103 protein-coding genes, 1 tRNA gene, 1 pseudogene and 1 riboswitch (2 of these 106 only partly in view) are annotated in these 113,180 nt (G+C 72.4%); of the genes and pseudogenes, 60 read left to right on the top strand and 45 right to left on the bottom strand.

The features are described 5' to 3' along the window. Positions 1–230, top strand: the end of a protein-coding gene (locus ACIP98_RS09100) for an FdhF/YdeP family oxidoreductase (RefSeq protein WP_319661139.1). Its footprint begins 2,095 nt before the window's first position; 230 of the gene's 2,325 nt are visible here — the last part of the coding sequence; the start codon falls outside the window, past its left edge; it ends in the stop codon at positions 228–230. A 56-nt stretch (positions 231–286) separates the two neighbouring features. After that, positions 287–775: a hotdog fold thioesterase gene (locus ACIP98_RS09095; RefSeq protein WP_319661140.1), complete on the top strand. Its 489-nt coding sequence runs from the start codon at positions 287–289 to the stop codon at positions 773–775. Between the two features lie 73 nt (positions 776–848). Here ACIP98_RS09095 and ACIP98_RS09090 read toward each other — a convergent pair whose 3' ends face one another. The 5 genes from ACIP98_RS09090 to ACIP98_RS09070 all read right to left on the bottom strand — a co-directional run bounded on the left by ACIP98_RS09090 (position 849) and on the right by ACIP98_RS09070 (position 6,144). Further along, complete coding sequence (locus ACIP98_RS09090; RefSeq protein ID WP_401974589.1) at positions 849–1,619, bottom strand: ABC transporter ATP-binding protein; 771 nt, start codon at positions 1,617–1,619, stop codon at positions 849–851. Further along, a complete protein-coding gene (locus tag ACIP98_RS09085; protein WP_319661142.1) occupies positions 1,616–2,557 on the bottom strand; it encodes an ABC transporter ATP-binding protein in 942 nt (313 codons plus the stop codon). The genes ACIP98_RS09090 and ACIP98_RS09085 overlap by 4 nt, the downstream gene beginning before the upstream one ends. Further along, positions 2,554–3,921, bottom strand: coding sequence for a branched-chain amino acid ABC transporter permease (locus tag ACIP98_RS09080; RefSeq protein WP_319661143.1), 1,368 nt, complete (start codon positions 3,919–3,921; stop codon positions 2,554–2,556). Before ACIP98_RS09080 ends, ACIP98_RS09085 begins: the two co-directional genes overlap by 4 nt. After that, positions 3,918–4,847, bottom strand: coding sequence for a branched-chain amino acid ABC transporter permease (locus ACIP98_RS09075; protein ID WP_319661145.1), 930 nt, complete (start codon positions 4,845–4,847; stop codon positions 3,918–3,920). The genes ACIP98_RS09080 and ACIP98_RS09075 overlap by 4 nt, the downstream gene beginning before the upstream one ends. 127 nt (positions 4,848–4,974) lie before the next feature. Next, positions 4,975–6,144 (bottom strand): branched-chain amino acid ABC transporter substrate-binding protein, encoded by a 1,170-nt coding sequence (locus ACIP98_RS09070; protein WP_319661146.1) that lies wholly within the window; start codon positions 6,142–6,144, stop codon positions 4,975–4,977. 247 nt (positions 6,145–6,391) lie between these two features. Here ACIP98_RS09070 and ACIP98_RS09065 point away from each other — a divergent pair, with 247 nt between their 5' ends. Further along, positions 6,392–6,949 carry a hypothetical protein gene (locus ACIP98_RS09065; protein WP_319661149.1) on the top strand — a complete coding sequence of 186 codons (558 nt, stop codon included), beginning with the start codon at positions 6,392–6,394 and terminating at the stop codon, positions 6,947–6,949. A gap of 15 nt (positions 6,950–6,964) precedes the next feature. Here the strand turns inward: ACIP98_RS09065 and ACIP98_RS09060 are convergent, their stop codons facing one another. Further along, a complete protein-coding gene (locus tag ACIP98_RS09060) occupies positions 6,965–7,597 on the bottom strand; it encodes a response regulator (RefSeq protein ID WP_319661151.1) in 633 nt (210 codons plus the stop codon). A 90-nt stretch (positions 7,598–7,687) separates the two neighbouring features. Here ACIP98_RS09060 and ACIP98_RS09055 point away from each other — a divergent pair. Together ACIP98_RS09055 and ACIP98_RS09050 are read left to right on the top strand one after the other, a co-directional pair. Continuing rightward, positions 7,688–7,770 (top strand) — tRNA-Leu (locus tag ACIP98_RS09055). 78 nt (positions 7,771–7,848) lie between these two features. After that, on the top strand, positions 7,849–8,631 hold the full coding sequence (locus ACIP98_RS09050) for a helix-turn-helix domain-containing protein (RefSeq protein WP_401974584.1): 783 nt from the start codon (positions 7,849–7,851) through the stop codon (positions 8,629–8,631). Here ACIP98_RS09050 and hrpB read toward each other — a convergent pair. Then, a complete protein-coding gene (gene hrpB, locus ACIP98_RS09045) occupies positions 8,600–11,152 on the bottom strand; it encodes an ATP-dependent helicase HrpB (RefSeq protein WP_319661153.1) in 2,553 nt (850 codons plus the stop codon). The genes ACIP98_RS09050 and hrpB overlap by 32 nt on opposite strands. Continuing rightward, a complete protein-coding gene (locus ACIP98_RS09040; RefSeq protein ID WP_319661155.1) occupies positions 11,149–11,997 on the bottom strand; it encodes a class I SAM-dependent methyltransferase in 849 nt (282 codons plus the stop codon). Before ACIP98_RS09040 ends, hrpB begins: the two co-directional genes overlap by 4 nt. Before the next feature lie 303 nt (positions 11,998–12,300). Here ACIP98_RS09040 and rpsA point away from each other — a divergent pair, with 303 nt between their 5' ends. The 5 genes from rpsA (at position 12,301) to ACIP98_RS09015 (ending at position 17,032) form a co-directional block, all read left to right on the top strand. Then, a complete protein-coding gene (gene rpsA / locus ACIP98_RS09035; protein WP_319661156.1) occupies positions 12,301–13,800 on the top strand; it encodes a 30S ribosomal protein S1 in 1,500 nt (499 codons plus the stop codon). A gap of 149 nt (positions 13,801–13,949) precedes the next feature. Next, the gene (locus ACIP98_RS09030) at positions 13,950–14,885 is read left to right on the top strand and encodes a PAC2 family protein (RefSeq protein ID WP_319661157.1); all 936 of its coding nucleotides are present in this window, start codon (positions 13,950–13,952) and stop codon (positions 14,883–14,885) included. A 101-nt stretch (positions 14,886–14,986) separates the two neighbouring features. Further along, positions 14,987–15,589: a dephospho-CoA kinase gene (gene coaE, locus ACIP98_RS09025; protein ID WP_319661158.1), complete on the top strand. Its 603-nt coding sequence runs from the start codon at positions 14,987–14,989 to the stop codon at positions 15,587–15,589. A 70-nt stretch (positions 15,590–15,659) separates the two neighbouring features. Then, entirely contained in the window at positions 15,660–16,562 is a 903-nt protein-coding gene (locus tag ACIP98_RS09020) for a slipin family protein (RefSeq protein WP_401974580.1), read from the top strand. A 101-nt stretch (positions 16,563–16,663) separates the two neighbouring features. Continuing rightward, positions 16,664–17,032, top strand: a complete 369-nt coding sequence (locus ACIP98_RS09015) for a tetratricopeptide repeat protein (protein WP_319661161.1) — start codon at positions 16,664–16,666, stop codon at positions 17,030–17,032. A gap of 63 nt (positions 17,033–17,095) precedes the next feature. Here the strand turns inward: ACIP98_RS09015 and ACIP98_RS09010 are convergent, their stop codons facing one another. Both ACIP98_RS09010 and ACIP98_RS09005 read right to left on the bottom strand, forming a co-directional pair. Beyond that, positions 17,096–17,914 (bottom strand): N-formylglutamate amidohydrolase, encoded by an 819-nt coding sequence (locus tag ACIP98_RS09010; protein ID WP_319661162.1) that lies wholly within the window; start codon positions 17,912–17,914, stop codon positions 17,096–17,098. Between the two features lie 48 nt (positions 17,915–17,962). After that, positions 17,963–18,535: a methylated-DNA--[protein]-cysteine S-methyltransferase gene (locus ACIP98_RS09005; protein WP_319661163.1), complete on the bottom strand. Its 573-nt coding sequence runs from the start codon at positions 18,533–18,535 to the stop codon at positions 17,963–17,965. 178 nt (positions 18,536–18,713) lie between these two features. On the opposite strand from ACIP98_RS09005, the gene ACIP98_RS09000 reads away from it, so the two are divergent. Next, complete coding sequence (locus tag ACIP98_RS09000; RefSeq protein WP_319661164.1) at positions 18,714–19,652, top strand: hypothetical protein; 939 nt, start codon at positions 18,714–18,716, stop codon at positions 19,650–19,652. 107 nt (positions 19,653–19,759) lie between these two features. On the opposite strand, the gene ACIP98_RS08995 is transcribed toward ACIP98_RS09000, so the two are convergent. Beyond that, on the bottom strand, positions 19,760–20,809 hold the full coding sequence (locus tag ACIP98_RS08995) for a chitinase (protein WP_319661165.1): 1,050 nt from the start codon (positions 20,807–20,809) through the stop codon (positions 19,760–19,762). A gap of 264 nt (positions 20,810–21,073) precedes the next feature. On the opposite strand from ACIP98_RS08995, the gene uvrB reads away from it, so the two are divergent. The 4 genes from uvrB (at position 21,074) to ACIP98_RS08975 (ending at position 26,989) form a co-directional block, all read left to right on the top strand. Next, positions 21,074–23,170, top strand: a complete 2,097-nt coding sequence (gene uvrB, locus ACIP98_RS08990; protein ID WP_319661167.1) for an excinuclease ABC subunit UvrB — start codon at positions 21,074–21,076, stop codon at positions 23,168–23,170. Positions 23,171–23,283: 113 nt separating this feature from the next. Next, complete coding sequence (locus ACIP98_RS08985; RefSeq protein WP_319661168.1) at positions 23,284–23,862, top strand: TerD family protein; 579 nt, start codon at positions 23,284–23,286, stop codon at positions 23,860–23,862. Positions 23,863–23,893: 31 nt separating this feature from the next. After that, complete coding sequence (locus ACIP98_RS08980) at positions 23,894–25,711, top strand: TerD family protein (protein ID WP_401974575.1); 1,818 nt, start codon at positions 23,894–23,896, stop codon at positions 25,709–25,711. A gap of 285 nt (positions 25,712–25,996) precedes the next feature. Continuing rightward, entirely contained in the window at positions 25,997–26,989 is a 993-nt protein-coding gene (locus ACIP98_RS08975) for a TerC/Alx family metal homeostasis membrane protein (protein ID WP_401974573.1), read from the top strand. Positions 26,990–27,020: 31 nt separating this feature from the next. Here ACIP98_RS08975 and ACIP98_RS08970 read toward each other — a convergent pair whose 3' ends face one another. The 3 genes from ACIP98_RS08970 to ACIP98_RS08960 all read right to left on the bottom strand — a co-directional run bounded on the left by ACIP98_RS08970 (position 27,021) and on the right by ACIP98_RS08960 (position 29,831). Further along, entirely contained in the window at positions 27,021–28,349 is a 1,329-nt protein-coding gene (locus tag ACIP98_RS08970) for an MFS transporter (RefSeq protein WP_319661171.1), read from the bottom strand. A gap of 89 nt (positions 28,350–28,438) precedes the next feature. Further along, the gene (locus tag ACIP98_RS08965; RefSeq protein ID WP_319661172.1) at positions 28,439–29,095 is read right to left on the bottom strand and encodes an MBL fold metallo-hydrolase; all 657 of its coding nucleotides are present in this window, start codon (positions 29,093–29,095) and stop codon (positions 28,439–28,441) included. 4 nt (positions 29,096–29,099) lie between these two features. Next, on the bottom strand, positions 29,100–29,831 hold the full coding sequence (locus ACIP98_RS08960) for a maleylpyruvate isomerase family mycothiol-dependent enzyme (RefSeq protein ID WP_319661173.1): 732 nt from the start codon (positions 29,829–29,831) through the stop codon (positions 29,100–29,102). A 238-nt stretch (positions 29,832–30,069) separates the two neighbouring features. Here ACIP98_RS08960 and uvrA point away from each other — a divergent pair, with 238 nt between their 5' ends. The 15 genes from uvrA to pgi all read left to right on the top strand — a co-directional run bounded on the left by uvrA (position 30,070) and on the right by pgi (position 47,775). Next, positions 30,070–32,988 (top strand): excinuclease ABC subunit UvrA, encoded by a 2,919-nt coding sequence (uvrA, locus tag ACIP98_RS08955; protein ID WP_319661174.1) that lies wholly within the window; start codon positions 30,070–30,072, stop codon positions 32,986–32,988. A 78-nt stretch (positions 32,989–33,066) separates the two neighbouring features. Then, the gene (locus tag ACIP98_RS08950; RefSeq protein ID WP_319661175.1) at positions 33,067–33,501 is read left to right on the top strand and encodes a Rieske (2Fe-2S) protein; all 435 of its coding nucleotides are present in this window, start codon (positions 33,067–33,069) and stop codon (positions 33,499–33,501) included. Positions 33,502–33,540: 39 nt separating this feature from the next. Next, positions 33,541–35,610: an excinuclease ABC subunit UvrC gene (gene uvrC, locus ACIP98_RS08945; RefSeq protein ID WP_401974568.1), complete on the top strand. Its 2,070-nt coding sequence runs from the start codon at positions 33,541–33,543 to the stop codon at positions 35,608–35,610. After that, positions 35,607–36,530, top strand: coding sequence for an RNase adapter RapZ (gene rapZ / locus ACIP98_RS08940; protein WP_319661178.1), 924 nt, complete (start codon positions 35,607–35,609; stop codon positions 36,528–36,530). The genes uvrC and rapZ overlap by 4 nt, the downstream gene beginning before the upstream one ends. After that, positions 36,527–37,534, top strand: coding sequence for a uridine diphosphate-N-acetylglucosamine-binding protein YvcK (gene yvcK / locus ACIP98_RS08935; protein ID WP_319661179.1), 1,008 nt, complete (start codon positions 36,527–36,529; stop codon positions 37,532–37,534). Before rapZ ends, yvcK begins: the two co-directional genes overlap by 4 nt. Then, positions 37,525–38,502 carry a DNA-binding protein WhiA gene (gene whiA / locus ACIP98_RS08930; RefSeq protein WP_319661180.1) on the top strand — a complete coding sequence of 326 codons (978 nt, stop codon included), beginning with the start codon at positions 37,525–37,527 and terminating at the stop codon, positions 38,500–38,502. The genes yvcK and whiA overlap by 10 nt, the downstream gene beginning before the upstream one ends. Before the next feature lie 182 nt (positions 38,503–38,684). Further along, the gene (gap, locus tag ACIP98_RS08925) at positions 38,685–39,689 is read left to right on the top strand and encodes a type I glyceraldehyde-3-phosphate dehydrogenase (protein ID WP_401974565.1); all 1,005 of its coding nucleotides are present in this window, start codon (positions 38,685–38,687) and stop codon (positions 39,687–39,689) included. A gap of 149 nt (positions 39,690–39,838) precedes the next feature. Continuing rightward, positions 39,839–41,050, top strand: coding sequence for a phosphoglycerate kinase (locus ACIP98_RS08920; RefSeq protein ID WP_401974562.1), 1,212 nt, complete (start codon positions 39,839–39,841; stop codon positions 41,048–41,050). A gap of 3 nt (positions 41,051–41,053) precedes the next feature. Next, positions 41,054–41,830, top strand: a complete 777-nt coding sequence (gene tpiA, locus ACIP98_RS08915) for a triose-phosphate isomerase (RefSeq protein WP_319661183.1) — start codon at positions 41,054–41,056, stop codon at positions 41,828–41,830. A 131-nt stretch (positions 41,831–41,961) separates the two neighbouring features. Further along, positions 41,962–42,198, top strand: coding sequence for a preprotein translocase subunit SecG (secG, locus tag ACIP98_RS08910; protein ID WP_319661184.1), 237 nt, complete (start codon positions 41,962–41,964; stop codon positions 42,196–42,198). A 161-nt stretch (positions 42,199–42,359) separates the two neighbouring features. Further along, positions 42,360–42,695: an RNA polymerase-binding protein RbpA gene (locus ACIP98_RS08905; RefSeq protein WP_078862516.1), complete on the top strand. Its 336-nt coding sequence runs from the start codon at positions 42,360–42,362 to the stop codon at positions 42,693–42,695. Positions 42,696–42,823: 128 nt separating this feature from the next. Beyond that, the gene (locus ACIP98_RS08900; protein ID WP_319661185.1) at positions 42,824–43,804 is read left to right on the top strand and encodes a BadF/BadG/BcrA/BcrD ATPase family protein; all 981 of its coding nucleotides are present in this window, start codon (positions 42,824–42,826) and stop codon (positions 43,802–43,804) included. A 71-nt stretch (positions 43,805–43,875) separates the two neighbouring features. Further along, on the top strand, positions 43,876–44,643 hold the full coding sequence (locus ACIP98_RS08895) for an SIS domain-containing protein (RefSeq protein WP_319661186.1): 768 nt from the start codon (positions 43,876–43,878) through the stop codon (positions 44,641–44,643). A gap of 148 nt (positions 44,644–44,791) precedes the next feature. After that, complete coding sequence (locus ACIP98_RS08890) at positions 44,792–46,093, top strand: MFS transporter (protein WP_319661188.1); 1,302 nt, start codon at positions 44,792–44,794, stop codon at positions 46,091–46,093. Further along, the gene (gene pgi / locus ACIP98_RS08885; RefSeq protein ID WP_319661189.1) at positions 46,093–47,775 is read left to right on the top strand and encodes a glucose-6-phosphate isomerase; all 1,683 of its coding nucleotides are present in this window, start codon (positions 46,093–46,095) and stop codon (positions 47,773–47,775) included. Before ACIP98_RS08890 ends, pgi begins: the two co-directional genes overlap by 1 nt. A gap of 93 nt (positions 47,776–47,868) precedes the next feature. On the opposite strand, the gene pgl is transcribed toward pgi, so the two are convergent. Genes pgl through tkt form a run of 5 tightly spaced genes read right to left on the bottom strand, consistent with a single transcriptional unit; the run spans position 47,869 to position 54,502 of the window. Next, positions 47,869–48,651 carry a 6-phosphogluconolactonase gene (pgl, locus tag ACIP98_RS08880; RefSeq protein WP_319661190.1) on the bottom strand — a complete coding sequence of 261 codons (783 nt, stop codon included), beginning with the start codon at positions 48,649–48,651 and terminating at the stop codon, positions 47,869–47,871. Next, entirely contained in the window at positions 48,648–49,715 is a 1,068-nt protein-coding gene (opcA, locus tag ACIP98_RS08875) for a glucose-6-phosphate dehydrogenase assembly protein OpcA (protein ID WP_319661191.1), read from the bottom strand. Before opcA ends, pgl begins: the two co-directional genes overlap by 4 nt. Then, entirely contained in the window at positions 49,712–51,235 is a 1,524-nt protein-coding gene (gene zwf, locus ACIP98_RS08870; protein ID WP_401974556.1) for a glucose-6-phosphate dehydrogenase, read from the bottom strand. Before zwf ends, opcA begins: the two co-directional genes overlap by 4 nt. Positions 51,236–51,240: 5 nt before the next feature. Further along, on the bottom strand, positions 51,241–52,359 hold the full coding sequence (gene tal, locus ACIP98_RS08865) for a transaldolase (RefSeq protein ID WP_319661193.1): 1,119 nt from the start codon (positions 52,357–52,359) through the stop codon (positions 51,241–51,243). A 40-nt stretch (positions 52,360–52,399) separates the two neighbouring features. Beyond that, a complete protein-coding gene (tkt, locus tag ACIP98_RS08860; RefSeq protein WP_401974553.1) occupies positions 52,400–54,502 on the bottom strand; it encodes a transketolase in 2,103 nt (700 codons plus the stop codon). A 379-nt stretch (positions 54,503–54,881) separates the two neighbouring features. Here tkt and ACIP98_RS08855 point away from each other — a divergent pair, with 379 nt between their 5' ends. The 4 genes from ACIP98_RS08855 (at position 54,882) to ACIP98_RS08840 (ending at position 58,747) form a co-directional block, all read left to right on the top strand. Then, positions 54,882–55,826 (top strand): heme o synthase, encoded by a 945-nt coding sequence (locus ACIP98_RS08855; protein WP_319661195.1) that lies wholly within the window; start codon positions 54,882–54,884, stop codon positions 55,824–55,826. Between the two features lie 24 nt (positions 55,827–55,850). Continuing rightward, positions 55,851–56,210 carry a hypothetical protein gene (locus tag ACIP98_RS08850; RefSeq protein ID WP_319661196.1) on the top strand — a complete coding sequence of 120 codons (360 nt, stop codon included), beginning with the start codon at positions 55,851–55,853 and terminating at the stop codon, positions 56,208–56,210. Between the two features lie 66 nt (positions 56,211–56,276). Continuing rightward, on the top strand, positions 56,277–57,638 hold the full coding sequence (locus ACIP98_RS08845; RefSeq protein ID WP_401974549.1) for a glutamine synthetase family protein: 1,362 nt from the start codon (positions 56,277–56,279) through the stop codon (positions 57,636–57,638). Next, positions 57,635–58,747, top strand: a complete 1,113-nt coding sequence (locus ACIP98_RS08840) for an amidohydrolase family protein (RefSeq protein ID WP_401974828.1) — start codon at positions 57,635–57,637, stop codon at positions 58,745–58,747. The genes ACIP98_RS08845 and ACIP98_RS08840 overlap by 4 nt, the downstream gene beginning before the upstream one ends. A 234-nt stretch (positions 58,748–58,981) precedes the next feature. Here the strand turns inward: ACIP98_RS08840 and ACIP98_RS08835 are convergent, their stop codons facing one another. Further along, positions 58,982–59,995, bottom strand: coding sequence for a COX15/CtaA family protein (locus ACIP98_RS08835; protein ID WP_319661198.1), 1,014 nt, complete (start codon positions 59,993–59,995; stop codon positions 58,982–58,984). A 61-nt stretch (positions 59,996–60,056) separates the two neighbouring features. On the opposite strand from ACIP98_RS08835, the gene ACIP98_RS08830 reads away from it, so the two are divergent. Next, positions 60,057–61,337, top strand: a complete 1,281-nt coding sequence (locus tag ACIP98_RS08830; RefSeq protein ID WP_319661199.1) for a glycosyl hydrolase family 28-related protein — start codon at positions 60,057–60,059, stop codon at positions 61,335–61,337. A 1-nt stretch (position 61,338) separates the two neighbouring features. Here ACIP98_RS08830 and ACIP98_RS08825 read toward each other — a convergent pair whose 3' ends face one another. The 3 genes from ACIP98_RS08825 to ACIP98_RS08815 are packed head-to-tail and all read right to left on the bottom strand — an operon-like array spanning position 61,339 to position 63,581. After that, positions 61,339–61,848 carry a DinB family protein gene (locus ACIP98_RS08825; RefSeq protein WP_401974545.1) on the bottom strand — a complete coding sequence of 170 codons (510 nt, stop codon included), beginning with the start codon at positions 61,846–61,848 and terminating at the stop codon, positions 61,339–61,341. A gap of 39 nt (positions 61,849–61,887) precedes the next feature. Next, positions 61,888–62,658, bottom strand: a complete 771-nt coding sequence (locus ACIP98_RS08820; protein ID WP_319661201.1) for an ABC transporter permease — start codon at positions 62,656–62,658, stop codon at positions 61,888–61,890. Then, positions 62,655–63,581, bottom strand: coding sequence for an ABC transporter ATP-binding protein (locus ACIP98_RS08815; protein WP_401974542.1), 927 nt, complete (start codon positions 63,579–63,581; stop codon positions 62,655–62,657). The genes ACIP98_RS08820 and ACIP98_RS08815 overlap by 4 nt, the downstream gene beginning before the upstream one ends. 271 nt (positions 63,582–63,852) lie before the next feature. Here ACIP98_RS08815 and ACIP98_RS08810 point away from each other — a divergent pair, with 271 nt between their 5' ends. The 12 genes from ACIP98_RS08810 (at position 63,853) to dapD (ending at position 73,933) form a co-directional block, all read left to right on the top strand. Then, entirely contained in the window at positions 63,853–64,584 is a 732-nt protein-coding gene (locus ACIP98_RS08810) for a metalloregulator ArsR/SmtB family transcription factor (RefSeq protein ID WP_319661203.1), read from the top strand. Beyond that, positions 64,581–66,002 carry a Fe-S cluster assembly protein SufB gene (sufB, locus tag ACIP98_RS08805; protein ID WP_319661204.1) on the top strand — a complete coding sequence of 474 codons (1,422 nt, stop codon included), beginning with the start codon at positions 64,581–64,583 and terminating at the stop codon, positions 66,000–66,002. Before ACIP98_RS08810 ends, sufB begins: the two co-directional genes overlap by 4 nt. 201 nt (positions 66,003–66,203) lie before the next feature. Then, positions 66,204–67,379 carry a Fe-S cluster assembly protein SufD gene (gene sufD / locus ACIP98_RS08800; protein ID WP_401974539.1) on the top strand — a complete coding sequence of 392 codons (1,176 nt, stop codon included), beginning with the start codon at positions 66,204–66,206 and terminating at the stop codon, positions 67,377–67,379. Beyond that, positions 67,376–67,705 (top strand): bifunctional 3-phenylpropionate/cinnamic acid dioxygenase ferredoxin subunit, encoded by a 330-nt coding sequence (locus ACIP98_RS08795; RefSeq protein WP_401974537.1) that lies wholly within the window; start codon positions 67,376–67,378, stop codon positions 67,703–67,705. The genes sufD and ACIP98_RS08795 overlap by 4 nt, the downstream gene beginning before the upstream one ends. A 7-nt stretch (positions 67,706–67,712) precedes the next feature. Next, positions 67,713–68,477: a Fe-S cluster assembly ATPase SufC gene (gene sufC, locus ACIP98_RS08790; RefSeq protein ID WP_319661207.1), complete on the top strand. Its 765-nt coding sequence runs from the start codon at positions 67,713–67,715 to the stop codon at positions 68,475–68,477. Next, positions 68,474–69,733 (top strand): cysteine desulfurase, encoded by a 1,260-nt coding sequence (locus ACIP98_RS08785; RefSeq protein WP_319661208.1) that lies wholly within the window; start codon positions 68,474–68,476, stop codon positions 69,731–69,733. Before sufC ends, ACIP98_RS08785 begins: the two co-directional genes overlap by 4 nt. A 17-nt stretch (positions 69,734–69,750) precedes the next feature. Next, positions 69,751–70,215 (top strand): Fe-S cluster assembly sulfur transfer protein SufU, encoded by a 465-nt coding sequence (sufU, locus tag ACIP98_RS08780; protein ID WP_319661209.1) that lies wholly within the window; start codon positions 69,751–69,753, stop codon positions 70,213–70,215. Beyond that, positions 70,212–70,553 (top strand): metal-sulfur cluster assembly factor, encoded by a 342-nt coding sequence (locus ACIP98_RS08775; RefSeq protein WP_319661210.1) that lies wholly within the window; start codon positions 70,212–70,214, stop codon positions 70,551–70,553. The genes sufU and ACIP98_RS08775 overlap by 4 nt, the downstream gene beginning before the upstream one ends. Positions 70,554–70,648: 95 nt before the next feature. After that, positions 70,649–70,969 (top strand): multidrug efflux SMR transporter, encoded by a 321-nt coding sequence (locus ACIP98_RS08770; protein WP_319661211.1) that lies wholly within the window; start codon positions 70,649–70,651, stop codon positions 70,967–70,969. Further along, complete coding sequence (locus ACIP98_RS08765) at positions 70,969–71,523, top strand: TetR/AcrR family transcriptional regulator (protein WP_401974532.1); 555 nt, start codon at positions 70,969–70,971, stop codon at positions 71,521–71,523. Before ACIP98_RS08770 ends, ACIP98_RS08765 begins: the two co-directional genes overlap by 1 nt. Positions 71,524–71,628: 105 nt before the next feature. Beyond that, complete coding sequence (locus tag ACIP98_RS08760; RefSeq protein WP_319661213.1) at positions 71,629–72,840, top strand: MFS transporter; 1,212 nt, start codon at positions 71,629–71,631, stop codon at positions 72,838–72,840. Between the two features lie 100 nt (positions 72,841–72,940). After that, positions 72,941–73,933 (top strand): 2,3,4,5-tetrahydropyridine-2,6-dicarboxylate N-succinyltransferase, encoded by a 993-nt coding sequence (gene dapD / locus ACIP98_RS08755; protein ID WP_319661214.1) that lies wholly within the window; start codon positions 72,941–72,943, stop codon positions 73,931–73,933. A gap of 225 nt (positions 73,934–74,158) precedes the next feature. On the opposite strand, the gene ACIP98_RS08750 is transcribed toward dapD, so the two are convergent. The 5 genes from ACIP98_RS08750 to ACIP98_RS08730 form a co-directional block, all read right to left on the bottom strand. Further along, a complete protein-coding gene (locus ACIP98_RS08750) occupies positions 74,159–74,356 on the bottom strand; it encodes a hypothetical protein (protein WP_319661216.1) in 198 nt (65 codons plus the stop codon). Between the two features lie 743 nt (positions 74,357–75,099). Continuing rightward, on the bottom strand, positions 75,100–75,537 hold the full coding sequence (locus ACIP98_RS08745; protein ID WP_401974530.1) for a hypothetical protein: 438 nt from the start codon (positions 75,535–75,537) through the stop codon (positions 75,100–75,102). Between the two features lie 59 nt (positions 75,538–75,596). Next, positions 75,597–76,184 (bottom strand): SigE family RNA polymerase sigma factor, encoded by a 588-nt coding sequence (locus ACIP98_RS08740; RefSeq protein WP_401974527.1) that lies wholly within the window; start codon positions 76,182–76,184, stop codon positions 75,597–75,599. A 403-nt stretch (positions 76,185–76,587) separates the two neighbouring features. Continuing rightward, positions 76,588–77,073, bottom strand: coding sequence for a hypothetical protein (locus ACIP98_RS08735; protein WP_401974525.1), 486 nt, complete (start codon positions 77,071–77,073; stop codon positions 76,588–76,590). Between the two features lie 95 nt (positions 77,074–77,168). Then, entirely contained in the window at positions 77,169–77,432 is a 264-nt protein-coding gene (locus ACIP98_RS08730) for a hypothetical protein (RefSeq protein ID WP_401974522.1), read from the bottom strand. Between the two features lie 344 nt (positions 77,433–77,776). On the opposite strand from ACIP98_RS08730, the gene ACIP98_RS08725 reads away from it, so the two are divergent. Together ACIP98_RS08725 and ACIP98_RS08720 are read left to right on the top strand one after the other, a co-directional pair. Continuing rightward, a complete protein-coding gene (locus tag ACIP98_RS08725; protein ID WP_401974519.1) occupies positions 77,777–79,306 on the top strand; it encodes a hypothetical protein in 1,530 nt (509 codons plus the stop codon). A gap of 133 nt (positions 79,307–79,439) precedes the next feature. Continuing rightward, a complete protein-coding gene (locus ACIP98_RS08720) occupies positions 79,440–80,906 on the top strand; it encodes an alkaline phosphatase PhoX (protein ID WP_319661220.1) in 1,467 nt (488 codons plus the stop codon). Between the two features lie 68 nt (positions 80,907–80,974). Here the strand turns inward: ACIP98_RS08720 and ACIP98_RS08715 are convergent, their stop codons facing one another. Next, complete coding sequence (locus ACIP98_RS08715; RefSeq protein ID WP_401974826.1) at positions 80,975–82,207, bottom strand: TerD family protein; 1,233 nt, start codon at positions 82,205–82,207, stop codon at positions 80,975–80,977. 65 nt (positions 82,208–82,272) lie between these two features. On the opposite strand from ACIP98_RS08715, the gene ACIP98_RS08710 reads away from it, so the two are divergent. Then, the gene (locus ACIP98_RS08710; protein ID WP_401974516.1) at positions 82,273–83,004 is read left to right on the top strand and encodes an SDR family NAD(P)-dependent oxidoreductase; all 732 of its coding nucleotides are present in this window, start codon (positions 82,273–82,275) and stop codon (positions 83,002–83,004) included. Positions 83,005–83,412: 408 nt separating this feature from the next. Here ACIP98_RS08710 and ACIP98_RS08705 read toward each other — a convergent pair whose 3' ends face one another. Continuing rightward, positions 83,413–84,222: an NAD-dependent epimerase/dehydratase family protein gene (locus ACIP98_RS08705; protein ID WP_401974514.1), complete on the bottom strand. Its 810-nt coding sequence runs from the start codon at positions 84,220–84,222 to the stop codon at positions 83,413–83,415. Between the two features lie 214 nt (positions 84,223–84,436). Between ACIP98_RS08705 and ACIP98_RS08700 the strand changes: the two genes are divergently transcribed. After that, positions 84,437–85,372, top strand: coding sequence for a 5-dehydro-4-deoxyglucarate dehydratase (locus tag ACIP98_RS08700; protein WP_401974511.1), 936 nt, complete (start codon positions 84,437–84,439; stop codon positions 85,370–85,372). A 55-nt stretch (positions 85,373–85,427) separates the two neighbouring features. Further along, positions 85,428–86,603 carry a hypothetical protein gene (locus ACIP98_RS08695; RefSeq protein ID WP_401974509.1) on the top strand — a complete coding sequence of 392 codons (1,176 nt, stop codon included), beginning with the start codon at positions 85,428–85,430 and terminating at the stop codon, positions 86,601–86,603. Between the two features lie 116 nt (positions 86,604–86,719). Here the strand turns inward: ACIP98_RS08695 and ACIP98_RS08690 are convergent, their stop codons facing one another. Continuing rightward, the gene (locus ACIP98_RS08690; protein ID WP_319661227.1) at positions 86,720–86,845 is read right to left on the bottom strand and encodes a hypothetical protein; all 126 of its coding nucleotides are present in this window, start codon (positions 86,843–86,845) and stop codon (positions 86,720–86,722) included. Positions 86,846–87,131: 286 nt separating this feature from the next. Here ACIP98_RS08690 and ACIP98_RS08685 point away from each other — a divergent pair, with 286 nt between their 5' ends. The 3 genes from ACIP98_RS08685 to araD are packed head-to-tail and all read left to right on the top strand — an operon-like array spanning position 87,132 to position 90,503. Next, a complete protein-coding gene (locus ACIP98_RS08685; RefSeq protein WP_319661228.1) occupies positions 87,132–87,791 on the top strand; it encodes a GntR family transcriptional regulator in 660 nt (219 codons plus the stop codon). A 50-nt stretch (positions 87,792–87,841) separates the two neighbouring features. Continuing rightward, positions 87,842–88,744, top strand: a complete 903-nt coding sequence (locus ACIP98_RS08680) for a dihydrodipicolinate synthase family protein (protein WP_319661229.1) — start codon at positions 87,842–87,844, stop codon at positions 88,742–88,744. Positions 88,745–88,778: 34 nt separating this feature from the next. Continuing rightward, the gene (gene araD, locus ACIP98_RS08675; protein WP_401974506.1) at positions 88,779–90,503 is read left to right on the top strand and encodes an L-arabinonate dehydratase; all 1,725 of its coding nucleotides are present in this window, start codon (positions 88,779–88,781) and stop codon (positions 90,501–90,503) included. A gap of 24 nt (positions 90,504–90,527) precedes the next feature. Here araD and ACIP98_RS08670 read toward each other — a convergent pair whose 3' ends face one another. Then, positions 90,528–90,920 (bottom strand): hypothetical protein, encoded by a 393-nt coding sequence (locus ACIP98_RS08670; protein WP_319661315.1) that lies wholly within the window; start codon positions 90,918–90,920, stop codon positions 90,528–90,530. 221 nt (positions 90,921–91,141) lie between these two features. Beyond that, positions 91,142–91,909, bottom strand: coding sequence for an IclR family transcriptional regulator (locus ACIP98_RS08665; protein WP_401974503.1), 768 nt, complete (start codon positions 91,907–91,909; stop codon positions 91,142–91,144). 106 nt (positions 91,910–92,015) lie between these two features. Between ACIP98_RS08665 and ACIP98_RS08660 the strand changes: the two genes are divergently transcribed. Further along, a complete protein-coding gene (locus ACIP98_RS08660) occupies positions 92,016–93,554 on the top strand; it encodes an aldehyde dehydrogenase (NADP(+)) (protein WP_401974501.1) in 1,539 nt (512 codons plus the stop codon). A 268-nt stretch (positions 93,555–93,822) separates the two neighbouring features. Here ACIP98_RS08660 and ACIP98_RS08655 read toward each other — a convergent pair. Continuing rightward, a pseudogene (locus tag ACIP98_RS08655) lies at positions 93,823–94,053 on the bottom strand (diaminobutyrate acetyltransferase); the annotation flags it as partial. A 304-nt stretch (positions 94,054–94,357) separates the two neighbouring features. Beyond that, positions 94,358–95,449, bottom strand: a complete 1,092-nt coding sequence (locus tag ACIP98_RS08650) for a pyridoxal-phosphate-dependent aminotransferase family protein (protein ID WP_401974824.1) — start codon at positions 95,447–95,449, stop codon at positions 94,358–94,360. Between the two features lie 79 nt (positions 95,450–95,528). On the opposite strand from ACIP98_RS08650, the gene ACIP98_RS08645 reads away from it, so the two are divergent. From ACIP98_RS08645 to ACIP98_RS08630, 4 genes are all read left to right on the top strand, one after another. Further along, a complete protein-coding gene (locus tag ACIP98_RS08645) occupies positions 95,529–96,632 on the top strand; it encodes an amidohydrolase family protein (protein WP_401974499.1) in 1,104 nt (367 codons plus the stop codon). Positions 96,633–96,778: 146 nt separating this feature from the next. Beyond that, positions 96,779–97,855 carry a Hint domain-containing protein gene (locus tag ACIP98_RS08640; RefSeq protein ID WP_319661234.1) on the top strand — a complete coding sequence of 359 codons (1,077 nt, stop codon included), beginning with the start codon at positions 96,779–96,781 and terminating at the stop codon, positions 97,853–97,855. A 212-nt stretch (positions 97,856–98,067) separates the two neighbouring features. Next, complete coding sequence (locus ACIP98_RS08635) at positions 98,068–99,150, top strand: SCO1860 family LAETG-anchored protein (protein ID WP_401974498.1); 1,083 nt, start codon at positions 98,068–98,070, stop codon at positions 99,148–99,150. A gap of 206 nt (positions 99,151–99,356) precedes the next feature. After that, positions 99,357–102,128 (top strand): ABC transporter substrate-binding protein, encoded by a 2,772-nt coding sequence (locus tag ACIP98_RS08630; RefSeq protein WP_319661236.1) that lies wholly within the window; start codon positions 99,357–99,359, stop codon positions 102,126–102,128. On the opposite strand, the gene cobC is transcribed toward ACIP98_RS08630, so the two are convergent. From cobC to ACIP98_RS08580, 10 genes are all read right to left on the bottom strand, one after another. Then, a complete protein-coding gene (cobC, locus tag ACIP98_RS08625) occupies positions 102,118–103,482 on the bottom strand; it encodes an Rv2231c family pyridoxal phosphate-dependent protein CobC (RefSeq protein ID WP_401974821.1) in 1,365 nt (454 codons plus the stop codon). The two genes, ACIP98_RS08630 and cobC, sit on opposite strands and share 11 nt — an antisense overlap. 89 nt (positions 103,483–103,571) lie before the next feature. Further along, positions 103,572–104,000 carry a cobalamin biosynthesis protein gene (locus tag ACIP98_RS08620; RefSeq protein WP_401974495.1) on the bottom strand — a complete coding sequence of 143 codons (429 nt, stop codon included), beginning with the start codon at positions 103,998–104,000 and terminating at the stop codon, positions 103,572–103,574. A gap of 361 nt (positions 104,001–104,361) precedes the next feature. Then, positions 104,362–105,726, bottom strand: a complete 1,365-nt coding sequence (locus ACIP98_RS08615) for a cobyrinate a,c-diamide synthase (protein ID WP_401974493.1) — start codon at positions 105,724–105,726, stop codon at positions 104,362–104,364. Beyond that, the gene (gene cobO / locus ACIP98_RS08610) at positions 105,720–106,325 is read right to left on the bottom strand and encodes a cob(I)yrinic acid a,c-diamide adenosyltransferase (RefSeq protein WP_319661240.1); all 606 of its coding nucleotides are present in this window, start codon (positions 106,323–106,325) and stop codon (positions 105,720–105,722) included. The genes ACIP98_RS08615 and cobO overlap by 7 nt, the downstream gene beginning before the upstream one ends. Continuing rightward, positions 106,325–108,355 carry a putative cobaltochelatase gene (locus tag ACIP98_RS08605; protein ID WP_401974489.1) on the bottom strand — a complete coding sequence of 677 codons (2,031 nt, stop codon included), beginning with the start codon at positions 108,353–108,355 and terminating at the stop codon, positions 106,325–106,327. The genes cobO and ACIP98_RS08605 overlap by 1 nt, the downstream gene beginning before the upstream one ends. A 52-nt stretch (positions 108,356–108,407) precedes the next feature. Beyond that, the gene (locus tag ACIP98_RS08600) at positions 108,408–109,919 is read right to left on the bottom strand and encodes a cobyric acid synthase (RefSeq protein ID WP_319661242.1); all 1,512 of its coding nucleotides are present in this window, start codon (positions 109,917–109,919) and stop codon (positions 108,408–108,410) included. After that, a complete protein-coding gene (locus ACIP98_RS08595) occupies positions 109,916–110,902 on the bottom strand; it encodes a cobalamin biosynthesis protein (protein WP_401974486.1) in 987 nt (328 codons plus the stop codon). Before ACIP98_RS08595 ends, ACIP98_RS08600 begins: the two co-directional genes overlap by 4 nt. A 53-nt stretch (positions 110,903–110,955) precedes the next feature. Beyond that, positions 110,956–111,085: riboswitch (cobalamin riboswitch) on the bottom strand. 145 nt (positions 111,086–111,230) lie between these two features. Continuing rightward, positions 111,231–111,446 carry a hypothetical protein gene (locus ACIP98_RS08590; RefSeq protein ID WP_319661244.1) on the bottom strand — a complete coding sequence of 72 codons (216 nt, stop codon included), beginning with the start codon at positions 111,444–111,446 and terminating at the stop codon, positions 111,231–111,233. A 41-nt stretch (positions 111,447–111,487) separates the two neighbouring features. After that, the gene (locus ACIP98_RS08585; RefSeq protein ID WP_319661245.1) at positions 111,488–112,714 is read right to left on the bottom strand and encodes an inorganic phosphate transporter; all 1,227 of its coding nucleotides are present in this window, start codon (positions 112,712–112,714) and stop codon (positions 111,488–111,490) included. Between the two features lie 357 nt (positions 112,715–113,071). After that, a protein-coding gene (locus ACIP98_RS08580) for an NAD(P)/FAD-dependent oxidoreductase (protein ID WP_401974482.1) crosses the window boundary here: on the bottom strand, positions 113,072–113,180 show its 3' end. 1,283 nt of this gene lie beyond the right edge of the window; only the last 109 of its 1,392 coding nucleotides appear in the window; its start codon lies beyond the right edge, outside the window — the gene reads right to left on this strand; the stop codon is at positions 113,072–113,074.

Genomic DNA, 113,180 nt, shown 5'->3' with positions numbered 1-113,180 from the left:
ACGGCGACCACGCCGACCTCGTCAGCGAGTGGACCGACGGCAGCGAACGCCGCGCCGAGGGCTTCCGTGTCGTGCACTACCCCACACCCCGCGGCTGCGCCGCCGCCTACTACCCCGAGACCAACGTCCTGGTGCCGCTCGACCACACCGCCGACACCAGCAACACCCCCGCCTCCAAGTCGGTCGTGATCCGGCTGGAGCCGGCCACCCCGCCCGCCGCCCCGCAGTGACCGTCGGGTAGAAAACGGCCCAGTACACCGAACGACGACGATCGGAGCCACCGTCCATGTCCGAGCAGACCGCCACGAGCCTTCTCCCGCCCGAGGTCATCGAGCAGTACGCCGACCTCGGCGTCGACCTGGTGGCGCTCTTCTCCGCCGGAAACCTGGGAAGCCGCATGGGCATCGAGATCATCGAGGCCTCCGCTGAGCGCGTCGTCGGCACCATGCCCGTCGAGGGCAACACCCAGCCCTACGGGCTGCTCCACGGCGGGGCCTCCGCCGTCTTGGCCGAGACCATCGGCTCCGTCGGCGCCATGCTGCACGGCGGCCCCGCCAAGGTCGCCGTCGGCGTCGACCTCAACTGCACCCATCACCGCGGCCTGCGCTCCGGCACCGTCACGGGCGTCGCCACCCCCGTCCACCGGGGCCGGTCCTCCGCCACCTACGAGATCGTCATCAGCGACGAGCAGGACCGCCGCGTCTGCTCCGCTCGCCTGACCTGCGCCCTGCGCCCGGCCACCCCCGCCGCCGCGGGCACCACGGACCGCGCCTGACACACGGCAACCGCCCCCGGAACGTTCCGGGGGCGGTTGCCGTGCCTGCCGTGCGCCAGGGGGCCGGCTGCCGCTACGCGGCGCCCTCGCCCAGGTACGCCGCCCGCACCCGCGGGTCGGACAGCAGACGCGACGCCTCGTCCTCCATGACGACCGCGCCGGTCTCCAGGACGTAACCGCGGTGGGCGAGCTGCAGCGCCTGCGCGGCGTTCTGCTCCACCAGCAGCACGGTCGTGCCCTGGTCGTTGATCTCCTTGATGATCTCGAAGATCTGCTGCACGATCAGCGGCGCCAGACCCATCGACGGCTCGTCCAGAAGCAGCAGGTTCGGCCGCCCCATCAGAGCGCGGCCGATGGCCAGCATCTGCTGCTCACCGCCGGACAGCGTGCCCGCCAGCTGGGTACGCCGCTCCGCGAGGCGCGGGAAGAGCGTGAGCACCCGCTCCAGGTCGTCCTTGGGCACGCCCTTGAAGCGGTACGCGCCCATCTCCAGGTTCTCCAGCACCGTCATCACCGGGAACACCCGGCGGCCCTCGGGAGAGTGCCCGATGCCGAGTTCGACCACCTTGTGCGACGGAACACCGTCGATCCGGGCGCCGCCGAGCCGCACCTCACCGTGGCGCGGCTGCAGCAGACCCGAAATCGTGCGCAAGGTAGTGGTCTTGCCGGCGCCGTTGGCACCGAGCAGCGCGACGATCTCGCCCTGGCGGACCGTCACGTTGATGCCCTTGAGCGCCTGGATCGCGCCGTAGAACACCTGCAGATCGACCAGCTCCAGCATCGCCGGGGCGGCCTCGGCGACGGAAAAGCCCGACGCCTTCTCGAAGTTGGCGGCCTCGGTCATCGGCCCTCCTCCTCGGACTCGCGCGGTGCGGGGACCTCCGGGGTCGCGGGCGCGGCACCGGCGTCGGCCTCGGCGGCCTCGACCAGCTCCGCGACGGCCTCCACGGCCTCCTCGTCGGCCGACCCCAGGTACGCCTCGATCACCGCGGGATCGCGCTGCACCTCCTCGGGCAGCCCCTCGGCGATCACCTTGCCGAAGTTGAGCACCATGACACGGTCCGCCACCGACATCACGAGCTTCATGTCGTGCTCGATCAGCAGCACGCTGATGCCCAGATCCTGGTTGATCCGGCGGATCAGCTGCTCCAGCTCCAGCTTCTCCGTCGGGTTGGTCCCGGCGGCCGGCTCGTCCAGCAGCAGCACCTTCGGGTCCGTCGCCAGCGCCCGCGCGATCTCCAGGCGCCGCTGGTCGCCGTAGGACAGACTGGCGGCCAGCTCATTGTGCTTGCCGGTCAGACCCACGTACGCCAGCAACTCCTGGGCCCGCTGGTCGCTGGCCCTCTCGTCCCGGCGCGCCCACGGCATGCCCAGCATGATCGAGATCGCTCCCGACCGCTGCCGCGACTCCGCCGCGATCTTGACGTTCTCCAGCGCCGTCAGCGCGCCGAACAGCCGGATGTTCTGGTACGTCCGCGCCACACCGTAGCGGTTCACCAGGTACGGCTTGGCACCCAGCAACTTGCGCTGCGCACCGCCGTCCTCGTGGAAGGCGATCGTGCCCTCCTGCGGGACGTACACACCCGTCAGGGAGTTGAACAGCGAGGTCTTGCCCGCCCCGTTCGGGCCGATCACCGCGAGGATCTCCCCGCGGCGCATCGTCAGGTTCACCTCCGAGAGGCTGGTGAGACCGCCGAACCGCAGCGTCACACCGCGGGCCTCCAGCACCGTGTCACCGCTCTGCGCGGGCTGCGCGCCCGCTTCCTCCGTCACCGCGCTCACTTCTGCACGCCTCCCACCGGCTCGCTCATGGCGTCGGCGTCGCCGACACCCGCCTCCGCCATGTGCAGCTCGCGCTGCCTGCGGCGGGAGGGGATCACGCCCTGCGGACGGAAGATCATCATGATGACGAGCAGCGCGCCCAGGTAGATGAAGCGGTCCTGCTCCGGAACGTAGTCCCGCAGCGCGTTCGGCAGCCACACCAGCAGCGCCGCGCCGAAGAGCACACCCGCGATCGAGCCCATGCCGCCGAAGACCACGTACGCCAGCGCCAGCACCGACAGCACGATGGTGAAGTTCTCCGGGTTGATGAAGCCGACCTTGCTGGAGTACACCACGCCCGCCAGACCCGAGGTCGACGCGCCGATCGCGAACGCCAGCAGCTTGTACCGGACGGTGTTGATGCCCGTCGCGGAGGCGGCCACCTCGTCCTCCCGGATCGCCGTCCAGGTGCGGCCGATCCGCGAGTGCTCCAGCCGGTTGTACAGGAAGATCAGCACCACCAGGAAGAACAGCAGCAGGTACCAGTACGGCAGCGGGTCCAGCGTCCAGTCGTAGTTGATCGGACCGATGTGGATCGACGGGTGCGGGATGCCGATCACACCGCGCGAACCGTTCGTGAAACCGTCCGAGTTCTTCGCGACCAGGTACACGATCTCGTGGAAGCCCAGCGTCACGATCGCGAGGTAGTCACCGCGCAGCCGCAGCGTCGGGGCGCCCAGCAGCACACCGGCGATCAGACAGGTGACGATCGCGAACGGGATCGACTCCAGCGCGCCCACCGTGAACGGCGGCTTCACCGGCATGTGGCCGGTCCAGAACGCGCACGAGTACGCGCCGATCGCGTAGAAGGCGATGAAGCCCAGGTCCAGCAGACCGGCCCAGCCGACCACCACGTTCAGGCCGACCGCGATGATCATGAAGATCCCCATCTGCGTGACGAGGACCTCCTGCCAGAACAGGCTGGTGTTGGCGGGAATGACGATCGCCAGCACCAGGACCACCACCAGGCCGCCCAGCCGCAGCCAGCCGTTGCTGCGGAACAGCGCCCGCGCCGGCTCCAGCGACCTGGTGACCCCCTGCGTCCCCTGCCGGGCCGCCTCGCGCACCGGGGCACCGAACTCCATCAGCGCCCACAGGGCCGCCATGATGGCCAGGCAGATCCACAGCCGCGCCGACTCGAAGGCGCCCGTGAACGCCGACAACTTGTCCGCCGGATTGCCGTCCTCACCCGTCATCAGCGCCAGGACGAAGCCCAGCACCAGCATGCCGAGCAGCCGCACCCAGCGCGGCTCCTGGTACCAGGCCTTGCGGCGCAGCTTCGCCACGTCCACCGAGAAGGACTGGGCAGCGCTCGTGTCACTCATGCCGACCTCCCCAGACGCTCGCCCATGATGCCCGTCGGACGGAACATCAGCACCAGGATCAGCACCACGAACGCGGTCACGTCGATCCACTGGGTGCCGAAGACCGGCGAGCTCAGGTTCTCCACGATGCCCAGCAGCAGACCGCCCAGCATGGCGCCGCGGATGTTGCCGATACCGCCCAGCACCGCCGCGGCGAACGCCTTGATGCCCGGCAGGAAGCCCACCGTGAACCAAACCTGGCCCGAGATGCCGAAGCCGTACAGGAAGCCGGCCGCACCGCCCAGCAGACCGCCGATGATGAAGGTACGGGAGATGATCTTGTCGATGTCGACGCCCATCAGACCGGCCGTCTCCGCGTCCTGCGCGACGGCACGGATGCCGGCGCCCATCTTGGTGCGGTTGACCACCAGGTCCAGGCCGATCATCATCGCCACCGCCGAGCCGATGATGATCAGCTGAGTGATCTTCACCGGAGTGCCGAAGACGCTGAAGACCTCACCGTTGGTGTACAGCTCCGGCATCGGCACGGGGTTGCGGCCCCACAGCTTGCCCGCCAGGTTGTACAGGAAGAACGACGCACCGATGGCGCTGATCAGGAAGACCAGTTTCGGCGCATTGCGCTTGCGTAGCGGCTTGTAGGCCGCCTTCTCCAGGCCGAACGCCGTCAGCGCACCGACCAGAGCGCCGGCGATCATGCCGACGATCACCCAGACCACGGAAGTGAAGCCGTGCGGACTCTGGGGAGCGAGCTCCGAGAGCACGACGAGCGAACCGAAGCCGCCCATCATGAAGACCTCGCTGTGGGCGAAGTTGATGAGCTGGAGCACGCCGTAGACCAACGTGTACCCGATGGCGATGACGGCGTACATGGAGCCCGTCGTCAGCCCTGGGATGAAGTAATCCCAGAAGTTGTGGAAGAGATTCATCGTGCGTGGGTGTCCTTGCTGAAGCCGGTGAAGGGCGGCGAAATCACGTCCGACACGGCGATGGGGGGCGCGGGGCGACGGCCGGAGCCGCGTCCCACGCCCCCCACCTCAGGTGCCGGAAGCCGGATCAGCCGTTGCTGAGGGTGGCCACGTCACCCAGGTAACCGATCTTGCCGCCGGTCACCTGGTACAGGTACACGTTCTTGGTCTTGAGCTCGCCCTTGTCGTCGAAGGCGAAGTCCTTCGTCAGACCCTTGTAGTCCACGACCTTCAGAGCCGCCAGCAGCTTGTCGCGGGTGACGTCCTTACCGAGCTTCTTCATCTCGGAGATGATCAGGTTCGCGATGTCGTACGACTCGGCCGAGTAGGTGCCCGGAGGCGTGTTGAACTTCTTGGTGTACGCGTCGGTGAACGCCTTGGTGCTGGTGTTCTTCGTCGCGTCGGTGCAGGGGCAGGTCAGGTACCACTTCTCCGACGCGGCGCCCGCCAGCTCCACGAACTTCGCGTCGTTGGAACCGTCACCGGAGACGCCGATGCCCTTGAAGCCGCCGTCGGCCAGCTTCTTGGCGAACGGGGCCAGGTCCGCGTAGTAACCCGCGTAGATCAGCGCGTCGGCCTTGGAGTTGACGACCGTCGTCGCGGCGGCCGTGTAGTCCGGGGTCTTCGCCGGGACGGAGTCCGTCTGGACCTCCACGCCCGCGGCCTTCAGGCTGTCGATGGCGACCTTCGCCAGACCCACGCCGTACTCGCTCTTGTCGTCGATGACGAAGACCTTCTTGGCCTTCACCTTCTTCGACAGGTACTCGGCCATGCCGGCACCCTGCTCGTTGTCGTTCGGCGCACCGCGCAGGAACGACGTGAAGCCCTGGTTCGTCAGGTCCGGGTTGGTCGCCGAAGGCGTCACCGCGGCAAGCGTCGCCTGCGCGTACAGGCCACCGGCCGCCTTCGTCGGACCCGAGAACGCCGGGCCGACCACGGCCACGACGCTGGTGTCGCCGATGAGCTTCTGGGCAGCGGCGGGCGACTGGTCCGGAAGACCCTGGTCGTCGCCGTCCACGACCTTCAGCGTGAAGGGCAGGTCACCCTTGGCGTTGGCCTCTTCCACGGCCAGCTTCAGGCCGTTGTCCTCGTTGATGCCCAGTGCGCTGTTGTCACCCGACAACGGACCCTGGAAGCCGATGGAGAACGTCGGCTTGCCGCCATTGCTGCTGTCGTCCTTGCCGCCACCGCACGCGGTGAGCGCAAGAGCGCCAACGGCCACCGGAAGAGCAAGCTTGACGAGCTTCTTGTTGAGCACTACGACCCCCTGGATCCGCCCAATGTGATTACAGTCGGCGAGCCGTAGGCCCTCCGCTTTACGACCGCGTGGGAGCCACGCGGGGTTGGCGGGAATGTAATCCGCTGATCAGGCACACAGATAGGCCGATGGGAGAGATGTGATCGTACAGTGACCTCGGTCATGTGCCGGAAACAGAACGGTCCTTACCGCTCACCGGACGAGTCCAGGGGGAGAAGTGCAGTTGAATGTCCGAAATGGCGTCACTGTGGCGCCACTTGCCCGACACCTGCCGGCCGTCGCCGCGACGGCCGCACTCACAGGCGCCCTGGCCACCGCCCTGGCCGCCGCCGCACTCTGGCCCCACACCCCCCGGCCGGCGCCCCAACGCCCCCTGCGTCAGCTGGAGATCGCCCTCGACGCCCCCGCCGTCCACCCGGGGAACCTCGAAATCCGCGCCGTCGCCCTGCGTTGCGGAATCGCCGTCATCGTCGGCACCCACGCCGAACACCCCGCCAAGGGCCGGCTCTGCCGCGTCAGGATCGACGTCACCGTCGATGACGCCGTCAGCGCCCACCTCGACAACGACGACCAGCGCCTCGTCCTCGCCGACGGAACCCGGCACTCCATGGACTGGGAAGCCATGCAGATCAAACGCCAGCCGCTCACGCTCGACATCGGCGCCCACGACAGCGCCCAGTACGACCTCTGGTTCGACATCCCCAAGAACGCCGCCGTCGACCACCTCGCCGTCACCAACGACAAAGGGATGCCCGCCGCGGACATCCCCCTGCCCCGGCTCGACTGGCCGGACCACTCGGCCTGACGGCCGCCACGACCCCTACTGAGGGGCGCCGTCCACCTCGTCCAGCACCGCCTGGGCCACCGCCTGCATCGTCATCCGGCGATCCATCGACGTCTTCTGGATCCACCGGAACGCCGCCGGCTCACTCAGCCCGTACTTCGTCTGCAGCACGCTCTTCGCCCGGTCCACCAGCTTCCGGGTCTCCAGCCGCAGACTCAGGTCCGCGACCTCCGCCTCCAGCGCCCGCAACTCCGTGAACCGCGACACCGCCATCTCGATGGCCGGCACCACGTCGCTCTTGCTGAACGGCTTGACCAGGTACGCCATCGCCCCGGCGTCCCGCGCCCGCTCCACCAGCTCGCGCTGCGAGAACGCGGTCAGCATCAGCACCGGCGCGATCTTGTTTTTCGCGATCCGCTCCGCCGCCGAGATGCCGTCGAGCACCGGCATCTTCACGTCCAGGATCACCAGATCCGGCCGGAGCTCCTCGGCCAGCTTCACGGCCGTCTCGCCGTCGCCCGCCTCGCCGACCACGGAGTAGCCCTCTTCCTCCAGCATCTCCTTGAGGTCGAGCCTGATCAGAGCCTCGTCCTCGGCGATCACCACGCGGGTGGTGTGCGGCGGTACGTGCGTGTGCTCGTCAACGGGCTCGGGCTCGGCGGCGCTCACGGGACTCCTCGTTCCAGGGCAGGTGCTGCACCAAGAGCCTACCTAGCTGCGACGGCCAGCATCCACACGGTACGCTGTGAGCCGCAACCGGCCGGGTTGGTGGAATGGCATACACGGATGTCTCAAACACATCTGCCCGTGAGGGCTTGCGGGTTCGAATCCCGCACCCGGCACCCACTGTACGAATCTCGTTCGAGTGAACGTTCGCCCTTTTGCTGCGTGATCCCTGTTTCGCTACGCAAAGTGACCGTATGGTCGCACATGGAAGCGAATTGAGGCGGCGAGCGGTGACGCTGAGCCGATCGGGCCATCGGAACGCCGACATCGCCCGGACCCTCGGTGTGCCCAAGGGGACCGTGGCGTATTGGGTGCACCTCGACCGCTCCGAACGCGGAACGTGTCCCGGGCGGCCGGCCTGCCCTCGATGCGGCGGATCCGAACTCGACGAGGCCGCGTACTCCTACCTGCTCGGCCTCTACCTCGGCGACGGCCACATCATCCAGTACTCCCAGCACCGTGTGCCAAGCCTCATGATTACCTGCTCCGAGGCGTGGCCGGGGCTCATGGACGAGGCGGAGAAGGCGATGCGGGCGGTCTTCCCGCAGAACAGGACATGCCGTGTCCGCCGGACCGGGTGCAGCAACGTCAAGGTCTTCTCCAGGCACCTGTGGTGCATGTTCCCGCAGCACGGGGCGGGGAAGAAGCACGAGCGCCCCATTGTCCTGGAGCCGTGGCAGCAGGCCGTCGTGGACGCGTACCCGTGGGAGTTCGTCCGGGGACTCATCCATTCGGACGGGTGCCGGATCACCAACTGGACGACGCGCATCGTCGCGGGGGAACCCAAGCGCTACGAGTATCCGCGCTACTTCTTCGCCAACAAGTCCGACGACATCCGGGGACTGCTCACGGCGACGCTCGACAAGTTGGGTGTCGAGTGGAGCGTCACCCGGAGGGGTGCCGCCCCGTTCAACATCTCCGTCGCCCGCAAGGCCTCCGTCGCCCTCATGGACCGCTTCGTCGGTCCGAAGTACTGAGCCGCGCCTTCGTGTGCCGCGTGGCCGTGGCCGTCGACGGGTCCTCCGGCCAGGGGTGCTTCGGGTAGCGCCCGCGCAGTTCCGCCCGGACGGCGCGGTAGCCCTCGCGCCAGAAGGAGGCGAGGTCGGAGGTGACGGCGGCGGGCCGGCCTGCGGGGGACAGGAGGTGGACGACGAGGGGGACGCGGCCGTCCGCGATGCGCGGGGTGGCGGTCCAGCCGAAGAGTTCCTGGAGCTTGGCGGCGAGGACGGGCCGGTCGTCGTCGTAGGAGACGCGGACACGGGAGCCGGAGGGGATCTCCATGCGTTCCGGGGCGAGTTCGCCGAGCCGGGCCGCTTCGCCGCCGGCCCAGGGGAGGAGGCGGGAGAGGGCGGCGCCGGCGTCGATGCGGGTGAGGTCGGCGCGACGGCGGGCGCGGGCGAGTTCGGGGGCGAGCCATTCGTCGGCGCGGTCCAGGAGGGCGTCGTCGGAGACGTCGGGCCAGGGGGCGCCGAGTTCGCGGTGCAGGAAGGCCAGGCGCTGCCGGAGTGTGGTGGCGTCGCGGGACCAGCGGAGCAGGGCGGGGCCTTCGCGGCGGAGGCCGTCGAGGAGGGCGGCGCGCAGGAGGCCGGGGTCGGGGGAGGCCAGCGGGCGGGTGCTGAGTTCGATGGCGCCGAGGCGGACGGTGTGGTGGGCGGTGATGTCGCCGTCGGTCCAGGAGACGTCGTCGTGGGCGGCGAGGAGGGGCGCGGCGGCGGTGCGGGCGGTGTCCTCGTCGATGACGGTGGCGAGCCGGACGCGGGCGGAGGGTGCGCCGGCGGGGCGGTCGGCGACGGCCACGGCGAGCCATTCGGGGGTGCCGAGGCGGGTGCCGGGGGTGAGGTCGGCGGCGGTGCCGGAGGCCATGAGGTAGCTGCCGGCGGCGCGGCGGCGGGCGACGCGTTCGGGGAAGGCGAGGGCGGTGACGAGGCCTGCGGCGGTGTCGTCGGTGAGGGCGCCCGCGGGGTGGTCGGGGGCCGCGGCGGCGAGGCGGCGGGTTTCGGCGCGCCAGCGTGCGGCGTAGGCGTCGTGGGCGTGGCGGGCGGTGCGCCAGGCGGTGGTGAGGTCGTCGCCGTAGCCGCGCGGGGGTTCTTCGGAGATGAGGGCGACGATGTCGGCGGCGCGCCGGGTGCCGACGCGGGGGGCGCCGTCGAGGAGGGCACGGGCGAGGCGGGGGTGGAGGCCGACGCGGGCCATGCGGGTGCCGTGGTCGGTGGGGCGGCCGTCGGGGCGGGTGGCGCCGATGGCGGTGAGGACGTCGCGTGCGGCGGCCAGGGCCCCCGCGGGGGGCGGGTCGAGGAGGGCGAGTCCGGTGGCCTCGGGGTCGCCCCAGGCGGCGGCCTGGAGGGCGAACTGGGTGAGGTCGGCGATGGCGATCTCGGGGGAGGGGTAGCGGGGGCGGCCGGCGTCGTCGGCCTGGTTCCAGCAGCGGTAGGCGTGGCCGGGGGCTTCGCGGCCGGCTCGGCCGAGGCGTTGGGCGGCGGTGGCGTGGGAGGCCCGGACGGTGGTGAGGGAGCCCAGGCCGCGGGCGTGGTCGGTGCGGGGTTCGCGGGCGAGTCCGGAGTCGACGACGATGCGGACGCCGGGCACGGTGAGGCTGGATTCGGCGACGGAGGTGGTGAGGACGATACGGCGCCGGGTGCCGTCGCCGCCGCGCAGGACGCTTTCCTGTACGGCCGCGGGGGCTTGGCCGTGCAGTTGGAGCACGTCGGCGTGGAGGCCGTGGTCGCCGCCGAGGAGTCCGGCGACGCGGGCGATCTCGCCGGTGCCGGGCAGGAAGCACAGGATGTCGCCGTCGTGGTCGCGCAGTGCGGTGCGCACGGTCGCGGCGATGTGGTCGAGCAGGGCGGGGTCGACGCGCATGCCGTGCGGGGGGCGGATGCCGCGCGGGGGCGGCGCGTAGCTGAGGTCGACGGGGTGGGCGCGGCCCTCGGCGCGGATCACGGGTGCGCCGTCCAGCAGCCGGGACCAGGCGTCGGCGTCGGTGGTGGCGGAGGCGGCGACGATGCGCAGGTCGGGGCGGAGGGCGGCGCGGACGTCCAGCAGGAAGGCCATGGCGGTGTCGGCGTCGAGGTGCCGTTCGTGGCATTCGTCGAGCAGGACGGTGTCGGCGCCGGGGAGTTCCTGGTCGCGTTGGAGGCGCTGCAGCAGGACGCCGGTGGTGACGACCTCCACGAGGGTGCGGGGGGAGACCTTGCGTTCGCCGCGGACGGTGAATCCGACGCGGTCCCCGGGTTCTTCGCCGAGGAGCCAGGCCATGCGCCGGGCGGCGGCCTTGGCGGCCATGCGGCGGGGTTCGGCGACGATCACCCGGCGGGTGGGCCCGTCGCCGGTGAGGCCGGCGAGGGCGAGCGGCACCAAGGTGGTCTTTCCGGTGCCGGGCGGGGCGGCGAGCACGGCGCAGCCGTGGCCGTCGAGTGCGTCGCGCAGTGCGGGGAGTGCGGTGCGGACGGGGAGCGCGGCGAGCGCGTCCTTGCGGGACGCGCTCAGGCGGTCGCTCATCCGGCGGTGCAGACGAAGATCGCCGTGCCGGGGATGAGCCGGCCGCGCAGGGGTGACCAGCCGCCCCATTCCTCGGTGTTCCAGGCGGGCCATTCGGGTTCGACGAGGTCGGTGAGGACGAAGCCGGCGGCGGTCAGTTCGCGGATGCGGTCGCCGAGGGTGCGGTGGTGTTCGACGTAGACGGCACGTCCGTTCTCGTCCTGTTCGACGTAGGGGGTGCGGTCGAAGTAGGACGCGGAGGCGGTGAGGCCTTCGGGGCCGGGTTCGTCGGGGAAGGCCCAGCGGACGGGGTGGGTCACGGAGAAGATCCAGCGTCCGCCGGGGCGCAGGACGCGCCGGACCTCGCTCATGACGCGGGCGGTGTCGGCGATGAAGGGCAGTGCGCCGTAGGCGGAGCAGGCGAGGTCGAAGGCGGCGTCGGCGAAGGGCAGGGCGCTCGCGTCGGCCTGTACGAGGGGGAATCGGGGGGCTGTGCCGTTCGCGGCGTGCTGGTCGATGCGGCGGGCGTGCTGGAGCTGGCGGTGGGAGAGGTCGAGGGCGACCGGGTGGGCGCCCTGCGCGGCGAGCCAGCGGGAGCACTGGGCGGCGCCGGCGCCGATCTCGAGGACGGCGGCGCCCGCGAGCCGTTCGGCGGGGCCGAGAAGCCGGGCGTCCTCCTCGTTCAGCCCCTCGGGTCCCCACACGAATTCGGCGTCGCCGAGGAACTCGCCGTGGTCGGTCTGGTACTCGTCGGCATTGCGGTCCCACCAGCCGCGATTGGCGCGGCTGCTCTCTGTGCCGTCCGCGACACGGCGGGTGGCCTCGGGTTCTTCCGGGACGGGCTGGGGGGGCGGTGCTTGGATCATCGCTGTGGTCGTCGTACCCTCTGTGGTGACCTGTGGCTGTGGTGCCGCCGCAGCACGTGTTGTGCCAGTGCCCGGTACGGGGTGTTCCGCCCGTGGTGTGCTCTTCGCGCATTGACCGTGCCCGGCTGCCCCCGTATGCTACAAGTTGCGCTGCGAGCCTGCGCGCCTCGGACGGAGCAGGCTGCGCTCACATCTGTTGTAAACCTCTCGGCCTTGTGGGCTGTCCGGAATCGGCAGGAGCGAAACGGGCTTACGGCGTAGCAGTACCTACGACTTCATGTCCGTACCGGAGCCCTTTTCCTAATGACGAGCAGCACCGAGGCCCAGGCCCCTCGTACCACCCCGCAGGTGGCGGTCAACGACATCGGTTCCGAGGAAGCCTTCCTCGCCGCGATCGACGAGACGATCAAGTACTTCAACGACGGCGACATCGTCGACGGCGTCATCGTGAAGGTCGACCGGGACGAGGTCCTGCTCGACATCGGTTACAAGACCGAGGGTGTCATCCCTTCGCGCGAGCTTTCGATCAAGCACGACGTCGACCCCAACGAGGTCGTCGCCGTGGGCGACGAGATCGAGGCCCTGGTCCTCCAGAAGGAGGACAAGGAGGGCCGGCTGATCCTGTCCAAGAAGCGCGCCCAGTACGAGCGCGCCTGGGGCACGATCGAGAAGATCAAGGAAGAGGACGGGATCGTCACCGGTACCGTCATCGAGGTCGTCAAGGGTGGTCTCATCCTCGACATCGGCCTCCGGGGCTTCCTCCCCGCGTCGCTCGTCGAGATGCGTCGTGTCCGCGACCTCCAGCCGTACGTCGGCAAGGAGCTCGAGGCCAAGATCATCGAGCTGGACAAGAACCGCAACAACGTGGTCCTGTCCCGCCGCGCGTGGCTGGAGCAGACCCAGAGCGAGGTCCGTCAGACCTTCCTCACCACCCTCCAGAAGGGGCAGGTGCGCTCCGGCGTCGTCTCCTCCATCGTCAACTTCGGTGCCTTCGTGGACCTGGGTGGCGTGGACGGCCTCGTGCACGTGTCCGAGCTGTCCTGGAAGCACATCGACCACCCCTCCGAGGTCGTCGAGGTCGGCCAGGAGGTCACGGTCGAGGTCCTGGACGTCGACATGGACCGCGAGCGTGTCTCCCTGTCGCTGAAGGCGACCCAGGAAGACCCGTGGCAGCAGTTCGCCCGTACGCACCAGATCGGCCAGGTCGTCCCCGGCAAGGTCACCAAGCTGGTGCCGTTCGGTGCGTTCGTCCGGGTGGACGAGGGCATCGAGGGCCTGGTCCACATCTCCGAGCTGGCCGAGCGCCACGTGGAGATCCCGGAGCAGGTCGTCCAGGTCAACGACGAGATCTTCGTCAAGGTCATCGACATCGACCTCGAGCGCCGTCGCATCAGCCTCTCGCTGAAGCAGGCCAACGAGTCCTTCGGTGCCGACCCGGCCTCGGTCGAGTTCGACCCGACCCTGTACGGCATGGCCGCGTCCTACGACGACCAGGGCAACTACATCTACCCCGAGGGCTTCGACCCCGAGGCCAACGACTGGCTCGAGGGGTACGAGAAGCAGCGCGAGGAGTGGGAGCGCCAGTACGCCGAGGCGCAGTCCCGCTTCGAGCAGCACCAGGCCCAGGTCATCAAGTCCCGCGAGGCCGACGCCGAGGCTGCGGCCGAGGCCGGCCAGGCCGCTCCGGCGGCCGGCCCCGCCGGTGGCTCGTACTCCTCGGAGTCCAGCGACACCTCGGGCGCGCTCGCGTCGGACGAGGCGCTCGCCGCGCTCCGCGAGAAGCTGGCCGGCGGCCAGAGCTGATCGCAGGGGCTCCGGCCCCGGGTACGACGGAACGGCCCGTTCCCCTCTGGGGGGCGGGCCGTTCCGCGTTCCGGGGCGTCGCCGTGGGAATGCGGGGGGTGCGCCCTTCGTTGCACCAGAAGTTGATCAGAGCGAAAGAAGGGTGCACGGTGCTGGATCCCCAGGGGCTGTACGCATACGAGCCGGGCGGGGCAGAGGCCGTCGACGAGGCGTTCGGCGAGACCGGGCCCGTGCTGCTGTACCACTTCGACGGGTACATCGACGCCGGGGAGACCGGCGCCCAGGTGGTCGAGGAACTGCTGGAGCGCCAGGAGCATCAGGTGGTGGCGCGTTTCGACGCCGACCGGCTGGTGGACTACCGGGCCCGGCGCCCGCTGATGACGTTCCAGCGCGATCACTGGACGGCCTACGACGCCCCGGAGATCGCCCTGCGCCTGGTGCGCGACAGCACCGGCGCCCCCTTCCTGGTGCTGTCGGGCCAGGAACCGGACGTGGAGTGGGAGCGGTTCGCCGCCGCGGTCGTGGAGATCGTGGAGCGGCTGGGGGTGCGGCTGGCGCTCAACTTCCACGGCATTCCGATGGGTGTGCCGCACACCCGCCCGGTCGGGTTGACGCCGCACGGCAACAGGCTGGACCTGATTCCCGGTCACCGCAGCTGGTTCGACGAGGCGCAGGTGCCCGGCAGCGCGGAGTCGCTGATCGAGCTGCGGCTCGCGGAGTCGGGGCGTGACGTGCTCGGCATCGCCGCGCACGTGCCGCACTACCTGGCCCGTTCCGGCTACCCGGATTCGGCGCTGGCCGTGGTGGAGGCACTGACGGCGGCGACGGGACTGGTGCTGCCGCAGGTGGCGCACGCGCTGCGCACCGAGGCGCACACCGTCCGGGTGGAGATCGACCGTCAGGTCGAGGAGGGCGACGCGGAGCTGGTGTCGGTCGTGCGCGGGCTGGAGAACCAGTACGACGCGCTGGCCGGGGGGCAGACCCGGGACAACCTGATCGCCGAGCCGGTGGACCTGCCGTCGGCGGACGATCTGGCGGCGGAGTTCGAGCGCTTCCTGGCCGACCGCGAGGACGACGGTTCCTGATCCGGGTCTCCCGGACGGCACGGCCCGGCCTCGCCAGGCCTGGCGCCGTCGGGCCCGTGACCCGGCTCGTCCGGGTCGGGGGGCACCGGTAGTCTCGCGCCATGGTCACTGTGGGGCTGACGGGCGGGATCGGGGCGGGCAAGAGCGAGGTGTCGCGACTGCTCTCCTCGTACGGGGCGGTGCTGATCGACGCCGATCGCATCGCGCGCGAGGTCGTGGAGCCGGGCACACCCGGCCTGGCGGCGGTCGTCGCCGAGTTCGGCGAGGAGGTGCTGACCGCCGACGGCAGCCTGGACCGGCCGAGGCTCGGCGGCATCGTCTTCTCCGACCCCGAGCGGCTGCGAGCGCTCAACGCGATCGTCCACCCGCTGGTCCGGGAGCGCTCCGCGGCACTGGAGGCGGGTGCCGGGCCCGACGCCGTCGTGGTGAACGACGTGCCGCTGCTCGCGGAGAACAAGCTGGCCGCGCTGTACGACGTGGTCGTGGTCGTGGATGCCGCCCCGGACACCCAGCTGGACCGGCTGGTGCGGCTGCGCGGCATGACCGAGGACGAGGCGCGGGCCCGTATGGCGGCCCAGGCGGACCGCGCGGAACGGCTGGCGATCGCCGATGTGGTGATCGACAACGACGGCCCGCTGGAGGCGCTGGAGCCTCAGGTCCGGCGGCTGTGGGAGCAGTTGCGTCAAAATATCGTCAAGAGCTGATCCGGCAGCCCCTCCGCCGGCGTCCGAGGAGCAGTGGCTTCACTGCACCTGTGGACAGAGGGGGATGGGGATGGAAGGCGTGTCGGCCGTGCTCGCGGTGGTTGCCGCGGTGCTGGTCCTGGTGGGTCTGAAGAGCAGCTTCCGGGTGATCAAGCAGTACGAGCGCGGTGTGGTCTACCGCCTGGGGCGGGTGCGGGCGGCGGCCAAGGAGCCGGGACCGCGGTTGCTCGTGCCGTTCGTGGACCGCATGACCAAGGTCAACATGCAGGTGGTCACCATGCCGGTGCCCTCGCAGGAGGGCATCACCCGGGACAACGTCTCGGTGCGGGTGGACGCGGTGCTGTACTTCCGCGTCGTCGACCCGGTCAAGGCCACGGTGCATGTGCAGAACTACCAGTTCGCCATGTTGCAGGTCGCGCAGACGTCGCTGCGATCCGTGATCGGCAAGAGCGAGCTGGACGACCTGCTGTCGGGCCGCGAGGCGATCCACGAGGGCCTGGAACTGCTGCTGGCCACCCCCGCCGTCGAGTGGGGCATCCACATCGACCGGGTGGAGATCAAGGACGTGGCGCTGCCGGAGTCGATGAAGCGGTCCATGGCCCGGCAGGCCGAGGCCGACCGGGAGCGGCGGGCGCGCATCATCACCGCCGACGGTGAGCTGCAGGCCTCGGAGAAGCTCGCCCAGGCGGCGCTGGCGATGGACCAGACACCGGCCGCGATGCAGTTGCGCCTGCTGCAGACCGTTGTCGAGGTGGCGGCGGAGAAGAACTCCACGCTGGTCATGCCGTTCCCCGTGGAGATGCTGCGGTTCTTCGAGCGGGCTTCGGGTTCCGACCGGCCGCAGGAGGCTGCCGTGCCGGCCGCGGGGGCCGTCGAGGCCGGCGGGGCCGCCCCGGCGGCACTGGAGGCGCCGCAGGGCGGGCGCGGGCCCGCGGCGCTGGAGGAGGGCCGGCCGGTCGCGGAGGAGGCGTGACGTCCGCCGCGGGGTCGGGCCGGATCCTGTGGGGGAATGCATATGCGGGTGGTGATGTTGGGTAGTTGTGACCCATTGAATGCCCGGGGAAGGAGGCGGCTGTGCCCGAGCAGAGCCCCGAGAACCACGTGATCGACTTCCGCGCGGCGGAGAAGCTCCTCGAGGCGCGGGATGCGCGCGGGGCGGTGAAGCTGCTGGACTCGGTCATCGCCGTGCACCCGGAGAACACCGCTGCCCGTCTGCTGAGGGCACGGGCGTTCTTCCTGGCCGCGCAGCTGCGCCCTGCCGAGCTCGAGTTCCAGGTCGTCCTGGAGCGCGAGCCGGACAACGCGTTCGCGCACTTCGCGCTCGGCCGCACTCTGGAGCGGGCGGGCCGTGACGGGGAGGCGCGACGGCATTTCCGGCTCGCCGCGGCGCTCGACCCCAAGCCGGACTATCTGCAGGCCGCCCGGTTCCCCGACTCCGCCTGAGCGGAGCGGGGACCGCCGCTCGGCTGCGGCCCGTACGGCGCACCGCGAGCACCGGACGCGAGGTCAGCCGGCGGGACCCGCCTCGATGAGGCCGATCAGCGTGGCCAGTGCCCCGGCGACGAGGTCGAGGCCGGCGTGCGGGGCGCCACCGGGTTCGTCCATGTAGACGTCCCGCCGGATCTCGACCATCAGCGCGGACACCCCGGGCGTCGCCCGGTAGTGCTTGAGCGGCACATAGGTGCCGGAGAACGGCGAGTCCAGCCCGATCCCACCGCATCCGGCGAAGGCCTCGCGCGCCGCGGCCGACAGCCACGGCGGGGTGTGGAAGGCGTCGGTGCCCAGGCACACCGGAGGCCGCGGGCCGTCGCCGTGCAGCTCGTAGGGCAGCGGCGCGCTCGGGTAGGAGTGCACGTCGATGACGACGGCCCGGCTCGCGGCATCCAGCCGGTCCTGCACCGCGGCGGTCATCGCCGCCGCGTAGGGGTGGAACCAGGCGTCCAGCAGCGCGTGTTCGTGTGCGGCGTCGTCCTCGCGCAGCGGCGTCAGGTGCGAGGTGCGGGTGTAGACGGCGCCCATGCCGACGGCGCGCATCTCCTCGCGCTCGTCGGGGAACCGTTCGGGGTCGACGACCAGCCGGGACAGCCCGTTGACGAAGCGCCAGGCGCCCGTGCCGACGGCGGCCCGCTCGGCGAGCAGCGCGGTGTGGGAGTCCGTCATACGGTCCAACTCGGCGTCCAGCCCGGCGTCGTCGAGCAGGATCCGTTCGCGGACCGGCGCCGGCACCGTCCGTGCGCTGTGCGGCACGTGCAGCAGCACCGGTGAGCCGGTCGCGCCCTCCTCCAGGCGGAAGGGCGGCGTTTCGCCCCTGTCGTGCGTGTCCATACTGTCGTCCCCCCTCCTGCCGGACCTGTCGTGCCCGTTGCCCGGCTGTCAGAACAGCGGCTCGGGCAGGACGCCTTCCTTCGCCAGCAGCGAGCGCTTGATGTCCAGCATCCGCAGGCCGCCGCCGAAGCCGCCGATCCCGCCGTCGCTCTCCAGAACGCGGTGGCAGGGGACGACGACCGGCAGCGGGTTGGAGCCCATGGCCACGCCGACCGCCCGCGCGGCGCCGGGCTCCCCGACGCGGTTCGCCAGGTCCTGGTAGCCGACGACGCTGCCGAACGGAACGCCTCCCGCCAGTTCGCGCAGCACCCTGCGGTTGAAGCCGGAGCTCAGCGACCAGTCCAGTTCGAGGGTGAACTCCCGCAACGTGCCACGGAAGTACGCCTCGACCTGCTCCACCGCCTCGCGCAGCCGGTCGCCCGCCGGGCCGTCGGGCAGGTGCTCGGGCGTGGCGCCGAGCCGGGCGGCGAGGCGCTCCAGGGCGGCGCCGGTGGTGGCCTCGTCGGCCCGGAAAGCGACGTGGACCAGGCCCTTCTCGGTGGCGGCCAGCAGCAGCGGACCGACCGCGGTGTCCGCCACCGTCCAGGCCACCGCGCGCGTCGAGGTCTCGGGATTCGTCACGTGCACCAGCGTAGGCGGAGGCACCGACAGCGGGCCGCGGCCGCGGTGTCCCGCGGCTGCCGCCGCCGGCGGCCCGCCCCGGCAACACCGCGCCGCGTGGCCACTCGCGAGGGTGGCGGTTCTCGACAGGTCTGTCACAAAAGGTAGTCGAGTGGCCACGGTGGGGGATGGGGCTCGCATGACGCGAAACGACTACTCCGCGGCCCTGCGCAAACTCGCCCGCGAGCAGGACCGGGTGGCCACCGTCGCCCAGCTCGCCGAAGCCGGCGTGCCGCAGCGCCTGGTGCGCGAGCGCTGCCGGCCCGGCGGCAGGTGGCAGCGGCCGCTGCCCCGGGTCGCGGTGCTGCACTCCGGTCCGCTCAGCGCCGCCCAGCGGTGCCGGGCGGCCCTGGCGTTCGCCGGGCACCCGCTGACCAGGGCCATGATCACCGGGGCGGCGGCGCTGCGGCTGCACGGTGTCGCCGCCGCCGCGCTCCCGCCGGGGCTGCCGGTGGTCGATGTCCTGGTGCCCAGCGACCGGCGGATCCGCACCCACACCTGGGTACGGGTCCACCACGCCAGGGCCCTGCCGGCGCCCGACCCGGTGGACGGCGTGCCGGTGGCCCCGGTGGTGCGGGCGGCCGCCGACGCCCTGCGGGAGTCCATCGACCCCGAGTGGGCCCGTGACGTGGTGCAGGAACTGGTCGTGGTGATGGGCGTGCCGGCCGGCATAGTCGCCGCCGAACTGGGTGAGTCGGTGCTCGGTCGCCGCCCGGGCGTGGCCGCCCTGCTGGAGTCCCTGGCGAACGAGGTCCGGCCGCCCGCCGCCGGCCCTCTGGCGCGCGCCCTGGTGGCCAGATCCGGCCTGCGGCAGCCGCTGTGGCGTCCCACCCTCCATCTCGACGGCGCCTTCGTCGGTTCCCCGGACGCCTATTGGGCGCGCGACGGACTCGTGCTGGACCTCGGCCCCGGCGGCGGACGCGCCCGGTGGGAGGCGTTGGGCCTGCGGGTGCTGCGCGTCGCCCCGGCCGCCCTGGCCCGTGCCCCGGGCGAGGTGGTCGCCGCCCTGCGGGCCGCACTGGAGGGCGGTCCCTACGGGCCGCTGGAACGGATCACGGCGCTCCCGGGAGCGATGTGAGGGGGTGTGGGTGACGTGCGGTTCCCGCGGGATGAAGTCGGCGCCCGCCCCCGATCCGTACACCCGGACCGGTTCGCCGAGGAGCGGCCCGACCGGCCGGTGCCGGCTCACGCGCTGCCCACGCCTCCCGAGTGCGCGAGCGCCCGCGCGAACGCCAAGGGACGCTGCCCGACACCACTGCAGCGGTCGGAGACCGTCTCCATGGCGCCGTCGTCCGCCGCGACCGCGCATCCGCGGTCGCGGTCGGCGGACCACATCGACAGTCCGCCCAGCCCCTTCCTCCGCGCGAACGCCGACAGTTGGGCTGCGTCCTGAAGCGTGAAGACCTCGCCTTCGATGTCGTTGACGCCGATCATCGGGGTCACCTCCAGCGCCCGCCAGGCGTCCGCGTCCGACAGGCCCAGCAGGGACTTCACGGTCGCCTGGGCGGCGGTGGCGGCCCGTACCGCGTACGAGCCCATGTCGCCGGTGTACGCGGGGCCGTAGTCCATCGCCATGAGGTTGACGGCGCCGACGTCCACGCCCTCCCGGGCGGCCGCTGCCACCACCACCGCGGCGCCGTCCGTGAGTCCCGACGGCATGGCGGGCAGCGTGAAGGAGACGGTGAGGGAGCGGCCGGCGGCCTTCGCCTGCCGCTGCAGCAGGGCCACCGCGCGCGCCCTGCGCGTGGTGGCGGACGCGTCGGCCAGGGCGGCGCCCTCGATGTCGAAGTCCACCCGGGTCAGGTCGTAACGGTCGATCACCGAGGCGTAGGCGGCGGCCAGTTCCCCAGTGCTGCCGCAGGCGCTCGCCAGTTCGGTGCCGTCCGCCCCGCCGAAGGACACCCGCAGGGTGCCGCCCGCGGCGCGCAGGGCGGCGACGCGGGCCGCCAGGGGGCCGTGGTCGATCCCGTCGCGGCCGTCCCAGGAGGGCACGCATCCGTCGCGCGCGGTGACGAAGCCGAGCGTGAAGCCGTCCACACCGCTGTGCCGGACGGCCGCGGCCATGTTGTAGACCGAGGTCTGCGACGCGTCCACGTACGGTAGGAAGGTCACGCCGCCGGGCGGCGCCGCGCCCCTGGTTCCCCCCGGCGCCGTGGCGCTGAGGAGGTGAGCGGCTCCAGCGGCCAGGGCGACCGCCAGGAGGCCGGCGATCAGGACTGGTGTGCGGCGCTCCATGCCGGAGAGGCTATCGGCGCCGGGCAATTCCGTCGGGCCTTTCCGGGATCATGCGCGAAATTCCCCAGGACTCTTATTTGTGATCGCCCGTGAATGAATCCGATGATTCACCGGCGAAAATTGAGAGCGATATTCCGGGGCGGGTCCGGGCCCCGACCCGCGCCGCTTCCGTCACGGCCCTCACCGCGGCACCCGGACCGGCGCCGGGCCCGCGGCGCCACCGGCGCGGGCCCGGTTGTCAGTGGGGGGTCGTACCGTTGACCCATGCGGCCCGTATCAGACATCGAACGCAGTGTGGCGCCCTTCGAGGTCGTCAGCCCCTTCCAGCCCAGCGGCGACCAGCCGACGGCCATCGACGACCTGGAGCGGCGCATCCGCGCCGGTCAGAACGACGTCGTCCTGCTCGGTGCCACCGGCACCGGAAAATCGGCCACCACCGCCTGGATGATCGAGCGGCTGCAGCGTCCGACCCTGGTCATGGCGCCCAACAAGACCCTGGCCGCCCAGCTCGCCAACGAATTCCGCGAACTGCTGCCGAACAATGCGGTCGAGTACTTCGTGTCGTACTACGACTACTACCAGCCCGAGGCGTACGTCCCGCAGACGGACACCTACATCGAGAAGGACTCCTCCATCAACGAGGAGGTCGAGCGGCTGCGCCACTCGGCCACCAATTCCCTGCTGACCCGCAGGGACGTGATCGTGGTCGCCTCGGTGTCCTGCATCTACGGCCTCGGCACGCCGCAGGAGTACATCGACCGCATGGTCCGTCTCCAGGTGGGCCAGGAGATCGACCGCGACGCGCTGCTGCGCAAGTTCGTCGACATCCAGTACGCGCGCAACGACGTGGCGTTCACCCGCGGCACCTTCCGCGTGCGCGGCGACACCATCGAGATCTTCCCGGTCTACGAGGAGCTCGCCGTCCGCATCGAGATGTTCGGCGACGAGATCGAGGCCCTGTACACACTGCACCCGCTCACCGGCGAGATCATCACCGAGGACGAGCAGATGTACGTCTTCCCCGCCACCCACTACGTCGCCGGGCCCGAGCGCATGGAGCGCGCCATCGCCGGCATCGAGAAGGAGCTCGGCGAGCAGCTGGCCGTCATGGAGAAGCAGGGCAAGCTGCTGGAGGCCCAGCGGCTGCGGATGCGGACCACGTACGACATCGAGATGATGCGGCAGATCGGCACCTGCTCCGGCATCGAGAACTACTCGCGGCACATCGACGGCCGCGAGACGGGCTCCGCCCCCGACACCCTGATCGACTACTTCCCCGAGGACTTCCTCCTCGTCATCGACGAGTCGCACGTCACCGTGCCGCAGATCGGCGCCATGTACGAGGGCGACGCCTCCCGCAAGCGGACCCTGGTCGACCACGGCTTCCGGCTGCCCTCCGCGCTCGACAACCGCCCGCTGAAGTGGGAGGAGTTCCTGGGACGTGTCGGCCAGACCGTCTACCTGTCGGCCACCCCGGGTCCGTACGAGCTGTCCCGCGGCGACGGTGTCGTCGAGCAGATCATCCGCCCGACCGGTCTGGTCGACCCCGAGGTGATCGTCAAGCCCACCAAGGGGCAGATCGACGACCTGGTGCACGAGATCCGGCTGCGCGCGGAGCGCGACGAGCGCGTCCTGGTCACCACCCTCACCAAGAAGATGTCCGAGGACCTCACCGACTACCTGCTGGAACTCGGCATCCAGGTGCGCTACCTGCACAGCGACATCGACACCCTGCGCCGCGTGGAGCTCCTGCGGGAGCTGCGCGCGGGCGAGTACGACGTCCTGGTCGGCATCAACCTGCTCCGCGAGGGCCTTGACCTGCCCGAGGTCTCCCTGGTGGCCATCCTGGACGCCGACAAGGAGGGCTTCCTGCGATCGGGCACCTCGCTGATCCAGACCATCGGCCGCGCGGCGCGCAACGTCTCCGGCCAGGTGCACATGTACGCCGACAAGATCACCCCGGCCATGGAGAAGGCCATCGACGAGACCAACCGGCGCCGGGCCAAGCAGATCGCGTACAACGAGGAGCGGGGCATCGACCCGCAGCCGCTGCGCAAGAAGATCGCCGGGATCATGGACTCCTTCGCCCGCGAGGACGCCGACACCGAGGAGCTGCTGGGCTCCGGCCGCCAGCGCTCGCGCGGCAAGGCCCCCGTTCCGGGGCTGTCCGGCAAGGCCGGCGGCAAGCGCGCCGACAAGAGCCTGCCGGCCGCCGAACTGGCCGAGCTCATCGGTGAGCTGACCGACCAGATGCACACGGCCGCCGCGGACCTCCAGTTCGAGGTGGCGGCCCGACTGCGCGACGAGGTGGGCGAGTTGAAGAAGGAGCTGCGGCAGATGCGGGAGGCGGGTGTGGCCTGACGCCGTTCCCCGTCGCGCACCGCGGTTGCCGAACCGCGGTGCGCCGGTCACGCGTCTACCCATAGGGTGCGGAGCAACCGCACGTCGGCAAACTGGGTGAGAGGGGACAGCGCGTGACGGTCAACATGACCAAGGGTCAGAAGATCAGCCTGCAGAAGACGGACGGGGGGACCCTCACGTCGGTGCGCATGGGGCTCGGCTGGCAGGCGGCCCCGCGTCGTGGCCTGTTCGGCTCCCGCACCCGGGAGATCGACCTCGACGCCTCCGCCGTGCTCTTCGCCGACAAGCAGCCCGTGGACGTGGTGTTCTTCCGGCACCTCGTCAGCGACGACGGCTCGGTCCGGCACACCGGCGACAACCTGGTCGGCGGCGCCGGCCAGGGCGGCGACGACGAGTCCATCCTGGTCGACCTGGCGCGGGTGCCCGTGCACGTGGACCAGATCATCTTCACGGTCAACTCCTTCACCGGACAGACCTTCCAAGAGGTGCAGAACGCCTTCTGCCGGCTGGTCGACGAGACCAACGGGCAGGAGCTGGCCCGCTACACCCTCACCGGGGGCGGCGCCTACACCGCGCAGATCATGGCGAAGGTGCAGCGCAACGGCGCGGCCTGGTCGATGACCGCCATCGGCACCCCGGCCAACGGCCGCACCTTCCAGGACCTCATCCCGGCGATCCTGCCGGCGCTCTAGACAGGCAGGCCGGGCACGAGGGGGCGCGGGCATGACCGCCGAACTGGTCCACGGACAGAACCATCCGCTCCCCGGCACCCGGGTCGAGATCCGGGTGTCGGCGGGCACGGCGGTGGTGCCCGGCGTCACCCTGGGCGACGGGCAGGGAAGGGTGAGCGGGCCCGACGCGGTCGCCCTGCCCGGCTCCGGCGGCCTGCCGGGGATCGAGATGCCGTCCGGCCCGGCCTCCGAGCACCGGCTCGCGGTCGACCTGGACGCGGTCCCGGCCGCCGTGGAGCGGGTGCACGTCCTGCTCGCGCTGCCCGCGGTCACGGGCGCACCCACCCGGTTCGGGGTCTGCGCCGCGCCGCATCTCGCGCTCGTCGCCCCCGGCGGTGCCGAGATCGCGAGCTTCACCGTCACCGGGCTCCGCAGCGAGTCCGCCATCGTCGCTCTGGAGCTGTACCGCCGCCAGGGCGCCTGGAAGGTGCGCGCGCTCGGCCAGGGCTACGCGGGCGGGCTCCCCGAGCTCCTGCGCGACCAGGGGCTCTCCGCGACCGACGCCGGCCGGCTGGCCGCCGCCCTGACCGCGCCGGCGCCCGGGACCGGGAGTGACGCACCGTCCGCACCGCCTGTTCCGTCGCAGGCCAGGGACCGCGTTCCGCCCCGGGAGCGGCCCCGGCCGGAGGCTGCCGCCGGCCGGCGCGCCGCGACGAGCCCTACGACGCCTCCGGCTCCTCCCACCGGCACGGCGCCGGCGGCGCCCCCGGCGCCCGTCGCGGGCGACGCCGCCGGCCGGACGTTGGAGGAGCGCCTGTACAACCAGGTCTGGGGCATGTTCGAGGACCTGTCCCGCGCCATCGCCGCCTACCGCAGCGCCGTCGACTTCGCCGAGTCCCGGCTCGACCGGGAGCTCGACGCCGTCCTCGCCGATCCGCGGACCCGGGTCGGCCCCGCCGCCGAGGCCGCCCGCGACCAGGCCAGGGCCCGCCAGGCCGAGCTCGTCGACCGGGCGCGTGCCGTCCTGGACCGGGACCTGGCCCAGCTGGCCGCGGAGCGCGACGTGGTGGAACCCGCCCTGCCGCCGCCCTTCGCGGGCTGGGAGAGCCCGGTGTGGCACGGCTGGACGGCACCCACCGAGCCCCCCATGGCGGTCCGGCTCGGCGACCTCCATCTGCCCGAGCGTCCCGAGCTGCGCATCCCCATGCTGGTGCGGCTCCCTTTGGAGCGGGGGCTGTGGGTCGACAGCGCGCAGGATCGGCGCGGGGCGGTGGACGTGGCCGTCGCCCTCGCCGCGCGGCTGCTCGCGTCCCATCCGGCGGGGGAGTTCGCCGTCCGCGTGGTGGACCCGGCCGGATCGGCCACCGGGGCGCTGGCCCCCTTCACCGACTCCGGCGCGCTGCGTGAACCGCCCGCCACGGGAGCCGCCGGGGTGGCCGCGCTGGTCGCCCGGCTGACGCAGCGCGTCGACCTGGTGCAGATGGCACTGGACGCGGGCGGCCCGGTGCAGCTGCCGCCCGGGTTCGACCCGGCCCGGCAGCTCCTGGTCGTCAACGACTTCCCGTACGGCTTCGACGACCGGACCATCACGCAGCTGCGCTACCTGGCCGACGAGGGCCCCCAGGTCGGCGTCCACCTGCTGCTCGTCGCCGACCGCGAGGACGCCCGGGAGTACGGCCGCGTCCTGGATCCCCTGTGGCGCTCGCTGCTGCGGCTGACCCCGTCGCCCGACGACCACCTGGCCGACCCGTGGGTCGGCCACGCCTGGACGTACGAACCCCCGCTGGCCCCGCCCGGCAGCCAGGTGGTGCCGCGGGTCCTGCGTCAGGTCGCGGCGGCGCGCCGTACCTACGACCGGGGCCGCCGCTGAGCGGCCGGCCGGCCACTGGTCGATCACCGTCCGACGGCGGTCACGGCCGGTCGGCGACGCCCTGCCCCGATCCCACCTGATTGACCATCACTTTACCGTCTTTACCTTTCCTTGGTATTTCGTGTACTGTTCTTTACGCGGAGGGGAGTACTCCTACGCGGTGCACCCGTCAGCACGGGAAAGAACAGCCCCGGGGCACCGGCCCGAGCGCGAGGCGCCAGGGTGGAGGAGACCTCCGGCAGCGGTCACGCTGACTCTTGCCAGCCCATCTGCCGGAGGCATCGCATGGATGTGTCCTTGAACCTCTGGGTGCTGACCATCGCCGGTCTCAGCGCCCTCATCGCCATCGACTTCTTCATCGGGCGCAAGCCCCATGACGTGTCGATCAAGGAGGCGGGGATCTGGACCGTCGTCTGGATCACCCTGGCCGCTCTCTTCGGCCTCGGCCTCCTGCTGTTCGCCGGGGGGCAGCACGCGGGCGAGTTCTTCGCCGGCTTCATCACCGAGAAGTCGCTCAGCGTCGACAACCTCTTCGTCTTCGTCCTGATCATGGCGAAGTTCTCGGTGCCCACCCAGTACCAGCAGCGCGTCCTGCTGATCGGCGTGCTGATCGCGCTGGTGCTGCGAGCCGGCTTCATCGCCGCCGGTGCGGCGATCATCGCCAACTTCGCCTGGATCTTCTACCTCTTCGGCGCCTTCCTCATCTGGACCGCCTGGAAGCTGATCCAGGAGGCCCGCGCAGGTGAGCAGGACGAGGAGTTCGAGGAGAACCGGCTGCTCAAGGCCGCCGAGCGACGCTTCGGCGTCGCCGACCGCTACCACGGCACCAAGCTGTTCATCCAGAAGAACGGCAAGCGGATCATGACCCCGATGCTCGTGGTCATGCTGGCGATCGGCACCACCGACGTGCTGTTCGCACTGGACTCCATCCCCGCGATCTTCGGCCTCACCCAGGACCCGTACATCGTCTTCACCGCGAACGCCTTCGCGCTGATGGGCCTGCGGCAGCTGTACTTCCTCATCGGCGGCCTGCTGCGGAAGCTGGTGCACCTGTCCTACGGGCTGTCGGTGATCCTCGGCTTCATCGGCGTCAAGCTGGTGCTGCACGCGCTGCACGAGTCGGGTGTCCATGTGCCCGAGATCAGCATCCCGTTCTCCCTCGGCTTCATCGTCCTGGTCCTCGCGGTCACCACGGTGACGAGCCTGAGGACGTCCAGGAAGCAGTCGGCGCCGGAGGAGCGCAGCCGCAGCGAGGAGGAGCGGCACATCGACGCCTGACCCGTCCCCGGGGCTCCGGCACCGGGAGGTCTCAGTTCGCGCGGGGTCCGTGGCCGACGGCCACGGACCCCGCCGCCGTCCCTGTGCCCGCGGCCTCCCGCGTCCTGGTGTCCTCGCGGCGCGGGTCCGGCAGCGCCGCGAAGCAGGCCGTGCTGAGCAGCGCGACCACCGCGACGTAGACGGCCACCCCCCAGGGCGCGCCGCCGTCCTCCCCCGACAGCCGGGTCGCCGCGACCGGGGTGAGGGCGCCGCCCAGGATGCCGCCGAGGTTGTAGCCGAGCGAGGCGCCGGTGCAGCGCACCCGCTGCGGGTAGAGCTCGGGCAGGTACGCCCCCAGCACCGCGAAGACCGCGATGAAGGCCAGCAGCTGTGCGGCGGACCCCAGGACGAGCGCCGACGGCGAGCCGGTGCCCAGCAGCCAGGCGTACGGGAAGATCACCGCCCCCATCGCCGCCGTCCCGGCGAGCGCCAGGGGCCGTCGCCCGCAGCGGTCCCCGAGCAGCCCCACCCAGGGCGTCGCCGCGCCCTTGACCACGACGGCCGCCAGCACGCAGCCGAGCACCACGGTGCGGTCCATGCCGAGCCGCTCGGTGGCGTACGAGAGCGACCACGTGGTCACGGTGTAGAAGACGGCGTAGCCGCAGGCCATCGCGCCCGCCGTGAGCAGCAGCAGCCGCCAGTGGCCGCGCAGCAGCTCCACCAGCGGCACCCGGGACAGCTCGCCGCGCTCCGCGGCCCGCGCGAACTGCGGGGTCTCCGGCAGCGCCGCCCGCAGGGCCAGCCCGGCCAGCGCCAGCGCCCCCGCGGCCCAGAACGGCACGCGCCACCCCCAGGAGCGGAACGCGGCGTCGCTCAGCCCCGCCGACAGCGCCAGCACGATCCCGTTCGCCACGACGAAGCCCACCGCCGGGCCGGTCTGCGGCAGGCTCGCCCACAGTCCCCGCCGCCGCGCCGGAGCGTGCTCCGCGGCCAGCAGCACCGCCCCGCCCCACTCGCCGCCGAGCCCGAGCCCCTGCAGGAAGCGCAGCGCCACCAGGATCACGGGCGCGGCCACCCCGATCGCGTCATAGGTGGGCACCAGGCCCACGGCGGTCGTCGCGGCCCCGGTCAGCAGCAGGGAGCCCATCAGCACCGGGCGCCGCCCGAGGCGGTCGCCGATGTGCCCGAACAGCACCGAGCCGAGCGGCCGTGCCACGAAGCCCACCGCGAAGGTGCCGAACGCCGCGAGCGTCCCGGCGACGGGGGAGAAGGCGGGGAAGAACAGCGGGCCCAGGACGAGGGCTGCCGCGGTGCCGTAGGCGAAGAAGTCGTAGAACTCGATCGCGGTCCCGGCCGCCGAGGCGGCGGCGATCCGGGTCATGGAGACATCAGTGCGCACGCCGGTCCAACGACCCGGGTGCGCGGGGGGTGGTGCCGCCGATACGGTGGCGCCACCCCCGCGGCCGGCGGTCACCAGCCGCGTTCGCGCCATTCGGCCAGGTGCGGCCGCTCGTCGCCGAGCGTGGTGTCCCGGCCGTGGCCGGGGTAGACCCAGGTCTCGTCGGGGAGGGTGTCGAAGAGCTTGGCCTTGACGCCCTCGAAGAGGCTCGAGAAGTGGTCGGGGTTGTCGTGGGTGTTGCCGACGCCGCCCGGGAACAGGCAGTCGCCGGTGAAGACGTGCGGATGGCCGTGCGGGTCGTCGTAGATCAGGACGATGCTGCCGGGGGTGTGGCCCACCAGGTGGCGGGCGGTGAGGGCGACCTGGCCGACGCTGATCGTGTCGCCGTCCTCGACGGGGACGTCGGTGCGCACCGGGATGCCCTCGGCGTCGTGCCGGCCGGCGTAGGTGCGGGCGCCGGTGGCGTCCACCACGGCCTGCAGGGCCTGCCAGTGGTCGCCGTGCCGGTGCGTGGTGACGACGGACGCGAGCCCGTCGCTGCCGGCCACCTCGATCAGCGTGTGCGCGTCGTTGGCCGCGTCGATGAGCAACTGCTCGTCCGTGGCGCGGCAGCGCAGCACGTAGGCGTTGTTGTCCATCGGGCCGACCGCGACCTTGGTGATGATGAGGTCCTTGAGTTCGTGCACGTCGGGCGCGCCGCCCACCCTGACCTCGCCGCTGTACGTCATGGCCTCAGCCTAGTGGTGGCAGCACCGGCAGGGGGACGTCCGGCTGAACGCTCAGCTGCTCGCCGGCGGAACGGCCGGTGACCCAGGCCAGCAGGGCGTGCCGGGTTCCGCTGACCGTCAGCTCGGGCTCCGGTGCGGCACCGATCACCCACTTCTCGCCGCTGTCCGTGTCGTGCAGGCGCACGGCGGCGACGCCCTCGCGGCCGGACAGGTCGTCGACGACGGCGGCGAGCTCACGGATCGAGAAGGGCACGGGGAAGTGCTCGCAGGTGTAGCCGATGCCGAGGTCGACGTGGTGGAAGTAGATCTCCATGAGGCGCACGTAGGGGATCTCGGCGGCGGCGATGACGTGGCCCGAGCGCATGACCACTTGCGACGCCCAGCACTGCGGCGGGGTCTCCTCGATCGCGGTCGCCAGCCGGGCGGTGGAGATGCGCAGGTCGTCCAGTTGCTCGGCGAGCGTGCGGCCGGCGCCGGCCTCGATGTCGCGGTCGCGGCTCTCGCCGCTGGCGTACTGGGCGACCTCCTCGCCGGTGCGGGCCCAGATGAGCAGGTTGACCAGTGAGTCGGCGTTGCGGGACAGGTGGGTCAGGACGTGGCCGCGGGTCCAGCCGGCGAGGCGGGACGGCTCGGCGAGGCTCGCGGGCGGGAGCGCGGACACGGCGTCGATCAGCCGTTCGGTGGCTTGGCGCAGTTCGGCCGCATCGTGCTCGGGGTCGGGTCGTTGGACAGACACGGGACCTCCTGGTCGCACACAGGTGCAGGATGGGTGCACGTGATCCCCGTCCTGCGGAAGACGCTAGCGCGGGACACTCGATCGGGTGAAGGTGCCGCACCAGCTGCGTAAATCGAATGTGCGTGCTATAGGCTCGTTCTCGTCGCAACCGGAAGAAATCCCGTCGGCGCCCCGTTTACGCTTTCTGGGGGGCGTTGCTGCTTGCACCCTGTCTGTTCTATGAAAGGTACGCACTGGCGTGGCCGATCGACTTACCGTCCGTGGCGCTCGCGAGCACAACCTGAAGAACGTCTCGCTCGACCTCCCACGGGACTCGCTCATCGTCTTCACCGGCCTGTCCGGCTCGGGGAAGTCGTCCCTGGCGTTCGACACGATCTTCGCCGAGGGGCAGCGCCGCTACGTGGAGTCGCTCTCCTCCTACGCCCGGCAATTCCTTGGACAGATGGACAAGCCGGACGTCGACTTCATCGAGGGCCTGTCGCCGGCCGTCTCGATCGACCAGAAGTCGACCTCCCGCAACCCGCGCTCGACCGTCGGCACCATCACCGAGGTCTACGACTACCTGCGTCTGCTCTTCGCCCGCATCGGCAAGCCGCACTGCCCCGAGTGCGGCCGCCCGATCTCGCGGCAGTCGCCGCAGGCGATCGTCGACCGGGTGCTGGAGCTGGAGGAGGGCTCCCGGTTCCAGGTGCTCTCCCCGCTCGTCCGTGAGCGCAAGGGCGAGTTCGCCGACCTCTTCGCCGACCTGCAGACCAAGGGCTACAGCCGGGCCCGGGTCGACGGCGCGACGGTCCAGCTGACCGAGCCGCCGAAGCTGAAGAAGCAGGAGAAGCACACCATCGAGGTGGTCGTGGACCGCCTCACCGTCAAGGAGAGCGCCAAGCGCCGGCTGACCGACTCGGTCGAGACCGCGCTCGGGCTGTCCGGCGGCATGGTCATCCTGGACTTCGTCGACCTCCCCGAGGACGACCCGCAGCGCGAGCGGATGTTCTCCGAGCACCTCTACTGCCCCTACGACGACCTGTCCTTCGAGGAGATGGAGCCGCGCTCCTTCTCCTTCAACTCGCCCTTCGGCGCCTGCCCGGACTGCACCGGCATCGGCACCCGCATGGAGGTCGACCCCGAGCTGGTCGTACCCGACGAGGACAAGTCCCTCGACGAGGGCGCCATCGCGCCCTGGTCACTCGGCCACACCCGGGACTACTTCCAGCGCCTGGTCGGCGCGCTCGCCGACGAGCTCGGCTTCCGCACCGACATCCCGTGGGCCGGGCTGCCCCAGCGGGCGAAGAAGGCCCTGCTCAACGGGCACCGGACGCAGATCGAGGTGCGGTACCGCAACCGCTACGGACGGGAGCGCTCCTACACCACCGCCTTCGAAGGGGCGATCCCCTTCGTCCGGCGGCGGCACTCGGAGTCCGAGAGCGACTCCAGCCGTGAGCGCTTCGAGGGCTACATGCGCGAGGTGCCCTGCCCGACCTGCCAGGGCACCCGGCTCAAGCCGATCGTGCTGGCCGTCACGGTCCAGGACAAGTCCATCGCGGACGTCTCCGCGATGTCGATCAGCGACTGCGCGGAGTTCCTGCGCGGGATGAAGCTGAGCGCACGCGAGAAGACCATCGCCGAGCGGGTGCTGAAGGAGGTCAACGAGCGGCTGCGCTTCCTGGTCGACGTCGGCCTGGACTACCTCTCGCTCAACCGTGCCGCGGGCACCCTGTCCGGCGGCGAGGCCCAGCGCATCCGGCTGGCCACGCAGATCGGCTCCGGCCTGGTCGGCGTGCTCTATGTGCTCGACGAGCCGTCCATCGGCCTGCACCAGCGGGACAACCACCGGCTCATCGAGACCCTGGTGCGGCTGCGCGACCTGGGCAACACCCTGATCGTGGTCGAGCACGACGAGGACACCATCAAGACCTCCGACTGGGTGGTCGACATCGGTCCCGGCGCCGGTGAGCACGGCGGCAAGGTGGTGCACAGCGGTTCCCTGAAGGATCTGCTGCGCAACGAGGAGTCGCTGACCGGTCAGTACCTGGCCGGCAAGCGCCAGATTCCGATCCCGCCGATGCGGCGCCCGCTCGAGGGCGGCCGGCAGCTGACGGTGCGCGGCGCCAAGGAGAACAACCTGCGGGACATCGACGTGTCCTTCCCGCTGGGAGTCTTCACCGCGGTCACCGGCGTCTCCGGCTCCGGCAAGTCCACCCTCGTCAACGACATCCTCTACACCCACCTGGCGCGTGAACTGAACGGCGCCAGGGGCGTCCCGGGCCGGCACACCCGGGTCGACGGGGACGACCTGGTCGACAAGGTGGTCCATGTCGACCAGTCGCCGATCGGCCGCACGCCGCGCTCCAACCCGGCGACGTACACCGGTGTCTTCGACCACGTCCGCCGGCTCTTCGCGGAGACCATGGAGGCGAAGGTGCGCGGCTATCTGCCGGGCCGCTTCTCCTTCAACGTCAAGGGCGGCCGCTGCGAGAACTGCTCCGGCGACGGCACCATCAAGATCGAGATGAACTTCCTCCCGGACGTCTACGTCCCGTGCGAGGTCTGCCACGGCGCCCGGTACAACCGGGAGACCCTGGAGGTCCACTACAAGGGCAAGTCCATCGCCGAGGTCCTGGACATGCCGATCTCCGAGGCGCTGGACTTCTTCGAGGCGGTGCCGACCATCGCGCGTCACCTGCGTACCCTCACCGAGGTCGGCCTGGGGTACGTACGCCTCGGCCAGTCGGCCACGACGCTCTCCGGTGGCGAGGCGCAGCGCGTCAAGCTCGCCTCGGAGCTGCAGAAGCGGTCCACCGGCCGCACGGTCTACGTCCTGGACGAGCCGACCACGGGTCTGCACTTCGAGGACATCAGCAAGCTGATCAAGGTGCTGTCCGGTCTGGTCGAGAAGGGCAACACCGTAATCGTCATCGAGCACAACCTCGATGTGATCAAGACCGCGGACTGGGTCATCGACATGGGCCCGGAGGGCGGCAGCGGCGGCGGACTGGTGATCGCGGAAGGCACGCCCGAGCAGGTGGCGGCGGTAGGAGCGAGCCACACCGGCAAGTTCCTGCGGGACATCCTCGGCTCCGAGCGGATCTCCGACGCCCCGCCGGTGCCGGCCGCCCGTAAGCGGACCAGCACCCGGAAGAAGGCCGCGGCCAAGGCCTGACCGTCCGCGCAGAGCTTCGGCACGTAAGGTCGGGTCCAAGGTCGACTTTTCCTCACGTGCCGAAGCGGAGTTCTGCAAATGGCTGACACCACCGGATTCCCTCCCTGCCGCCGGGCTGTCCTGAAGGGCGCGGCCGTTGCCGGGGTCGCGGGGCTGGGCCTCACCGCGTGCGGCGCGGGCTCCGAGGACGGCGCCGACTCCACCGGGCCGACCAGCCCCGTGGATCTCGGCGCGGCCTCTGAGGTGCCCGTCGGCGGCGCCAAGCTGTACACCGCCGCGAAGGTTGTCGTAGCCCAGCCCACCAAGGGCGTCTACAAGGCCTACAGCGCCGTGTGCACGCACCAGGGCTGCGTCTGCGACAAACTGACCGGCACGACCCTCTCCTGCCCCTGTCACGGCAGCGGTTTCAACGCCGCCACCGGCGCGGTCGAGAACGGCCCCGCCTCCCGGCCACTGCCGTCCGTCGGTATTCGGGTCGAGGCGGGCAAGCTGGTGGCGGGTCCGTCCGCCTGAGGCCACGGGAATGTCATCGCCAGTCAGTAGGGTGGGGGCATGGCCGACCCCTCCAGCTACCGCCCCCAACCGGGACAGATCCCGGACTCCCCAGGGGTGTACAAGTTCCGGGACCAGCACGGCCGGGTGATCTACGTCGGGAAGGCGAAGAGCCTGCGCCAGCGGCTCTCCTCCTACTTCCAGGACATCGCGAACCTGCACCAGCGCACCCGCACGATGGTCACCACCGCCGCCTCCGTGGAATGGACGGTGGTGACCACCGAGGTCGAGGCGCTGCAACTGGAGTACTCCTGGATCAAGGAGTTCGACCCCCGCTTCAACGTCAAGTACCGGGACGACAAGAGCTATCCGTCGCTCGCGGTGACCATGAACGAGGAATTCCCCCGCGTCCAGGTCATGCGCGGTCCCAAGCGCAAGGGTGTGCGCTACTTCGGCCCGTACGCGCACGCCTGGGCGATCCGCGAGACCGTGGACCTGCTGCTGCGGGTCTTCCCCGTGCGCACCTGCTCCTCCGGGGTGTTCAAGCGCTCCGCGCAGATCGGCCGCCCCTGCTTGCTCGGTTACATCGGCAAGTGCTCCGCGCCCTGCGTCGGCCGGGTCACCCCCGAGGAGCACCGCGAACTCGCCGAGGAGTTCTGCGACTTCATGGCCGGCCGCACCGGCACGTATCTGCGCCGCCTGGAGCAGCAGATGAAGGACGCGGCCGTGGCGATGGAGTACGAGAAGGCCGCCCGGCTGCGGGACGACATAGAGGCGCTCAGACGCGCCATGGAGAAGAACGCCGTCGTCCTGGCGGATGCGACCGACGCCGATCTGATCGCCGTCGCCGAGGACGAGCTGGAGGCGGCCGTCCAGATCTTCCACGTCCGCGACGGCCGGGTCCGCGGCCAGCGCGGCTGGGTCACCGACCGGGTCGAGGAGATCGGCACCCCCGAGCTCGTCGAGCACGCCCTCCAGCAGCTGTACGGCGAGGAGCGGGGCGACTCGGTGCCCAAGGAGGTGCTGGTCCCCGCCCTGCCCGAGCCGTACGAGCCGGTCCAGCAGTGGCTCAGCGAGCGCCGCGGTTCCCAGGTCAGCCTGCGCGTCCCGCAGCGCGGCGACAAGAAGGACCTGATGGCCACGGTGCAGCGCAACGCCGTGCAGGCGCTCGCGCTGCACAAGACCCGGCGCGCCTCCGACCTGACCACGCGCTCCCGCGCGCTGGAGGAGATCGCCGAGGCGCTCGGCCTGGACACGGCGCCGCTGCGCATCGAGTGCTTCGACATCTCCCACCTCCAGGGGGACGACGTCGTCGCCTCGATGGTGGTCTTCGAGGACGGCCTGGCCCGCAAGAGCGAGTACCGGCGCTTCCAGATCAAGAGCTTCGCCGGGCAGGACGACGTCCGCTCCATGCACGAGGTGGTCTCCCGGCGCTTCCGCCGCTACCTGCTGGAGAAGCAGCGGACCGGCGAGTGGGTCGACGGGAACGGCGACGGCGACGGCGCCGACGCCGCCGGTGCGGCGGACGGCGGCCCGGAGGTCGCGGGCGGCCCCATCGACCCGGATACCGGCAGGCCCCGCAAGTTCGCCTACCCGCCGCAACTGGTCGTCGTCGACGGCGGGGCGCCGCAGGTCGCGGCGGCCCGGCGGGCCCTGGAGGAACTGGGCGTGGAGGAGGTCGCCGTCTGCGGTCTCGCCAAGCGCCTGGAGGAGGTCTGGCTGCCCGGCGAGGACGACCCGGTCATCCTGCCGCGCACCAGCGAGGGCCTCTACCTGCTGCAGCGCGTCCGTGACGAGGCGCACCGCTTCGCCATCGCCTACCAGCGCAGCAAGCGGTCCAAGTCGATGAAGGCCGGTGCCCTGGACTCCGTCCCGGGCCTGGGCGAGAGCCGGCGGCAGGCGCTGCTGAAGCACTTCGGCTCGCTCAAGCGGCTGCGTGCGGCGACCGTCGAGCAGATCTGCGAGGTGCCCGGTGTGGGCCGGCGCACCGCGGAGGCGGTGCTCGTTGCCCTGGCCGGTGCCACCCCGGCCGGGCCGGCGGTGAACACGGCCACCGGAGAGATCATTGAGGAAGAAGAGGGGACGGCCGGTCCGGTGACCGTCTCCGCCGAACGGGGGAAGGGATCATGAACGAGAACGACGGAGGCGGATCACAGGTGACGACGGGCGGAGCGGGAGAGGCCGCGGAGGCGATCCCCGAACTCGTGATCATCTCGGGCATGTCCGGCGCCGGCCGCAGCCACGCCGCCAAGTGCCTGGAGGACCTCGGCTGGTTCGTCGTGGACAACCTGCCGCCGGCCCTCATTCCCACCATGGTGGACCTCGGCGCCCGCTCCCAGGGCAACGTGGCCCGGATCGCCGTCGTCGTGGACGTCCGCGGCCGGCGGTTCTTCGACAACCTGCGCGACTCCCTGGCGGACCTGGAGACCAAGGGCGTCAAGCGCCGCGTGCTCTTCCTGGAGGCCTCCGACGACACGCTGGTGCGCCGCTTCGAGTCCGTCCGCCGTCCCCACCCGCTGCAGGGCGACGGCCGGATCGTGGACGGCATCGCCAAGGAGCGCGAGCTGCTCAGCGAGCTGCGCGGCGATGCGGACCTGGTGATCGACACCTCCAGCCTCAACGTCCACGAACTGCGCGCCAAGATGGACGCCCAGTTCGCCGGCGAGGAGGAGCCGGAGCTGCGGGCCACGGTGATGTCCTTCGGCTTCAAGTACGGGCTCCCCGTCGACGCCGACCTCGTCGCCGACTGCCGCTTCCTGCCCAACCCGCACTGGGTCCCGGAGCTGCGTCCCTTCACCGGGCTCAACGACGAGGTCGCCACCTACGTCTTCAACCAGCCCGGCGCCAAGGAGTTCCTGGACCGGTACGCGGAGTTGCTGCACATCGTCAACGCGGGCTACCGGCGCGAGGGCAAGCGGTACGTGACCATCGCCGTCGGCTGCACCGGCGGCAAGCACCGGAGTGTGGCCATGTCCGAGCGGCTCGCCGCCCGGCTGTCCGCCGACGGAGTGGAGACGGTGGTCGTCCACCGGGACATGGGGCGCGAGTGAGGAAGACGACTCGGCGCTTGCGCCGGTCGGCACAACGCAGCGGCGCGGCGCCGAAGGTCGTGGCGCTCGGGGGCGGCCACGGACTGGCCGCCTCGCTGTCGGCGCTGCGCCGGATCACCCAGGACCTGACCGCCGTCGTCACCGTGGCCGACGACGGCGGCTCCAGCGGCCGCCTCCGGCAGGAGATGGGCGTACTGCCCCCCGGCGACCTGCGCAAGGCGCTCGCGGCGCTGTGCGGTGACGACGACTGGGGCCGGACCTGGTCGCAGGTCATCCAGCACCGCTTCGTCAGCCAGGGCGACCTGCACGGCCACGCGGTGGGCAATCTGCTGATCGTGGCGCTGTGGGAGCACCTCGGCGACCCGGTCGCCGCCCTGGAGTGGGTGGGCCGGCTGCTCGGCGCGCACGGCCGGGTGCTGCCGATGTCGGCCGTGCCGCTGGAGCTCACGGCGACCGTGCGCGGGCACGACCCGGAGAAGCCGGACGAGGTCTCCACCGTGCACGGCCAGGCGACCGTCGCGCTCACCCCCGGTGAGGTGCAGGAGGTCCAGCTGGTCCCGAACGACCCGCCGGCCGTTCCGGAGGCCGTGCAGTCCGTGCTGGACGCCGACTGGGTGGTGTTGGGACCCGGTTCCTGGTTCTCCTCGGTGATACCCCACCTCCTGGTGCCGGATCTGGTGTCCGCGCTGATGGAGACCCGGGCGCGGAAGGTGCTCGCGCTGAACCTCGCCCCGCAGCCGGGAGAGACCGAGGGCTTTTCTCCGCAGCGTCACTTGGAGGTTTTGGCCCGACACGCCCCTAAACTCACCATCGACGTGGTGCTGGCTGACGACGCCGCCGTACCCGACCGCGGAAGCCTGACAGAAGCTGCCGAGCGGTTGTCCGGAACGGTGGAGCTGGCCCGGGTCGCCGCGCCCGACGGGCCGCGGCACGACCCGGAGTTGCTGGCCGCCGCGTTCGACCGGATTTTTCGTATGCATGGAAGGATCGGCCCATGGCGATGACGCCAGCGGTGAAGGACGAGATCTCCCGGCTCCCCGTCACCCGGACCTGCTGCCGCAAGGCCGAGGTCTCGGCGATCCTCAGGTTCGCGGGGGGACTGCACCTGGTCAGCGGTCGCATCGTGATCGAGGCGGAGCTGGACACCGGGATCGCTGCTCGCAGGCTGCGCAAGGACATCCTGGAGATCTTCGGGCACTCCTCCGACCTCGTCGTCATGGCGCCCGGCGGGCTGCGCCGCGGCAGCCGGTTCGTCGTGCGGGTGGTCGCCGGCGGCGACCAGCTGGCCCGTCAGACCGGGCTCGTCGACGGCCGGGGCCGCCCCATCCGCGGACTGCCCCCGCAGGTGGTCTCCGGTGCGACGTGCGACGCCGAAGCGGCGTGGCGAGGGGCCTTCCTGGCCCACGGGTCGCTCACCGAGCCGGGCCGTTCCTCCTCCCTGGAGGTCACCTGCCCCGGCCCCGAGGCGGCCCTCGCGCTGGTCGGCGCCGCCCGCCGGCTGCAGATCGGGGCCAAGGCCCGCGAGGTGCGCAACGTCGATCGCGTGGTCGTCCGTGACGGTGACGCCATCGGCGCGCTGTTGACGCGCCTGGGCGCCCACGAGTCCGTGCTCGCCTGGGAGGAGCGCCGCATGCGGCGCGAGGTGCGCGCCACGGCCAACCGCCTCGCCAACTTCGACGACGCGAACCTGCGCCGCTCCGCCCGCGCGGCGGTCGCGGCGGGCGCCCGTGTCCAGCGCGCCCTGGAGATCCTCGGCGAGGAGGTGCCCGAGCACCTCGCGGCGGCCGGCCGGCTGCGGATGGACCACAAGCAGGCGTCGCTGGAGGAGCTCGGCTCGCTGGCGGAGCCGCCGCTCACCAAGGACGCGGTGGCGGGCCGCATCCGACGGCTGCTGGCGATGGCCGACAAGCGCGCGTCGGACATCGGCATCCCCGGTACGGAGTCCAACCTGACCGAGGAAATGGTCGGCTGACACCGGCCGCGAAGGCGGCGTCGGCCACGCCGGGCCCGGTTACCCGTCCGTAGGGCGGGCACCGGCGGTGCCGATGTCACCGCTGGGTTCCCGCCGGGGTAGGGTCGTCCTTGGTCGGGGACATCCCATACGTCGCAGCCGGAGCGAAATGGCATCCGGCACATCAGCGAGGAGATCGGTTCGTGACGATCCGCGTAGGCATCAACGGCTTTGGTCGCATCGGTCGTAACTTCTTCCGTGCCGCCCTGGAGCAGGGTGCGGACATCGAGATCGTGGCTGTCAACGACCTGGGCGACACCGCCACCACGGCACACCTGCTCAAGTACGACACGATCCTGGGCCGCCTCAAGGCCGAGGTCACCCACACCGCCGACTCCATCACGGTGGACGGCCACACCATCAAGGTGCTGTCGGAGCGCAACCCCTCCGACATCCCGTGGGGCGAGCTGGGCGTCGACATCGTGATCGAGTCCACCGGCATCTTCACCAAGGCCGCGGACGCCAAGAAGCACATCGAGGGTGGTGCCAAGAAGGTCATCATCTCGGCGCCGGCGTCCGACGAGGACATCACGATCGTGATGGGCGTCAACAACGACAAGTACGACCCGGCGAAGCACAACATCATCTCCAACGCCTCCTGCACCACCAACTGTGTGGCGCCGATGGCGAAGGTGCTGGACGAGAACTTCGGCATCGTCAAGGGCATGATGACCACGGTGCACGCGTACACGAACGACCAGCGCATCCTTGACTTCCCGCACAAGGACCTGCGTCGCGCCCGTGCCGCCGCCGAGAACATCATCCCGACCTCGACCGGTGCCGCGAAGGCCACCGCCCTGGTCCTCCCGCAGCTCAAGGGCAAGCTGGACGGCATCGCCATGCGCGTCCCGGTTCCGACCGGCTCCGTGACCGACCTGGTCATCGAGCTCGAGCGCGAGGTCACCAAGGACGAGGTCAACGCCGCCTTCCAGAAGGCCGCCGAGGGCCAGCTCAAGGGCATCCTGGAGTACACCGAGGACCCGATCGTGTCCTCGGACATCGTCAACTGGCCGGCCTCCTGCACCTTCGACTCCTCCCTGACGATGGCTCAGGGCAAGCAGGTCAAGGTCATCGGCTGGTACGACAACGAGTGGGGCTACTCCAACCGCCTCGTCGACCTGACCGTGTTCGTCGGCGGCCAGCTCTGACAAGGGCTCCTCAGCCCGCCATGCCATGAGGACAGGGTCCGAACGACGCAGTGTCGTCCGGGCCCTGTCCCATGACCTTTCCACGACTGCCCCATGACGCGAGCGCCGTGCCGCCACGCCGGCAGGGCCGAGGCAGGAGAGTCCTCACCATGAAGACGATCGACGAACTCATCGACGAGGGGGTCGGCGGCAAGCGCGTTTTCGTCCGCGCCGACCTCAATGTGCCGCTGTCCGGCGACACGATCACCGACGACGGCCGCATCCGCGCCGTCGTGCCGACCCTCACCAAGCTGGTCGGGGCCGGCGCCAAGGTGATCGTCGCCTCCCACCTGGGCCGCCCCAAGGGTGCGCCCGACCCGCAGTTCTCGCTGGCGCCGGTCGCCCGCCGGCTCGGTGAACTCCTCGGTACGCCGGTCGCGTTCGCGACCGACACCGTGGGGGAGAGCGCCCGGGCCGCGGTCGGCGCCCTCGCCGACGGCGGCGTCGCGCTGCTGGAGAACCTGCGCTTCAACGCGGGCGAGACCAGCAAGGACGACGCTGAGCGCGGCGCCTTCGCCGACCGGCTGGCCGAGCTCGCGGAGCTCTACGTCGGCGACGGCTTCGGTGCCGTGCACCGCAAGCACGCCTCCGTCTACGACCTGCCGGCCCGGCTGCCGCACGCCGCGGGCCTGCTGATCGCCACCGAGGTCGGCGTGCTGAAGAAGCTCACCGAGGACGTGGCCCGCCCGTACGCGGTGGTGCTCGGCGGCGCCAAGGTGTCCGACAAGCTGGGCGTGATCGACCACCTGCTGGACCGCGCCGACCGCATCCTGATCGGCGGCGGCATGCTCTTCACGTTCCTCAAGGCCCAGGGCCACGAGGTCGGCAAGAGCCTGGTGCAGGACGACCAGCTCGGGATCGTCGCGGAGTACCTGGAGCGGGCGAAGGCCAAGGGCGTGGAGTTCGTGCTGCCCGTGGACGTCGTCGGCGCCCCGTCCTTCCCCGACCTGAAGAACCCGGTCGCCGGCAACCCCGTGACCGTCCCCGTCGACGCCTTCCCCGGCGACCTGATGGGCCTCGACATCGGTCCGGAGACCCGCAAGCTCTTCGCTTCGAAGCTCGCCGACACGGCCACCGTCTTCTGGAACGGGCCCATGGGCGTCTTCGAGCACCCCGACTACGCCGAGGGCACCCGCGCGGTCGCCCAGGCCCTCCTCGACAGCCCCGCGTTCACCGTCGTCGGCGGCGGCGACTCCGCCGCGGCCGTGCGCATCCTGGGCTTCGACGAGAACGCCTTCGGCCACATCTCGACCGGTGGCGGCGCGAGCCTCGAGTACCTCGAGGGCAAGACGCTCCCCGGCCTCGCCGCACTGGAGGACTGACCGATGACCCCGCGCACGCCGATCATGGCGGGCAACTGGAAGATGAACCTCAACCACCTCGAGGCTCTCGCCCACGTCCAGAAGCTCGCTTTCGCGCTCAACGAGAAGGACTTCGACGCCGTCGAGGTCGTCGTCCTGCCGCCGTTCACCGACCTCAGGGGCGTGCAGACCCTGATCGAGGCGGACAAGCTGAAGATCAAGTACGGTGCGCAGGACCTGTCCGCGCACGAGTCCGGCGCGTACACCGGTGAGGTCTCCGGCTCGATGCTCGCCAAGCTGAAGTGCTCGTACGTGGTCATCGGCCACTCCGAGCGCCGCCAGTACCACGGCGAGAACGAGGAGATCGTCAACGCCAAGGTCAAGGCCGCCCTCCGGCACGACCTGACCCCCATCGTCTGCGTCGGCGAGGGCCTGGACGTCCGCAAGGCCGGCAACCAGGTGTCCTTCACCCTCGCCCAGCTCGACGGTGCCCTGAAGGACATCCCGGCCGAGCAGGCGAAGACCCTGGTCATCGCGTACGAGCCGGTGTGGGCCATCGGCACCGGCGAGGTCGCCACCCCCGAGGACGCCCAGGAGGTCTGCGGGGCGATCCGCGGACGGCTTGCCGAGCTGTACGACCAGGAGCTGGCCGACGCGGTCCGCATCCAGTACGGCGGCTCCGTGAAGAGCGGCAACGTCGCGGCGATCATGGCGCAGCCCGACGTGGACGGCGCCCTGGTGGGCGGCGCGTCGCTCGACGCGGAGGAGTTCGTCAAGATCGTCCGTTTCCGCGACCAGTAACGCGATCACGCGTTCCCACGGGCAGTAGGCTGTCGGGCCCTGCCCGAAGTACTCTGTCGGGGGCCGGAGGGCTGCACGCCAGCCGACCGGCCCCCGCCTCGTCCTAGGTCACCGAGAGAGTTGGTCCAGCTGTGGTCATCGGGTTCTCCATCGCCCTCATCATCTTCAGCCTGCTGCTGTTGCTGCTCGTGCTGATGCACAAGGGCAAGGGCGGCGGCCTGTCCGACATGTTCGGCGGCGGCATGCAGTCGTCCGTCGGCGGTTCCTCGGTGGCCGAGCGCAACCTGGACCGGATCACGGTTGTGGTCGGTCTGCTGTGGTTTGCGTGCATTGTCGCCCTCGGTCTTCTGCTCAAGTTCCAGAAGTGACCGACTCCCGCGTATCCGGGGAGAACTGACGCCTTGTCGCCGACGCGACTTATCATGGAAGCGCGTCTTGGGATACGGTGCCCTCTCCCCGCCGCCGCGGGGTGAACCGGTCTCCGTAAACTGGGCGACCTCGCAGCACGATCACGCAGGGAGTTACGACCGTGGCAAGTGGCAACGCGATCCGTGGCAGTCGGGTCGGGGCGGGGCCGATGGGAGAGGCCGAGCGGGGCGAGTCCGCGCCGCGTCTGCGCATCTCCTTCTGGTGCTCCAACGGGCACGAGACCCAGCCGAGTTTCGCGAGCGACGCACAGATCCCGGACACCTGGGACTGCCCGCGCTGCGGCTTCCCGGCCGGGCAGGACGAGGAGAACCCGCCGGCCCCCCCGCGCACCGAGCCGTACAAGACGCACCTCGCGTATGTGCGGGAGCGCCGCAGCGCGGCCGACGGCGAAGCGATCCTCGCCGAGGCGCTCGCCAAGCTCCGGGGCGAGATCTGAGCGGTTCCCGCTGCACGTCCGGCAGGACATTCACCACGGGCCCGGCCCGCGAACAGGAGATCCTCCTTTCGCGGTCCGGGCCGTCGCGTTCGGTCGACACTGGGTAACGGGACCGTATACTCGCGGTTGTGGCTCTGGTGATCGGCATCGATGCGGGCGGAACGCGGACCCGGGCGTATCTCGCCGACGCGGCTCCCGAGGGGCAGGTTCTCGGCGAGGGCGAGGGCGGACCCGGCAACGCGATGAGCGTCGAGCGGGTGGCGCTCACGCAGCACCTCGCGGACGCGCTCAGGAGCGCGGTCCCGGAGGACCGCAGGGGTGAGGTCACGGCCGTCGTCGGCGGCTTCGCCGGCGCCGCCCTGGACACCGGTCCCGAGGTCGGGCGGCGGCTCGCCGCCTCGTGTCTGCGGGCCGCGCTGGACAGTACGGGGATCGGCGCCCTGGATGTGACCGTCTGCGGCGACATCGAGGTCGCCTTCGCCTCCGCCCCGGGCGTTCCCGCCGACGGCATGGCGCTGGTCGCCGGCACCGGAGCGGTCGCCGCCCGGATCGAGAAGCGCCGCCAGACCCTGCTGGCGGACGGCAACGGCTGGCTCATCGGCGACGAGGGCAGCGGGTTCTGGCTCGGCCGCGAGGTGATGCGCGCCGCGGTGCGCGCCCTGGACGGCCGTGGCCCCTGGACGACGCTCGTGGAGGCCGTCCTGTCCCACTACCTGGACTCCCCGGGCGGCCCGTACCTGGCCCAGGAGCGCCCCAGCGACAACGAGTGCCATGTGCTGCGCAACCGTCTGGTGCCCTATGTCTACGCCGAACCACCGGTCCGGCTCGCCCGGCTGAGCCCGCTGGCCGTGGCCGCCGACCGCGACGGCGACGAGGTGGCCGGCAACCTGCTGGACGACGCCGCCGACGAACTCGCGGCGACCGTCGCCGCCCTGGACCCGCAGGCGGGCGAGCCGCTGGTCGTCACCGGCGGCCTGCTGGGCCCCTCCGGGCCGCTGCTGGGCCGCGTGTCGGCCCGCGCGGAGGAGATGGACCTGCACGTCCTGCCGGTGCGGGACGGCGGTGCGGGCGCTCTGGCGCTGGCCCGCATGCAGGTGCAGGGGGATTGACGTGGACTAGACCTCTCGTCCATCGTGGCCGTGGACATCCAGTGGATCACCGGACTCAGGGGGAACCGGCCATGGCCGACGACGTGACGACGAGTGCTGCCCGGTTCGCCGAGGAGGCCCGTGCAGCCATCGACCGGGTGGTCGAGGCGAACCACGACTCGGTGGCGGCGGCGGCCCGGCTGATCGCCGACTGCGTGGCTGCCGACGGCGTGCTCCAGGCCTTCGGCACCGGGCACTCGCAGGCCACCGCGCTGGAGATCGCGGGCCGGGCCGGGGGACTGATCCCCACCAACCGCATCGCGCTCAACGATCTCGTCCTGCGCGGCGGCGACGACCGCTCGGTGCTCACCGACCCCCTGCTGGAGCGCTCGCCGGGCCTGGCCAAGCGGCTGTACGAGCTGACCGCGCCGCGGCCGGGCGACCTGTTCGTGATCATCTCCAACTCCGGGGTCAACAACTCGATCGTCGACATGGCCCTGCACGTCAAGGCCGAGGGCCACCCCCTGATCGCGCTCACCTCCCTGGAACACACCCGTGCCGTGCCCGCGCTGCACCCCAGCGGCAAGCGGCTGGCCGACCTCGCCGACGCGGTCCTCGACAACGGCGCCCCCTTCGGCGACGCGCTGCTGCCGCTGCCCGGCGGCGGGGCGCTGTGCGGGGTCTCCACCATCACCTCCGCGATGCTCGTCCAGATGACCGTGGCCGAGGCCGTCGGCCTGCTCACGGCGGAGGGGTTCGAGGCGCCGGTGTACGTCTCGGCGAACGTGCCGGGCGGCTTCGAGCGCAATCTCGTCCTGGAGGAGCACTACGGCGAGCGACTGCACCGCGCGGGCGCCTGACCCCGTCCCACCTGTTCCGCCTGTGCCACCTGTTCCGCCTGGTCCATCTGCTCCGCCTTTCGGGCCCTCGACCTGCGCGGACGGTGCGTTGTCAGTGGCTCCGGCTACGGTCTGTGACAGCTGACCGAAGACCGGTGGGGGTGGATCCATGAGTGGCATGAGCGTGCCGGCGGGGGAGCGCGCGCCCGCGTGGCGTGGCGGGTTCGGACGACTGTGGACGGCCGCCGCGGTCTCGCGCTTCGGCGACGGGCTCCGGGGCGCGGCCCTGCCGCTGCTCGCGGTGGGACTCACCGACTCGCCGCTGCTGGTCTCCCTGGTCACCGCCGCCGGATTCCTGCCCTGGCTGCTCTTCGGCCTGCTGGGCGGTGCCGTCGCCGACCGCGTGGACCAGCGGCGGGCCATGTGGGCGGTGGACGCGGTGCGCGCGGCGCTGGTGGCGGCCTTCGCGGTGGCCGTGTGGCGGGGCGCCGCGGACATCGGGCTGCTGCTCGTCCTGGCCTTTTCGCTGACCACGCTGCAGACGCTCTTCGACAACGCCGCGACCGCCCTGCTGCCCTCGGTCGTCCCCGGGGACGCCCTGGGGCGTGCCAACGCCCGGCTGATGACCGGCCAGACCGTGGCGGGCACCTTCCTCGGGGCACCGCTGGTGCCCGTGCTGCTCGGCCTGACAGCCGCCGCGCCGTTCGCCGCGGACGCAGTGACCTACGCCGCCGCGGCCGCGCTGGTGGCCTCGCTGCGGCGGCCCGCGCCCGTTCGGCCGCCGCGCGCCGTGGGCCGCACACTGCGCCAGGACATCGCCGAGGGGATACGCGCCCTGCGGCGGGACCGGGTCCTGCGGGCGCTGTGCGTGGCGAACACCGTCGCCAACACCGGAGTCGGCGCGGTCATCGCCACCCTCGTGCTCCTGGTGACCGGCCGGCTGCACGCCGGGCATGCCGGCTACGTCGCCGTCCTCGTCGCGTACGGCGTGGGCAGCGTGGCCGGGGGAGCGCTTGCCGGGCGGTGGTCCGCGCTGTTCGGCGGGCGCGGCCGGGCGCTGATACCGGGGCTCGCCGTCCAGGCCGGGTGCCTGGTCGTGCTCGGCGCGGCGCGGTCGCTCGCGGTCGCCGTCACCGTCATGGCGGTGTTCGGTGCCCTGGGCATGGTCTGGAACGTCAACGAGGCCACGCTGGTCCAGCGACGCACCCCCGAGGCCCTGCTGGGCCGGGTCAGCGCCGCCATGCGCACCCTGGCCGTGGCCGGGGCGCCACTGGGCGCACTGGCGGGCGGCGTTGCCGCGGGGGCCTGGGGCCTGGGCACCCCGCCGCTGCTGGCCGCCGCGTTGTTCGGATGCGCGTCGGTCGCGTTGACACCCGTCGTCACCACGCCAGAGGCCGGGGGTGAATCTCCTGCGGGCACAGGATCAACTAGTTTGGACCTGCAGCACGGAGGACGAGGAGAAGTGGACTGATGTCCGGAACCAACACGCAGGGCCGTACCCGTCTCGACCAGCGGCCGGAGTGGCAGGCGCTCGCCAGGCACCGCGAGGAGATGGGCTCCGCCCACCTGCGGGAGCTGTTCGCCGCCGACCCCGGCCGCGCCGAGCGCTACACCCTCCAGGTGGGCGACCTCCATCTGGACTACTCCAAGAACCTGGTCACCGACGAGACGCTGGACCTGCTGCGCGAACTGGCCGCCGCCACCGGCGTCACCGAGCTGCGGGACGCGATGTTCCGCGGCGAGCGCATCAACGTCACCGAGAACCGCGCGGTGCTCCACACGGCACTGCGCGCCCCGAAGTCGGCCGTGGTCGAGGTCGACGGCGAGAACGTCATCCCGGCCGTCCACCAGGTGCTGGCGAAGATGGCGGACTTCGCGGGCGCCGTGCGCTCCGGCAAGTGGGTCGGGTCGACCGGACGCCGCATCAAGAACGTGGTGAACATCGGCATCGGCGGCTCCGACCTCGGCCCCGCCATGGCGTACGAGGCCCTGCGGGCCTACAGCGACCGCTCGCTGACCTTCCGTTTCGTCTCCAACGTGGACGGCTCGGACCTGCACGAGGCGGTGCGCGACCTGGACCCGGCGGAGACGCTGTTCATCGTCGCGTCCAAGACGTTCACCACCATCGAGACCATCACCAACGCCACCTCCGCGCGCGAGTGGCTGCTGGACGGCCTCGGCAAGTCGGGCACCCGGGCCGACGCCGAGGACTCGCCGGTCCGCTTCCACTTCGTGGCGCTGTCCACCAACGCCGACGAGGTCTCCAAGTTCGGCATCGACACGGCCAACATGTTCGAGTTCTGGGACTGGGTCGGCGGCCGTTACTCCTACGACTCCGCCATCGGCCTGTCGCTGATGATCGCCATCGGCCCGGACCACTTCCGCGAGATGCTGGCCGGCTTCCACCTGGTCGACGAGCACTTCCGCACCGCCCCGCCGGAGCAGAACGTGCCCATGCTGCTGGGCCTGCTCGGCGTCTGGTACGGCCAGTTCTTCGACGCCCAGTCGCACGCGGTGCTGCCCTACAGCCACTACCTGTCGAAGTTCCCCGCCTACCTGCAGCAGCTCGACATGGAGTCCAACGGCAAGTCCGTGGACCGGGACGGAAACCCCGTCACCTGGCAGACCGGCCCGGTGGTCTGGGGCACGCCCGGCACCAACGGTCAGCACGCCTACTACCAGCTGCTGCACCAGGGCACGAAGTTCATCCCCGCGGACTTCATCGGCTTCGCCCGGCCGCTGGGCGAGCTCGAACCGCGACTGGCCGCCCAGCACGACCTGCTGATGGCGAACTTCTTCGCCCAGACCCAGGCGCTGGCCTTCGGCAAGACCAGCGACGAGGTCCGCGCCGAGGGCGTGGCCGAGGCGCAGGTGCCGCACCGCACGTTCCGCGGCAACCACCCGACCACCACGATCCTGGCGACCGAGCTGACCCCCTCGGTGCTCGGCCAGCTCGTGGCGCTGTACGAGCAGAAGGTCTTCGTCCAAGGCGCGGTCTGGAACATCGACTCGTTCGACCAATGGGGCGTCGAGCTCGGCAAGGTGCTGGCCAAGCGCGTGGAGCCCGCCCTGACCGAAGGCGCGGACGTCGAGGGCCTGGACGCCTCCACCAAGGGGCTGGTCGCCGACTACCGCTCCCTGCGCGGCCGCTGAGACACCGACAGCACCGGGACACCAAGAACGCCGGGCGGGCCCCCCAGGGAGGGAGCCCGCCCGGCGTTCGTGTTCCGGACCGTACGGCGACGTCTACAGCGACGCCGGCGGGTAGAGCTGCGGAGGCAGCTTCGCCGCCGCGGTGCGGTCCAGCAGCCAGAGCGTGCGCGACCGGCCGCGGGCGCCCGCAGCCGGGGCCTGGACCTCGCCGGACCCCGACAGGGCCACGGCGACGGCACCGGCCTTGTCCTCCCCCGCGGCCAGCAGCCACACCTCACGGGCGGCGCGGATCGCGGGGAGGGTGAGCGAGACACGCGTCGGCGGCGGCTTCGGCGAGCCGTGGACGCCGACGACGGTGCGCTCGGTCTCGCGGACCCCCGGATGCCCGGGGAACAGCGAGGCCACATGGGTGTCCGGTCCGACGCCCAGCATCAGGACGTCGAACGAGGGCACCCGGGCGTGGTCCTCGGGGCCCGCGGCCCTCGCCAGTTCCTCGGCGTAGGCCTCGGCCGCCGCGTCCGCGTCGTTGCCGTAGGGGCCGTCCGACACGGGCATGGTGTGCACCCGCGCCGGGTCGACCGGGACGGCGTCGAGCAGGGCCTCCCGGGCCTGGGTGTCGTTGCGTTCCGGATCGCCCGCGGGCAGGAAGCGCTCGTCGCCCCACCACAGGTCCAGCCGCGCCCAGTCGATCGCGTCCCGGGCCGGCGAGCCGGCCAGTGCGGCGAGCAGGGCGTTGCCGTTGCGGCCACCGGTCAGCACGACCGAGGCGGTGCCCCGGGCGGCCTGGGCGTCCACGACCCGCGTGATCAGCCGGGCCGCCACGGCCTGCGCCATCAGCTCCTTGTCCCGGTGGACCACGACCTGGGGGGCGCTCACTTCGCCGCCGCCCTCTTGCCGGCCGGGGCCTTGCGGCCCGCGTTCGAGGCGGCGGCCTTGGCGTCGCCGGCCTTGCCGGCCGTCGCGTCCGCCTCGGCGATCCGCGCCTCCGCCTCGTCGGGGGTCACGGTCTCCTCGGTCTGGGCCAGCCGGTCCACACCGAACTTGACCGCGGCCGCGTACGCCTCGTCCGGATCCAGCCGCCGCAGTTCCTCGGCGATCAGGTCCGAGGTCGCCCGGCGCTGCAGCGCCACGTGCCGGTCGGGCTGGCCGGGGATGGCCAGCTCGGCCAGCGAGCCGCTGGGCCGGTCCAGGCAGATCTCGCCCTCCGAGGTCGCCAGCCGTACGGCCGTGATCCCGGGACCCTCCGACACCTTGCGCCGGACGGGGACGCCCAGTCGCCGCGCGAGCCACAGCCCGAGCAGTTCCGTGCTGGGGTTGTCGGTCTCGCCCTCGACGACGGCGCCCTTGACCGCGGCCTGCTTCTGGTCCAGCGCCGCGGCGAGCACGCTGCGCCACGGGGTGATGCGGGTCCAGGCCAGGTCCGTGTCGCCCGGGGTGTAGGTCTCGGCCCGCAGCCCGAGGGCCGCCACCGGGTCCTCGGTCTGCGCCGCGTCGGTGATCCGCCGCTGCGCGAGTGCGCCCAGCGGGTCCGCCGCGGGGTTCACCGGAGCCTCGTCCGGCCACCAGACCACGACCGGTGCGTCCGGCAGCAGCAGCGGCAGGACGACGCTCTCGGCGTGGTCGGCGAGTTCGCCGTGCAGCCGCAGCAGCACGGTCTCGCCGATGCCGGTCTCGCCGCCGACCCGCACCTCGGCGTCCAGGCGGGCGCTCTTGCGCTCGCGCGCGGAGCGTCCGGGACGCTTGATGACGACCAGGATGCGCGACGGGTGCTCGCGCGAGGCGTCCGAGGCGGACTTGAGCGCGTCGTAGTGGTTGCCCTCGTCGGTCACTATGACGAGGGTCAGCACCATGCCGACGGCCGGGCTGCCGGTCGCCCGACGCGCCTTGACGAGCGCAGAGTTGATCTTGCTGGAGTTGGTCTCCGTGAGGTCGATGTTCATGGCCGGCGCCAGCTCCTGCCGTCTCGTGCGAGCATCTCGTCCGCCGCCTTGGGACCCCATGTGCCCGCCGTGTACTGCTCGGGCTTGCCGTGCCGGTCCCAGTACTCCTCGATCGGGTCGAGGATGTGCCAGGACTGCTCGACCTCCTGGGTACGGGGGAAGAGGTTCGCGTCGCCGAGCAGCACGTCGAGGATGAGCCGCTCGTACGCCTCCGGGCTGGACTCGGTGAAGGACTCGCCGTAGGCGAAGTCCATGGTCACGTCCCGGATCTCCATCGAGGTGCCGGGCACCTTCGAACCGAAGCGGATGGTGATGCCCTCGTCCGGCTGCACGCGGATGACCAGGGCGTTCTGCCCCAGCTCCTCGGTCGCGGTGTTGTCGAACGGCGAGTGCGGGGCGCGCTGGAAGACCACCGCGATCTCCGTGACCCGCCGGCCGAGCCGCTTGCCGGTGCGCAGGTAGAAGGGCACGCCCGCCCAGCGGCGGTTGTCGATCTCCAGCTTGATGGCGGCGAAGGTGTCGGTCTTGGACTTGGGGTCGATGCCCTCCTCCTCCAGGTAGCCGAGCACCTCCTCGCCGCCCTGCCAGCCGTGCGCGTACTGCCCGCGCACCGTGTGCTTGCCGAGGTCGGCGGGGAGCTTGACCGCCTGCAGCACCTTGAGCTTCTCCTGCACGAGCGAGCTCGCCTCGAAGGAGGCGGGCTCCTCCATGGCGGTCAGCGCCAGCAGCTGGAGCAGGTGGTTCTGGATGACGTCGCGGGCGGCGCCGATCCCGTCGTAGTAACCCGCGCGACCGCCGATGCCGATGTCCTCGGCCATGGTGATCTGCACATGGTCCACGTACGAGCGGTTCCACAGCGGTTCGAACATCGTGTTGGCGAAGCGCAGCGCCAGGATGTTCTGGACCGTCTCCTTGCCCAGGTAGTGGTCGATGCGGAAGACGTCCTGGGAGCGGAAGACCTGGTGGACGACGCGGTTGAGCTCCTGCGCGCTGGCCAGGTCGTGCCCGAAGGGCTTCTCGATGACCGCCCGGCGCCACGATCCCTCGGGCGGGTCGGACAGCCGGTGCTTCTTGAGCTGCTGCACCACGCTGGGGAAGAACTTCGGAGGCACGGAGAGGTAGAAGGCGAAGTTGCCGCCCGTGCCCCGGGCCTTGTCCAGTTCGTCCACGGTGGCGCGGAGCTTCTCGAACGCCTCGTCGTCGCCGAAGTCGCCCGGCACGAAGCGCATGCCCTCGGCGAGCTGCTGCCAGACCTCCTCGCGGAAGGGGGTGCGCGCGTGCTCCTTCACCGAGTCGTGCACGACCTGGGCGAAGTCCTCGTCCGCCCAGTCGCGGCGGGCGAAGCCGACGAGCGAGAAGCCCGGCGGCAGCAGCCCGCGGTTGGCGAGGTCGTAGACGGCGGGCATCAGCTTTTTGCGTGACAAATCGCCCGTGACCCCGAAGATCACCAGGCCCGACGGCCCCGCGATACGCGGGAGCCGTCGGTCCACCGGGTCACGCAGCGGGTTGGCGCTGCTCAACGTGGTTACGCCTCCTTCGGCGCCAGGCGCTCGAGCTCCGCCTTGGTCGAGTCCAGCAACTCGTTCCAGGACGTCTCGAACTTCTCGACGCCCTCGTCCTCCAGCAGCTGGACGACGTCGTCGTACGAGATGCCGAGCGCGCCGACCGCGTCGAGCTCGGCCTTGGCCTGCGCGTACGTGCCCCGGATGGTGTCGCCGGTGATCTCGCCGTGGTCGGCGACGGCCTCCAGCGTGGCCTCCGGCATGGTGTTGACGACGCCGGGGGCGACCAGCTCGGTCACGTACATGGTGTCCGGGTAGGCCGGGTCCTTCACACCGGTGGAGGCCCACAGCGGGCGCTGCTTGTGCGCACCGTCGTGCTCCAGGGCCTTCCAGCGGTCGGAGGAGAAGACCTCCTCGTAGGCCTGGTAGGCCAGCCGGGCGTTGGCGACGGCGGCCTTGCCCTTGAGGCCCTTGGCCTCGTCGGTGCCGATCTTCTCCAGGCGCTTGTCGATCTCGCTGTCCACGCGGGACACGAAGAAGGACGCCACCGAACGGATCAGGGACAGGTCCAGGCCCGCGGCCTTGGCCGTCTCCAGGCCCGTCAGGTAGGCGTCCATGACCTCGCGGTAGCGCTCCAGCGAGAAGATCAGCGTGACGTTGACGCTGATGCCCTTGCCGATCACCTCGGCGATGGCCGGCAGGCCCGCCTTGGTCGCCGGGATCTTGATCAGGGTGTTCGGGCGGTCCACCAGCCAGGCCAGCTGCTTGGCCTCGGCGATGGTGGCCGCCGTGTTGTGGGCCAGACGCGGGTCGACCTCGATCGACACCCGGCCGTCCTGGCCGCCGGTGGCGTCGTACACCGGGCGCAGCACGTCGGCGGCGTCCCGGACGTCGGCGGTGGTGATCATGCGCACGGCCTCGTCCACCGTCAGCCGGCGGGCCGCGAGGTCGGTCACCTGCGGCTCGTAGCCGTCACCGCCGGCGATCGCCTTCTGGAAGATGGACGGGTTGGTGGTGACGCCCACCACGTGGCTCTGGTCCAGGAGCTCGGCCAGGTTGCCGGAGGTGATCCGCTTGCGGGACAGGTCGTCGAGCCAGATCGCCACGCCCTCGTCGGAGAGGCGCCTGAGTGCGTCTGTCATGAGTCTTGCATCTCCTCGATACGTCGTATGCGTCTGTGCGTCAGCGGGTCGCGGCGGCGATCGAGTCGCGCGCGGCGGCGGCGACCGCCTCGGAGGTCAGGCCGAACTCGCGGTACAGGACCTTGTAATCGGCGCTTGCCCCGAAGTGCTCCAGGGACACAATCCGGCCGGCGTCGCCGACAAAGCGGTACCAGGTCAGGGCGATGCCCGCCTCCACGGCGACGCGCGCCTTGACGTCCGGGAGGAGGACGCTGTCGCGGTACGCCTGGTCCTGCTCCTCGAACCACTCCACGGACGGCATGGACACGACGCGCGCCTGGATCCCTTCGCCCTGGAGCTGCTCGCGGGCCTCGACGGCCAGCTGCACTTCGGAGCCGGTGGCGATCAGGATGACCTGCGGCCGGCCGCCCTCGGCGTCCAGGAGTACGTAGCCGCCCTTGGCCGCGTTCACGTCGGCCGGGTACGTCGGGACGTTCTGCCGGGTGAGCGCCAGGCCGTGCGGGGCGGGCTTGGCCGTGTGGCGGCGGGTGATCTCCGCCCACACGATGGCGGTCTCGTTGGCGTCGGCCGGCCGGACCACGTTCAGGCCCGGGATGGCGCGCAGCGCGGACAGGTGCTCGACCGGCTGGTGGGTCGGGCCGTCCTCGCCCAGGCCGATGGAGTCGTGCGTCCACACGTAGGTGGTCGGCAGCTTCATGAGCGCGGCCAGACGCACGGCCGGGCGCATGTAGTCGGAGAAGACCAGGAAGGTGCCGCCGTAGATCCGGGTGTTGCCGTGCAGCGCGATGCCGTTCATCGTCGAGCCCATGGCGTGCTCGCGGATGCCGTAGTGCACCGTGCGGCCGTACGGGTTCGCCTCCGGCAGCGGGTTGTCCGCGGGCAGGAAGGACGACGAGGCGTCGATGGTGGTGTTGTTCGAGCCGGCGAGGTCGGCGGAGCCGCCCCACAGCTCGGGCAGGACGGCGCCGAGCGCCTTCAGCACCTCGCCGGAGGCCTTGCGGGTCGCCACGGCCTTGCCCGCGGGGAACTCCGGGATCGCCTCTTCCCATCCGGCCGGCAGCTCGCCCGCCTGGATGCGGTCGAAGGTCGCGGCGCGCTCGGGGTTGGCCGCACGCCACTCCTCGAAGCGCTTGGTCCACTCCGCGTGGGCCTCGCGGCCGCGGTCGCCGACCTTGCGGGCGTGCGCCAGCACCTCGGGTGCCACCTCGAAGTGCTGCTCCGGGTCGAAGCCGAGGACCTGCTTGGTCGCCGCGACCTCGGCCTCGCCGAGCGCCGAGCCGTGAGCGGCCTCGGTGTTCTGCGCGTTCGGGGCCGGCCAGGCGATGATCGTGCGGGCGGCGATGATCGACGGGCGGTCGGTGACGGCCTGCGCCGCCTTGAGCGCCGCGTACAGCTTCTGGGTGTCGAAGTCGCCCGACGGGTCCTGCTCGATGCGCTGCACGTGCCAGCCGTAGGCCTCGTAGCGCTTCAGGACGTCCTCGGAGAAGGCGGTCGCCGTGTCGCCCTCGATGGAGATGTGGTTGTCGTCGTACAGCGCGACCAGGTTGCCGAGCTTCTGGTGCCCGGCCAGCGAGGAGGCCTCCGCGGAGATGCCCTCCTCCAGGTCGCCGTCGGAGACGATGGCCCAGATCGTGTGGTCGAACACCGACTCGCCGGGTGCCGCGTCCGGGTCGAACAGGCCGCGCTCGTAGCGGGCCGCCATCGCCATGCCCACCGCGTTGCCGACACCCTGGCCGAGCGGGCCGGTGGTGGTCTCCACGCCGGTGGTGTGGCCGTGCTCCGGGTGACCGGGGGTACGGGAGTCCCAGGTACGGAAGGCCTTCAGGTCGTCAAGTTCCAGTCCGTACCCGGACAGGAACAGCTGCGTGTACAGCGTCAGGGACGTGTGGCCGGGCGACAGGACGAAGCGGTCCCTGCCCACCCACGAGGCGTCCGCGGGGTCGTGCCGCATCAGCTTCTGGAACAGCAGGTAGGCCGCGGGGGCCAGGCTCATGGCCGTCCCCGGATGGCCGTTGCCGACCTTCTGCACGGCATCCATCGCCAGGACACGCGCGGTGTCGACCGCACGCCCGTCCAGCTCGCTCCACTCCAGCTCGGTGGTCGCCTCGGTGCTCACCTGAGAGGGCTCCTCTCCACATGTCATACGCCGGTGACGATGTGCACACCGGGCGTTGCCGAGCCTACCCCCGCAAGGGTGTGCGCCTTTTCGAATGTCGGCGCGACGGGCCCGGTCGCCTCGGGGAACCGATGCGCGGGCAGGCGCATTCCCACCCGGCACCGGCGCTGTCACCAGCGTCCCCCGCCCGGCCGCACTTCGCCTGTTGAAGCGACTCGAAGCCTGCCGCAGCCCGTTGAACCCCCGTTGAACATCGAACAGCCTCAGGTGACCCGGCCCTTGCGCCGGGGAAACGCCCGGGCGTCAACACGTGGCACCCCCGGCGCGGTCGGAGTATCCGCTACGTCTAGAGTGGCGTGGTACGCGCAAGCGGAGCCGCTTGCTGGACTTTTCCTCAGGGGTGTTCGTGACGGCCGTCGAATCCCGGCCCGCCGGAGCCATCGGGTCGATCAACGGTCACCGGCCGTTCGGTGCCCGTGTCATGGCCTTCGTGGCGCTGACCAAGCCGCGCATCATCGAGCTGCTGCTCATCACGACGGTTCCGGTCATGTTCCTGGCGGCGGGCGGCGTTCCCGACCTGTGGCTCGTCGCGGCGACGATGGTCGGCGGCTACATGTCCGCCGGCGGTGCCAACGCGCTGAACATGTACATCGACCGCGACATCGACGCGCTCATGCACCGGACGGAGCAGCGCCCGCTGGTGACCGGCATGGTCGCGCCGTGGGAGTGCCTGGTCTTCGGCATCGCTCTTTCGGTGGTCTCGACCGCGTGGTTCTGGCTGCTGGTCAACCCGCTGTCGGCGGTGCTGTCGCTGGTGGCCATCCTCTACTACGTCTTCGTGTACACCCTGGGGCTGAAGCGCCGTACCGCGCAGAACATCGTGTGGGGCGGGATCGCCGGCTGCATGCAGGTGCTCATCGGCTGGTCCGCGGTGCGCGACGAGCTGGCGTGGGCGCCCTTCGTCCTCTTCCTCGTCCTCTTCTTCTGGACGCCGCCGCACTACTGGCCGCTGTCGATGAAGGTGAAGGACGACTACGCGCGCGTGGGCGTCCCCATGCTGCCGGTGGTCGCGGGCAACGTGGTCGTGGGCCGGCAGATCGTCGTCTACAGCTGGGCGATGGTGCTGGTGTCGCTCACCCTGTGGTGGCCGCTCGGCGCCACGGGATGGTTCTACGCCGCGGCCGCCGTGGTGCTCGGTGCCTTCTGGCTCGTCGAGGCGCACGCCCTGTACGGCCGTGCCAAGGCGGGCGTGGTCGGGGCCAAGCTCAAGGAGATGCGGCTGTTCCACTGGTCCATCACCTACGCGACGCTGCTGTTCGTGGCTGTCGCCGTGGATCCCTTCCTCCGTTGATTACCGGCGGGTAGCATTCCTGTCATGGCAGACACCCAGGCAGTGGACACCCCGGTCGCCGACCCGAAGGCGCACGCCCGCGCCGAGCGGCGGGCCGCCCGGCTGGCCAAGCGGATCGACCGGTTCGCCGGCGGTCACGGCGGTGCCGAGGGCCAGATCGCGTACATCGGCGAGGCCGGCACCCGCATCGTGCTGGTCGGCGAGGACGGCGGCTGGGGCGACCTCGTCGCCCCCTCCTTCGACGTCGCGCGACGGGCCGTGGAGCTCTCCGGCATCACGCTGCACGAGTCCTTCGACGGCGACCTCGCGGCCAAGGTCCGCACGGGCCGCTACGAGTGGCGCCGCATGGCCGGAATCCAGATCGGCGGCCCCGCCAACACCTGACGCCGGGCCCGCCCGTTAGGACCATGGAACGGTTCCTGAACGGCGGGTACGAGGAGGCGTGTGCGGGTGGACGCGGAAGAACGGCACGAAAGGCGGCTGACGGCCCGCCAGGACGCGGCGCGGCTCACCGCCGACGGCGTACGGGCCGTCGCGGTCAGCTGGGTCGACAACGCGGGCATCAGCCGGGTCAAGACGGTGCCCACCGCCCGGCTCGCGGACGCGGCGCACCGCGGGATCGGCATGTCACCGGTCTTCGACGTCTTCACCTCCGACGACGTCGTCACCACCTCCGAGCACATCGGGGGCCCCGACGGCGACCTGCGGCTCTTCCCCGACCTCGACCGGCTCACCGTGCTGGCCGCGCAGCCCGGCTGGGCCTGGGCCCCGGCCGACCGCTACGACCAGCAGGGGCGGCCGCACCCCGCCTGCCAGCGGCAGTTCGCCCGGCGCATGACCGACCGGGCCGCCGCTCACGGCCTGGAGTTGCGGATGGGCTTCGAGACCGAGTGGACCGTCGTCCGCGACGACGCCGGTCCCGGGGCCGGCGACGTCGCGGGCCGCGGACCCGCGTACGGACTGACCCGGGTCACCGAGCAGTCCGCCTACCTGCTCGCCCTCCACGACGCCCTCGACGCGCAGCGCGTGGACGTCCTGCAGATCCACCCGGAGTACGCGCCCGGGCAGTTCGAAATCTCCACCGCGCCCGCCGGCCCCGTCGGGGCGGCCGACGACCTCGTCCTGGTCCGCGAGACCGTACGGGCCGTCAGCGCGGCCCACGGTCTGCGCGCCTCATTCGCCCCCACCGTCGTCGCCGGCCAGGTCGGCAACGGCTGCCACCTGCACCTGAGCCTGCGCGAGCACGGGCACAACCTGCACCGCGACCCCATCGGCCGGTACGGTCTGGCCGCGACCGCTGACAGCTTCCTCGGCGCCGTCCTGGACGCGCTGCCCGCGCTGTGCGCCATCGGGGCGCCCTCCCCGGCGAGCTATCTGCGCCTGGTCCCCTCGCACTGGGCCGGCGCGCACCGCTGCTGGGGCGTGGAGAACCGCGAGGCGGCGCTGCGCCTGGTGGTCGGCGAGCCCGACGACCCCGACGGCGGGCACGCCGAGCTCAAGCCCTTCGACGCGGCCGCCAACCCCTACCTGGTGGCCGGCGCCGTCATCGCGGCGGGCCTGCGGGGCGTGCTCGACGGCGGACCGGCACTGCCGGAGCCCGTGACCGGCGATCCGGCCGGGCGGGGCGACCTGGAGCGGCTGCCGAGGTCGCTGGGCGAGGCCGTCGGGCACTTCGTCCGCGACGACGCGCTGCGCGAGGCGCTCGGCGAGGAACTGTGCGGCGCGATCGTGGCCGTGCGGCGGGCCGAGTCCGAGGCACTGGCCGAACTCGGGCCCGAGGAGCTCGCCGAGGCCACCCGGTGGCGCTGGTGATCGAGCTGCCGCCGCTGGTCGACCAGCACTGCCACGGCGTCGTCCGGGGCGACCTCGGCATCGCCTCCTTCGAGACGTATCTCACGGAGTCCGACGCGCCCGCAGCGCCCGGCACCACCTTCTTCGACACCCAGACCGGCTTCGCCGTGCGCCGCTGGTGCCCGCCGCTGCTCGGGCTGGAGCCGCACTGCCCGCCGGCCCACTACCTGGCGCGGCGGCGGGAGCTCGGCGCGTACGAGACGGCGCGGCTGCTGCTGCGGGGCACCGGCATCGGGACGTACCTGGTGGACACCGGGCTGCCCGGCGACCTGATGACGCCGGAGGAACTGGCCGCGGCGGGCGGCGGCGCGGAGGCCCACGAGATCGTCCGGCTGGAGCGGCTCGCGGAGCGGGTCGCCGACACCAGCGCCGGCGGGGAGGCCTACGCCTCCGGTGTCGCGGAGGCCGTCCACGAGGCGGCGTCGACCGCGCTCGGCTTCAAGTCGATCGCCGCCTACCGCCACGGCCTCGCCCTGGCACCCGAACCCCCGGACCCCGCGGACGTGGTGCGCGCCGCCGCGGCCTGGCTCGAAGCGCGGCACGAACACGGCAGCCGGCTCACCGACCCCGTGCTGATCCGGCACCTGCTGTGGACGGCCGTCGCCACGGGCCTGCCGCTGCAGCTCCACACCGGTTTCGGCGACCCCGACCTGCGGCTCGACCACGCGGACCCGGCCCTGCTGACGGACTTCGCCCGGGCCACCGCGGGCCTCGGCACGGACCTGGTGCTGCTGCACTGCTACCCGTACCACCGGCAGGCCGCCTACCTCGCGAACGTCTTCCCGCACGTCCACGCCGACGTGGGGCTGGCCCTGACCCACGTCGGCCCCCGGGCGGGCGCGGTGCTCGCGGAGTTCCTGGAGCTGGCGCCGTTCGGCAAGCTGCTCTTCTCCACGGACGCCTACGGGCTCCCCGAGCTCTACGTCGTGGGCGCCGAGGCCTTCCGCACCGCGGTGCGGGAGGTGCTGGGGGGCTGGGTCGCCGACGGCGCCTGTTCCGCCGCCGACGCGCGCCGCGTCGCCGCCCTGGTCGCGGCGGACAATGCCCGCCGGGTCTACCGGTTGGGCTGACGCGGTGCCGGGCGCGTCATGCGGCGGGGGCGGGTTCCGGAGCGGAGACGGCCGCGGGTGCGGGGCGCGCAGGACCGCGGTCGACACCGGGGTGGAGCTCAGCGCCGTGGTGCGGGAGGTGCTGGGTCGCCGACGGCGCGTGTTCCGCCGCCGACGCGCGCCGCGTCGCCGCCCTGGTCGCGGCGGACACTGCCCGCCAGGCTTGCGGGTTGGGCTGACGCGGTGCCGGGTCCGTTACGCGGCCGGGGCGGGTTCCGGAGCGGAGACGGCTGCGGGGGCGGGGGCGGCGCCGGGCTCGGTCAGGGGGCGTTCGCGCAGTGAGAGCAGGACGCGCAGGACCGCGATCCACACCAGGGTGGAGCCCAGCATGTGCGCGGCGACCAGGGCCTCGGGGAGCTTCGTGAAGTACTGGACGTAGCCGATGACACCCTGCGCCAGCAGCACGACGACGAGGTCACGGACCCGCGCCCGCGGCCCCGCCGGGGCGTCGACGGCGCGCAGCACGAACCACAGGGCCACGGTCAGCCCGCACACGACCCAGGCCAGGTCGGCGTGGAGCTGCGCGATGGTCTCCCACTTCACCTGGACGCGCGGCACATCGCTGCTGTCGCCCGCGTGCGGACCCGCGCCCGTCACCAGCGTGCCGACCGCGATGAGCACGGCGGAGGCGACGACCAGCAGCCAGGTCAGCTGCCGCACCGGCTTGCCGACCAGCGGGCGGGGACCCGCGTCGCCCTCGCCGGCCCGCTGCCAGGTGAGCAGCGCGACCGCGATGAGGGCGCTGGACAGCAGGAAGTGCGAGGCGACGGTGTACGGGTTGAGCCCGGTCAGCACCGTGATGCCGCCCAGCACCGCGTTGCCCATGACGACCCAGAACTGCGCCCAGCCCAGGCGGGTCAGCCCGCGCCGCCACGGCTGCGCGGCGCGCGCCGCGACGATGGCCCAGCCAACGGCGGCGCACAGCACGTACGTCAGCATGCGGTTGGTGAACTCGATCGCCCCGTGCACGCCCATGGCACCGGTCGCGGTGAGGCTGTCGGCCGTGCACTTGGGCCAGGTCGGGCAGCCGAGCCCCGAGCTGGTCAGCCGGACGGCGCCGCCGGTCACCACGATGACCACGCTCATCACGAGCGCCGCCAGGGCAGCCCGCCGGACCGTCGCGGGGGACGGGGTCCAGCGCTGGGCGATGAAGGCCAGCGGGTTTCGCACGGCTTGGCCTGCTTGGCTGAGATTCGGCACGGCCACCATCGTAGGCGCCCCCTTGTGCAATCCTTCACGAGGGGGACGGCCAGGGGGAGGGGATCGGGCCATGAGCGGGGTCGACCGGCGGAAACTGATCTACGGGGGCGCCGCCGCGGCGTTGACGGGCATCGGCGCGACCGCCTGCAGCGCGGCCGGTACGCCCGCCGCCGAGGCCGTGCCGCGGCCGAGGAGCACCACCCACCCCGGTGTGGTCGACGTCGTCGCCGACTTCGGCGCCAAGGGCGACGGCACCACCGACGACAGCCGCGCCTTCGCCGACGCCTACCGCTACGCCGAGTCCCGCCTGGACGACCACACCGGCCGTACGGTGATCGACGTCCCGCCCGGCAAGTACCTGATCACCGAGCCCGGCGCGCTGCTGGCCGGGGACAACCCCCGCAACCGGGCCAACGGTCTGCGCTTCCGGGGCGCCGGCCTGCGCATCAGCGAGATCGTCTTCGCGCCGGAGAAGGCCGACGGCGCCTTCCTGTGCGTCAACGACGACATGTGGCAGAACATCGCCTTCGAGGGCCTGCGCTTCACCTCCGGCACCCCCGGCGCCTCGTTCTTCTCCTCCTACTCCACCGGCGGCGCGGCGAACTACCGCTTCGGCGACTGCGAGTGGATGGGGGAGTGGGAGTACGGCATCGCCCTGGACGGCACCAACACCAACTCCGAGATGCGCTGGGAGGCGTGCCGGGTCGGCGGCGCCTACCGGAAGGCGTTCCTGTACTCGGGACTCTCCAGGCGCTCGGCCCATCCGGAGCAGCAGGACCAGTTCCTCAACTACTGGTTCACCGACATGAACGTCACCTACGAGTGGGGCAACTTCCTGGAGTTCCCCTACGGCGGCTCCGTCACCTGCCGCGCCGGGAGCTACGTCGTCACCGGCCGCCGCCCGGAACCGCACCCCGACTACGGGTACGAGAGCGCCTTCTTCCGCTTCCCCCGGTCACAGCACTTCAGCTCGGTCCAGCGCTTCCACGCCGAGGACATCCGCTTCGAGCTGCGCGGCCCGGACACCGTCGTCATCGACTGCGAGTGGGCGGGCGGCACCGTCCACTTCAACGACTGCGACGACACCGCCAACGCCTTCAAGTCCTTCGCCCCCGGTCTGCGCGCCCACCGCTACACCCTCGGCCCGCGCGGACCCCTGGTCCGGTACGACTCCTGCCAGCTCACCGGCGCGCACCAGTTCCGCACGCAGGCCGAGGAGCGGCCACCGGTGTGCGTCCGCTACGACATGTGCCTGCTGGCGAGCCACGGTCCCGAGGACGGGTTCCTGGCCCTCGGCGAGGGGCAGGACGGCGGCTTCGCGCGCTTCGTGGACTGCGTCACGCCCGCGTGAGTCAGGCGCCCACGGTGCCGTCGACGCCCTCACGGAGGAAGTCGGCGTGCCCGTTGTGGCGGCCGTACTCCAGCAGGACGTGCACCATGACCATCCGCAGCGACACGTCCTCCCCCCAGCGGGGCTGATGCCCGGCCAGGTCGAGCGAGGCGGCCTCGCGCTCGATGCGGCGGGAGTTCTCCACCTCGGCCTCCCACGCCCCGAAGGCCTCGGCGCGGGTCGACGCGCTCGCGTCGTACGCCGCCTGGAAGTCGATCCGGTCGGACCAGACCATGGGGGCGTCGTGATCCTCGAACACCCGGCGGAACCAGGCGCGTTCGACCTCGGCCATGTGCCGGACCAGGCCGAGCAGGGACAGCGTGGACGGCGGCATGGACCGCCGGCGCAGTTCCTCGTCGGTGAGGCCCTCGCACTTCATCGCGAGCGTCGCCCGGTGGTAGTCCAGGAACGCGCGCAGCGTCTCGCGCTCGTCGCCGAGGCTCGGCGGTCCGACGCGGTGGTCCGCGGTCACAAGTGGGTCCCCCGTTCCGGTGATCATCAGGTCCGGAGACTACTCCCAGCGGAACCAGCGTGCCGCGGCGCCCAGGCCCAGCACCGCCCAGACGGCGAGGATGCCGAGGTCGCCCCAGGGCAGTCCGGCGCCGTGCTGGAGGACGTCCCGCAGGCCGTCCGACAGGGCGGAGACCGGCAGCAGTTCGAGCACGGAGCGGACGCCGTCCGGGAACCTGTCCAGCGGCACGACGACCCCGCCGCACACGAGCAGCAGGAGGAAGACCAGGTTGGCGGCGGCCAGCGTGGCCTCCGCCTTGAGGGTGCCGGCCATGAGCAGGCCGAGTCCGGAGAACGCGGCGGTGCCCAGGACCAGGAGCAGCAGCACGGACAGCGGGTCGCCGTGCGGGGACCAGCCCAGCGCGAACGCGATGGCCGTCAGCAGCACGACCTGCAGCACCTCGGTGACCAGCACGGACCCGGTCTTGGCGGTCATCAGCGCCCAGCGCGGCAGCGGGGAGGCGGCGAGCCGCTTCAGCACGCCGTAGCGGCGCTCGAAGCCGGTCGCGATCGCCTGGCCGGTGAAGGCGGTCGACATCACGGCCAGGGCCAGGACGCCCGGGGCCAGGAAGTCGACGGCCTTGCCGGCGCCGGTGTCGACGACGTCCACGGTGGAGAAGAGCACCAGCAGCAGGGTGGGGATGACGACGGTGAGCAGCAACTGCTCGCCGTTGCGCAGCAGCATCCGCGTCTCCAGGGCGGTCTGCGCGCCGATCATGCGGCCCAGCGGGGCGGAGCCGGGGGCTGGGGTGAAGGTCCCGGTGGCGGTCACGAACGCAGCTCCTTGCCGGTCAGCTCCAGGAAGACGTCCTCCAGGGTGCGCCGCTCGACCGCGAGCCGGTCGGGCATCACGCCGTGCTGGGCGCACCAGGAGGTGACGGTGGCCAGCATCTGCGGGTCGACCTTGCCCTCGATGCGGTAGCTGCCCGGGGTGAGCTCGGCCGCGGCCGAGTCGGAGGGCAGCGCCTTGAGGAGCGAGGCGAGGTCCAGGCCGGGGCGGCCGTTGAAGCGGAGGGTGTTCTCGGCGCCGCCGCGGCACAGCTCCTCGGGGGTGCCGCTCGCTATCACCCGGCCCTGGTCGATGATCGCCACGTCGTCGGCGAGCTGTTCCGCCTCGTCCATGAAGTGCGTGGTCAGGACGACGGTGACGCCGTCGGCACGCAGCTCCCTGATCAGGTCCCAGGTGACGCGGCGGGCCTGCGGGTCCAGGCCCGCGGTCGGCTCGTCGAGGAAGACCAGCTCGGGGCGGCCCACGACCGCCATGGCGAGCGCGAGGCGCTGCTGCTGGCCGCCGGAGAGCCGGCGGTACGTGGTGCGGCCGCAGGACTCCAGGCCCAGCCGCTCGATGAGCAGGGCCGGGTCGACGGGGTCGGCGTGCAGTCTGGCCGTGTGCCGCAGCATCTCCTCGGCGCGGGCGCCCGCGTACACGCCGCCGGACTGGAGCATCACGCCGATCCGCGGCCGCAGCGCGGCGGCGTCGCGCAGCGGGTCCATGCCCAGCACGCGCACGCGGCCGCCGTCCGGACGGCGGTATCCCTCGCAGGTTTCGACGGTGGTGGTCTTCCCGGCGCCGTTCGGGCCGAGCACGGCCGTCACGGTGCCCCGGGCGACGGACAGGTCGAGCCCGTCCACCGCGGTCTTCGCGCCGTACCGCTTGACCAGTCCGGTCAGCTCGACCGCGGGGTCCATTCGCATGACGGGCAGTCTACGAACCCGGCGGGCCGCTCCGGCCGGGAGGGCCGTCGCGGGTGCCGGATCCGGTCGGTGCCGTGCGGGCCTACGGGGCCCGTTCGAGGGTCGGGGGAGCGCCGCTGCCCTGGTGGGAGCCTCGCACGGGGGGTGGGCCGGCCGCAGCCGGGAAGATCGTTTTCGCAGGTCAGGTTAGGTTTCCCTAAGTGACACAGCCCACCGATCACCCAGTGGACGCCGCTTGCCTCTGCCGGATGAATTACGCAACACTGGGCTTGTGAAATACGGGTCCGAGGCTCAGGAGGAGCAGACGACCGGGGAGCGGAGCACCCGCAACCGGGTCGCCAGGTCCGTCCTGCTCCACGGGCCGTCGACCGCAGCGGACGTGGCGGAACGGCTGGGCCTGACGCAGGCGGCGGTCCGGCGTCATCTGGACGCCCTCGTCGCCGAGGGCATGGTGGAGCCGCGCGAGAAGCGGGTCTACGGTACCCGCGGCCGCGGACGCCCAGCGAAGGTCTTCGCGCTCACCGACTGCGGACGCGACACCTTCGACCAGGCCTACGACCAGCTCGCCGCGGACGCGATGCGCTGGATCGCGGAGTCCGCCGGCGGCGGGCCGCAGGGGGAAGCCGCGGTGTCGGCCTTCGCCCGCGCCCGGGTCGCCGCGCAGGCCGAGCGCTACCGGGCGGTCGTCGAGGCCGCCGATCCCGAGGAGCGCACGCAGGCGCTCGCCAGGGCGCTGAGCCAGGACGGGTACGCTGCCACGACGCGCGGCGCGCCCGCCTCCGCCGGTGAGCAGCTCTGTCAGCACCACTGCCCGGTGGCCCACATCGCCGAGCAGTTCCCGCAGCTGTGCGAGGCGGAGGCCGAGGTCTTCTCCCGCCTGCTCGGAACCCATGTACAACGGCTGGCCACCATCGCCCACGGCGACGGTGTCTGCACCACCTTCGTGCCGAAGGCCGGCCCGCAATCCCACAACGCAAGCAACGCCGGGAGGAACCCCGCATGACTGCCCCCCTGGAGACGGCTCACCCTGAACTCGAGGGTCTGGGCACCTACGAATACGGCTGGGCCGACTCCGACGTCGCCGGCGCCGCGGCCCGCCGCGGGCTCAGCGAAGAGGTCGTCCGCGACATCTCGGCGAAGAAGAACGAGCCCGAGTGGATGCTCAAGCTGCGGCTGAAGGGTCTGAAGCTCTTCGGGAAGAAGCCGATGCCGACCTGGGGTTCGGACCTCTCGGACATCGACTTCGACAACATCAAGTACTTCGTGCGGTCCACCGAGAAGCAGGCGGAGTCCTGGGAGGACCTGCCCGAGGACATCAAGAACACCTACGACCGGCTCGGCATCCCCGAGGCGGAGAAGCAGCGCCTGGTCGCCGGTGTCGCCGCGCAGTACGAGTCCGAGGTCGTCTACCACCAGATCCGCGAGGACCTGGAGGAGCAGGGCGTCATCTTCCTGGACACCGACACCGCGCTCAAGGAGCACCCGGAGCTCTTCCAGGAGTACTTCGGCACCGTCATCCCCGCGGGTGACAACAAGTTCGCCTCGCTGAACACGGCCGTGTGGTCCGGCGGTTCCTTCATCTACGTGCCGAAGGGCGTGCACGTCGAGATCCCGCTGCAGGCCTACTTCCGGATCAACACCGAGAACATGGGCCAGTTCGAGCGGACGCTGATCATCGTCGACGAGGACGCCTACGTCCACTACGTCGAGGGCTGCACCGCGCCGATCTACAAGTCGGACTCGCTGCACAGCGCCGTCGTCGAGATCATCGTGAAGAAGGGCGGCCGCTGCCGCTACACGACCATCCAGAACTGGTCGAACAACGTCTACAACCTGGTCACCAAGCGCGCCGTCGCGTACGAGGGCGCCACCATGGAGTGGGTCGACGGCAACATCGGCTCCAAGGTGACCATGAAGTACCCGGCCGTCTACCTGATGGGCGAGCACGCCAAGGGCGAGACGCTGTCCATCGCCTTCGCGGGCGAGGGCCAGCACCAGGACGCCGGCGCCAAGATGGTGCACATGGCGCCGAACACCTCGTCGTCGATCGTCTCCAAGTCGGTGGCGCGCGGCGGCGGCCGCACCTCCTACCGCGGTCTGATCGAGATCGGCGAGGGTGCCCACGGCTCCAAGTCCAACGTGCTGTGCGACGCGCTGCTGGTGGACACCATCTCCCGCTCGGACACCTACCCGTACGTGGACGTCCGCGAGGACGACGTGTCCATGGGCCACGAGGCGACGGTCTCCAAGGTCAGCGAGGACCAGCTCTTCTACCTGATGAGCCGCGGTCTGGAGGAGAACGAGGCGATGGCCACGATCGTCCGCGGTTTCGTGGAGCCGATCGCGCGTGAGCTGCCGATGGAGTACGCGCTGGAGCTCAACCGGCTCATCGAGCTGCAGATGGAGGGCTCGGTCGGCTGACGCCGAACCCGCATCTCCGCCAACTCCGGTACCCACGAATCGGTGCCCCTGCGGGGCCGTGAGCGAGCCGAAGGGCGCGCCGGTGCCGAAAGCGACGAGACCAAGCGAGGAACGAGCGCAGTGTCGAGGAGCGTCGGCACCGGGCCGAAGCGCCCGGAGGCGAGCGAACACAATAAGGCAGAAAGAGGCAGTAACACAGCCATGGCTGAAACCATCCCGGCCGCCGGTGCCACCACCGAAGGGGCCATCCAGGTCGGCCAGCCCCGGGACGCGCGGGTCAGCGCGCCCGCGTCCTACGACGTGGCCGACTTCCCCGTGCCGAACGGCCGTGAGGAGGAATGGCGCTTCACCCCGCTGGAACGGCTGCGCGGTCTGCACGACGGCACCGCCGTGGCGACCGGTGGCGGCGTCAGGGTCGAGGTGAGCGCCCCCGAGGGCGTCACCGTCGAGACCGTCGGCCGGGACGACGCCCGCGTCGGCAAGGCGGGCAAGCCGGTGGACCGGGTCGCCGCGCAGGCGTACAGCTCCTTCGAGAAGGCCGGCATCGTCTCCATCCCCAAGGACGCGGTGCTCACCGAGCCGGTGCGGATCGCGGTGCACGGCGAGGGCGGTGTGGCCTTCGGCCACCAGGTCGTCGAGGTCGGCGCCTTCGCCGAGGCGGTCGTGGTCCTGGACCACACCGGTGACGCCACCGTCGCCGCCAACGTCGAGTACCTGATCGGCGACGGCGCGAAGCTCACCGTGGTCTCCATCCAGGACTGGGACGACACCGCGGTGCACGCCGCCCAGCACACCGCGCTGATCGGCCGTGACGCGACCTTCAAGTCCGTCGTGGTCACCTTCGGCGGCGACCTGGTACGGCTGCACCCGCGGGTGGTCTACGGGGCCCCCGGCGGCGAGGCGGAGCTGTACGGCGTGTACTTCACCGATCGCGGCCAGCACCAGGAGCACCGCCTCTTCATCGACCACGACACCCCGCACTGCCGTTCCAACGTGGCCTACAAGGGCGCGCTGCAGGGCCAGGACGCGCACGCGGTGTGGATCGGCGACGTGCTCATCCGCGCCGAGGCCGAGGGCACGGACACCTACGAGCTCAACCGCAACCTGGTGCTCACCGACGGCGCCCGGGTCGACTCCGTGCCGAACCTGGAGATCGAGACCGGCGAGATCGTCGGCGCCGGCCACGCCTCGGCGACCGGCCGGTTCGAGGACGAGCAGCTGTTCTACCTGATGGCCCGCGGCATTCCGGCCGACGAGGCCCGCCGGCTGGTCGTGCGCGGCTTCTTCGCCGAGCTGATCCAGCAGATCGGCGTGGCGGACCTGGAGGAGCGCCTGCTGGAGAAGATCGACGCGGAGCTGGAGGCGTCCGTCGTATGACCACCCCTGGAGGCTTCGTCCGCGTCTGCGCGCTGAGCGAGCTGGAGGAGGACACGCCGAGGCGTGTCGAGCTCGACGGCGTTGCGGTGTCGGTCGTCCGCACCGAGGGCGAGGTGTTCGCGATCAACGACATCTGCTCGCACGCGAACGTCTCGCTGTCCGAGGGCGAGGTGGAGGACTGCCAGATCGAGTGCTGGCTGCACGGCTCGTCCTTCGACCTGCGCACCGGCAAGCCGTCCGGGCTGCCCGCCACGCGGCCCGTCCCCGTATACCCCGTACAGATCCAAGGGGACGATGTGCTCGTCTCCGTCACCCAGGAGTCCTGAGGCACCCATGGCAACGCTTGAGATCCACGACCTGCACGTTTCCGTCGAGGCCGAGGGCGGTCCGCGCGAGATCCTCCGCGGCGTCGACCTGACCGTGAAGCAGGGCGAGACGCACGCCATCATGGGCCCCAACGGCTCCGGCAAGTCGACCCTCGCCTACTCGCTGGCCGGGCACCCGAAGTACACCGTCACCGGTGGCACCGTCACCCTCGACGGCGAGGACGTGCTGGCCATGTCCGTCGACCAGCGGGCCCGCGCGGGTGTCTTCCTCGCCATGCAGTACCCCGTCGAGGTGCCCGGCGTCTCGGTCTCCAACTTCCTGCGCACCTCGGCCACCGCCATCCGCGGCGAGGCCCCCAAGCTGCGCACCTGGGTGAAGGAGGTCAAGGAGGCCATGGAGCGCCTGCACATGGACCCCGCCTTCGCCGAGCGCAACGTCAACGAGGGCTTCTCCGGCGGTGAGAAGAAGCGCCACGAGATCCTCCAGCTCGAACTGCTCAAGCCGAAGATCGCGATCCTGGACGAGACCGACTCCGGCCTGGACGTCGACGCCCTGCGCGTCGTCTCCGAGGGCGTCAACCGCGTGCGCGAGAGCGGTGAGGTCGGCACGCTGCTGATCACCCACTACACGCGCATCCTGCGCTACATCAAGCCCGACTACGTCCACGTCTTCGCCGCGGGCCGGATCGCCGAGTCCGGTGGCCCCGAGCTGGCGGACAAGCTGGAGGCCGAGGGCTACGAGGCCTACACGAAGGGAGGCGTATCCGCGTGACACCGCAGCTGCCGGGCCTGCTCGACACCGAGGCCATCCGCAAGGACTTCCCGGTGCTCGACCGGCTCGTCCACGAGAGCAAGAAGCTCGTCTACCTGGACAACGCGGCGACCTCCCAGAAGCCGCGCCAGGTCCTGGACGCCCTGAGCGAGTACTACGAGCGCTACAACGCCAACGTCCACCGTGGCGTGCACACGCTCGCCGAGGAGGCCACGGCGCTGTACGAGGGTGCCCGCGACAAGATCGCCGCCTTCATCAACGCTCCCAGCCGCGACGAGGTCATATTCACCAAGAACGCCTCGGAGTCGCTGAACCTGGTCGCCAACATGCTGGGCTGGGCCGACGAGCCCTACCGCGTGGACCGCGACACCGAGATCGTCATCACGGAGATGGAGCACCACTCCAACATCGTCCCGTGGCAGCTGCTCTCGCAGCGCACCGGTGCGCAGCTGAAGTGGTTCGGGCTGACCGACGACGGCCGGCTCGACCTGAGCACCATCGAGCAGGTCATCACCGAGAAAACGAAGATCGTCTCCTTCGTGCTGGTCTCCAACATCCTGGGCACGATCAACCCGGTCGAGGCGATCGTGCGCCGCGCCCAGGAGGTCGGCGCCCTGGTGCTGATCGACGCCTCGCAGGCCGCGCCGCACATGGTGCTGGACGTGCAGGCGCTCCAGGCCGACTTCGTGGCCTTCACCGGTCACAAGATGCTCGGCCCGACCGGCATTGGCGTGCTGTGGGGCCGCCAGGAGCTGCTGGAGGACCTCCCGCCGTTCCTGGGCGGCGGCGAGATGATCGAGACCGTGTCGATGCACTCGTCGACCTACGCGCCCGCGCCGCACAAGTTCGAGGCGGGCACGCCCCCGATCGCCCAGGCGATCGGCCTCGGCGCGGCCGTGGACTACCTGTCGGCCCTGGGCATGGACAAGGTCGAGGCGCACGAGCACGCCCTCACCGCGTACGCGCTGCGCCGGCTGAAGGAGGTGCCCGAGCTGAAGATCATCGGCCCGGACACCCCCGAGGGCCGCGGTTCCGCGATCTCCTTCACCCTGGGTGACATCCACCCGCACGACGTGGGCCAGGTCCTGGACGAGCACGGCATCGCCGTGCGCGTCGGACACCACTGCGCGCGGCCGGTCTGCCTGCGGTACGGAATTCCCGCGACCACGCGAGCGTCGTTCTATCTGTACTCCACCCCGGCCGAGGTCGACGCGCTGGTCGAGGGCCTGGAGCACGTACGGAACTTCTTCGGCTGAGGACGGACGGCGAGCCTGTGAAGCTGGATTCGATGTACCAGGAAGTCATCCTGGACCACTACAAGAACCCGCACGGACGGGGCCTGCGCGACGGCGATGTCGAGGTGCACCACGTCAATCCGACGTGCGGCGACGAGATCACGCTGCGCGTGCGGCTGGACGGCACGTCCATCCAGGACATCAGCTACGAGGGCCAGGGCTGCTCCATCAGCCAGGCCAGCGCCTCCGTGCTCAACGAACTCCTGGTCGGCCGGCAGGTCGACGAGGCGGTGAAGGTCCAGGAGGTCTTCCTGGAGCTGATGCAGTCCAAGGGCAAGCTGGAGCCCGACGACGCGATGGAGGACGTTCTGGAGGACGCGGTCGCGTTCGCCGGCGTCTCCAAGTACCCGGCGCGCGTGAAGTGCGCCCTGCTGAGCTGGATGGCGTGGAAGGACGCCACCGCCCAGGCTCTGGGCGATGGCGCGGCGAGGGAGTCCGCATGAGCGACAACGCAGAAGTCATGACCACGAAGCCGGCGAGCGAGGAGGAGATCCGCGAGGCCCTCTACGACGTCGTCGACCCCGAGCTGGGCATCGACGTCGTCAACCTCGGGCTGATCTACGGCATCCACATCGACGACACCAACGTCGTCACCCTCGACATGACGCTCACGTCCGCGGCCTGCCCGCTGACCGACGTCATCGAGGACCAGGCCAAGTCGGCCACCGAGGGCATCGTCAACGACCTCAAGATCAACTGGGTCTGGATGCCGCCGTGGGGCCCCGACAAGATCACCGACGACGGCCGCGAGCAGCTGCGCGCGCTCGGCTTCAACGTCTGACCCGCGCGGGACCGCGACGGCGGGGCGCCACTCCTCGGAGTGGCGCCCCGCCGTCGTATGTACGGGCGTACGCATCGATGTGTACGCTCGTACACATGGCATACGCATTGCTGGGCGGCGCGATCCTCGCCGAAGTGCTCGGGACGACCTCGATGAAGTACAGCGACGGCTTCACCAGGCTGTGGCCGTCGCTGGGCACGGCCGTCGGCTACCTCATCGCCTTCGCGTTCCTGGCGCAGACCCTCAAGACCCTCTCCGTCGGCACCGCCTACGCCATCTGGTCCGGGGTCGGCACCGCGGCCATCGCCGGCATCGGCATGGTCTTCCTCGGGGAGGCCGCGACCGCGGCCAAGCTGACAGGGGTCGTCCTGGTCATCGCCGGAGTCGTGGTGCTCAACCTCGGCGGCGGCCACTGATGGTCCGCCGGTACGACCCCGACCGCCGCCAGCGCATCATCGACGCCGCGATCCGGGTGGTCGGCGACCGCGGCATCGCGGGGCTCGGCCACCGCGCGGTGGCCGCCGAGGCCGATGTGCCGCTCGGCTCGACCACGTACCACTTCGCCACCCTCGACGACCTGCTGGTGGCAGCGCTGGCGCAGTGCAACGAGACGTACTTCCGGGAGGCCGAGGAGCGCGCCCTGTTCTCCGGCCCCGACGGCGACCTGGCCGCGGAGCTGGCCCGGTTCGCCGAGGAGGCGGTCACCCGGGACCGCCCCCGTGCGCAACTGGAGTACGAGCTCTACCTCGCCGCACTCCGCCACGAGGCGGTACGCCCGGTCGCCGCGGAGTGGGTGGACCGCATGGCCGGCCTCCTGGCCCGCAGGACCGACCCCGTCACCGCCCGCGCGCTGGCCGCGCTCGTCGACGGGATGTGCCTCCAGGCCCTGCTCACCGGCGGGGACATCGACCGCGAGGAGGCGCGTGCGATCTTCGCACGGGTCATCGGCGCGCCGGATCGGACCCGCTGACCTATACCGGACGCGACCTGATCCGGCACCGCCCCCCGCGGCATTCGTGTCTTCAGGTGATCGATTCTTGTAGAGCGTCGATCGGAGGACAGTATGAAACAGGCGATGAAGGACATACCGAAGGTGGTGTGGCTCCTCGCGACCGGAATGTTCTTCGTCGCGGCGGTGAGTTTCACCTTCGTCTACCTCTTCGTCTACCTGACGGGCCCCCGCGGACTCAGCACCTCCCAGGCCGGCCTGATCGCCGGCGCCGGAGGCATCGGCATGGTGGCGGGCAATTTCAGCGGCGGCTGGTTCGGCGACCGCTTCGGCCACCGGCGCACGCTGATCACCGGCATGGTCGTGTCCGGTCTCGGCCTCGCCGCCCTGCCCGTGATCCCGACCGGCGCCCTCGCGATCGTCTTCCCGCTGGCCCAGTACGGCACCGGCGTCACCCGTGCCTCCAACTCGGCGCTCATCGCCTTCTCCGTCCCCGAGGGCTCCCGGAGGCAGGGTTTCGCCCTGCTGCGCTTCATGGCCAACCTCGGCGTCACCGTCGGCCCCCCGCTCGGCGCGCTGATCGCCGCCACCACCTCGTACGGCTGGCTCTTCGTCGCCGACGGCCTCGGCATGCTGGCGTTCGGTGTCTACGCGCATTTCATCCTGCCCGCCAACGGCAACCACCGGGCGAAGAGCAGGCCCCCCGCCGACGCCCCCGGCCTGTGGGCGGCGCTGCGCGCCAAGCCCGCGGTGCTCCTGCTGCTCGTCGCGATCCTGGTCGCCGACACCATCTACCGCCAGCAGTACTCCACCCTGCCGGTGTTCCTGTCCGACCACGGCATCGGCACCGGGGTCTACGGCGCGCTCATCGCCATCAACGGCGGCCTGGTCATCCTCTTCGAGCTGCCCGTCACCGTCGCGCTGCGCCGCCGGGCGCCGCTGCCGATCATCGCCCTCGGCATGGTGCTCGTGGGCGCCGGATTCGGCGTGCTCTCGGCCGGCCGCTGGTACATCGCCATCGGGGTCGTGATGATGATCCTGCTCACCGTCGGCGACATCCTCTACAAGTCGCCCTCCACCGCGTACGTCGCCGACAACGCCCCCGACCACCTGCAGGGCCGCTTCCAGAGCATGTACGCCGGCGCCTCCATCAGCGGCGTCGTCCTGGCCGCCCCACTGGGCGGCGTCCTGTACGAGAAGGCGCCCGGCGCCCTGTGGCCGCTGTGCGCCGTGCTCGGCATCGCCGCCGGTCTCGTCGTCTACGCCGCCCACCGGATGCCGGGCGAGCGGGCCGCCGCCGCGGAGCCCGACGCGGTCACGGCGACGACGCAGTCCTGATCGGGCAGGGCGCCGGGCTCCGGCGGCCCGGCCCGCTCCGACCGGTCCGGATGGCGGGCCGGTTGGGCAGGCGGGGGGACCAGCGACTAGCGTTCGACGCATGACTGACTCGACCGCCATCTCCCGCGCCACCGGTGCCGTTGCCGCAGGCCTCGCCACGATCGCCGACGACGGGACCGTTCTCGACACCTGGTTCCCCGCGCCCGAGCTCATGACGGCGCCCGGCCCCGCGGGGACGGAGCGGCTCAGTGCCGAGCAGGCGGCCGAACTGCTGGGCGAGAACGCCCCGAAGGCGCTCGGACCCGACCCGCGCCGTGGCGTCGAGGTCGTCGCGGTCCGCACGGTGATCGCGTCGACCGAGGACAAGCCGCTGGACGCCCACGACGCGTACCTGCGCCTGCACCTGCTCAGCCACCGCCTGGTGACGCCCAACGGCCAGAACCTGGACGGCATCTTCGGGCTGCTCGCCAACGTCGTGTGGACGTCGCTGGGGCCCGTCCCGGCCGGCAACATCGAGCGCGCCCGCCTCGCCGCCCGCGCCGAGGGGCTGCACCTGTCCGTCTACGGTGTCGACAAGTTCCCGCGGATGACCGACTACGTCATCCCCTCCGGCGTCCGCATCGCCGACGCCGACCGCGTGCGCCTCGGCGCGCACCTCGCCTCCGGCACGACCGTGATGCACGAGGGCTTCTGCAACTTCAACGCCGGCACGCTCGGCACCTCCATGGTCGAGGGGCGCATCAGCCAGGGCGTCGTCGTCGGCGACGGCTCCGACATCGGCGGCGGCGCCTCGATCATGGGCACCCTGTCCGGCGGCGGCAAGCAGATCATCTCCATCGGCGAGCGCTGCCTCCTCGGTGCCGAGGCGGGTATCGGCATCTCCCTCGGCGACGACTGCGTCGTCGAGGCCGGCCTCTACATCACCGCGGGCACCCGGGTCACCCTGCCCGACGCCACCATCGTCAAGGCCTCGGAACTGTCCGGCGCGGACAACCTCCTCTTCCGCCGCAACTCCACCACCGGCACCGTCGAGGTCCTTCAGCGCAAGGGCTCCTGGGGCGGCCTGAACGCGGTCCTGCACAGCCACAACTGACGGCCGGGCTGACCTGCTGCCGAGCTGTCGGCACTTGTCGACGTCGGTCGTCGCGGAGCGCCCTTCCACACGCCGGACGGCCCGGGAGGGCGCGTGCCGCAGTCACCGGCCCCGTTCCCCCGGGTTGCATGCCCGACGGGTCGGCGCAGTCCCTGCGACTCTCCCGGCTGCGCTCGCGCGGGAGCGCCCCGCGGCGCGTGGCTGCGGGGCGCTTTGCGAGGGGGGTCAGTCGATCTTCTGCCCGTCGTACGTTCCGCCCTTGCAGGTCCAGGTCGCCCAATCGACTGTTCCGCCGCCCTTCTCGCACTCACCCACGGTGGGGGCGGCGTGGGTGGCGGCGGTGGCGGTGGCGGCACCTGTGAGGCCGAGTCCGGCGAGGGCGGCCGTGGCGATGACGGCGGTGAGGATTCGTCGAATGCGCATGTGGTTCGCCTTTCACGCATTGCCTCGGATGGGACACCCTCAGCTTGATCTTCACCCATGTGGGTGGCGCGCCATGTTGCGCCATTCGGGTGACAACCCTGTGGGGTGCGGGGTCGGTGACGCGGCCCGCCGGACAGGCCCGGTGGGCGGTGCCGCGCGTGGCCGCCTCGCGGTCCCGTTCTCGGGGGATGGCCGGTCCGGGCTGCCTGCGACGTGGCGGCACGGGCCCGGGCCACGCCCGCGCTTTGTGGCATCGCACGGCCCGCACCGGCGGGACGGGCGGCGGATGACCCGACGGGATCACCGGGGCGGCGCGGCGGCACTCGAACCTATGGACGAATTCAAGCCGTCCCGAGCTGCTGCGGTCCGCGCGCCGGGTGATCGTGAGGCAGGGCGGGGCACCGAAGCCCCGGGCGATGAAGCGGGTTCCCAAGGAGCGGACCGCCTCCGTGAACGGCGCTCCGCCCCGACCGGGCCACTTCGGGCTCGGTGGCTGCCCCTTGCCCGCGCAACTGCTCGCCAGTGCGCGGCGTGCGGGAGATCCGAGGAAGAGGGCCTTCAGGCGGGATACGTAGCGGCCGGCTGCGGGGCGGACCTGCTCAACGGCCGGTCCGGGTGATCGGCACGGACGCGCATCGCCCAGGGGCGGACGCGTGGTGGAATGCGGGGGGTGGTGGCCCCGGTTCCGACGGGGCCACCACCCTCTGTGCCGCCTCTGTCCGGTCAGGCCGGTTCCGCCGGGGTCAGCGGTAGCAGGTGGTCACGAGGACCGTGTCACCGGCGTGGACGACCGTCGGGGCATGCGGCGACACCGCGACCACCGCGTCCTGCTGCTTCTTGCAGTCGGACATCCGGACCCGGGTGAAGGTGGGCGTGAGGTGGAAATGGACCAGCGCCACCCTGGCCCTCGCCGCGCTCGCGCCGGCCAGTTGCTCCTTGGCGGTCCTGCCGTCGCTGGTGCGGACGAGCAAGGTGGTGCTGTCGGCGCCGGTGCTCTCGGCCGCGGTCCGCACCGGGGTGTGCGAGCCGCTGCCGGCGGCCAGGGCGGTGCCCGCGCCGCAGGCCACGGCCAGGGCGGTGGCGATGCCCGCGATGGCGGTGGCGCGCTTGCGGCGAGCCCCGCGCTCGATGACGGCCGTGTCGAAGTGCGGCGTCTCGGCGGTGTTCACGAAGTCGTTCATGGCGTTCACCAGTTCCTGTTCGAAGAGTGTGCAGCCAGACGGCTGAGAATCGCGTGATCTCATCGGATTCCTTCCGTGGGCTGCTGCGGTGAAGGGCTGGAGAGTGCGGGGAACTGGCCTCTGAGCTTGTCGATGCCGCGAGCGAGCTGGGACCGCACGGTGCTGGGTGAGATCTTCAGGTCGGCCGCGATCTCGTCATCCGACAGGTCGTGGAAGTACCGCAGCACCACGACCGTTCGCATACGCATCGGCAGACCCTGGAGGGCCCGGACCAGTTGGTCCCTCGTGTCCACCTGCCCGTACTGGTCCCCAGGGGCGGCACGGTCGGCGCCGTCCTGGTGCGGGGCCGTGCGACGGAACCTCCGCCACCGGTCGTTGACCAGGTTCACCATGATCCGCCGCACGTAGGCCTCCGGAGCGTCCTTGGCGGCGATGGTGCGCCACTTGCGGCAGGCCCGCTCCAGGGTCTCCTGGACCAGGTCCTCCGCGGTCTCGCGGTTTCCCGTCAGGACGAGGGCCCCGCGGAACAGCACGGCCGACCGGGCGACGACGAAGTCGTGGAAGTCGTACTCCGACTCCGACTCCGACTCCGCCGGCCCGGGCTCACTGATTCCGATACGGACATCGTGCTCGGTTGCCAGGTCCACATCCCCATCCCTTCCTGTCACCCCTCTCCGACGGGAAAGCGGTCCCGTGTGCTGCACGCGCATCGTGAGACCTGGGTCACAGTGCCGGGCCGCCGGAAGGAACGGGCCCGGCCGGGCGACCGGTGCGGACCGGGTCCGAGGCGGAAGGGGACGCCGTCCGTGGGGGCTGGTCGGGTCAGGGCGGGTTGACGTGGTCTCTGGGCGGACCGCCTGCTCGTCGGCAGGCCCCGGGCTCGGATGATGCCCAGGCTCGCCAGGACGCCGCGTCCCACAGAAGCGGCGGAGTCCGAGCCGCCGCTGAGCGGCGAGCCCCATGCGGGGTCGTGCCACGGGGCCTTCGCGGAGTGGTCGAGCAGGTGCCGCGCCGCGACCCGGGCGGTGTCCTGGGGTACGCCCACCGCGATCAGGGCGTCGCCAGCGCACCTGCCGCATCGTCGGGCAGGGCGTGGCCCCCGAGCCGGGGCCGCAACAGCAGGAGGCGAGCGGCCTGGTCCTGGACGCCCTCGGCCGATGGGTCCGGGCTGTCGGCGACACGGACCAGTCCGGACCACGTCACGGAGGCTTCCTCGACGGGGTGGGCGCCGTGCCGGTCCCGGTGGGTCACCAGGTGGTCGACCCCGTGGTCGTCGGCACAGTTGCGGTGGACGATGACGACCGCGTGGCCGCCCGCGACCGGTATCCGGAACACCGGCCACCGGTCGGGGGCCGTGAGGACCTCCTCCAGGGCGTCGACGTCGGCGCCGTCGTCGCCGAACCACTGCGGGACCGGGCGCTCGCCGTCCTCACCGTGACCGCACGAGCCCAGCAGGTGGTTCGACCAGAAACCCGGGAGGCCCACCAGTGGTTCCCCGGCGGCCGGCGGGCCGCCCTCGTATCCCTCGATCCGCACTCCGTCAGCCTGCCATCGCGCTGTATGGGGCAGTAGGTTCCGCGCAAGCGACGTGGTGGGCGCGGCCCTTGGGGGGCCGGGTGCCGCCCTGGTCCTCAGGCACGCCGACCGGGCGCCCCGCTCCGGCCGGGTCGGCCTGCGGGAAGGGGCGGTACCGCCGCCGGGACTCGTGCGGGCAACCGGTGTTCGACCGCGCGTCGCGGGTCCGGATCCGGCCGGGCCAGCAGCGGGTACCACTCGACGTCGAAGCGCGTCAGGCCCTCGACGGCGATGAACGCGGTGCCGTCGTCGGCGTCCACCAGCACGTGGTCCGGGCCGAGTTCGCCGTGGATCGGCAGCCGCGTGCCGCGTGGTGCCACGCGTGCCGCGTCGTCGAGGTCCCGGAGCGTGCCTCGACCTCCGCACCCGCGCGATGCGGCTGTCGCCGGTTGCCGGTCGTCGGCCCACTGGGCCTCCTCGACGGCGGCCACCCGGGCCGGGTCCCCGTGCGGGCCGTCGCGGAGAGCGACCTGCGGGAGGGCCCGGTGCCCCTCCCGCAGGGGAAAAGCAGGTGAGACGGTGTCAGGAACGTCAATCCGCAGGGGACGGTTGCGGTAACGGCGGGTGACGGACCGGGGAAGCGCGCCCAGGGGGCGCAGACGCGTCTAGGCTGGTGCTGCGCGCGAACGCGCCCCCCGAACACCGCTGTATTGGAGACCCCGTCATGGCCGCTGACCGCCTCGACCTGCCGCCCGTGAGGCTGCTGCCCGAGGACGAGCTGGCGCGGCTCGCGCTCGCCGTGCCGCTGCTGGACCGGGCGGTGCGCCTGGCCCGCTGGTCCGCGCCGCACGTGCTCGTGGACGCCATGGGAGAGCTGGCCGCGGAGGACCACGCGCGGGCGGTGCGGGAGCTGGGGCTGGAGGACACTCCGGACGGGCCCGCGGAGACGGCGCAGGCGTGGGGTGTCGCGGTCGACGCGGGTCTGGTGGAGCTGGACATCGAGGAGCCGGACGACGACGCCCCCGCGGCGGAGCGGGCGGCGGCGCTGGACGAGCCGGCGGGTCGCGCGGTGCCCGGTGAGGCGCTGCGGGGCCTGGACGGGGGGACCCCGCGGGAGGTGCTGGAGCTCTGGCTCACCGCGGTGGAGACGGCGCTGTCCGAGGCGGCGACGCCCGACCTGGAGAGCCTGATGGACGAGCTCGGCCCGGAGGGCGAGATCGACCCGGAGACGCTGGACTGGGACCCGGAGGAGGAGGCCGAGTTCCTGGACGGCGCGCTGGCCAACCTCTACCTCTTCGGCGCCATGGAGGACGGCGGCGGTGAGGGGCAGGATGCCGTACCGCTGCCCGTGCTGGCCGCCTCCCTCGTCGTCCCGGAGGACGTGGAGGAGCCCAGCGACGACCTGCTGGAGGACGTCACCGAGGTGATGATGCGCCTCGACGACCACTTCCGGCTGCTGACCACCACCGGGCTGATCGACTACACGCCGCTGGACGAGGCGCTGATCGAGGAGGCGGAGTCCGAGGAGGAGTCCGGCGCCGCCCCGGTCGGCGTCGGTGACCTGCAGGAGATCGGGCCCGAGGAGGTCTCCCGGTACGGCCTGGTGCGGCTGACGCCGCTCGGTGTGTTCGGGGTGCGCGCCCGCATGCTGGAGGCCGGTGTGCACGCCCCTGCCGCCGGTGAGCTGGCGGAGGGGCCGGCGTCGGCCCTGCTGGAGGCGCTGTTCGAGTATCCGGACCACATCGCCCGCCGCGAGGCCGATCACTGGCTGGCCCGGCGCAAGCCGTACGAGGCGGCCCGCGAGCTGCTGGACGCCGCGCGCGGCGAGGACCGCAACGCGCCCGGCCGCCGGCTGGTGGCCCAGCAGACGCTGAGCCTGCTGGGGAACGAGGCCGAGCCCGCCCTGCGCGAGGTGCTGTCCGACCGTGAACTGGGCGGCCTGGCACGGGTGTGGCTCACGGAGCGGGACGCCGCGGACGTGCCCGCGCCCGACGAGGACATGATCTTCTGGCTGACCATCGACACCATCGCCGCCCAGCTCGACGCCGACGACGACCCCGAGCTGCTGCGCGAGCTCGTCACCGACCTGGTCGCCCGGCACGACGGCTTCTTCTCCGCGGCCTGGCGCGTCGACCACCCCGCCACGGCTGACGTCCTGGAGGCGATGGGCCGGCTGCACCCGGACAAGCGCCTGGCCAAGGACGCGCGCAAGGCGGCCTTCAAGGCGCGCTCCTCGGGGACCGCCGGGTCCTGATCCCGGCGGGCCGGCGCCCGAACGCCTCGGGGAATGGGCGGCGGAACGTCGCCCGCAGTTCAACTCCCGTTGGCCGCGGGGCGCGAACGTGAGGGGCGGCAGAGAAGAGACCTTGGGCCCGAGGAGAGTAACGATGCCGCTCACTCGCAGAGACTTCGCCAGGCGCACTGCCATGACGGGTGCCGGCGTCGCGCTGGCCGGGACCGTCGACGTTCTCGCGACCGCCCCCGGGGCCCTCGCGGCCGGGGCGCCGGAGACCGCCGGGGCGGCCGGGGAGTCCCGGCACCACGGGCAGCTGGGGTACGGCGAGCTGATCCCCGACCCGAAGGGCGTTCTGGCGCTGCCCGAGGGCTTCTCGTACCGGATCATCACCCGCACCGGCGTGACCACGCTGGAGTCCGGCGAGTCCACCCCCTCCAACCACGACGGCACCGCCACCTTCGAGGGTCTGCGCGGTGCCACGCTGCTGGCCAACAACCACGAGCTGGCCGGGGCCCGCGCGGACTGGCCGCACCCGGTGCCGCTGGCCGAGGGCCTGGTCTACGACTCCGGTGCCGCGGGCGGTGTGACCGTCGTCGAGGTCGCCAAGCACGGCGGCCACGTCGCGGAGTGGGTGGGCGTGGCCGGAACCGCCACCAACTGCGCGGGCGGCAGTACCCCGTGGGGCACCTGGCTGACCTGCGAGGAGACCGAGGACAAGGCCGGCACGCACGGGTTCTTGAAGGACCACGGCTATGTCTTCGAGGTCGACCCGTACGACCGCAGGGCCAACCGCGATCCCAAGCCGGTCAAGGCGCTGGGCCGTTACGCGCACGAGGCGGTCGTCGTCGACCCCAAGCGCGGCCACCTCTTCCTGACCGAGGACGCCTCGAACCCCAACGGCCTGCTGTACCGCTGGACCCCGCCGGCCGGTTTCCACCACGGCCGCGGCAAGCTGCGCGGCCTGTCGGAGACGGCCGGTGTGCTGCAGGCCTTCAAGTGCTTCGACTCCGGCGGCCGGTTCGTCGACGACCTCTCCCGCGCCACCAGGATCGGCACGGTCTACGGTGTGGACTGGGTGGACGTCCCGGAGCGCGACGCCAAGGTCACCTCGGTGCGCAAGCAGTTCGCGGCCGGCGCGGTCACCCGTGCCCGGAAGCTGGAGGGCATGTGGTGGGGCGACGGAGGTGTGTACATCGTCTCCTCCTACGCCCGTGAGGAGAGCCCGGGCACCGCGCACGACGGCGCCGTCTGGTTCTACGACCCCAAGCGCCGCACCCTGACCCTGAAGGTCCTGCTCGGCGTGAACCCGGACCCGTCGGCGGACGGCGCCTTCGACGGCCCGGACAACATCACGGTCTCGCCCTACGGCGGTCTGGTCATCGCCGAGGACGGCGAGGGCGTCCAGCATCTGTTCGGCGCCCTCGGCGACGGGCGGACGTACCCGATCGCCCGCAACGAACTGAACATCGGCACCGCGCAGGAGCCGGAGTTCAGCGAGTTCACCGGGGTGACCTTCTCGCCCGACGGCAGGACGCTCTTCGCCAACATCCAGGTGCCGGGCATCATGCTGGCGATCACCGGTCCCTGGCGGCGCCAGGGGCGAGGCGGTGCCTGCTGACCGCGAGTACTCCGCACCGAGGCGCCCGGCGGACCGTGCCGATCACGGTCCGCCGGGCGCCTCTGTGCTCACAGTGCCTTTGCGCCCGGCTTGACCATGCCCTTCACGGTGCGGGAGTCGACGAACTCGCCGAGTGCCGTCATCTCCCACTCGCCGGAGAACTGGCGGATGAACTTGGCCATCATCACGCCCGTGCGCGGCTCGGCGCCGGTCAGGTCGAAGCGGACCAGTTCCTCGCCGGTGGTGGCGTCCATCAGCCGGCAGTACGCCTTGGCGACCTGGTTGAACTTCTGGCCGGAGAAGGAGTTCACGGTGAAGACCAGTCCCGTGACCTCCGGCGGCAGCCCGCCGAGGTGGACGGTGATCGCCTCGTCGTCGCCCGCGCCCTCGCCGGTGAGGTTGTCGCCGGAGTGCTGGATCGCGCCGCCCAGGATCGTGAGCCGGCCGAAGTAGCAGGACTCGATGTGGTTGCGCTGGGGTCCGTACGCGATGACCGAGGCGTCCAGGTCGATGTCCTTGCCGCGGTAGGCGGGTTCCCAGCCCAGGCCCATGCGGACCGAGGCCAGCAGTGGCTTGCCGCCCTTGACCAGGGAGACGGTCTGGTTCTTCTGGAGGCTGACCCGGCCCTTGTCGAGATTGATCTTGCCGCTGCCGGGCGGTGCGGGGGGCGCGGCGGGTGCCGGGGGAGCGGGCGGCTGCGGTGCCATGGAGGGCGCCGGGGGCGGGGGCGCCATGACGGGGGCCGGTGGTGCCTGGGGCGGTGCCTGCGGTGCCTGCGGTGCCTGCGGTGCGGCGGCGGCCGCGGGTTCCTCGTCCACGCTGACGCCGAAGTCGGTGGCGATGCCCGCCAGGCCGTTGGCGTACCCCTGGCCGACCGCGCGGGCCTTCCAGGCCCCGGCGCGGCGGTAGATCTCGACCACGACGAGGGCGGTCTCGGTGCTGAGCTGCGGCGGGGTGAAGGTGGCGATCACGGCGCCGGTGTCCGCGTCGCGGACCGTCGCGGTGGGCTCGGTGCCCGCGAAGGTCGCCCCCGCGGCGTCGGGGCTCGCCGTCACGACGATCTTCTCGATGTCCGCCGGGACGGCCGCGGTGTCCACCGTGATCGCGTCGGGGGACGCACCGCCACCGGACCGGTGGGTGACACCGGGGCCCGAGGGCTGGTTGTAGAAGACGAAGTCGTCGTCGGAGCGCACCTTGCCGTTGGCGGCGATCAGCAGGCCCGACACGTCCAGCCGCACGGGCGCGGAGACCTCCACTGCCACGCGCGCTGCGGAGAGCGGCACATTCGAGCCGGGTGTCATAGCGGTCATGTTCCGCTTAACGATCGTTCCGGGTTTACGGTTCCATTACCGAACGGAGTTTTCACGTGTCACGCATTGTGGTGATCAGCGGGGGCGGAACGGGCATCGGCCTGGCCGTCGCGGAGGCCTTCGCCGGCGGCGGGGACCAAGTGGTGCTGATCGGCCGCCGCAAGGAGGTGCTGGACGCCGCGGTCGAGCGGCTGGGCGGCCGGACGGCCCTGGCCCTGCCCGCGGACCTCACCGACGAGTCGGAGGCGGAGCGGGTCCACGACGTGCTCGCCGAACGCTTCGGGCGGGTGGACGTCCTGGTCAACAACGCGGGCGGCAACGTCGCCCTGAGCGCGGGCGAGCAGACCCTCGCCGAGGTGTGGGCGGGCAACTTCCGGGCGAACGTCCTGACCGCGGTCCTGCTCACCGAGGCGCTGCGCGACCTGGTCGCCGACGACGGCCGGGTGCTGCTGCTCAGCTCCATCGCGGCGATCCGGGGCGGCGGCTCGGGCTCCTACGGCGCCGCGAAGGCGGCCCTGCACCCGTACGCCTACGACCTGGCGGCGGAACTGGGCGGCCGGGGCGTCACGGTCAACGTGATCGCTCCCGGCTTCGTCGACGACACGGAGTTCTTCGGCGGCCGGATGACGGACGAGCGGCGGGCGGTGCTGGTCGGCCAGACGCTGAACGCCCGGGTCGGGGTCCCGCAGGACGTCGCCTCCCTCGCGCACTGGCTGGCCTCCCCGGGAGCGACCCACATCACCGCGCAGATCCACCAGGTCAACGGCGGTGCCGAGCGCGGCCGCTGACCCCGCGGAGACCTGTTCCGGCCGTGTGGCCAGCGGTGGGCGCGGCGTCATCCACCGCCGTGACGCGGAAGCGGGCCGCGTCCCCTTCCGGGATGTGCCGGAGTATCCGCACGTCGACGCGGGAGGCGGCCGGCTGGTCTTCGGGCGTCCGCCGGCCAGGATCGCGGTGCGTCGCACGGACGGCCCGGGGACGCAGGAGCTCCGCCTGATGTGCGACGGCGTCGACACGACCGTGGCGGACCCGGCCGCGAGGGCGCCGGGTTCACGCAGCCGGTCACCGGCGCGCGCTGGGGGAGGGCGACCGGGTTCCGTCTGCCGGGTGGCGGCAGGGTGGGCCGGTACGAGCCCCGCCACGAGCGGGCCACCGGGTCGCGGGGCCGTCCGCGCGCGGCGCGGACCGCCGGGCGGTCAGTGCGGCCACATCGGCGGGTGCGTGGTGAAGTGGCCGCCCAGGTGGGCGTGGTCGGGGTTGGCGGGGTCGAGCTCGCCCTGCTCGGCGATGAGCTTCGCGGCGTACGGCTCGGAGTCGTCGCGGGGCTCGTAGCCCAGGGCGCGGGCGCCGGACAGGTCCCACCACAGGCGGGTGTTGGCGGAGCTGCCGTACACCACGGTGTGGCCGACGCCCTCGGCGGTGAGGGCGGCGTGGAAGAGCCGGGCGCCGTCCTCCGGGCTCATCCAGACCGAGAGCATGCGCACGGAGGTGGGCTCGCGGAAGCAGGAGCCGATGCGGACGGAGACCGTCTCCAGCCCGTGCAGGTCCCAGTAGAGCTGGGCGAGGTCCTCGCCGAAGCCCTTGGACAGCCCGTAGAAGGTGTCCGGGCGCCGCGGGGTGTCGACCGGGATGAGGGGGTCGTCCCCGACCGGGCGGGGGGTGAAGCCGACGGCGTGGTTGCTGGAGGCGAAGACGATCCGCCGGACGCCCTCCTCGCGGGCCGCCTCGTAGAGGTGGTAGGTGCCCTCGATGTTGGCGTGCAGGATCTTCTCGAAGGAGGACTCCAGGGAGATGGCCGCGAGGTGCACGATCGCGTCGACGCCGCGCACGGCCTCGCGCAGGGCCGCCCGGTCGGCGAGGTCCCCGATGATGGCGACGGGCGCCCCCTGCACGGGGGCCACGTCGAAGAGGCGCAGGTCGTAACCGTGGGCGGGGAGGAGTTCGCGCATCAGGGTGCCCAGGCCGCCCGCGGCGCCGGTGAGCAGGATGGTGCGGGGAGCGGGCATGCGCGGGTCTCCTCGGTCGCCGTGGTCCACGTCTGTGGACGCCATTCATATGTATGGACACGCTAGAGAGCCCCTGGGGACCCGTCAAGAGACCACCACCAGCGGCTCTCTTCCTTGACCCCTCCATATGTGCTGCTTTAGCGTGAACGCGTTCATGAATATGGACATGGATCAGATGAGCGCACAGTCGCTGCCAGCTTGCAGGGAGAACGCGATGACCGAAGCCGTCTCACTCGCCGCGCGCCTCGACGGCCTGCTGTTCTTTCCCGTGACGCCTTTCGCGCCGGACGGAGCCGTGGACCTGGAGGCCTTCCGGGCGCATGTGCGCGCGGGGATCGAGGCGGGCGCGGGGGCGGTGTTCGCCTGCTGTGGCACCGGGGAGTTCCACGCGCTGACACCCGAGGAGTTCCGGGACTGCGTGGCGGCCGCCGTGGAGGAGAGCGCGGGCCGGGTGCCGGTGGTCGCGGGCGCCGGCTACGGCACCGCCCTCGCCCTGCGGTTCGCCCGGCTCGCCGAGGAGGCGGGCGCCGACGGGCTGCTCGCGATGCCCCCTTACCTGGTCGTCGCCGACCAGGGCGGACTGCTCCGCCACTACGCCGCCCTGGCCGCCGGCACCTCCCTGGACGTCATCGTCTACCAGCGCGACAACGCGGTGTTCACCCCGGCCACCGTCGTCGAACTCGCGCGCATCCCGCGGATCATCGCCCTCAAGGACGGCGTCGGCGACCTCGACCTGATGCAGCGCATCGTCAGCGCCGTCCGCAGCTCCGTGCCGGACCGGGACTTCCGCTACTTCAACGGCCTTCCGACCGCCGAGCTCACCGGCCTGGCCTACCGGGGCATCGGCGTCACCCTCTACTCCTCCGCCGTCTTCTGCTTCGCCCCCGAGATCGCCCTCGCCTTCCACCGCGCCCTGACCACCGGCGACGACACCACGGTGAACCGGCTCCTCGACGGCTTCTACCGGCCTCTGGTCGAGCTGCGCCAGCAGGGCCGCGGTTACGCCGTCTCCCTGGTCAAGGCGGGCGTACGGCTGCGCGGCCTGGACGTGGGCGAGGTGCGGCCGCCGCTGTCGGAGCCCGCCCCGGCGCACGTGAAGGAACTGGCCGAGCTCATCGACCGCGGACTCGCGCTGCTGGGCGAGGACTGACCGACCGCGCACGGCAGCCCCGCCCTCCAGTCAACCTCGCGAGAAGGGAGCCGAGTTGAGAGCCTCCACCTTCGTCTATCCCTGGGACGTCGTCGGTGACCCGGACGCCGCCGAGCGCCTGGCCGCCCTCGGTGTCCGGCAGGTCACCCTGGCCTCCGCCTACCACTCCACGCGGGCGCTCACCCCGCGCCACCCCGCCCGGCGGGTCGTCACCGCCCGGCACGCGGCCGTCCACTACCCGCCCGACCCGGGGCACTGGGCGGGACGGGCCCTGCGGCCGTACACCCAGGACTGGGCGGGCGGTCCCGACGCGTACGGGGCGGCCGCCGAGTCCCTGCGGGCGGCCGGGCTGCCCGTGCACTCCTGGGTCGTGCTGGCCCACAACTCCCGCCTGGGGGACGAGCATCCGCGCATCACGGTCCGCAACGCCTTCGGCGACCGCTACCCCTGGGCGCCGTGCGTGGCCCGGCCGGAGGTGCGCGAGTACCTCGTCGCGCTCGCGGCGGAGGCCGCCGTGCGGCCCGGCACCGACGGCACCGAACTGGAGAGCTGCGGCTGGTACGGCCTGGCGCATCTGCACGCGCACGACAAGATCGGCGGCGTCCCGCTGCCCGGCGCCGCGCAGTACCTGATGTCCCTGTGCTTCTGCGAGGTGTGCGAGGCGGGTTACGCGGGCCTGGGGGCCGATCCGCGGGAGCTGCGGGCGGCGGTGCGGGCGGCGCTGGAGCCCGTGTGGGCCGGCGGATGGGCGCCGGGCCCCGAAGAATGGGCCGACGTCGAGAAACTGCTCGGGACGGACCTCGCGGCACTGACCCTCGACTGGCGCACCGGCGTCGCCCGCGACGTGCAGCGGGCCGCGGTGGAGGCGGTGCGGGCGGCGGCCCCGCCCGGATTCCGCGTCCTCCTGCACGCGGACCCGCATCCGCACCGCGCCGGCGCCAACGTCGGCGTGGACCCGGCGCACATCCTGGCCCTGGCCGACGGCCTGGTCCTGCCGGGCACCGACCACCTCGCCGCCTGCGCCCCGCACGCCCGTCCCGGCACCGTCCTTGCCGCCAACTTCCCCGTCGTCGCGGGCATGGGCGGCAGCCCGCACACCCTGGCCGCGGACGCCGCCCGGGCCGCCGCGCTCGGCGCGACCGAGCTGCGGCTCTACCACGCCGGGCTCGCCGCGGACGCGGACCTCGCCGCGGTGCGCGACGCGCTGGCCGCACTGCCCGCCGGCGGTTGAGCGCCCGGCTCAGCGCGCCTTCGGCGTGTCCCGCAGCCAGTCGAAGACGACCTCGCCGCGCTGCTGCGGCGCTCTCGGGGAGCAGTGCAGCTGCGCCCCGGTGGCCGCCGTCATCCTCAGGTGTTGACGTCGTGTCCCGGGTCCTCGACGAGGGTCGTCGCACCGGGTGCGGGCACGCCCGCGGAGCGGGAGCCGGAGGGCGCGGGGCTCGCCGGGGACGTGGCCGCGGTCGAGGCGCCCATGGGTGTGCGCCCGGCTGCCGGCCGGGCCCCCGCGCCGCCGGCCAGGGCGGTGGGCGCGGCGCGCCGGCCGGGGTCCGAGGCGGGGTCCGGTGCTACGTGCGTCCTGCAGGCCGAACGCAGAAGCCCCGCCGGCGCGGCCCGCGCCACCGCACCGGGCGCTCTCCCGTCGGCCCGTCATCCCCGTTTCCCGCCGGGCCCATTGACGGCGCTCGGGCGCCGTCCTACGGTCGGGTCGTACCTCGTACGTCATATATGAGACGCGATACACGAGAACCGGGACCTCTCCATGGACCTGCTGTCCGGCGCGGCGCCCACCCCCATCCCGTCCCGCACCCAGGTGGTGCTGGAGACGATCAGGCGCGGCATCCTGACCGGGCTGCTGGCGCCGGGCCAGGCCCTGGTCGAGACCGAACTCGCGGCACGGTTCGGGGTGTCCAAGACGCCCGTGCGGGAAGCGCTCAAGACACTGGCGGGCACCGGCCTGGTCGTGTCGAGTCAGTACAGGGGCGTGACCGTGCGCACGGTCGATGCGCTGATGGCCCGTCAGATCTACGATGTGCGCCTCCTGCTGGAACCTCAGGCGCTGCGCCGCACCGTCGCCCGCGGTGCCCCGCTCGACGCGGCCCGCGAGGCACTGGAGCGGGCCGACGCCGCCGCGGACCGGGCCGAACGGTCGCTCGCCAACCGGGACTTCCACGGGGCGCTGTACGGCCCCTGCGGCAATCCGCTGCTGGCCCGGATCCTCGACGACGTCCGCGACCAGGCGGCGCTGGTGTCGTCCGTCGCCTGGCGGGAGAACCCCTCCTGGGAGCGGGAGGCGCGCGAGCACCGGGAGATCCTCGCCCGTGCGCAGGCCGGCGACGCCGAGGGCGCGGCCCGCCTCCTGCACGACCACATGGCGGGCTTCGTCGCGCGTGCCTTCCCCGGTGACGCCGAAGCCCCTTGAACCGCGCCCGCGCCCGGAACCGGCCGGTCCCCGATCCGAAGGGCAACCGCATGGCATTCGCAGAGCAGTCCGCCGCACTCGCCGACGTCGTCGCGATCCCGGTGACCCCCTTCGGCGCGGACGGAGGAGTGGCGCGCGGCACGTACCGGGCGCTGCTGCGCCGGATGCTCGACCACGGGGTCCGCACCGTCACGCCGAACGGCAACACCGGCGAGTTCTACGCGCTGGACCCGGCCGAACGCCGCCTGGTCGTGGAGCTCACCGTGGCCGAGGCGGACCCCGGCACCCAGGTCGTCGCCGGTGTGGGTCTCGACCTGCCCACCGCGGTGGCCGCCGCCCGGCACGCACGCGACGCGGGTGCGGGGGCGGTGATGGTCCATCAGCCCGTCCACCCCTACGTCTCCCCGGAGGGCTGGGTCGACTACCACCGGGCCATCGCCGACTCCGTTCCCGAGCTCGGCGTCGTCCCCTACGTCCGGGACGCCGCGCTGGACGGCGCCCTGATCGGCAGGCTCGGGGACCTGTGCCCGAACGTCATCGGCGTGAAGTACGCCGTGCCGGACCCGGCCCGCTTCGCCGCCGTCGCCCGGGACGCCGGGCTCGACCGCTTCACCTGGGTCGCGGGCCTGGCCGAGCTGTACGCACCGGCCCACTGGGCGGTCGGCGCGACCGGCTTCACCTCGGGCCTGGTCAATGTGGCGCCGCGGATCTCCCTGGAGATGCTGCGCGCGCTGCGCGCCGGCGATCGCTCCGCCGCCATGAAGGTCTGGGAGCGGGTGCGGGAGTTCGAGGACCTGCGGGCCGAGGGCCGGTCGGCGCACAACGTGTCCGTGGTCAAGGAGGCACTGGCGGCGCTGGGGAAGTGCCGCCGCGACGTACGGCCGCCCAGCCACCCGCTCCCCGGGGACCGGCGCGCGCGGGTGGCCGCCCTGATCGCCGGCTGGGACCTGTGAGCCGGCCCGCCGCGCACGGAAGGACCACCGGCCGATGAGGACGCCCGAGGAGCTGCGCAGTCACCAGTGGTACGGCACGGACGGCCTGCGCTCGTTCAGCCACCGGGCCCGCACCCGGCAGCTGGGCTACCTGCCCGAGGAGCACCTGGGCAAGCCGGTGATCGCGATCCTCAACACCTGGAGCGACATCAACCCCTGCCACGTCCATCTCCGCGACCGCGCCCAGGCGGTCAAGCGGGGGGTGTGGCAGGCGGGCGGCTTCCCCCTGGAGTTCCCCGTGGCGACGCTCTCGGAGACCTACCAGAAGCCGACCCCCATGCTGTACCGCAACCTGCTCGCCATGGAGACCGAGGAGCTGCTGCGCTCCTACCCGGTGGACGGCGCCGTCCTGATGGGCGGCTGCGACAAGTCGACGCCCGCGCTGCTCATGGGCGCCGCCAGTGCCGGCCTGCCGGCCGTCTTCGTCCCCGCCGGGCCGATGCTGCCCGGACACTGGCGGGGCGAAGTGCTGGGCTCCGGCACCGACATGTGGAAGTACTGGGACGACAGAAGGGCGGGCCTCATCGGCGACTGCGAGATGGCGGAGCTCGAGAGCGGCCTGGCCCGTTCGCCGGGCCACTGCATGACCATGGGCACCGCCTCCACGCTGACCGCCGCCGCGGAGGCGCTGGGCGTGACGATGCCCGGCGCCTCGTCGATACCCGCCGTGGACTCCGGGCACGACCGGATGGCGGCGGCCTCCGGGATGCGGATCGTCGACCTGGTGCGGCGGGACCTGCGGCTGCCGGCGATCCTCACGCGCGAGGCGTACGAGGACGCGGTGGCCACCGTGCTGGCCCTCGGCGGCTCGACCAACGCCGTGATCCACCTGATCGCGATGGCCGGGCGCAGCGGCGTCCGGCTCACCCTGGACGACTTCGACCGGATCGCCCGTACGGTCCCGGTGCTGGCGAACGTGCGTCCCGGCGGCCGGTACCTGATGGAGGACTTCCACTTCGCGGGCGGCCTGCCCGCCTTCCTGACCCGGCTGCGGGACGCCGGACGGCTCCACCTGGACCGGCCGACCGTCGGCCACGCCACCCTGCGCGAGCAGCTCGCCGGTGCCCGCGTGCACGACGAGGACGTCATCCGGCCGCTGGACCACCCGCTGGCGGCCGAGGGCGGCGTCGCCGTCCTGCGCGGCAACCTGTGCCCGGACGGCGCCGTCATCAAGCACATCGCCGCCGAGCCGCGCCTGCTGAGGCACACCGGCCCGGCCGTCGTCTTCGACGACTATCGGACGCTGCAGCGCACCATCGACGACCCCGGCCTCGGCATCACCGAGGACAGCGTCCTGGTGCTCCGCGGCTCCGGCCCACTCGGCGGGCCGGGCATGCCGGAGTACGGGATGCTCCCCATCCCCGGCCGGCTGCTCAAGAAGGGCGTCCGGGACATGGTGCGGATCTCCGACGCCCGGATGAGCGGCACGAGTTACGGCGCGTGCGTCCTGCACGTCGCGCCCGAGTCGTACGTCGGCGGGCCACTCGCCCTCGTCCGCACCGGCGACCGGATCACTCTCGACGTCGGGGCGCGCACCCTGCGCCTGGAGGTCGACGACGCCGAGCTGGCACGCCGCCGGAACCGGTGGCAGGCGCCACCGCCGCGCTTCGGCCGCGGATACGGCGCGCTGTACCAGGACCAGATCACCCAGGCCGACACCGGCTGCGACTTCCGCTTCCTGGCCAGGCCCGGGGAGGTGCCGGAGCCGTACGCGGGCTGATACCCGTCCGGCCGGGACGGTCGCTCAGACCGCCGGCGCGGGACGGGCCGGCGCGCGCCGGCCCTCGTACCAGAGCGCGGTGCCCGTCACGAGGGCGCCGACGCCCTCCCACACGCCCACGCCGAGGAAACCGGAGGGCGCCCGGCCGATGATCACGGCCGTGGTGAAGACCGTGAAGGTGAGCAGGCGGAAGGGCACGGTCCAGCGGAAGAAGGCACGCCAGTCGGCGAGCGCGGCCAGCACGTAGTAGACGCCCATGTTGAGGGCGGCCATGGAGGAGGCGGTGAGGAAGACCAGCGTGTAGTCCCCGCCCGCGCGGGCGTCCGGCCGGTGGAAGCCGAGCAGGGACAGCTGCACGGCGGGCGAGACGATCCCGACGATGCCGAGCGCGGCGGCGAGCAGACCGAAGACGGCCATGGTCCAGCCGGAAAGGGAGCGGGGGAGACGCACCGGTCCTCCAAGTCCTGGGACGGCAGCGTGCGGCGCCCCAACTCCCTTGATCCTAGGGGATGTTCAGGCCAGCCCCTGCCGCACCGGCGCGTTCCCGCGGGCCGGTGACCGCGGCGGTACTGAGGGTGTCCGGTGGCGTCCGGCCGGGCGCGGTCCGGGTCCTGCGGGAGGAGTGCCGACCGGGACCTTCACAGCCGGCGCGTGGCCAGGGTGAGCCGGTCGCGCGCGTCGAAGAGGGCGTCCTTGATCAGCTGCTCGTGCGCCGGGGTCAGCCGGGCCACCGGCACCGAGCAGCTGATCGCGTCCCGGGAGGGCGTCCGGTAGGGGATCGCGACGCCGAAGCAGCGCAGGCCGAGGGTGTTCTCCTCGCGGTCCACCGCGTAGCCCTGCTCGCGGATCTGGCGTAGTTCGGCGATCAGCTTCTCGCGGTCGGTGTGGGTGTGCTCGGTCAGCGGTTCCAGCATCTCCGGCAGCAGCTTGCGGACCTGCTCGTCGGTGTACGTGGCCAGCAGCGCCTTGCCGAGCGAGGTCGAGTGGGCCGGCAGCCGCCGGCCGACGCGGGTGAACGGCCGCAGGTAGTGGGAGGACTGACGGGTCGCCAGGTACACCACGCTCGTGCCGTCGAGGCGCGCCAGGTGGATGGTCTCGCTGGTGTCGTCCGAGAGCCGGTCCAGGGTGGGGCGGGCCGCGGCGACGACCTCGTCGCCGTCGATGTACGAGGTGCCGACCAGCAGGGCGCGCACCCCGATGCCGTAGCGGGTGCCGGTCGCGTCGGTCTCGATCCAGCCGAGCTCGACGAGTGTGCGCAGCAGCATGTAGAGGCTGGACTTCGGGTAGCCGACCGCCTCCTGCACGGCGGCGAGACTGTGCATGCCGGGCTTGCCGGCGAAGAACTCCAGCAGTTCCACCGTCCGCACCGCGGATTTGACCTGCGCGCCGCCCTCACCTGCAGCCATGGGACCCCTCTTGTTCGGCCGGGACCCGCGCAAGTAGGCTCCCGAACAGATTCACAGTTGCGGATGCTGTTCAGCATATCGAACGGAAGGCCTGGAGGTACCCGCGGTGGCCGTACCAGTGTGGAGCGTCGATCCCCGTACCGGGAAGCAGCGGGAGCAGGTCGCCGTCGAGGCCACGGCCGAGGAGGTCGACGCCGTGGTGCGCGCCGCGTCCGCCGCCTCCCCGGCGCTGGCCGACCGCGAGGTCAGGTCCCGCCTGCTGCGCACCGCGGCCGACTTCCTGGAGGAGGCCGGCCCTCGCATCCTGGAGGCCGCCGATGCCGAGACCGCCCTCGGGCCGGTCCGGCTCACCGGCGAACTCGGCCGCACCGCCTACCAGTTGCGCGCCTTCGCCGACATCGTGGACGAGGGCGCCTACCTCGACGTCATCATCGACCACGCCGACGCCTCGCTCGCCCCGCCCCGCCCCGACCTGCGGCGCTGGAAGATCCCGCTGGGCGTCGTGGCCGTCTACGCCGCCAGCAACTTCCCGCTCGCCTTCTCCGTGCCCGGAGGCGACACCGCGAGCGCCCTCGCCGCGGGCTGCCCCGTAGTCGTCAAGGCGCACCCCGACCACCCGGCCACCAGCGAGCTGTGCGCGGACGCGCTGCGCCGCGCCGCCGTCGCCGTCGGTCTCCCCGCCGACGTCGTCTCCGTCGTGCACGGCTTCCAGGCCGGCATCGACCTCGTCCGGCACCCGCTCGTGTCCGCCGCCGGCTTCACCGGGTCGGTACGGGGCGGGCGCGCCCTCTTCGACGCGGCCGCCGCGCGGCCGGTGCCGATCCCGTTCCACGGCGAGCTGGGCAGCCTCAACCCCGTGGTCGTCACGGAGGCCGCGGCGGAGGAGCGCGCCGAGCAGATCGGCGCCGGCCTCGCCGGGGCGATGACGCTCGGCGTCGGGCAGTTCTGCGTCAAGCCGGGCCTCGTCCTCGCACCGCAGGGCGAGGCGGGCGACCGGCTGCTCAAGTCCCTGGCGGCGGCCGTCGGCGACGTCACGCCGGGCACGCTGCTCGACGCGCGCATGCGGGACAACTTCATCGCGGGCGTCGGCGAGTTGACCGCGCTGCCCGATGTGGACGCGCCCGTCGAGCCCGGCGACGGCGGCGAGCACCTGGTGCGGGCCGGCTTCGTCTCCGTCCCGGCGGCCCGCCTGGCGGAGGGCGGCGGCGCCCACGACGTGCTCCTGGAGGAGCACTTCGGGCCCGTGACGGTCATCGCGCGGTACGCGAACGCGGAGGAGGTCGAGGGCGTGCTCGGCCGGCTCCCCGGGAACCTCACGGCCACCGCGCACCTCGGCGAGGCCGAGGCGTCCGGCGCGGAGCCGTCCGGCGCCGGGGCGGAGCTGCTGCGCAGGCTGACCCCGCTGGCCGGGCGCGTCGTGGTGAACGGCTGGCCGACCGGCGTCGCCGTCGCCCCCGCCATGCACCACGGCGGCCCGTACCCCGCCACCACGTCGACGTCCACGTCCGTGGGGGGTACCGCGATCGAGCGCTGGCTGCGGCCCGTCGTCTACCAGGACGCGCCGGAGGCGCTGCTGCCGGCGGAGTTGCGGGACGCGAATCCGCGGGGGGTGCCGCGCCGCTTCAATGGGCGCCGCGACGCCTGACGCTGCGCTGGCTGTGCGGGGAGGTTTTTTCCCCGCCCGCCCTCCCGGGTGCCCTGTGAAGTCACGCGCCCCGGCGCGCGTGTCGTGGGGGCCGGGTGCGGTGCCTCCGGGGCTGCACGTCCTGGACTGGGATATTTACGCGCGTTTCCAGCACTTGCTCATCCCGTCCCTGCCCGGATGGTGCGCACAAATATCCCGCAGCGTCCAGAACATCCACCCCTACGACCCCGCCCCCTCCGTCTCCATATGCGCCTGATCCCCGGAGGGGGGTGCGCGGGCTGTCCGGCCGTACGTAGCCGGTCACAAAGCCCACTGCCTCCTCGCGTCCGCCGCGTGCGGAGCGGGCCACCACCGAGGTCCGGGCGAAGTCCCGGCACCAGAGCAGATAGCTGTAGGGGGAGTTCAGGTCCAGCGTCCGGGAATCGCGGGCGATACGCCACAGGGCGGTCCCGTCCTCGATCGCCGGGGTGTCGAGCAGCAATTCACTTGCGGCGGTCATGCGAGAGCAACGTAGCGGCCGGAATTTCATTCCGCATGTCTCCGCGGCCTTGTGCGCGGCCGGGACCGAAGGCGCGCGAAACCCCGGCGGTTACGGTGGGTTCACCCGGATATTCCGGGGCAGAACGACCACTTTATGGTGTCGATCGCAGCGGAAAATCGTCACGTGACGTCTATGAAATCTTGGCGTTTGGGGCCGGGGGCGTTGGGCAGGAGATCATGGGCGAATAAGCACGGCAAGAGGAATGCATTTCGCGTGCGGAATTCCCCGCGGGGAATTCCGCACGCGAATTCGATGCGACCGGTCAGCCCGTCCAGGCGGATTCGGCCGCGGCGAGTGCGGCGGCCGGGTCCGTCACGTCGAGGGCCGCCCCGACGGCGCGCAGGGTGCGCAGGACGACGTCGAGGGAGGCGTCGGGGCCGTAGTGGTTGACCCGGACCATCTCCCCGGCGAGCGCTCCGCCGCCGGCCACCAGGGGTAGCGCGGGGTCCACCGCGAGCACCCGCGCCACCAGGTCGTCGGCGGCGACGCCGTCCAGGGCGCGCAGCGTCGTGGCGACCGGTGCGGCGTCGGCGGCGCGGTGCACATAGGGCTCCAGCGCGGCGCCGAGCGCGGCGGCGCCGGCCCGGGTCGCCGCGGCGGCGGCGCGGTGCCGGGCGAGGACCGTGCCGAGTCCGGTCTCCTCGATGCGCTCCAGGCAGGCTTCGAGCGCGAGCATCTCCAACTGCGCGGGCGCGTGCGGCAGCGCCTTGCGGCCGGTGTCGATCCAGCGCTGCTTCCAGTCCAGGAGCGACAGGTACGAGCGCCGCGGCGCCGCCGGGTTCTCCGCGAAGCGCCGCCAGGCCCGCTCGCTCACCGAGACCGCGGACACGCCCGCGGGACCGCCCATCGCCTTCTGGGCGCCGATCACGCACAGGTCCACGCCCCACGCGTCGACCTCCAGCGGCTCGGCCGCCACCGAGGCCACCGCGTCCACCATGAACAGCGCCCCGTGCGCCCGCACGACCTCGCCGATCTCCGCGACGGGGTTGGTGTTGCCGGTCGCCGCCTCCGCGTGCACCAGGGAGACGAAGTCGATGCCCGGGTGCTCGGCCAGTGCCCGCGCCACGTCCCCGGCGCCGGCCGCGGCGTGGAAGGGCACCTCCAGGTCGACCACGTGGGCGCCCGCGTCGCGCAGCCAGTCGCCGAAGGTCTGCCCGTAGGGCCCGGTCACCACGTTGAGCGCCGTCCCGCCGGGCCGCGCGCCGGAGCGGATGCAGCCCTCCAGGGGCAGCAGCGCCTCGCCCTGCGTGATCACCACGTCGTTCCCGGTCCGCAGCAGGGCCGCGACCTTCCGTTCGATCGAGGCGAAGCGGCCGGCGGTCAGCGGGGGCAGGTCAAGGAGGGGGTGGGACACGGCGGCGCTGCTTCCTTCGTCGGTGCTGTTCGAGGGCTGTACGGGCCCGAGCGTACTCGCGGCCTCGTAGAGTGCGGACATGGCTGATCACCAGGCGCCGGCGCCGGCGCTCCGCATCAAGGGCCGGATCCTGGCCGGGCCGCAGGACGTCCGGGACGAGCTGTGGGTGGTCGACGGCCGCGTGACCTACGACCGCCCGGCCGGGGTCCGCGACGTCACCACCGTGGAGGGCTGGGCGCTGCCCGGCCTGGTCGACGCGCACTGCCACGTCGGCCTGGACCACCACGGCCCCGTCGAACCGCACACCTCGGAGAAGCAGGCCCTCACCGACCGCGACGCCGGCACCCTGCTGATCCGCGACGCGGGTTCGCCTTCAGATACTCGCTGGATCGACGACCGCGAGGACCTGCCGCGGATCATCCGCGCGGGCCGGCACATCGCCCGCACCCGGCGCTACATCCGCAACTTCGCCTGGGAGGTCGAGCCGGAGGACCTGGTCGCCTACGTCCGCCAGGAGGCGCGGCGCGGCGACGGCTGGGTGAAACTGGTCGGCGACTGGATCGACCGCGACACCGGGGACCTGTCCGCCTGCTGGCCGCGCGGCGCCGTCGAGGAGGCCATCGCCGCCGCCCACGAGGAGGGCGCCCGGGTCACCGCGCACTGCTTCGCCGAGGACTCCCTGCGCGATCTCGTCGAGGCGGGCATCGACTGCGTCGAGCACGCCACCGGCCTGACGGAGGAGACCATCCCGCTCTTCGCCGAACGCGGCGTGGCGATCGTCCCCACGCTCGTCAACATCGCGACGTTCCCGCGGCTCGCGGACGGCGGCCAGGCCAAGTTCCCGCGCTGGGCGGACCACATGCGGCGGCTTCACGCCCGTCGCTACGACACCGTCCGGGCGGCCCACGACGCCGGCATCCGGATCTTCGCCGGCACCGACGCCGGCGGTTCCCTCGCGCACGGCCTCGTCGGCGGTGAGGTCGCCGAACTGGTCACCGCGGGGATCCCGGTGCTCGACGCCCTGTCGGCCGCGACCTGGTCCGCCCGCGAGTGGCTCGGCAGGGACGGCCTCACCGAGGGCGCCTCCGCCGACCTCGTGGTCTACGAGGCCGACCCCCGTGTCGACGTGCGTGTCCTGACCGCGCCCCGGCGCGTGGTGCTGCGCGGGCGCGTCGTCGGCTGATCCCGCGCGGCCGGTACTCCCGGACGCGGGTTTACCACACTCCACCCCGATTCGGGTGATTCCGCCCGGATCGGCGGGCCCGGCCTGCCGCGGCGTGCTGCGATCGGTACAACCGGCCGAATCCGCACGACGGGACGGGGAGCACCATGACCAGGCAGGGGCCGCAGAAGTATCCGGGGGCATCGCGCAGGTACTGGTACCAGGACGACTACGGCGGGGACGCGATGGAGGTCAACGCCATCGTGCTGCACACCACCGAGGGCAGGTCCGTGCCCTCCTACGACGAGGGCTCCAGCGCCCCCAATCTGACCGCGCAGCCGGACTTCGCCCGCCAGAAGCTGGTCTGGTACCAGCACTTCGACATCGACATCTCCTCCCGCGCCCTGGTCAACCGGCCGGGCGGCGTGGAGACCAACACCCTCAACGTCTGCCAGGTGGAGCTCGTCGGCACCTGCGACCCCGAGACCCACGAGGACTGGGGCACCACGCCCGGCCATGTGTACTGGCCGAAGGCGCCCCAGTGGGCACTGCGCGAACTCGCGGCCTTCCTGGCCTGGATGCACACCGAGCACGACGTGCCCCTGAGCGGTCCGAAGCTGTGGCTTCCCTACCCCAGGTCGTACGGCAGCGCGGGCGGCCAGCGGATGACCGCGCGGCAGTGGAACGCCTTCAACGGGATCTGCGGGCACCAGCACGTCCCGGAGAACTGCGTGCACCCCGAAACCCCGGTGTTGCGTGCCGACGGCGGCCCGGTGCGCGCGGGGGACCTCCGGGTGGGGGACGAGATCGCCTCGTTCGACGAGGAGGGCGGGCGCAGGCTGTGGCGGCGCGGGGTGGTGACACGCAACGACCCGGCCAGGAAGGAGTGCTGGCGGATCACCACCTCCGCCGGGGAGGTGGTGGCGACCGCCGACCACCCCTGGCTGGTCCGGCTGCCGCACGGCGACGTGTGGGTGGCGAGCCGTGAACTCACCCCGGGCAAGCACCGGATCGTGCGCGCCGGGACCGCCGTGCCGCCCGGATGGGAGGGCACCGCCGTCGCCGAGGCGACCGGCGAGGCCGAGGTGCTGGCGGCGGAGCCCGTGGGCGAGCAGCCGATCGCCTCCCTGTCGACGTCGACCCGCACCTATGTGGCGGCGGGGCTGCTCTGCCACAACACCCACGGTGATCCTGGAGCGTTGGACTTCGCGAAGCTGCTCGAATACGCGCGAGCGCAGGTGTGACGCACGGGAACGTACGTGCCTGAAGGTTCGAATACGGGGACGAAAACCACCCTTTGGAGTGAACCGGCGCCAGGACGGTGCCGGTTCACTCTCTGTACGTAAATCATTACGGGGTCGAGGTCGCCCGGCGAGCGCGCTGTCCCCTTCAGCGGCGCTGTGGCGACTCCATGACCAGTTGGGGGTTTTCCACCTTGTACAGCTCTCCCTTCAGCATGCCCGCACGCCGCTCGGCTGCCTCGCTGGGGGCCGCCGTCGCGCTGGCGGCGGGCGCCCTCGCGCTCGGGCCGGCGTCCCCGGCCGCGGCCACCGAGGGGTCGCACGGCGGTTCCGGCAAGGCCGGTGCCGTCGTCCTGCGCACCGGCTTGGACGTGTCCCTGCTCAACAAGACCGTCGACGTGCCGCTCGACCTCACGCTCAACGAGGTCCAGGCGCCCGCGAGCGCCGACGAGACCGCGCTCACCGCGACCCTCGACGGCGTCGACCGCGGACGCCCGTTCAGCGTCCTGCAGGCGGATGTCGCCACCGCCCGGGCCACCGTCGACCGCCACAAGGCCGAGGGGTACGCCAACCTGGTGCACGCGCGCGTCCATGTCCCCGGACTGCCGCTCATCGGGCTCATCAAGGCCGACGCGATCACCTCCCGGGCCACCTGCGAGGCCGGCGAACGTCCCGTCGCCGACACCGAGTTGCCGGGCTGGGTCACCGTGCTCGGCAAGCGCGTCCGGGTCACCGCGGGCGGTCCCACCGAGGTGAGGGTGCCCGGTGTCGGCGAGGTCCGGCTCGACCTCGCCAAGAGGGTCGTCACCTCGCGCACCGCCGCGGCCACCGCCCTGGAGCTCAACGTCTCCATCGATCCGCTCAAGCTCAACGTCGCCGACGTCAAGGGCACGGTCACGCTCGTGCAGGCCACCTGCGAGACGCCGGGCCGCGGCGGGGGCGGCGACCACGGCGGGGGCCACGGCGGCGGTCACGACGGTGACCACGGCGGGGGCCACGGCGGCGGCAAGCCCGGCGGGGACGACGAGGACAGCGCGATGCCCACCCCGCAGCCCGGCGACGAGTCCGAGCCGCCCAGCACGTCGGCGGAGCCGAGCGCGTCCCCCCAGCCGGTGGACGCCGGCGGATCGCCCGGTTCCGCCCCGTCCGCCCAGGCCGTGGCAGGGAACCTCGCCGAGACCGGCAGCAGCAGCATGACGCCCTACCTCGCGGGTGGTTCGGTGCTGCTCTTCGCCGTCGGCTTCGTCGTGATCCGCATGACCCGCCGCAGGACGGCGACCCAGAACGCCCGGGACTGACGGGTCCGGGTGACCCCGGGGGCGGTTCGGGGGTCAGGGGGGAGAGGTCCGTGGAGGGCGGTGGCGGCGGCGTGTGCCGCGTGTCCGCAGCCGCCCTCCACGGCCGTTGTCCACAGTCGGGTACGGCCGACGTCGCAAAAGGGCTGTTTCCACTACCCTGATGGGGAGTGTCCGCGCACCCGCCGCGGACGGGGCCGGGGGGTCTCATGTTCGGGGGACGGTACGAGATCCGGGCGCTGCTCGGGTCCGGGGGGATGGCCCGGGTCCATCTCGCGTACGACACGCGTCTGGGCCGCACCGTCGCACTCAAGACCCTGCTGCCGGAGCTGGCCCGCGATCCCGAGGCCCGCCGCCGCTTCGCCCGCGAGGCGAGGGCCGCCGCCGGACTCAACCACCCCGGCATCGTGACCGTCCACGACCAGGACGAGATCACCACGCAGGACGCGGTCGTCCCCTTCCTCGTCATGGAGCACATCGAGGGCCGGACCCTGTCCGAACTCGCCCGCGACCAGGCCCCGATGGAGATCGAGCGGGCCGTCCGCATCACCTGCGACATCCTCGACGCGCTCGCCCACGCCCATGCCCGCGGCCTGGTGCACCGGGACGTGAAGCCCTCCAACGTGCTGATCACCACCGGGGGAGCGGTCAAGGTCGCCGACTTCGGCATCGCGCGCGTCGTGCACTCCCTCACCGGCCTCACCGGCACCGGCTCGGCGATCGGCACGCCCGGCTACATGTCCCCCGAGCAGTGCGCGGGCGACGCCGTCGACGCCCGTAGCGACCTGTACGCGGTCGCCTGCATGCTCACCGAACTCCTCACCGGCACCGTGCCGTTCACGGGCGCCACCCCACTGGGCGTGATGTACGCGCACGTCCACCGGACGCCGATGCCGCCCTCCGCCCGCAACCCGACGGTGCCCCCCGCGCTCGACGCGATCGTGCTGTCGGCCCTGTCCAAGAACCCGGCACTGCGCCCGCGGAGCGCCGGCCAGATGAAGGACCGGCTGAGCGGCTGGCTCGCCTCCCGCACCCCGCCCACCGCCCCGCGCGCACTGCCTGCGCCGCCGCAGCAGGCCCCGATGCCCCAGCACCCCGCCTACAACCCCCCGTCCTACGGCCCCTGGGCCGTCCCCGCGCAGCGCCCCGGCTGGGACTCCACGCCGACGCCCCCCGTCCCCGGCCCCCGCGTGCCGCGCCGCCGCTGGGGTGTCATCGGCGCGGCCACCGCCGCGGTGGCCGCCGTGCTGATCACCGTGGCCGTCGTCGTGAACCCCTTCGGCGGCGACAAGAAGAAGGACCCGGTCACTCCCGTCGCCCAGGACCTGATCGCCGCCCGCAGGTCCACCGGTGGCTACAACGGGGCGCTCACCGGCGCCGTCAGCCCCTCCGCGGCCAGGGGCGGCACCTTGCGGCTGATCTCCGCCTACGCGCCGGACTCCCTCGACCCGGCCCGCACCTACTCCCCACTGGTGTGGAACCTCGGCCGCCTCTACCTGCGCAAGCTCGTCGACTTCGCCCCGCAGCCCGGTGCCGCGGGCACCCGCCTCGCCCCGGACCTCGCCACCACCACCGGGCGGATCTCGGACGGCGGCCGCACCTACACGTACACCCTCAAGGAGCACATCGCCTTCGAGGACGGCACGCCCATCACTTCCAAGGACGTCAAGTACGGCATCGAGCGCAGCTTCGCCGCCGACCTCTCCGCCGGCGGCCCCACGCATCTGCGCGACCTGCTCGACCAGGGCCAGAACTATCCGGGCCCCTACAAGGACACCGACCCGGACCAGTTGGGCCTGAAGAGCGTCGGCACCCCGGACGACCGCACGATCGTCTTCCACCTCGACGCGCCCTTCGCCGACTTCCCGTACGTGCTCGCCCTCCCCATGTCCTCGCCCGTGCCCAAGGGCAAGGACAGCCGGATGAGTTACGAGAAGCAGCCGGTGGCCAGCGGTCCCTACCGGATCGCCTCCTACGACGCCGCCAAGGGGCTCACGCTCGTCCGCAACGACCGGTGGGACGCGTCGACCGACTCCATACGCACCGCGCTGCCGGACACCGTCGAGCTGACGATCGCCCCCGACGCCGCGGCCGTGGACACCGCGCTGCTCGACGGCACCGCCGACCTCGACGCCGCCCAGACCGGGGTGCAGGACGCCGCCCGCGCCAGGATCCTCGCCGACGACACCCTGAAGTCCCGTGCCGACCTCGTCACCACCGGGGCCGTGCGCTACTTCTCGCTGCAGACCGCCGTCGCGCCCTTCGACGACTACCGCTGCCGCTGGGCCGTGCAGTACGCCGCCGACCGGCGTGTCCTGCGCGACGCCCTCGGGGGCGCGGACGCCGGCGACATCGCGGGCGGCATGCTGCCCCCGACCGTCGGCGGCCACGACCGCCACCTGGACACCTACGGCACCGTGACCGGCGGCAGTTACCCCGAGCAGGCCCGGCGCTTCCTCGGCGAGTGCGGCCACGCCAAGGGGTTCAGCACCGTCATCGCCGCCTCGGGCAGCGACCCGGTCGCCCGCCGGGCCGCCCAGTCGCTGCGCGACCAGCTCGCGACGATCGGCGTCAAGGCCACGGTCGAAACGCCCGATCCGGCCGACTACTACTCCGTGCTCGCCGACCAGAAGAAGCTCAAGGCCAAGGGCTGGGGCATCGCGCTGATCACCTGGCAGTCCGACTGGCCGTCGCCGGCCGGCTTCCTGCGGCCCCTGCTGCTGCCCGGCAGCCCCAGCAACTACGCGGCCCTCGACGACCGCGAGATCAACGCCCTGATGGACGAGGCCGACACGACGACCGACCGCAACGCCGCCGACAACCTGTGGCGGACCGTCGACTCCACCGCCCAGGACCGCGGCACCCTGCTGCCGTTCCTCTACGACCGACGGCTCAACTACCGCTCGGCCCGCCTGACCAACGCCTACGTCCAGCCCGCCCTGGGCGGTGTCGACCTGCAGGCGCTCGGCGTCAGGAACTGACCGCGACCGCCTTGGCCAGCGCCACCGCGAAGCGGTCCGTCGTCTCCCGGTCGCGCACCGCGAGCCGCAGCCACTGCGGCCCCAGCCCGGGGAAGGTGTCCGCACGGCGCACCGCGAAGCCCAGTTCCCGCAGCCGCTCACGGACCGCCGCCGCCCCCGGCAGGCGCACCAGCACGAAGGGACCCAGCGCCGGGCCGGCCACCTCGACGCTGTCGAACTCGGTCAGCCGGGCGAGCAGATGCCCCCGGTCGGAGGCGATCCGGCGGGCGGCCCGCTCCGCCTCGTCGCGCGCGGCGGGCCCGCAGCACGCCTCGATCGCGGCCAGACCGGGCGAGGAGACCGGCCACAGCGGCTGCGCCCGCTCCAGCGCGGCGATCCGCTCCCGGTCGCCCAGGACGTAGCCCACCCGCAGCCCCGCGAGCCCCCACGTCTTGGTCAGGCTGCGCAGCACCAGCAGGCCCGGCACATCGCGCCGGGCGGCCAGTGACTCGTACTCGCCGGGCACCGCGTCCATGAACGCCTCGTCCACCACCAGAGTGCGGCCGGGACGCGCCAGGCGCACGATCTCCTCGGCGGGGTGCAGGACGGAGGTGGGGTTCGTCGGATTGCCGAGCACCACGAGATCGGCCCGTGCCGGCACGGCGTCCGCGTCCAGCCGGAATCCGCTCCCCGCGGTCAGCAGCACGCGGTGGACGCTGTGCCCGGCGTCCCTCAGCGCCGCCTCCGGCTCGGTGAACTGCGGGTGCACCACGGCCGGATGGCGTGCCCCGAGCGAGCGGGCCAGCAGGACGAACGCCTCCGCCGCGCCTGCCGTGAGCAGCACCTCCTCCGGCGGCCTGCCGTGCCGCGCCGCGACGGCCCGGCGCGCGGCCCGCCCGTCGGGGTAGCCGGCGAGGCCGTCCAGGGCCGCGGTGAGGTGTTCGCGCAGCCAGGCAGGGGGCGTTCCGGCGCGCACGTTGACGGCCAGGTCGGTGAGCGTGCCGCCGCCGTCGCGCACCTCGGCGTCGCCGTGGTGGCGCAGGTCGTGGCCGTCGTCGGGTTCGGTGGCGGACTCGGCGGGGTGCGCGCCCGCCCAGCGGACGTCGAGCCCGGGGTGCGCCTCCGCCCAGCCCTCCGCCTGCTGCCGGGCCCGCCGGGCGGTGTCCCCGTCCACCGGGACGGCGGGCAGCACGACGATCCGCCGCGCCCCCAGCCGCCGGCAGCGGTCCAGTCCGGCCGGGACGTCGGGGGCCGCGTCGGACACGAAGGCGGTCTCCACGCCCGCGTACCCGCGTCCCTCCCACAGCAGGCGGGCCGCCCGCACCGCCTCGGCGTTGTCCGCCGGCTCAGGGGACCCGGCGGCGACGAGCAGCACCAGGGTGGCCGCCAGGTCCTGCGGAGTCCGGCGTCCGCCGCCCAGCGCCGCCTCGACACGCCGCTCCAGTACGTCCTCGGGCGGGATGCTCACGGTGCCTTCTCCTCGTTGGTGCCTGCCGCGGGGCCACGCCGGCGCGCCACCGCGGCCGTCGCCCGGGCCGCGCCCCCGCCGTCGGGGACGGACTTCGTCTTCGGGACGAGCAGTTCGCCGCCGGGCGCCGCGGCGAGCGCCGCCGCCTCGGCCACGGACGGCGTTCCCACGGCGGCCAGCGCGGCTCCGGAGGGCGTCGGCACATCCACGGCGGCCAGCGTATCGGCGTCGTACGCCAGCAGGGGCACCCCGAGCGCCTCGGCCGCGGCCGCGATCCCCGGCTCGCGCGCCCGGGCGTCGAGGGTGGCCACCGCGGCCAGGCACGCGCTCCCCACGCCCGCCACGGCCAGCACGCGCCGTACGAGTGCCAGCACTTCGGCCGCTGCCACGCCCCGCCCCGCGCCGACCCCGACGACCACGCTCATGCGGCGGTCCTGCCCACCCCGCGCCGCCCGGCCCCGGCGAACGCCCGGGCCGGCGCGCTCAGGCGCGGATGCCGGTCCGCTGGTTGCCTGTTGCCTGCCGTGGGACGGCGACGGTGCGCCCTTGCGGGGACGACCGGGTGGCCCGGGCCCGCGGCGACCGGCTTTCGCCCGTCAGGCGGCGGCATTTCGGTCGTGGGGGAGTTCCGGGGCGGGGCGGTGCCGATGGCCGCGGTCGCGCGTGGGTGCCGGGCCGCTGGTTGCCCGTCGTCTGCTGTGGGGCGGCGGCGAGGCGCGATGGCGGCCGTGTTCCCGGTGGCGGGGACGGTCGGGTGGCCCAGGTCCGCGGCGGCCGGCACTTCGCTCACGCGGACGCGCCCGCGTTCGCGCAGGCCGCCACGAACCGCCGTGCCAGGGAGGGCTCGGCGGCCCAGTGCACGTGGAGGTACGAGGCGTGGACGGCGCCCCGCGCGAAGCCCTCCACGCGCCGCTCGGGTCGGGTGAATCCCCAGGCCGGGACGGCGCCCGCGCCGGGTTCGACGACCGTGCGGTGGAACTCGTGCCCCCGCACCCGCGTTCCGGCCGCCGCCAGCACGTTGTCCGCCACCGCGACCGCCTCGCGGTAGCCGAGCGTCAGCCGCTCGGACATGCGGGCCGTCGCGTCCAGGACCCCGCACATCGGACGTCCGTCGAGTTCGCGCGCGAGGTACAGCAGCCCGGCGCACTCCGCCGTCAGCGGACCGGGGAAGGCCGCGACCGCCTCGCGCAGCGGCGCGTTGGCGGAGAGCTCGGGCGCGTGCATCTCGGGGAAGCCGCCTCCGACGACCAGCCCCGCGGTGTCCCGCGGCAGCCGCTCGTCGCGCAGCGGGTCGAAGGTGACGACCTCCGCCCCGGCGGCGCTGAGCAGCTCGACGTGCTCGGCATAGGAGAAGGTGAACGCCGCGCCGCCCGCCACGGCGACCACCGGCCGGCCGACCGCGGCGACGGGGGCGGCCGGGCCGATCGCCGCCCGCGGGTCCCAGGGCTCGTCCGCGAGCGGGGGAGCGCTGCGTGCCAGGGCCAGCAGCGCGTCCATGTCGCAGCCCGCCCGTACCCGCGCCGCCAGGGTCCGTACCGCCTCCACGGCGTCCGCGCGCCGTTCGGCGACCGGCACCAGCCCCAGGTGCCGGGAGGGCGTGCCGACCGCGGCGTCCCGGCGCAGCGCGCCCAGCACCGGTACGCCCGCGCCGTCCAGGGCGTCGCGCAGCAGTTCCTCGTGGCGGTCGGAACCGACCTTGTTGAGGATGACGCCGGCGACCCGCACCTCCGGGTCCCAGGAGGCGAAGCCGTGCACCAGGGCCGCCACCGACCGGGACTGCGAGGAGGCGTCGACGACCAGCACCACCGGTGCCCGCAGCAGTTTCGCCACGTGCGCGGTGGACGCCAGCTCACCCATTCCCGAGGCCCCGTCGAAGAGCCCCATGACGCCCTCCACGACCGCGAGATCGGCCCCGCGCGCCCCGTGCAGGAACAGCGGCGCGATCCGCTCGGGACCGCACATGTACGCGTCGAGATTGCGGCCCGGGCGGCCCGTGGCCAGCGCGTGGTAGCCGGGGTCGATGTAGTCCGGGCCCACCTTGTGCGGGGAGACCGCGAGCCCGGACTCCGCGAAGGCGGCCATCAGGCCCGTGGCCACCGTGGTCTTGCCGCTGCCCGAGGACGGGGCCGCGACGACGAGCCTGGCTACCACTCGATGCCCCTCTGGCCCTTCTGGCCGGCGTCCATCGGGTGCTTCACCTTGCCCATCTCGGTGACCAGGTCCGCGAAGTCCAGCAGCGGCTGCGGGGCGTTGCGCCCGGTGATGACGACGTGCTGGGTGCCGGGCCGCTCGCGCAGCACCGAGACCACCTCGTCGGTGTCGATCCACCCCCAGTGCAGCGGGTAGGCGAACTCGTCCAGCACATAGAGCCGGTAGGTCTCGGCGGCCAGGTCCCGCTTCACCTGCTCCCAGCCCTCGCGGGCGGCGTCCTCGCTCTCCGTGACGTCGCGGCTGTCGCGCTGCAACCAGGACCAGCCCTCGCCCATCTTGTGCCAGGCGACGGTGCCGCCCTCGCCGGAGGCGCCGAGCACGCGCAGCGCGCGCTCCTCACCGACCTTCCACTTCGCCGACTTGACGAACTGGAACACCCCGACCGGCCAGCCCTGGTTCCACGCCCGCAGCGCGAGCCCGAAGGCAGCGGTCGACTTCCCCTTGCCGGTGCCGGTGTGCACCATGACCAGCGGCCGGTTGCGGCGCTGGCGCGTGGTCAGCCCGTCCTCCGGCACGACACTCGGCTGTCCCTGTGGCATTACGCGGCCCTCCGTACGTCCCGCACCAGTGCCGCGACGCTGTCCGCGCGCAGCTCGTCCAACGTCACCGCGGTACCCCGCAGTTCGCGGGCCAGCACGCCGGCGAGACCCAGCCGGACCGGCCCGGTCTCGCAGTCGACGACCACCGACGCGACACCGCCGGCCGCCAGCAGCCGGGCGGCCCGCGACGCCAGGGGCAGTGGCTCGGGGCCGCCGGTCGCCCGGCCGTCGGTGACGACCACCAGCAGCGGGCGGCGCGCGGCGTCCCGCAACCGCTCCACGCGCAGCACCTCGTGTGCCTTGAGCAGCCCGGCGGCCAGCGGGGTGCGGCCGCCGGTCGGCAGCTTCTCCAGGCGCGCCGCGCCCGCGTCCACCGACGAGGTCGGCGGCAGGGCCAGTTCGGCGCCCGTGCCGCGGAAGGTGATCAGTCCGACCTTGTCGCGCCGCTGGTACGCGTCGAGCAGCAGCGAGAGCACCGCGCCCTTGACCGCGCCCATGCGCCGCCGGGCCGCCATCGAGCCGGACGCGTCCACCACGAACAGCACGAGGTTGCCCTCACGGCCCTCGCGCACCGCTTCGCGCAGGTCGTCCCGGCGGATCACCAGCCCGGGTCCGCCGCGGCCGCGGTCCCGCTGGTGCGGGGCGGCCGCCTGCACCGTCGCCGCCAGGTGCAGCTTGCCCAGCGTGCCGCGCGGGCGGCGGGCGCCCGTGGTCCTGCCGTGCGCGGTACGGGCCCGGGACCGGCGGCCGGCGGCGCCCTCGCCGAGGCCCGGCACGGTCAGGGCGCGCGCCGTGAACGGCTCCGCCGAGGGCACCGCCGCCTGCTCGCGGGGCGCACCGGCGCCGGGCGCGGCGCCGGGGGTGCCGTCCGGGTCGCTGTCCGCGGCGGTTTCCGGGGGTGCGTCCGGCGGCGTCCCGTCGTCGGCCCGCGGCGGCCGGCCGCCACCGCCGGGGCCGTCGCCGCCGCCGTCCGGACCCCCGTCCGGCTCGGGGCCGGGGTCGGGGTCCTCGTCCCCGCCGCGGTGCTGCTCCAGCGTTTCGTCGAGCTTGTCCTCGTCCATGCCGGGCGCGTCGAAGGGGTTGCGGCGCCTGCGGTGCGGCAGCGCGAGCAGGGCGGCCTGCCGCACGTCCGCGTCGGTCACCTCCGGGCGGCCCGCCCAGGCGGCCAGCGCGGTCGCCGTGCGCGCCATGACGATGTCCGCGCGCATGCCGTCCACCTCGAAGGCCGCGCACGTCGCGGCTATCTGGCGCAGCGAGCCGTCCCCGAGGCGGACCGAGGGGAGCAGTTCCCGCGCCGCGGCGATCCGGGCCCGCAGCGATCCCTCCTCGGCCTCCCACTCGGCGGCGAACGCCGCCGGGTCCTCGTCGTACGCCAGCCTGCGGCGCACGACCTCCACCCGCTCGTCGGTCTCCCGGGACGCCCGGACCTCCACGGTCAGCCCGAAGCGGTCCAGCAACTGCGGGCGCAGTTCGCCCTCCTCGGGGTTCATCGTGCCCACGAGGAGGAACCGCGCGGCATGGCGCACGGAGACGCCCTCCCGCTCGACGTAGGACGCGCCCATCGCGGCGGCGTCCAGCAGCAGGTCGACGAGGTGGTCGTGGAGCAGGTTCACCTCGTCCACGTACAGCACGCCGCGGTGCGCGTCGGCCAGCAGACCCGGCTCGAAGGCCTTCACGCCCTCCGCCAGGGCCCGTTCGATGTCCAGCGCCCCGACCAGGCGGTCCTCGGACGCGCCCACCGGCAGTTCCACCATCCGCGCCGGCCGCGACGCCGGCTCCGCCGCGGAGGGGTGCGGCCCGTCCGGGCACGCCGGGTCCGGCGCCGCCGGATCACAGCTGAAGCGGCAGCCCGCGACCACGTCCACCCGCGGCATCAGCGCCGCCAGCGCCCGCACCGCCGTGGACTTCGCGGTGCCCTTCTCGCCGCGTACCAGCACGCCGCCCACGGCCGGGCTCACCGCGTTCAGCAGCAGCGCCAGCCGCAGGTCCTCCATCCCGACGATCGCGGTGAAGGGGTAAGGGGTGCTCACGCGGCTGCCTCCTCGAGGGTACGGACGTCACGGCACGGCCGAGGCGGGCGGTTCACGGCGCGCCCGGCGGGACGAAGGGAAGACCGGGCGGGGGCCCGGACTCGATGAGACGGAGCAGGGCGCCGGTGTCGGCGTGCTCCTCGACGAGGTCGCCGAGACGGTCGAGCTGCTCCTCGCGCAGCGCCGCGAAGGCCGTGTCCGGCGCCGGGACGAAACGGCGTCCGGAGGCCTCGGCGACACGGCGCAGGAAGGCGCGGCGGAAGCCGTCGCTCTCCAGGGAGCCGTGCCAGTGGGTGCCCCAGACGGAACCGGTGCGGCAGCCGTCGAGGAACGGTTCGTCGCCACCGCGGACGTCGGCGACGCCGTGGTGGATCTCGTACCCTTCGACGGTCTCGCCGTAGGCCTTGCCGGACGGCCGGGCCAGGGTCTTGCCGGGCGCGAAGCGCACCCGGACCGGCAGGAGGCCGAGGCCCGGCACGAGACCGGCCCGCGACTCGACGGGATCGTCGATGGACTCGGCCAGCATCTGGAAACCACCGCAGATCCCGAGGACCGGTCGGCCCTCCGCCGCGCGCCGCACGATCGCGTCGGCGAGCCCGCGCCGGCGCAGCCATTCCAGCGCCTTGACGGTGCCCCGGGTGCCGGGCAGGACGACGAGGTCGGCGTCCGCGAGCTCCTCGGGCCGGTCGGCGAAGCGCACGATCACACCCGGTTCGGCCGCCAGGGCGTCGACGTCGGTGAAGTTGGACATCAGGGGGACCGCCGCCACGGCGACCCGGAGCACGTCCTCGCCGTGCGGCGGCGCGGTGTTCGACTCCCGCACGGTGCCGCGCAGGGACACCCGCAGCCCGTCCTCCTCGTCGATGCCCAGCCCGTGCCGGTACGGCAGGACACCGTAGAAGCGGCGCCCGGTCAGCCCGCGCAGCATCTCCAGCCCGGGTTCCAGCAGCGAGACGTCGCCGCGGAACTTGTTGACGAGATAGCCGCAGACCAGCTCCTGGTCCTCGCGGCTCAGCAGCGCGGTCGTGCCGAAGAAGGACGCGAAGACCCCGCCCCGGTCGATGTCGCCGACGACGACCACGGGCAGCCGCGCGGCCCTGGCCAGGCCCATGTTGACGATGTCGCCGTGCCGCAGGTTGATCTCGGCCGGGCTGCCCGCGCCCTCGCAGATGACCGCGTCGTGCCGGGAGCGCAGCTCCTCCAGGCAGGCGGTGACGGTCTCCAGCAGTTCCGAGCGGCGCCCGTTGTGGTAGCCGCGCGCGCTCATCTCGCCCACCGGGCGGCCCATCAGGACGACCTGGCTCGTGCGGTCGCCGCCCGGTTTGAGCAGCACGGGGTTCATCAGCGCGGACGGCTCCACGCGCGCGGCCTGCGCCTGCATGGCCTGCGCGCGGCCGATCTCGGCGCCCTCGCGCGTGACGTACGAGTTCAGCGACATGTTCTGCGCCTTGAACGGGGCCACCGACACCCCCTGCCGGGCCAGCCAGCGGCAGATGCCGGCGGTGACCACGCTCTTCCCGGCGTCCGACGTGGTGCCCGCGACCAACAGCGCGCCGCCGCTCATGCGTTCCCCCTCCGGGTGAGCCGGCGCCAGGCAGGCCGGCCGCCGGCCGTGACCGCCAGGGCCAGCAGGCTCACGCGCCGCGACAACCGCACCGCGCGCTCGATGTCCGCCACCTCCACCGCCCGGTTTCCGGCGCCGAGCACCGGCCGGTGCTCGATCCGGCCCCCGTACGCCAGCGTCCCCCCGAGCCGTACGCCCAGCGCCCCGGCGAACGAGGCCTCCACGGGACCGGCGTTCGGGCTGGGGTGCCGGCCGCCGTCCGCGCGCCAGGCGCGCCAGGCGCCCCGCCGGTCGGGGCCCGCCAGCACGGTGAGCGCGGCGGTCAGCCGGGCGCCGGGGAAGCCGGCGACGTCGTCCAGCCGGGCCGACGCCCAGCCGAACCGGCGGAAGCGCGGGGACTTGTGACCGACCATCGCGTCCAGGGTGTTGACCGCGCGGAAGCCCACGAGTCCCGGCACACCGCCCAGAGCGCCCCACACCAGGGCGCCCACGACGGCGTCGGAGGTGTTCTCGGCGACCGACTCGACGACCGCCCGGGCCAACTGCCGCTCGTCCAGGGCCTGCGGATCCCGCCCGCACAGGTGGGGCAGCCGGGCCCGGGCCGCCGCGGTGTCCCCGGCGGCAAGGGCGGCGCCGATCGTCCGCGCCTCGCGCGCCAGCGACGTACCGCCCAGCACCGCCCATGTCGCGGCCGCGGTCAGGGCCAGGGACGCGGCGGGGGAACGGCGTACGGCGCGCGCGGTCCCAGCGGCGACCGCCGCGGCGCCCCCGGCGCACAACGCGGTGTACAGGGCGCCCCGTCCGCGGTGGTCGTGCCACAGCACGCGCTCCAGTGCGCCTGCCGCGCGCCCGAAGGCGGCGACGGGATGTCCGCGTCGTGGGTCGGCGAGCGCGAGGTCGGCCAGCCAGCCGAGGACCGCCCCGGCGGCGAAGACCGACGGCGCGGCAGAGCCGGCGTCGGGTGTACGGCGGCTGCCGCCCATCGCTGGTGTCCTCACTCAGGGTCCGCGCCCTGGCTCGACGTGACCGGCGGTGAGAGTCTCCTGGCTCCCGGATCGGCGGCACCCCCGGCCTTCCAGCCCGTGGTACGGGCCGTGGCCGCTGGTGGAGGCGCGCTCCCCGGTGACAGTGGCGGGACCGCGCCGGATTCGCACCGGACTTCCTCTCCTGCCGCCGTGTGGCGGTTCCGATACCACCACGCGCCGATCCGGCCCGTCAACTCACCCCGTAGCGGCCCGGAAACGCGGAAACCCCAGCTCACAACCGGAAGGGCCGGGAGCCGGGGCCGAGTTCGCGCCGCGGGGCGGGAGGTCAGGCGACGATGAGGAAGATCCCGTACGCCACGGCCGCCGCGCACAGCGCGAAGCACGCGTACGCGCCCGTGCGCACCACGGCGCCCTGGCCGGCGCCGGTCGTGGCCGGCCGGGACAGGCCGACGACGCCGAGGGTGAAGAGGCCCACGAGGCCCACGGTGGCGGCGAGGCTGACGCCGAAGACGGAGCCGAGGGCAGCCCAGTCGATGTGCATGCTGCTGTGTCCTTCCGGGACCGGTGGGGCGGTGCCCGCCGTCAGGCGGTGGCCTTGGCGGGGTCGGTGTCGGCGGGCGGGGCGACGGGGCCGAGGGGGCCCGCGGGCGGCGGCGTCACGGCCGCGATGGCCGCGGTGACGATGCCCGGTTCCCCGGCGTCCGCGCGGTCGTCGTTGACGTTGGTGTGGTCGACCGGCTTGCGGCGCGCGGCCACCCAGATCGCGCCGCACACGGCGAGCGCCAGCACGGCGACCGCGGTGACGCCGAGGTCGCCCTGGTCGGCCAGGAGCGCGGCGCCCGCCGCGACCAGGCCGGCGGCCGGCAGCGTCAGCGCCCAGGCGGCGGCCATGCGGCCCGCGGTGCTCCAGCGGACGACGCCGCCCTTGCGGCCCACACCGGCGCCCATGACGGAACCGGAGCAGACCTGCGTGGTGGACAGCGAGAAGCCGAGGTGCGAGGAGGCCAGGATGACGGCCGCGGCGCCGGTCTGGGCGGCGAAGCCCTGCGGCGGCTGGATGTCGGTGATGCCCTTGCCCATGGTGCGGATGATCCGCCAGCCGCCGATGAACGTGCCCAGCGCGATGGCCAGGCCCGCCGAGACGATGACCCACAGCGGCGGGTCGGAGTCGGGGGCGACGACGTTGCCGGCGATGAGGGCGAGCGTGATGACACCCATCGTCTTCTGCGCGTCGTTCGTGCCGTGCGCGAGGGAGACCAGGCCCGCCGAGGCGATCTGGCCGGCCCGGTAGCCCCTGGCGGTGGCGGCCGGGTCGCTGCCGCGGCTGATGCGGTAGGTCAGGCGGGTCGCCAGCAGCGAGGCCACCCCGGCGACGACCGGGGCGCAGACGGCCGGGACGAGCACCTTCATGACGACCGCGTCGCCGTTGACCGCGCCGAACCCGGCGGACGCGACGGAGGCGCCGATCAGCCCGCCGAACAGGGCGTGCGAGGAACTCGAGGGGAGCCCGGCCAGCCAGGTCAGCAGGTTCCAGACGATGGCGCCGACCAGCCCGGCGAAGATGACTTCGGGTCTGATCCCCGCGGTCTCGTCGAGGATTCCCCCGGAGATCGTCTTGGCGACCTCCACCGAGAGGAACGCTCCGACGAGGTTCAGTACGGCGGACATCGCCACCGCTGTCCGGGGACCCAGGGCGCCGGTGGAGATGGTGGTGGCCATCGCGTTGGCGGTGTCGTGGAAACCGTTCGTGAAGTCGAACACGAGCGCGGTGATAATCACGATTCCGATCAGGAGCGTGATGTGTTCCATGTATCCAGGCATTCGTTCGATCGGACAGCGGCGGTGGCGACCGTACGGAGTCTGAGTGAACGGAAAGTGAACGGTGGGGATCTGTGGAGTGCTGTGGCTCCGGGGGTCCTGTGCGCTGCCCCGGAACGCGGCCTTCCGGGGCCGTGGCCGGGTCCGCCGGAGCCGTCCCGGGGAGACGCTTCTCACCCCGCCGGGACCCCGTTCGGGGCCCCGGCGGCGGAGGGTCGTCGGCCGTTCTCGTGACCGGGCCACCCGGACGGTCCGGCAACTCCCCCGGGGCGGGGGCCGGGGCCGGTGGAGCGCCGCGGGCTGCGGGCACCTCCCGGCGGAGCCGGGGAGGGGACGTGGTGACGGGGCCTAATGGCGCCCGGAGATCCGGTCGGCCGCTCGGGCCAGGGGGTCCGTCTTGGCGCTGCGGCCGGACTGTTCGCGGCGGTCGGCGGCGCGGTAGGCCGCGTAGAGGCCG

The organism is Streptomyces sp. NPDC088354 (assembly GCF_044753585.1).
GTDB lineage: Bacteria > Actinomycetota > Actinomycetes > Streptomycetales > Streptomycetaceae > Actinacidiphila.
The sequence above is the reverse complement of the archived record's forward strand: the minus strand, read 5'-3'. Positions and strand labels throughout refer to the sequence as shown.

What these genes read in the sequence shown, in the direction of transcription:
- ACIP98_RS09095 (WP_319661140.1), top strand. Translation starts at nt 287, where the DNA reads ATGTCCGAGCAGACCGCCACGAGCCTTCTCCCGCCCGAGGTCATCGAG.
- ACIP98_RS09090 (WP_401974589.1), bottom strand. Translation starts at nt 1,619, where the DNA reads ATGACCGAGGCCGCCAACTTCGAGAAGGCGTCGGGCTTTTCCGTCGCC.
- ACIP98_RS09080 (WP_319661143.1), bottom strand. Translation starts at nt 3,921, where the DNA reads ATGAGTGACACGAGCGCTGCCCAGTCCTTCTCGGTGGACGTGGCGAAG.
- ACIP98_RS09075 (WP_319661145.1), bottom strand. Translation starts at nt 4,847, where the DNA reads ATGAATCTCTTCCACAACTTCTGGGATTACTTCATCCCAGGGCTGACG.
- ACIP98_RS09050 (WP_401974584.1), top strand. Translation starts at nt 7,849, where the DNA reads ATGGTCGCACATGGAAGCGAATTGAGGCGGCGAGCGGTGACGCTGAGC.
- hrpB (WP_319661153.1), bottom strand. Translation starts at nt 11,152, where the DNA reads ATGAGCGACCGCCTGAGCGCGTCCCGCAAGGACGCGCTCGCCGCGCTC.
- ACIP98_RS09040 (WP_319661155.1), bottom strand. Translation starts at nt 11,997, where the DNA reads ATGATCCAAGCACCGCCCCCCCAGCCCGTCCCGGAAGAACCCGAGGCC.
- rpsA (WP_319661156.1), top strand. Translation starts at nt 12,301, where the DNA reads ATGACGAGCAGCACCGAGGCCCAGGCCCCTCGTACCACCCCGCAGGTG.
- coaE (WP_319661158.1), top strand. Translation starts at nt 14,987, where the DNA reads ATGGTCACTGTGGGGCTGACGGGCGGGATCGGGGCGGGCAAGAGCGAG.
- ACIP98_RS09020 (WP_401974580.1), top strand. Translation starts at nt 15,660, where the DNA reads ATGGAAGGCGTGTCGGCCGTGCTCGCGGTGGTTGCCGCGGTGCTGGTC.
- ACIP98_RS09010 (WP_319661162.1), bottom strand. Translation starts at nt 17,914, where the DNA reads ATGGACACGCACGACAGGGGCGAAACGCCGCCCTTCCGCCTGGAGGAG.
- ACIP98_RS09000 (WP_319661164.1), top strand. Translation starts at nt 18,714, where the DNA reads ATGACGCGAAACGACTACTCCGCGGCCCTGCGCAAACTCGCCCGCGAG.
- ACIP98_RS08995 (WP_319661165.1), bottom strand. Translation starts at nt 20,809, where the DNA reads ATGGAGCGCCGCACACCAGTCCTGATCGCCGGCCTCCTGGCGGTCGCC.
- uvrB (WP_319661167.1), top strand. Translation starts at nt 21,074, where the DNA reads ATGCGGCCCGTATCAGACATCGAACGCAGTGTGGCGCCCTTCGAGGTC.
- ACIP98_RS08980 (WP_401974575.1), top strand. Translation starts at nt 23,894, where the DNA reads ATGACCGCCGAACTGGTCCACGGACAGAACCATCCGCTCCCCGGCACC.
- ACIP98_RS08975 (WP_401974573.1), top strand. Translation starts at nt 25,997, where the DNA reads ATGGATGTGTCCTTGAACCTCTGGGTGCTGACCATCGCCGGTCTCAGC.
- ACIP98_RS08970 (WP_319661171.1), bottom strand. Translation starts at nt 28,349, where the DNA reads ATGACCCGGATCGCCGCCGCCTCGGCGGCCGGGACCGCGATCGAGTTC.
- ACIP98_RS08965 (WP_319661172.1), bottom strand. Translation starts at nt 29,095, where the DNA reads ATGACGTACAGCGGCGAGGTCAGGGTGGGCGGCGCGCCCGACGTGCAC.
- ACIP98_RS08950 (WP_319661175.1), top strand. Translation starts at nt 33,067, where the DNA reads ATGGCTGACACCACCGGATTCCCTCCCTGCCGCCGGGCTGTCCTGAAG.
- uvrC (WP_401974568.1), top strand. Translation starts at nt 33,541, where the DNA reads ATGGCCGACCCCTCCAGCTACCGCCCCCAACCGGGACAGATCCCGGAC.
- rapZ (WP_319661178.1), top strand. Translation starts at nt 35,607, where the DNA reads ATGAACGAGAACGACGGAGGCGGATCACAGGTGACGACGGGCGGAGCG.
- whiA (WP_319661180.1), top strand. Translation starts at nt 37,525, where the DNA reads ATGGCGATGACGCCAGCGGTGAAGGACGAGATCTCCCGGCTCCCCGTC.
- ACIP98_RS08920 (WP_401974562.1), top strand. Translation starts at nt 39,839, where the DNA reads ATGAAGACGATCGACGAACTCATCGACGAGGGGGTCGGCGGCAAGCGC.
- tpiA (WP_319661183.1), top strand. Translation starts at nt 41,054, where the DNA reads ATGACCCCGCGCACGCCGATCATGGCGGGCAACTGGAAGATGAACCTC.
- ACIP98_RS08895 (WP_319661186.1), top strand. Translation starts at nt 43,876, where the DNA reads ATGGCCGACGACGTGACGACGAGTGCTGCCCGGTTCGCCGAGGAGGCC.
- ACIP98_RS08890 (WP_319661188.1), top strand. Translation starts at nt 44,792, where the DNA reads ATGAGTGGCATGAGCGTGCCGGCGGGGGAGCGCGCGCCCGCGTGGCGT.
- pgi (WP_319661189.1), top strand. Translation starts at nt 46,093, where the DNA reads ATGTCCGGAACCAACACGCAGGGCCGTACCCGTCTCGACCAGCGGCCG.
- opcA (WP_319661191.1), bottom strand. Translation starts at nt 49,715, where the DNA reads ATGAACATCGACCTCACGGAGACCAACTCCAGCAAGATCAACTCTGCG.
- tal (WP_319661193.1), bottom strand. Translation starts at nt 52,359, where the DNA reads ATGACAGACGCACTCAGGCGCCTCTCCGACGAGGGCGTGGCGATCTGG.
- tkt (WP_401974553.1), bottom strand. Translation starts at nt 54,502, where the DNA reads ATGACATGTGGAGAGGAGCCCTCTCAGGTGAGCACCGAGGCGACCACC.
- ACIP98_RS08850 (WP_319661196.1), top strand. Translation starts at nt 55,851, where the DNA reads ATGGCAGACACCCAGGCAGTGGACACCCCGGTCGCCGACCCGAAGGCG.
- ACIP98_RS08835 (WP_319661198.1), bottom strand. Translation starts at nt 59,995, where the DNA reads ATGGTGGCCGTGCCGAATCTCAGCCAAGCAGGCCAAGCCGTGCGAAAC.
- ACIP98_RS08830 (WP_319661199.1), top strand. Translation starts at nt 60,057, where the DNA reads ATGAGCGGGGTCGACCGGCGGAAACTGATCTACGGGGGCGCCGCCGCG.
- ACIP98_RS08815 (WP_401974542.1), bottom strand. Translation starts at nt 63,581, where the DNA reads ATGCGAATGGACCCCGCGGTCGAGCTGACCGGACTGGTCAAGCGGTAC.
- sufB (WP_319661204.1), top strand. Translation starts at nt 64,581, where the DNA reads ATGACTGCCCCCCTGGAGACGGCTCACCCTGAACTCGAGGGTCTGGGC.
- sufD (WP_401974539.1), top strand. Translation starts at nt 66,204, where the DNA reads ATGGCTGAAACCATCCCGGCCGCCGGTGCCACCACCGAAGGGGCCATC.
- ACIP98_RS08795 (WP_401974537.1), top strand. Translation starts at nt 67,376, where the DNA reads ATGACCACCCCTGGAGGCTTCGTCCGCGTCTGCGCGCTGAGCGAGCTG.
- sufC (WP_319661207.1), top strand. Translation starts at nt 67,713, where the DNA reads ATGGCAACGCTTGAGATCCACGACCTGCACGTTTCCGTCGAGGCCGAG.
- ACIP98_RS08775 (WP_319661210.1), top strand. Translation starts at nt 70,212, where the DNA reads ATGAGCGACAACGCAGAAGTCATGACCACGAAGCCGGCGAGCGAGGAG.
- ACIP98_RS08770 (WP_319661211.1), top strand. Translation starts at nt 70,649, where the DNA reads ATGGCATACGCATTGCTGGGCGGCGCGATCCTCGCCGAAGTGCTCGGG.
- ACIP98_RS08765 (WP_401974532.1), top strand. Translation starts at nt 70,969, where the DNA reads ATGGTCCGCCGGTACGACCCCGACCGCCGCCAGCGCATCATCGACGCC.
- ACIP98_RS08760 (WP_319661213.1), top strand. Translation starts at nt 71,629, where the DNA reads ATGAAGGACATACCGAAGGTGGTGTGGCTCCTCGCGACCGGAATGTTC.
- dapD (WP_319661214.1), top strand. Translation starts at nt 72,941, where the DNA reads ATGACTGACTCGACCGCCATCTCCCGCGCCACCGGTGCCGTTGCCGCA.
- ACIP98_RS08750 (WP_319661216.1), bottom strand. Translation starts at nt 74,356, where the DNA reads ATGCGCATTCGACGAATCCTCACCGCCGTCATCGCCACGGCCGCCCTC.
- ACIP98_RS08745 (WP_401974530.1), bottom strand. Translation starts at nt 75,537, where the DNA reads ATGAACGACTTCGTGAACACCGCCGAGACGCCGCACTTCGACACGGCC.
- ACIP98_RS08725 (WP_401974519.1), top strand. Translation starts at nt 77,777, where the DNA reads ATGGCCGCTGACCGCCTCGACCTGCCGCCCGTGAGGCTGCTGCCCGAG.
- ACIP98_RS08720 (WP_319661220.1), top strand. Translation starts at nt 79,440, where the DNA reads ATGCCGCTCACTCGCAGAGACTTCGCCAGGCGCACTGCCATGACGGGT.
- ACIP98_RS08715 (WP_401974826.1), bottom strand. Translation starts at nt 82,207, where the DNA reads ATGACACCCGGCTCGAATGTGCCGCTCTCCGCAGCGCGCGTGGCAGTG.
- ACIP98_RS08705 (WP_401974514.1), bottom strand. Translation starts at nt 84,222, where the DNA reads ATGCCCGCTCCCCGCACCATCCTGCTCACCGGCGCCGCGGGCGGCCTG.
- ACIP98_RS08700 (WP_401974511.1), top strand. Translation starts at nt 84,437, where the DNA reads ATGACCGAAGCCGTCTCACTCGCCGCGCGCCTCGACGGCCTGCTGTTC.
- ACIP98_RS08690 (WP_319661227.1), bottom strand. Translation starts at nt 86,845, where the DNA reads ATGGGCGCCTCGACCGCGGCCACGTCCCCGGCGAGCCCCGCGCCCTCC.
- ACIP98_RS08685 (WP_319661228.1), top strand. Translation starts at nt 87,132, where the DNA reads ATGGACCTGCTGTCCGGCGCGGCGCCCACCCCCATCCCGTCCCGCACC.
- ACIP98_RS08680 (WP_319661229.1), top strand. Translation starts at nt 87,842, where the DNA reads ATGGCATTCGCAGAGCAGTCCGCCGCACTCGCCGACGTCGTCGCGATC.
- araD (WP_401974506.1), top strand. Translation starts at nt 88,779, where the DNA reads ATGAGGACGCCCGAGGAGCTGCGCAGTCACCAGTGGTACGGCACGGAC.
- ACIP98_RS08670 (WP_319661315.1), bottom strand. Translation starts at nt 90,920, where the DNA reads ATGGCCGTCTTCGGTCTGCTCGCCGCCGCGCTCGGCATCGTCGGGATC.
- ACIP98_RS08665 (WP_401974503.1), bottom strand. Translation starts at nt 91,909, where the DNA reads ATGGCTGCAGGTGAGGGCGGCGCGCAGGTCAAATCCGCGGTGCGGACG.
- ACIP98_RS08645 (WP_401974499.1), top strand. Translation starts at nt 95,529, where the DNA reads ATGGCTGATCACCAGGCGCCGGCGCCGGCGCTCCGCATCAAGGGCCGG.
- ACIP98_RS08640 (WP_319661234.1), top strand. Translation starts at nt 96,779, where the DNA reads ATGACCAGGCAGGGGCCGCAGAAGTATCCGGGGGCATCGCGCAGGTAC.
- ACIP98_RS08635 (WP_401974498.1), top strand. Translation starts at nt 98,068, where the DNA reads ATGCCCGCACGCCGCTCGGCTGCCTCGCTGGGGGCCGCCGTCGCGCTG.
- ACIP98_RS08630 (WP_319661236.1), top strand. Translation starts at nt 99,357, where the DNA reads ATGTTCGGGGGACGGTACGAGATCCGGGCGCTGCTCGGGTCCGGGGGG.
- ACIP98_RS08620 (WP_401974495.1), bottom strand. Translation starts at nt 104,000, where the DNA reads ATGAGCGTGGTCGTCGGGGTCGGCGCGGGGCGGGGCGTGGCAGCGGCC.
- cobO (WP_319661240.1), bottom strand. Translation starts at nt 106,325, where the DNA reads ATGCCACAGGGACAGCCGAGTGTCGTGCCGGAGGACGGGCTGACCACG.
- ACIP98_RS08600 (WP_319661242.1), bottom strand. Translation starts at nt 109,919, where the DNA reads ATGAGCGGCGGCGCGCTGTTGGTCGCGGGCACCACGTCGGACGCCGGG.
- ACIP98_RS08595 (WP_401974486.1), bottom strand. Translation starts at nt 110,902, where the DNA reads ATGGGCGGCAGCCGCCGTACACCCGACGCCGGCTCTGCCGCGCCGTCG.
- ACIP98_RS08590 (WP_319661244.1), bottom strand. Translation starts at nt 111,446, where the DNA reads ATGCACATCGACTGGGCTGCCCTCGGCTCCGTCTTCGGCGTCAGCCTC.
- ACIP98_RS08585 (WP_319661245.1), bottom strand. Translation starts at nt 112,714, where the DNA reads ATGGAACACATCACGCTCCTGATCGGAATCGTGATTATCACCGCGCTC.